88 protein-coding genes, 2 rRNA genes and 2 other annotated features are annotated in these 80,974 nt (G+C 39.7%); of the genes, 84 read left to right on the forward strand and 6 right to left on the reverse strand.

Annotated elements, in window-relative coordinates:
* From rrf to tuf, 33 genes are all read left to right on the forward strand, one after another.
* A 5S ribosomal RNA gene (gene rrf, locus SAZ04_RS23515) occupies nt 1-76 on the forward strand; the annotation flags it as partial.
* Nucleotides 77-780: 704 nt separating this feature from the next.
* The gene (locus SAZ04_RS14865; RefSeq protein WP_332696492.1) at nt 781-1,566 is read left to right on the forward strand and encodes a VLRF1 family aeRF1-type release factor; all 786 of its coding nucleotides are present in this window, start codon (nt 781-783) and stop codon (nt 1,564-1,566) included.
* A gap of 288 nt (nt 1,567-1,854) precedes the next feature.
* Nucleotides 1,855-2,325, forward strand: a complete 471-nt coding sequence (locus SAZ04_RS14870) for a CtsR family transcriptional regulator (RefSeq protein ID WP_332696494.1) — start codon at nt 1,855-1,857, stop codon at nt 2,323-2,325.
* A gap of 16 nt (nt 2,326-2,341) precedes the next feature.
* A complete protein-coding gene (gene mcsA / locus SAZ04_RS14875) occupies nt 2,342-2,860 on the forward strand; it encodes a protein-arginine kinase activator protein McsA (protein ID WP_332696496.1) in 519 nt (172 codons plus the stop codon).
* Nucleotides 2,861-2,864: 4 nt separating this feature from the next.
* The gene (gene mcsB, locus SAZ04_RS14880) at nt 2,865-3,941 is read left to right on the forward strand and encodes a protein-arginine kinase McsB (RefSeq protein WP_332696498.1); all 1,077 of its coding nucleotides are present in this window, start codon (nt 2,865-2,867) and stop codon (nt 3,939-3,941) included.
* Nucleotides 3,942-3,959: 18 nt separating this feature from the next.
* Nucleotides 3,960-6,410: an ATP-dependent protease ATP-binding subunit ClpC gene (clpC, locus tag SAZ04_RS14885; protein WP_332696501.1), complete on the forward strand. Its 2,451-nt coding sequence runs from the start codon at nt 3,960-3,962 to the stop codon at nt 6,408-6,410.
* A gap of 228 nt (nt 6,411-6,638) precedes the next feature.
* The gene (radA, locus tag SAZ04_RS14890) at nt 6,639-8,012 is read left to right on the forward strand and encodes a DNA repair protein RadA (RefSeq protein ID WP_332696503.1); all 1,374 of its coding nucleotides are present in this window, start codon (nt 6,639-6,641) and stop codon (nt 8,010-8,012) included.
* A gap of 4 nt (nt 8,013-8,016) precedes the next feature.
* Nucleotides 8,017-9,093, forward strand: a complete 1,077-nt coding sequence (gene disA / locus SAZ04_RS14895; RefSeq protein WP_332696506.1) for a DNA integrity scanning diadenylate cyclase DisA — start codon at nt 8,017-8,019, stop codon at nt 9,091-9,093.
* A 174-nt stretch (nt 9,094-9,267) separates the two neighbouring features.
* Nucleotides 9,268-10,368: a PIN/TRAM domain-containing protein gene (locus tag SAZ04_RS14900; RefSeq protein ID WP_332696509.1), complete on the forward strand. Its 1,101-nt coding sequence runs from the start codon at nt 9,268-9,270 to the stop codon at nt 10,366-10,368.
* A 258-nt stretch (nt 10,369-10,626) separates the two neighbouring features.
* The gene (gene ispD / locus SAZ04_RS14905) at nt 10,627-11,319 is read left to right on the forward strand and encodes a 2-C-methyl-D-erythritol 4-phosphate cytidylyltransferase (protein ID WP_332696512.1); all 693 of its coding nucleotides are present in this window, start codon (nt 10,627-10,629) and stop codon (nt 11,317-11,319) included.
* The gene (ispF, locus tag SAZ04_RS14910; protein ID WP_332696513.1) at nt 11,316-11,816 is read left to right on the forward strand and encodes a 2-C-methyl-D-erythritol 2,4-cyclodiphosphate synthase; all 501 of its coding nucleotides are present in this window, start codon (nt 11,316-11,318) and stop codon (nt 11,814-11,816) included. The genes ispD and ispF overlap by 4 nt, the downstream gene beginning before the upstream one ends.
* A gap of 211 nt (nt 11,817-12,027) precedes the next feature.
* Nucleotides 12,028-13,488: a glutamate--tRNA ligase gene (gene gltX, locus SAZ04_RS14915; RefSeq protein ID WP_332696515.1), complete on the forward strand. Its 1,461-nt coding sequence runs from the start codon at nt 12,028-12,030 to the stop codon at nt 13,486-13,488.
* 1 nt (nt 13,489) lies between these two features.
* Nucleotides 13,490-13,721, forward strand: a binding site (T-box leader).
* 96 nt (nt 13,722-13,817) lie between these two features.
* Nucleotides 13,818-14,477: a serine O-acetyltransferase gene (gene cysE / locus SAZ04_RS14920; RefSeq protein WP_332696518.1), complete on the forward strand. Its 660-nt coding sequence runs from the start codon at nt 13,818-13,820 to the stop codon at nt 14,475-14,477.
* 44 nt (nt 14,478-14,521) lie between these two features.
* The gene (cysS, locus tag SAZ04_RS14925) at nt 14,522-15,919 is read left to right on the forward strand and encodes a cysteine--tRNA ligase (RefSeq protein ID WP_332696521.1); all 1,398 of its coding nucleotides are present in this window, start codon (nt 14,522-14,524) and stop codon (nt 15,917-15,919) included.
* Nucleotide 15,920: 1 nt separating this feature from the next.
* Nucleotides 15,921-16,328, forward strand: a complete 408-nt coding sequence (locus SAZ04_RS14930) for a Mini-ribonuclease 3 (protein ID WP_332696523.1) — start codon at nt 15,921-15,923, stop codon at nt 16,326-16,328.
* A gap of 24 nt (nt 16,329-16,352) precedes the next feature.
* A complete protein-coding gene (gene rlmB / locus SAZ04_RS14935; RefSeq protein ID WP_332696526.1) occupies nt 16,353-17,102 on the forward strand; it encodes a 23S rRNA (guanosine(2251)-2'-O)-methyltransferase RlmB in 750 nt (249 codons plus the stop codon).
* A 1-nt stretch (nt 17,103) separates the two neighbouring features.
* Complete coding sequence (locus SAZ04_RS14940) at nt 17,104-17,613, forward strand: NYN domain-containing protein (protein ID WP_332696528.1); 510 nt, start codon at nt 17,104-17,106, stop codon at nt 17,611-17,613.
* Nucleotides 17,614-17,692: 79 nt separating this feature from the next.
* A complete protein-coding gene (sigH, locus tag SAZ04_RS14945; protein WP_332696531.1) occupies nt 17,693-18,349 on the forward strand; it encodes an RNA polymerase sporulation sigma factor SigH in 657 nt (218 codons plus the stop codon).
* A 198-nt stretch (nt 18,350-18,547) separates the two neighbouring features.
* Nucleotides 18,548-18,697 (forward strand): 50S ribosomal protein L33, encoded by a 150-nt coding sequence (gene rpmG / locus SAZ04_RS14950; protein ID WP_332696534.1) that lies wholly within the window; start codon nt 18,548-18,550, stop codon nt 18,695-18,697.
* A gap of 76 nt (nt 18,698-18,773) precedes the next feature.
* Nucleotides 18,774-18,986: a preprotein translocase subunit SecE gene (gene secE, locus SAZ04_RS14955; protein ID WP_431309016.1), complete on the forward strand. Its 213-nt coding sequence runs from the start codon at nt 18,774-18,776 to the stop codon at nt 18,984-18,986.
* Nucleotides 18,987-19,138: 152 nt separating this feature from the next.
* A complete protein-coding gene (nusG, locus tag SAZ04_RS14960) occupies nt 19,139-19,672 on the forward strand; it encodes a transcription termination/antitermination protein NusG (RefSeq protein WP_332696540.1) in 534 nt (177 codons plus the stop codon).
* A gap of 170 nt (nt 19,673-19,842) precedes the next feature.
* Nucleotides 19,843-20,268, forward strand: coding sequence for a 50S ribosomal protein L11 (gene rplK / locus SAZ04_RS14965; RefSeq protein ID WP_332696542.1), 426 nt, complete (start codon nt 19,843-19,845; stop codon nt 20,266-20,268).
* Nucleotides 20,269-20,321: 53 nt separating this feature from the next.
* On the forward strand, nt 20,322-21,062 hold the full coding sequence (gene rplA / locus SAZ04_RS14970) for a 50S ribosomal protein L1 (protein WP_332696545.1): 741 nt from the start codon (nt 20,322-20,324) through the stop codon (nt 21,060-21,062).
* Nucleotides 21,063-21,118: 56 nt separating this feature from the next.
* Nucleotides 21,119-21,252, forward strand: a sequence feature (ribosomal protein L10 leader region).
* Nucleotides 21,253-21,289: 37 nt separating this feature from the next.
* Entirely contained in the window at nt 21,290-21,787 is a 498-nt protein-coding gene (gene rplJ / locus SAZ04_RS14975) for a 50S ribosomal protein L10 (protein WP_332696548.1), read from the forward strand.
* Between the two features lie 79 nt (nt 21,788-21,866).
* Nucleotides 21,867-22,229 (forward strand): 50S ribosomal protein L7/L12, encoded by a 363-nt coding sequence (gene rplL, locus SAZ04_RS14980; RefSeq protein ID WP_332696551.1) that lies wholly within the window; start codon nt 21,867-21,869, stop codon nt 22,227-22,229.
* A 162-nt stretch (nt 22,230-22,391) separates the two neighbouring features.
* On the forward strand, nt 22,392-23,012 hold the full coding sequence (locus SAZ04_RS14985) for a class I SAM-dependent methyltransferase (RefSeq protein ID WP_332696554.1): 621 nt from the start codon (nt 22,392-22,394) through the stop codon (nt 23,010-23,012).
* 302 nt (nt 23,013-23,314) lie between these two features.
* Nucleotides 23,315-26,857, forward strand: coding sequence for a DNA-directed RNA polymerase subunit beta (rpoB, locus tag SAZ04_RS14990; protein ID WP_332696557.1), 3,543 nt, complete (start codon nt 23,315-23,317; stop codon nt 26,855-26,857).
* A 128-nt stretch (nt 26,858-26,985) separates the two neighbouring features.
* A complete protein-coding gene (gene rpoC / locus SAZ04_RS14995; protein ID WP_332696560.1) occupies nt 26,986-30,618 on the forward strand; it encodes a DNA-directed RNA polymerase subunit beta' in 3,633 nt (1,210 codons plus the stop codon).
* 86 nt (nt 30,619-30,704) lie between these two features.
* Nucleotides 30,705-30,953, forward strand: a complete 249-nt coding sequence (locus tag SAZ04_RS15000; protein ID WP_332696563.1) for a 50S ribosomal protein L7ae-like protein — start codon at nt 30,705-30,707, stop codon at nt 30,951-30,953.
* Nucleotides 30,954-31,062: 109 nt separating this feature from the next.
* A complete protein-coding gene (gene rpsL, locus SAZ04_RS15005) occupies nt 31,063-31,482 on the forward strand; it encodes a 30S ribosomal protein S12 (RefSeq protein ID WP_332696565.1) in 420 nt (139 codons plus the stop codon).
* 29 nt (nt 31,483-31,511) lie between these two features.
* On the forward strand, nt 31,512-31,982 hold the full coding sequence (gene rpsG, locus SAZ04_RS15010) for a 30S ribosomal protein S7 (protein WP_332696568.1): 471 nt from the start codon (nt 31,512-31,514) through the stop codon (nt 31,980-31,982).
* Nucleotides 31,983-32,033: 51 nt separating this feature from the next.
* Nucleotides 32,034-34,112 carry an elongation factor G gene (gene fusA / locus SAZ04_RS15015; protein ID WP_332696571.1) on the forward strand — a complete coding sequence of 693 codons (2,079 nt, stop codon included), beginning with the start codon at nt 32,034-32,036 and terminating at the stop codon, nt 34,110-34,112.
* Between the two features lie 137 nt (nt 34,113-34,249).
* Nucleotides 34,250-35,440 carry an elongation factor Tu gene (gene tuf / locus SAZ04_RS15020; protein WP_332696573.1) on the forward strand — a complete coding sequence of 397 codons (1,191 nt, stop codon included), beginning with the start codon at nt 34,250-34,252 and terminating at the stop codon, nt 35,438-35,440.
* Between the two features lie 94 nt (nt 35,441-35,534).
* Here tuf and SAZ04_RS15025 read toward each other — a convergent pair whose 3' ends face one another.
* A complete protein-coding gene (locus tag SAZ04_RS15025) occupies nt 35,535-35,804 on the reverse strand; it encodes an MFS transporter (protein WP_332696707.1) in 270 nt (89 codons plus the stop codon).
* Nucleotides 35,805-36,128: 324 nt separating this feature from the next.
* Between SAZ04_RS15025 and rpsJ the strand changes: the two genes are divergently transcribed.
* From rpsJ to rpsI, 37 genes are all read left to right on the forward strand, one after another.
* Entirely contained in the window at nt 36,129-36,437 is a 309-nt protein-coding gene (gene rpsJ, locus SAZ04_RS15030; RefSeq protein ID WP_227938904.1) for a 30S ribosomal protein S10, read from the forward strand.
* 92 nt (nt 36,438-36,529) lie between these two features.
* Nucleotides 36,530-37,159: a 50S ribosomal protein L3 gene (gene rplC / locus SAZ04_RS15035; RefSeq protein WP_332696582.1), complete on the forward strand. Its 630-nt coding sequence runs from the start codon at nt 36,530-36,532 to the stop codon at nt 37,157-37,159.
* Nucleotides 37,160-37,184: 25 nt separating this feature from the next.
* Entirely contained in the window at nt 37,185-37,808 is a 624-nt protein-coding gene (gene rplD / locus SAZ04_RS15040; protein WP_332696585.1) for a 50S ribosomal protein L4, read from the forward strand.
* On the forward strand, nt 37,808-38,098 hold the full coding sequence (rplW, locus tag SAZ04_RS15045) for a 50S ribosomal protein L23 (protein WP_332696588.1): 291 nt from the start codon (nt 37,808-37,810) through the stop codon (nt 38,096-38,098). The genes rplD and rplW overlap by 1 nt, the downstream gene beginning before the upstream one ends.
* Nucleotides 38,099-38,126: 28 nt before the next feature.
* Nucleotides 38,127-38,957, forward strand: coding sequence for a 50S ribosomal protein L2 (gene rplB / locus SAZ04_RS15050; protein WP_332696591.1), 831 nt, complete (start codon nt 38,127-38,129; stop codon nt 38,955-38,957).
* 57 nt (nt 38,958-39,014) lie between these two features.
* Entirely contained in the window at nt 39,015-39,293 is a 279-nt protein-coding gene (gene rpsS, locus SAZ04_RS15055) for a 30S ribosomal protein S19 (protein ID WP_332696594.1), read from the forward strand.
* A gap of 28 nt (nt 39,294-39,321) precedes the next feature.
* Entirely contained in the window at nt 39,322-39,663 is a 342-nt protein-coding gene (rplV, locus tag SAZ04_RS15060) for a 50S ribosomal protein L22 (RefSeq protein ID WP_034631489.1), read from the forward strand.
* A gap of 3 nt (nt 39,664-39,666) precedes the next feature.
* Complete coding sequence (rpsC, locus tag SAZ04_RS15065; RefSeq protein WP_332696599.1) at nt 39,667-40,326, forward strand: 30S ribosomal protein S3; 660 nt, start codon at nt 39,667-39,669, stop codon at nt 40,324-40,326.
* A 2-nt stretch (nt 40,327-40,328) separates the two neighbouring features.
* Nucleotides 40,329-40,763 carry a 50S ribosomal protein L16 gene (rplP, locus tag SAZ04_RS15070; RefSeq protein ID WP_332696601.1) on the forward strand — a complete coding sequence of 145 codons (435 nt, stop codon included), beginning with the start codon at nt 40,329-40,331 and terminating at the stop codon, nt 40,761-40,763.
* Nucleotides 40,753-40,956, forward strand: coding sequence for a 50S ribosomal protein L29 (rpmC, locus tag SAZ04_RS15075; protein WP_003322618.1), 204 nt, complete (start codon nt 40,753-40,755; stop codon nt 40,954-40,956). Before rplP ends, rpmC begins: the two co-directional genes overlap by 11 nt.
* A gap of 17 nt (nt 40,957-40,973) precedes the next feature.
* Nucleotides 40,974-41,234 carry a 30S ribosomal protein S17 gene (gene rpsQ, locus SAZ04_RS15080; protein WP_332696603.1) on the forward strand — a complete coding sequence of 87 codons (261 nt, stop codon included), beginning with the start codon at nt 40,974-40,976 and terminating at the stop codon, nt 41,232-41,234.
* Between the two features lie 33 nt (nt 41,235-41,267).
* A complete protein-coding gene (gene rplN, locus SAZ04_RS15085; protein ID WP_332696606.1) occupies nt 41,268-41,636 on the forward strand; it encodes a 50S ribosomal protein L14 in 369 nt (122 codons plus the stop codon).
* A gap of 48 nt (nt 41,637-41,684) precedes the next feature.
* Nucleotides 41,685-41,996 (forward strand): 50S ribosomal protein L24, encoded by a 312-nt coding sequence (gene rplX / locus SAZ04_RS15090; RefSeq protein ID WP_251195118.1) that lies wholly within the window; start codon nt 41,685-41,687, stop codon nt 41,994-41,996.
* Between the two features lie 26 nt (nt 41,997-42,022).
* Nucleotides 42,023-42,562 (forward strand): 50S ribosomal protein L5, encoded by a 540-nt coding sequence (gene rplE / locus SAZ04_RS15095; RefSeq protein WP_332696609.1) that lies wholly within the window; start codon nt 42,023-42,025, stop codon nt 42,560-42,562.
* 30 nt (nt 42,563-42,592) lie between these two features.
* Entirely contained in the window at nt 42,593-42,778 is a 186-nt protein-coding gene (locus SAZ04_RS15100; protein ID WP_012957149.1) for a type Z 30S ribosomal protein S14, read from the forward strand.
* A 28-nt stretch (nt 42,779-42,806) separates the two neighbouring features.
* A complete protein-coding gene (gene rpsH, locus SAZ04_RS15105; protein ID WP_332696612.1) occupies nt 42,807-43,205 on the forward strand; it encodes a 30S ribosomal protein S8 in 399 nt (132 codons plus the stop codon).
* A 32-nt stretch (nt 43,206-43,237) separates the two neighbouring features.
* Nucleotides 43,238-43,774 carry a 50S ribosomal protein L6 gene (gene rplF, locus SAZ04_RS15110; protein WP_332696614.1) on the forward strand — a complete coding sequence of 179 codons (537 nt, stop codon included), beginning with the start codon at nt 43,238-43,240 and terminating at the stop codon, nt 43,772-43,774.
* A gap of 30 nt (nt 43,775-43,804) precedes the next feature.
* Nucleotides 43,805-44,164 carry a 50S ribosomal protein L18 gene (gene rplR / locus SAZ04_RS15115; RefSeq protein ID WP_332696617.1) on the forward strand — a complete coding sequence of 120 codons (360 nt, stop codon included), beginning with the start codon at nt 43,805-43,807 and terminating at the stop codon, nt 44,162-44,164.
* Between the two features lie 20 nt (nt 44,165-44,184).
* Nucleotides 44,185-44,685, forward strand: a complete 501-nt coding sequence (rpsE, locus tag SAZ04_RS15120; RefSeq protein WP_332696619.1) for a 30S ribosomal protein S5 — start codon at nt 44,185-44,187, stop codon at nt 44,683-44,685.
* 13 nt (nt 44,686-44,698) lie between these two features.
* A complete protein-coding gene (rpmD, locus tag SAZ04_RS15125) occupies nt 44,699-44,887 on the forward strand; it encodes a 50S ribosomal protein L30 (protein WP_034631470.1) in 189 nt (62 codons plus the stop codon).
* Between the two features lie 32 nt (nt 44,888-44,919).
* A complete protein-coding gene (gene rplO / locus SAZ04_RS15130) occupies nt 44,920-45,360 on the forward strand; it encodes a 50S ribosomal protein L15 (RefSeq protein WP_332696622.1) in 441 nt (146 codons plus the stop codon).
* A complete protein-coding gene (gene secY / locus SAZ04_RS15135) occupies nt 45,360-46,652 on the forward strand; it encodes a preprotein translocase subunit SecY (RefSeq protein ID WP_332696625.1) in 1,293 nt (430 codons plus the stop codon). Before rplO ends, secY begins: the two co-directional genes overlap by 1 nt.
* 72 nt (nt 46,653-46,724) lie before the next feature.
* A complete protein-coding gene (locus SAZ04_RS15140; protein ID WP_332696628.1) occupies nt 46,725-47,378 on the forward strand; it encodes an adenylate kinase in 654 nt (217 codons plus the stop codon).
* On the forward strand, nt 47,375-48,121 hold the full coding sequence (map, locus tag SAZ04_RS15145; protein ID WP_332696631.1) for a type I methionyl aminopeptidase: 747 nt from the start codon (nt 47,375-47,377) through the stop codon (nt 48,119-48,121). The genes SAZ04_RS15140 and map overlap by 4 nt, the downstream gene beginning before the upstream one ends.
* A gap of 18 nt (nt 48,122-48,139) precedes the next feature.
* A complete protein-coding gene (locus tag SAZ04_RS15150; RefSeq protein WP_332696634.1) occupies nt 48,140-48,448 on the forward strand; it encodes a KOW domain-containing RNA-binding protein in 309 nt (102 codons plus the stop codon).
* 4 nt (nt 48,449-48,452) lie between these two features.
* Nucleotides 48,453-48,671, forward strand: a complete 219-nt coding sequence (gene infA, locus SAZ04_RS15155) for a translation initiation factor IF-1 (RefSeq protein WP_010896341.1) — start codon at nt 48,453-48,455, stop codon at nt 48,669-48,671.
* A 102-nt stretch (nt 48,672-48,773) separates the two neighbouring features.
* Complete coding sequence (gene rpmJ / locus SAZ04_RS15160; protein ID WP_003322638.1) at nt 48,774-48,887, forward strand: 50S ribosomal protein L36; 114 nt, start codon at nt 48,774-48,776, stop codon at nt 48,885-48,887.
* A 19-nt stretch (nt 48,888-48,906) separates the two neighbouring features.
* Complete coding sequence (gene rpsM, locus SAZ04_RS15165) at nt 48,907-49,272, forward strand: 30S ribosomal protein S13 (protein ID WP_332696641.1); 366 nt, start codon at nt 48,907-48,909, stop codon at nt 49,270-49,272.
* A gap of 20 nt (nt 49,273-49,292) precedes the next feature.
* Nucleotides 49,293-49,685, forward strand: coding sequence for a 30S ribosomal protein S11 (rpsK, locus tag SAZ04_RS15170; RefSeq protein ID WP_332696645.1), 393 nt, complete (start codon nt 49,293-49,295; stop codon nt 49,683-49,685).
* A 166-nt stretch (nt 49,686-49,851) separates the two neighbouring features.
* On the forward strand, nt 49,852-50,796 hold the full coding sequence (locus SAZ04_RS15175) for a DNA-directed RNA polymerase subunit alpha (RefSeq protein WP_332696648.1): 945 nt from the start codon (nt 49,852-49,854) through the stop codon (nt 50,794-50,796).
* A 64-nt stretch (nt 50,797-50,860) separates the two neighbouring features.
* Entirely contained in the window at nt 50,861-51,223 is a 363-nt protein-coding gene (gene rplQ, locus SAZ04_RS15180) for a 50S ribosomal protein L17 (RefSeq protein WP_332696651.1), read from the forward strand.
* A gap of 113 nt (nt 51,224-51,336) precedes the next feature.
* On the forward strand, nt 51,337-52,173 hold the full coding sequence (locus SAZ04_RS15185; RefSeq protein ID WP_332696654.1) for an energy-coupling factor transporter ATPase: 837 nt from the start codon (nt 51,337-51,339) through the stop codon (nt 52,171-52,173).
* Nucleotides 52,149-53,015, forward strand: coding sequence for an energy-coupling factor transporter ATPase (locus tag SAZ04_RS15190; RefSeq protein WP_332696656.1), 867 nt, complete (start codon nt 52,149-52,151; stop codon nt 53,013-53,015). The genes SAZ04_RS15185 and SAZ04_RS15190 overlap by 25 nt, the downstream gene beginning before the upstream one ends.
* A gap of 4 nt (nt 53,016-53,019) precedes the next feature.
* The gene (locus tag SAZ04_RS15195) at nt 53,020-53,820 is read left to right on the forward strand and encodes an energy-coupling factor transporter transmembrane component T family protein (protein WP_332696659.1); all 801 of its coding nucleotides are present in this window, start codon (nt 53,020-53,022) and stop codon (nt 53,818-53,820) included.
* Between the two features lie 14 nt (nt 53,821-53,834).
* Nucleotides 53,835-54,599: a tRNA pseudouridine(38-40) synthase TruA gene (truA, locus tag SAZ04_RS15200; protein WP_332696662.1), complete on the forward strand. Its 765-nt coding sequence runs from the start codon at nt 53,835-53,837 to the stop codon at nt 54,597-54,599.
* Nucleotides 54,600-54,951: 352 nt separating this feature from the next.
* A complete protein-coding gene (gene rplM / locus SAZ04_RS15205) occupies nt 54,952-55,389 on the forward strand; it encodes a 50S ribosomal protein L13 (protein WP_332696664.1) in 438 nt (145 codons plus the stop codon).
* Nucleotides 55,390-55,408: 19 nt separating this feature from the next.
* Entirely contained in the window at nt 55,409-55,801 is a 393-nt protein-coding gene (gene rpsI / locus SAZ04_RS15210; protein WP_332696666.1) for a 30S ribosomal protein S9, read from the forward strand.
* Between the two features lie 318 nt (nt 55,802-56,119).
* Here the strand turns inward: rpsI and SAZ04_RS15215 are convergent, their stop codons facing one another.
* From SAZ04_RS15215 to SAZ04_RS15225, 3 genes are all read right to left on the reverse strand, one after another.
* Nucleotides 56,120-57,325: an extracellular solute-binding protein gene (locus SAZ04_RS15215; RefSeq protein ID WP_332696668.1), complete on the reverse strand. Its 1,206-nt coding sequence runs from the start codon at nt 57,323-57,325 to the stop codon at nt 56,120-56,122.
* Between the two features lie 84 nt (nt 57,326-57,409).
* Nucleotides 57,410-58,972 (reverse strand): response regulator transcription factor, encoded by a 1,563-nt coding sequence (locus tag SAZ04_RS15220; RefSeq protein WP_332696671.1) that lies wholly within the window; start codon nt 58,970-58,972, stop codon nt 57,410-57,412.
* Between the two features lie 18 nt (nt 58,973-58,990).
* Nucleotides 58,991-60,784, reverse strand: a complete 1,794-nt coding sequence (locus tag SAZ04_RS15225; RefSeq protein WP_332696674.1) for a cache domain-containing sensor histidine kinase — start codon at nt 60,782-60,784, stop codon at nt 58,991-58,993.
* Nucleotides 60,785-61,445: 661 nt separating this feature from the next.
* On the opposite strand from SAZ04_RS15225, the gene SAZ04_RS15230 reads away from it, so the two are divergent.
* The 11 genes from SAZ04_RS15230 to SAZ04_RS15280 all read left to right on the forward strand — a co-directional run bounded on the left by SAZ04_RS15230 (nt 61,446) and on the right by SAZ04_RS15280 (nt 77,646).
* A complete protein-coding gene (locus SAZ04_RS15230; RefSeq protein ID WP_332696676.1) occupies nt 61,446-63,995 on the forward strand; it encodes a glycoside hydrolase family 31 protein in 2,550 nt (849 codons plus the stop codon).
* A gap of 117 nt (nt 63,996-64,112) precedes the next feature.
* The gene (locus SAZ04_RS15235) at nt 64,113-65,726 is read left to right on the forward strand and encodes an alpha-amylase family glycosyl hydrolase (protein ID WP_332696678.1); all 1,614 of its coding nucleotides are present in this window, start codon (nt 64,113-64,115) and stop codon (nt 65,724-65,726) included.
* A 150-nt stretch (nt 65,727-65,876) separates the two neighbouring features.
* Nucleotides 65,877-67,664, forward strand: a complete 1,788-nt coding sequence (locus SAZ04_RS15240) for a glycoside hydrolase family 66 protein (protein ID WP_332696682.1) — start codon at nt 65,877-65,879, stop codon at nt 67,662-67,664.
* Nucleotides 67,665-67,753: 89 nt separating this feature from the next.
* A complete protein-coding gene (locus tag SAZ04_RS15245; RefSeq protein WP_332696684.1) occupies nt 67,754-68,608 on the forward strand; it encodes a hypothetical protein in 855 nt (284 codons plus the stop codon).
* Between the two features lie 21 nt (nt 68,609-68,629).
* Entirely contained in the window at nt 68,630-69,493 is an 864-nt protein-coding gene (locus tag SAZ04_RS15250; RefSeq protein WP_332696686.1) for a peptidylprolyl isomerase, read from the forward strand.
* A gap of 362 nt (nt 69,494-69,855) precedes the next feature.
* Entirely contained in the window at nt 69,856-71,052 is a 1,197-nt protein-coding gene (locus SAZ04_RS15255; RefSeq protein WP_332696688.1) for an ROK family transcriptional regulator, read from the forward strand.
* Nucleotides 71,053-71,156: 104 nt separating this feature from the next.
* A complete protein-coding gene (gene sda / locus SAZ04_RS15260; protein ID WP_332696691.1) occupies nt 71,157-71,300 on the forward strand; it encodes a sporulation histidine kinase inhibitor Sda in 144 nt (47 codons plus the stop codon).
* Nucleotides 71,301-71,936: 636 nt separating this feature from the next.
* Nucleotides 71,937-74,693, forward strand: coding sequence for a carbohydrate-binding protein (locus tag SAZ04_RS15265; protein WP_332696693.1), 2,757 nt, complete (start codon nt 71,937-71,939; stop codon nt 74,691-74,693).
* Nucleotides 74,694-75,151: 458 nt separating this feature from the next.
* Nucleotides 75,152-75,586: a YbaK family protein gene (locus tag SAZ04_RS15270; protein ID WP_332696696.1), complete on the forward strand. Its 435-nt coding sequence runs from the start codon at nt 75,152-75,154 to the stop codon at nt 75,584-75,586.
* A gap of 168 nt (nt 75,587-75,754) precedes the next feature.
* Nucleotides 75,755-76,468: an N-acetylmuramoyl-L-alanine amidase CwlD gene (cwlD, locus tag SAZ04_RS15275; protein ID WP_332696714.1), complete on the forward strand. Its 714-nt coding sequence runs from the start codon at nt 75,755-75,757 to the stop codon at nt 76,466-76,468.
* A 125-nt stretch (nt 76,469-76,593) separates the two neighbouring features.
* A complete protein-coding gene (locus tag SAZ04_RS15280; protein ID WP_332696716.1) occupies nt 76,594-77,646 on the forward strand; it encodes an Mrp/NBP35 family ATP-binding protein in 1,053 nt (350 codons plus the stop codon).
* Between the two features lie 23 nt (nt 77,647-77,669).
* On the opposite strand, the gene gerD is transcribed toward SAZ04_RS15280, so the two are convergent.
* Entirely contained in the window at nt 77,670-78,284 is a 615-nt protein-coding gene (gene gerD, locus SAZ04_RS15285) for a spore germination lipoprotein GerD (protein WP_332696699.1), read from the reverse strand.
* 146 nt (nt 78,285-78,430) lie between these two features.
* On the opposite strand from gerD, the gene SAZ04_RS15290 reads away from it, so the two are divergent.
* Nucleotides 78,431-79,018: a KinB-signaling pathway activation protein gene (locus SAZ04_RS15290; protein WP_332696701.1), complete on the forward strand. Its 588-nt coding sequence runs from the start codon at nt 78,431-78,433 to the stop codon at nt 79,016-79,018.
* Nucleotides 79,019-79,317: 299 nt separating this feature from the next.
* Here the strand turns inward: SAZ04_RS15290 and pdaB are convergent, their stop codons facing one another.
* A complete protein-coding gene (pdaB, locus tag SAZ04_RS15295; protein WP_332696703.1) occupies nt 79,318-80,079 on the reverse strand; it encodes a polysaccharide deacetylase family sporulation protein PdaB in 762 nt (253 codons plus the stop codon).
* A gap of 301 nt (nt 80,080-80,380) precedes the next feature.
* Here pdaB and SAZ04_RS15300 point away from each other — a divergent pair, with 301 nt between their 5' ends.
* On the forward strand, nt 80,381-80,602 hold the full coding sequence (locus SAZ04_RS15300) for a hypothetical protein (protein WP_332696705.1): 222 nt from the start codon (nt 80,381-80,383) through the stop codon (nt 80,600-80,602).
* Between the two features lie 308 nt (nt 80,603-80,910).
* Nucleotides 80,911-80,974: ribosomal RNA gene (locus SAZ04_RS15305) — 16S ribosomal RNA — on the forward strand; the annotation flags it as partial.

Here is an 80,974-nt window from a genome sequence, read left to right on the forward strand (position 1 = left end):
CGAACACGGTCGTTAAGCTCTTTTGCGCCGATGGTAGTTGGGGGCTTCCCCCTGCAAGAGTAGGACGTTGCCAGGCAGATAAAAGACAACCCAATAGGGTTGTCTTTTTTTAGCAAAAAAGAGAAAGCTCGCTGAAGCGTTCTGGTAAGATGGAGCAGCATCTTCCTCGAGTGAGCCTAAGGAGCGTTTCGTAACTACCTCCTATATTACAGTGTTTAATAAGAATGACCATACTTTTCGAGTGCATCTTCAAGAAACATGCGATGTCATTTCAATAGAAATAGGCAATTACTGTGCTCCAATAGAGACATCATTGCACCATGCATAGAAAATCTCAGCTTATTCTCTTTCAAGACAAAACCTCTTTATAAAATCTAACGCGGATTAAAAAAATAAACATTCGTGTGATAAATTTAAAAAACGTCTCCTGTTTCTTTAAATCATGTAATAACCCCCTTTCAATCGTAACACAAAGGCAATTCTACGTAGTGTTGAGTTTAAATCTTCATTGTAATTTTACTGTTAGACTTACAAAAGTAACTCTAGAAATTATGAATATTATTAAGGAAAGTCCACTAACTATATAATAGGAGCATACCTTTTATAAAACTTTTTTTGTTTTACATAAAAATCACCTTAATCAACAAATAAAGATACAACCAAACAAAAACTACTACAACCAGACACGTTTTAGGATAACCATGTTTAATCAAACTCGAACTAGGTTATAGACCTCTAAGATATGGAGATGATTCTCCACATTTAAAGGAGGAAGCTAAAATGACATTTGCAAAAGAACTCCAACGACTTAGAGAACGGGATTGTGAAGAAGGTTGCTTAACGATTTACTTAAACACGGACCAAACAAGTAATAATCAGCAAAAAGGAGAATGGAAGATCCGTTTAAAAAACGGATTAAAAAAATTAGAAGAGTACATTCATTCAAGTGAGCATCATAACTTAGATGCATATAAAAAGGTAAAGAAAAAGGCGCAAGAGGAGATGAATCATATACAACTGGAATTACCCAAAAGTATTTTTCTCATTGCATCATCTAACGGTGAAGTTCTTTTAAAGAAGTTACAAATATCATTAGACAATGAGTTTCATTGGGAGAAACAACCTGATCTTAATCAACTAGAAAGAGTTCAAGAACAGTTTCCAACCGAGGGGATCTTATTTATACAAAAAGAAGACATCTTTGCAATTGAAACGAGTTTAGGAGAAGTAAAGAAGGAACTTGCGTATCACTTGGATTTGGAAAATGAAGATTGGAAGCAGTATGAGGGGGTTGCTGCTAGAGAGCGAATGGCTTCAGGTGCCAATCATCGTGATAAATACGAAAATCGCTTAGAAGCTAATAAGCAACGTTGGTATAAAAGGTTAGCAGGAACAATTGAAAAAGAAGCAAAACATCGAGGTTGGACCAAGATATATTTAGTTGGACAATCAGATGTAACAAGCGACTTTGAGAAGTATCTAGATTATATCAAAGTGAAGAAAATAAATAAAAATTATCAAAAATTCACGTCGAAAGAATTAGTAGGACAAGTGTTAGCTTCATAAAAAAGTACGAGGTTGTTTAAAAAATGATTCAAAATGATCTATTGTGACTACATATAGATAGAGAATCAATTCTTTTTTCAACCTCGTTTTTTCATGGTCATCATAATTAGAAATCATTTCTTTCTTTCGTAAAGGAAAGCGACATAATCTCAATAGTAAATGGTTATCGACTATACAAGCATGGTTATACTAATAGCAAGCATACATATTGCACTTTTATAATAGAGAGCATATAATATTAATAAAGTCAAAGATAGTCAAAGTCAAATAGTGAGGGGAGGACAAAGTTTGAGAAATATATCAGACATCATTGAGGATTATTTAAAAGCCACGATACGAAACAGTGGAAATGACCCCTTAGAAATTAAAAGAAGTGAAATTGCCAAAAAATTTCAATGTGTCCCTTCACAAATTAATTATGTTATTCAAACGAGATTTACTTTGGAAAAAGGCTATCAAGTTGAAAGCAAAAGAGGTGGAGGGGGGTATATCCGTATCATGAAAGTCAGTCCTCATGACCACTTAGATTTATTTGACCAAATGATTCAGATTACCGGAAAAAATATTGATCAGCACACTGCTGAGAACATTATCTTACGGTTATTTGATGAAAAAGCAATCACAAAAAGAGAAGCAAATATTATGATTAGCGTTTTAGATCGAACGTTATATAATGCTAATGTTCATCACAGAGATGAAGTACGTGCAAATATTGTTAAAGCGATGCTAGAAACATTAAAATACAAAGAATTCTCTTAAGATAGGAGGAGTTTCGATGATTTGTCAGGAATGTAATAAAAGGAAAGCAAGTTTACATTTTGCCAAAATTATAAATGGAGAGAAAACAGAGTTTCATATTTGTGAACAGTGTGCCAAAGAAAAGGGAGAATATTTTCCAGGGACAAATAGCTTTTCCATCCACCAACTTTTATCTGGTTTATTGCATTTTGAACAACCATTGAAAACAGAGTCAGAGGCAAAACCGACTTGTGGAAAATGTGGAATGACTTATGAGCAATTTACTCAAGTAGGGAGATTTGGGTGTGCCAATTGCTATAAGAGTTTTGAAACGAAATTAGGCCCGATCTTAAAACGAGTGCATAGTGGCAACCATACACATGCTGGAAAGCTTCCAGAGAGAATTGGTGGAGGTATTCAACTGCAACGGCAAATTGAAACGTTGAAAGAGAAACTTAAAGGGCTAATTGAGCAAGAGGAATTTGAGAAGGCTGCCGAACTTCGAGACGAAATTCGGTTATTAGAAAAACAAAAGAATGAGCAAAAGGGGGGCTGAAATCATGTCACTCCAACAGTTTATTTCAGAAGCGTTAAGCCCTTGGATGAAAAAAGATGGTCCAGATTCCGATATTGTCTTAAGTAGCCGAATAAGATTAGCTAGAAACCTGGAAGAATATAAGTTTCCCCTTTTAGCTTCAATGGAAGAGTCTTATGCAACATGTAAGCATGTTGGTGATGCGCTAACTCAAGAAGAATTTCAAGCAGTTGGGTCACTTGAGTTCTTACAAATTGACGATATGAAACAAAATGAGAAGCGTGTATTAGTCGAAAAACATTTAATTAGTCCTCACTTGGCTGATCATTCGAAGTATGGAGCTGTCTTGCTCGATAAAGATGAGGCTATAAGCATTATGATTAATGAAGAAGATCATATTCGTATTCAGTGTTTGCTTCCTGGTTTTCAATTAGGAAAGGGCTTAGAGAAAGCGAATGAGATCGATGATTGGATTGAGCAACGCCTCACATATGCATTTGATGAAAAAAGAGGGTACTTAACGAGTTGTCCGACAAATGTTGGGACAGGTTTACGCGCATCTGTCATGATGCATTTGCCGGCTCTTGCTATGACGCAGCAATTAAATCGGATTTTACCAGCAATTAATCAATTAGGATTAGTTGTTAGAGGAATTTATGGGGAAGGTAGCGAAGCTTTAGGTAACCTATTTCAAATCTCTAACCAACTTACCTTAGGTAAATCAGAGGAGGACATTGTTGAAGATTTGCGAGGAGTGGTTCTCCAGCTTATTCAACAAGAGCGTTCTGCTAGAGAAGTCCTCTTAGACCAATCAAGGTTGCAATTAGAGGATCGGGTTCATCGCTCGTTTGGTATTTTATCTCATAGTCGAATGATCGAATCAAAAGAAGCGACGCAACGTTTATCAAATGTTAGGTTGGGTATTGATTTAGGGTTGATTAAAGGACTTTCAGGGAACATATTAAATGAACTAATGATTTTGACTCAGCCGGGGTTCTTGCAGCAGTATGCTGGCGAAGTATTATCACCGGAGCAACGCGACGAAAGAAGAGCGACCCTTATTAGAGAAAGGGTAAAATTAGAGGAAGAAACGAACGAATAATCATGGAGGTGAACGTCAATGATGTTTGGACGTTTTACAGAGCGAGCACAGAAGGTATTAGCATTAGCGCAAGAAGAAGCAGTAAGATTGGGCCATAATAATATCGGAACAGAGCATATTTTACTCGGTTTGATAAGAGAAGGTGAAGGAATAGCTGCAAAAGCTCTTCAAGCTCTTGGTCTAGGTTCAGAAAAGATTCAAAAAGAAGTAGAATCTTTAATAGGGAAAGGACAGGAAGGTTCTAAAACCATTCACTACACTCCAAGAGCTAAGAAAGTCATTGAACTTTCAATGGATGAAGCCCGTAAGTTAGGACATTCTTATGTCGGAACAGAACATATTTTACTTGGCCTCATTCGTGAAGGAGAAGGAGTAGCTGCACGTGTTCTTAATAACTTAGGAGTTAGTTTGAATAAAGCACGTCAGCAAGTATTACAACTTTTAGGAAGCAATGAAGTTGGTAATTCTTCTGGACAAAGTACAGGATCTAGTAACGCGAATACACCGACTCTTGATAGTTTAGCACGCGATTTAACGGCTGTTGCTAGAGAAGAATCCCTTGACCCTGTTATTGGTCGTAGCAAAGAGATTGAAAGAGTGATTCAAGTCCTAAGTCGTCGGACGAAAAATAATCCTGTTTTAATTGGGGAACCGGGTGTAGGTAAAACGGCGATTGCAGAAGGGTTAGCTCAATCGATCATTGCAAACGAAGTGCCAGAAACACTACGTAATAAGCGTGTTATGACACTTGATATGGGAACAGTCGTTGCTGGTACAAAGTATCGAGGTGAATTTGAAGACAGGTTGAAAAAAGTAATGGATGAAATTCGTCAAGCAGGAAACGTTATCTTATTCATAGATGAGCTTCATACACTAATCGGTGCGGGTGGTGCAGAAGGAGCTATTGATGCGTCAAACATCTTAAAGCCATCTCTTGCGCGTGGGGAACTACAATGTATTGGTGCGACTACACTTGATGAATATCGTAAATATATTGAAAAGGATGCTGCGCTTGAGCGTCGTTTCCAACCAATTAAAGTAAATGAGCCAACACTTGAAGAATCGATCTTAATTCTAAAAGGACTTCGTGATCGCTATGAAGCGCATCACCGTGTAACAATCACAGACGATGCAATTGATGGTGCGGTAAAAATGTCCGATCGCTATATATCAGACCGTTTCTTACCAGATAAAGCAATTGATTTAATTGATGAAGCTGGATCAAAGGTCCGTCTAAAGTCTTATACAGCACCGCCAAACTTAAAAGAGCTTGAAGGGCGTTTAGAGGAAACTCGAAAAGAAAAAGATGCAGCCGTTCAAAGTCAAGAATTCGAAAAAGCAGCATCTTTACGTGACTCTGAACAGCGTTTACGTGAAGAATTAGAAGAGATGAAAAATGAATGGAAGAAAAAGCAAGGTCAAGAAGATACAGAGGTAACAGTAGAAGATATTGCACAAGTCGTTGCTAGTTGGACTGGAATTCCCGTTTCTAAATTAGCAGAAGAAGAAACAGACCGTTTGCTTAAAATGGAGTCCATTCTTCATGAACGAATTGTCGGTCAAGAAGAAGCGGTTAAGTCGATTTCAAAAGCTGTTCGTCGTGCAAGGGCCGGTCTAAAAGATCCGAAGCGCCCGATTGGTTCATTTATTTTCTTAGGACCAACCGGGGTAGGAAAAACGGAACTTGCTAGAGCTGTTGCTGAGACATTATTTGGTGATGAGGACTCGGTGATTCGTATTGATATGTCTGAGTATATGGAAAAACATACGACAAGTCGTCTCGTTGGGTCACCTCCAGGGTATGTCGGTCATGACGATGGTGGTCAATTAACCGAGAAAGTACGTCGTAAGCCATATTCAGTTATTTTATTAGATGAGATTGAAAAGGCTCATCCGGAAGTGTTTAACATTCTTCTTCAAGTGTTAGAGGATGGTCGCTTAACCGATTCGAAAGGTAGAACCGTTGATTTCCGTAACACGGCAATCATTATGACATCCAATGTCGGCGCAAGTACGCTAAGCAGAAATAAATTTTTAGGGTTTACAACAGAAAGTGAAGATCAGGAATACAAAGATATGAAAGGAAAGGTGATGGATGAACTTAAGCGCAGTTTCCGTCCGGAGTTCCTTAACCGTATTGATGAACTGATTGTTTTCCATTCTCTAGAGAAGCGACACATTCGTGAAATTATTACGTTATTGGCTGATCAACTAAAGACTCGTTTATATGAACAAGGAATTGATCTAGAGTTGACAGAAGCAGCAAAAGATAAAATTACAGATTTAGGATTTGATCCAGAGTATGGGGCTCGTCCACTGCGCCGCGCATTGCAAAAGCAAGTGGAAGATCGCTTGTCAGAAGAATTATTAAAAGGGACGATTTCAAAAGGACAAAAGGCCATTATCGATGTGAAAGACAATGAGCTTTTTGTGAAAACGGTTGGAGAAAAAGAGAATTTGCAAGTATAACACCCTTATAAATAATAGTCTCTAAATAAACAAAAGCCGAGGGAGGGTCATAATTCCTCGGCTTTTAACCATATAATAGTTGTAGATGCTAAATACAGTTCTCAAAAAAAGGATGTGTTAATTTTAATAAATGTGTAAAACCGACCTTTTTCAACAAGCAATGTCAGAGAACTTTCCCCACTTACTCTGTTACAATAGATGTACTAGTAAGTGGAAGGGAGTAACAAGATGGCAAAGAAAAAAACAAAATTCGTCTGCCAAGAATGTGGATATGAGTCTGCAAAATGGATGGGCAAATGTCCAGGTTGTCAAAGTTGGAACACAATGGTTGAGGAATTTGAGCCGAGTACCAAACAGGCAAGTCGCAGCTATGTAACATCGGCCACCACTGGATCAAAGCCACAATCAATTGTTTCGGTTCAAAGTGAAACAGAGCCGAGAATTAGTACAACAATGATGGAACTTGATCGTGTACTCGGTGGAGGAATTGTCCCTGGATCGCTTGTGCTTGTTGGAGGCGACCCTGGAATTGGGAAATCAACCCTTTTGCTGCAACTTTCTTCTAAATTAGCTGAAACAAAGCATAAGGTCTTATATATATCAGGTGAAGAATCCGTTAAGCAAACGAAATTACGTTCCGAGCGGTTAGGTGTATCATCAGCCGATTTATTTGTATTAGCTGAAACCGATATTTCTATTATTGAGCGGGCGATAGATGAAGTGCATCCGACACTGGTCATCATTGATTCGATTCAGACGGTATATCAAGAAGATATTACATCAGCTCCTGGTAGTGTGGCTCAAGTAAGAGAATGTACAGCTGCCTTTATGAGAGTTGCGAAAACAAGAGGGATTGCAATTTTTATTGTTGGTCACGTAACGAAGCAGGGCTCCATTGCTGGACCTAAATTACTTGAACATATGGTTGACTCTGTCCTCTATTTTGAAGGAGAGCGACACCATACGTATCGAATACTGCGTGCAGTTAAAAACAGGTTTGGCTCAACGAATGAAATGGGTATATTTGAGATGAAAGAGTTGGGACTTGAAGAAGTGCTCAATCCATCAGAAATTTTCTTAGAGGAACGTTCCCAAGGAGCGGCTGGGTCGATTGTTGTTGCATCAATGGAAGGCACCAGGCCTGTGCTTGTTGAAATACAGGCGTTAATTTCACCAACCAGTTTTGGGAATCCAAGGCGAATGGCAACAGGAGTCGATCATAATCGTGTGTCGCTTTTAATGGCGGTCCTAGAAAAACGTGTAGGGCTTTTGTTGCAAAATCAAGATGCTTATTTAAATGTTGCGGGAGGAATTCGTTTAGATGAACCAGCAATTGATTTAGCAATAGCTCTATGTATAGCATCAAGCTTCCGCAATCAAGTAACAAGTCCAACTGATGTTGCCATAGGTGAGGTAGGCTTAACTGGTGAAATTAGACGTGTTTCAAGAATTGAGCAAAGAGTGAATGAAGCTGCGAAACTTGGCTTTAAACGAGCTATTATTCCGGAGAGAAATTTAGGAGGGTGGACTTATCCTAAAGGAATTAATGTAATTGGTGTATCAACTTTAGAGAGAGCGTTAGAGGTTGGATTAGGAGGTTAATGAAATGGGTGAAGGGAAAATGCGTCATGCATTTATCCAAAATGTTTTAAAGCTAGTGGCTCCTGGAACAGATTTACGAGCTGGAATTGATAATGTTCTTCGTGCCAAAACGGGTGGTTTGATTGTCATTGGCTATGACAATGCGATGATTCCAATTGTAGATGGAGGTTTCTTTATAAATTGCAACTTTTCTCCAGCATACCTATATGAATTAGCTAAAATGGATGGTGCAATCATTTTAAGTGAAGATGGGAAAAAAATATTATATGCGAACACGCAACTTGTTCCAAACAATGGGATTGCTTCAAATGAAACAGGCATCCGTCATCGTACAGCAGAACGTGTTGCCAAACAAACCGGAAATTTAGTTATTTCTATTTCTCAGCGTCGGAACGTGATTACTCTTTATCAAGGTGATCATCGTTATTCACTAAAAGATATAGGAGTCATCTTGACGAAGGCAAATCAGGCTATTCAAACATTGGAAAAATATAAAGTCGTTTTAGACCAAGGGGTTACCAATCTAGGGGCGTTAGAGTTTGAACAATTAGTTACGTTTCATGAAGTAACTCAAGTGATCCATCGTGTACAGATGGTGCTTAGAATCAAACGTGAAATTTTAAATTATATTAATGAGCTAGGGAATGAAGGTAGATTAATTACAATGCAGCTAAATGAACTTGTCGCCAATACGGAAAAAGAAGCTGCTCTTTTACTAAAAGATTATGTCAAAAACCGCAATCAGAATGTGAATGAAATTTTAAAGGAATTAATGAAATTTCAAACAGAAGAGTTGTTGGATGAACAAGAAATTGTAAAGGCGCTAGGATATGGCAAGAATATTAATATCCAGGAGCAAGCTGTCGCTCCGAGAGGATATCGCATCTTACACCGTATACCAAGACTTCCATCATCAATTATTGAAAATTTAATTGAGAAGTACGGAAATTTATCAAATATTATGTTTGCGAGTATCAATGAATTAGATGAGGTAGAAGGAATCGGGGAGCCAAGAGCAAAGATGATTAAAGATGGAATGAATCGTATTCAAGAACAATTATTTGTTGACCGACATATTTAGCTTGGCGTAATGAGAACCTTAACTGTATAATAATGAATTATCAGAATTGACAAAAAATTACTTGTTTGGTACGTTTAAGAAGTACGGTAGAATTTTGAGAATTTATGTGAAATGCAGTTTGCTAGGTTTCAATCCTGTATTCTTGTCTATAATAATAAAAGGAGGTGAATATGGATGCTAAAGCGAATTGTGCAGCTTTTCTTCGTTCTAGTTGGAGGAACATTGGGTTTTATCTTCATTCCAGAACTTATCCATATCTTAAATTTAGGCGAAATGCCTGTTTGGATTATGAATTCTTATGCTGGGGCGGTTATTGGAGCTATTATTTTCTTTTTTGCAACGTTTTGGCTAGCCGATTATATTGTGAATGTGATGAAACTTCTTGAGGAAGCGATTGTGCGGGCTCCTGTAACAGATGTGTTATTTGGTACGATGGGATTAATTGTAGGACTTATTGTTGCTTATTTAATTGGAATACCATTAAATGCTATTAATATTCCGATCGTTAGTACGGTTCTTCCGATATTTGTTACCATATTTGTTGGGTATTTTGGTTTTCAAATTGGCTTTAAAAAACGTGATGAACTTATTAATTTATTCACCTTAACAAGAAATCTGGGTAAGAAAAAAGAAGACGAAGATGAAGAAGTAGATGTAAAAAAAGGAAAGCAATTAAAAATTCTTGATACAAGTGTCATTATTGATGGGCGAATTGCTGATATTTGTAAGACTGGTTTCTTAGAGGGGACACTTGTCATCCCTGAGTTCGTCTTAGAAGAGTTACAACATATTGCCGACTCCTCAGATGTGTTAAAACGAAACCGAGGTCGCCGTGGACTCGATATTTTAAATAAAATACAAAAAGAACTACCTATAAATGTTGAAATTTATGATGGTGATTTCGAAGAGATATCTGAAGTGGACAGTAAGCTTGTCAAATTAGCGAAAGTTTCTTTAGGTATGGTCGTAACGAATGATTTCAATCTTAATAAAGTTTGTGAATTACAAGGAGTCTCTGTTCTTAACATTAACGACTTAGCTAATGCAGTAAAGCCAGTTGTCTTACCTGGTGAAGAACTTAAAGTTCAAGTAATCAAAGATGGAAAAGAACAGCACCAAGGTGTTGCTTATTTAGATGATGGGACAATGATCGTCGTCGAAGGTGGACGTGATTCTATCGGAAAGCATATTGACGTTGTTGTAACAAGTGTTCTTCAAACAAGTGCCGGCCGAATGATCTTTGCAAAACCAAAATTACTTGAAAAGGCTCAATAGAAGAGATCTGTCAAAAAGGTCGCTTTTAACCTTTTGACAGATCTCGAAGATCATATTTATATTCAGCGCTATACTTCACAAATGGAGGTGGCGCTTCTCTTTTGCGCAAAATCCAATAGTACAAGCAATTCTCACAATGAAACATATGCACTAGTTGGAAGAACATGCTAAAATAATAAACGATTTTGTGTATGAGTGTAGCAGTGTGCTTGTCTATTGGATCCACATAAGTACGTACTGTAATAGGAGCGAAGTAGGATGAAATATAGTGTCGTCATACCGGCTGCAGGGCAGGGGAAACGAATGAAAGCTGGTAGAAACAAACAATTTCTTGAGTTAGCAGGAAAACCTCTAATTGTTCATACACTTCGTTTGTTTGAGAACGATTTGTGGTGTCAAAAAATCATTGTGGTTGCAAATAAAACCGAATGTCAAATGATGTGGAATTTAGCAAAGGAAAACGGCATTGGTAAAGTGACCAGTGTAGTTCAAGGTGGAAGCGAAAGACAGCAGAGTGTGAAAAATGGCATTGATTTACTCGAAGATGAACAAATTGTTCTTGTGCATGATGGTGCACGTCCATTTATTTCGGTTAATGTGATTCATCGACTTGTAGAAATAGCCGAGGAAAAAGGGGCAGTAACAGCAGCTGTCCCGGTTAAAGATACAATAAAACGAGTGAAAAAAGGGAAAGTAGTCGAAACGCTAAACAGGGATGAACTGTGGCAGATCCAAACACCCCAAGCATTTCAGCTGTCTCTATTACAAGAGGCACACAAACGAGCGGAAGAAGCTGAAATGGTTGGTACTGATGATGCGAGCCTCGTAGAGTGGCTAGGTCATGAGGTTGCCGTAATCGAAGCGGATTATCAAAATATTAAGCTTACAACCCCAGATGATGTGCTGTTAGCTGAGGCTATTTATAAGAAAAGGGAGTTAGGAAAGTCATGATGAGAATAGGACAAGGTTTTGACGTACATCAATTAGTTGAAGGGAGACCACTGATACTTGGTGGAATAACAATTCCATACGAAAAAGGGCTACTTGGTCATTCTGATGCTGATGTTTTATTGCATACAATTGCTGACGCAGCACTCGGAGCGATCGGAGAAGGAGATATTGGAAAGCATTTTCCTGATACAGATAGCGCCTTTAAAGATGCTGATTCTGCAAAGCTTCTTATCCATGTATGGAATCTTGTGAAAGAGAGAGGCTACAAACTAGGAAACATTGATTGTACCATCATTGCCCAAAAGCCTAAGATGGCTCCTCATATTGAAGATATGAGAACACGGATTGCCGAGTTATTAGAAACGGATACGACTCAGGTGAATGTGAAAGCAACAACAACTGAAAAATTAGGATTTACAGGTAGAGGCGAAGGTATTGCCGCTCAAGCTGTGATTTTATTAGTACAGCAGTCATACGAGTTCCCACCAAAAGGTTAAAAACCAACCTTGAGGTTTATTCGGGGAAGGTAATGGCTCCGCACGCCGTGCGCCTTTTGAGAAGTTCGCTCAAAAGGCTTAAACCAAAACGTCGGCTCCGCTCATTGCTACGAGTTCCCACCAAAAGGTTAAAAACCAACCTTTTGGTGGGAACTCTATGCTAAAATAGGGAAAGTATAAAAAGTGATGATAGAAATGGAAGGTGTTATTAATGGGAAGTGACGTTCGCGTTCGTTTTGCTCCTAGTCCAACAGGACATTTACATATCGGTGGTGCTCGTTCAGCACTATTTAATTATTTATTTGCAAAAAGCCAAGGTGGAAAATTCATTTTACGAATTGAAGATACTGATCAAGCTCGCAATGTGGAACAAGCGAAAGAAAAGCTATTAAATAGTTTAAAGTGGCTTGGAATGGAATGGGACGAGAGTATCGATGTCGGTGGTGAGTATGGGCCGTATAGTTGTATGGAGCGCGTAGGTTTATATAAAGAGTATATTGAGCAACTGCTTGAAGAAGGAAAAGCCTACCATTGTTACATGACAGAGGAAGAGCTTGAGGCTGAACGTGAGGCGCAAAAAGCTCGTGGTGAAATGCCAAGGTACAGTGGACGTGATCGTAACTTAACGGAAGAACAAAGAAACGAATATGAAGCAAAAGGACTTAAGCCTGTCGTTCGCTTCCGTGTTCCAGAAGGAAAAGTCATTCAGATTGATGATGCCGTTCGGGATAATGTTACATTCGAATCAGATGGTATTGGTGACTTTGTTATTGCGCGTAAAGATGGCATTCCAATGTATAATTTTGCGGTAGTAATCGATGATCACTTAATGAAGATTTCTCATGTTATTCGTGGAGAAGAACATTTATCGAATACACCAAGACAAGTGATGCTATACGAAGCATTCGGTTGGGATGTACCTCGCTTTGCACATGCGTCGCTTATCTTGAATCCAGATCGTCAAAAGATGAGTAAGCGTGATGAATCGATTATTCAGTTTGTGGAACAATATAAAGATCTAGGTTATATGCCAGAAGCATTAGTTAACTTCCTAGCGCTACTCGGGTGGTCTCCAGTTGGCGAGGAAGAAATTTTCTCAATTGACGAATTGGGAGAGCAATTTACGTTAGAGCGAGTTTCGAAAGCACCTGCTGTATTTGATACAGAGAAATTGGCTTGGATGAATAATCAGTACATTAAGCAGGCTGACCTTGATACGGTAGTGAGTCTTGCCTTGCCTCACTTAGTAAAAGCGGGTAAGTTACCAGAAAATATGACAACAGATCAGGAAGAGTGGGCGAAGCACTTAATTGCCTTGTATCAAGAGCAGTTACAATATGGTGCAGAAATCGTTGAGTTAACAGAACTTTTCTTTAAGGCGGAAATTGAGTATAATGAAGAAGCAAAAAACGTTTTAAGTGAAGAACAAGTACCTGAAGTATTAGCTCAATTTGTAAAAGAGTTAGAAACAATAGAAGAGTTTACGTCAGCGAACATTAAGTCTTCGATTAAGGCAACTCAAAAGGTAACTGGCCATAAAGGAAAGAAGTTGTTCATGCCGATTCGTGTAGCAACAACAGGCCAAACTCATGGACGTGATTTGCCAGATTCTATTGAACTTCTTGGTAAGGAAGTTGTAATTGCACGCCTGGAGAGTTTAATAAATAAATAATGGTACCGTGTTGAAAGGGAAAAGTAAAAGTGAGTGACTCCTTGCAGAGAGAACCAACATTGGCTGAGAGTGGTTTAGGTATCTTACTTTGAACATGCACCCTAGAGCCTTTTTCTGAAATGATAAGCAGAGTAGGAAAAAGCGAGTAGCTTCGTTATAAGCTATAGAGATGAGTAGGTTTATCGTTAGCCTATTTGTAAACAGAGTGGAACCGCGCAAAAAGCGCCTCTGTGCATAATTGCACAGAGGCGCTTTTTATATATTTATAGCTGATATGTTGATGAAACAAACAGTTATGCTCTGGTTTCTTGAAAAGGGGGATGGAACATATGAGGAAGAAGTTTCGAACGTTATTAAACGATGTTGATGTTGTATTTGAACAAGACCCTGCTGCGAGAAGCCGCCTTGAAGTTATTTTTACGTACTCAGGTGTTCATGCAATCTGGTCCCATCGGTTGGCCCATTGGCTTTGGAGACACAAGATGTTTTTCTTAGCTAAATCACTCTCACAAATCAGTCGTTTTTTCACAGGGATTGAAATTCATCCAGGTGCTGTGATTGGACAACGTCTATTTATTGATCATGGCATGGGAGTCGTTATAGGAGAAACATGCGAAATCGGAAATAACGTTACGATTTATCAAGGTGTGACACTTGGAGGAACGGGGAAAGAAAAAGGAAAGCGCCATCCAACAGTGGAAAATGGTGTGTTAATTGCATCTGGAGCGAAAATATTAGGTTCATTTAAAATTGGAGAAAATGCAAGAATAGGTGCTGGGTCAGTTGTGTTAAAAGAAGTACCGGCTAATTCCACGGTTGTAGGAATACCAGGGCGAATTGTGATCCAAGACGGAGTGAAAGTAGAACATGGACTGAACCACCACACCTTACCTGATCCGATTGCCGATAAATTAAAAGAATTAGAAGAAGAAGTAAAAGCACTAAAAGCTGAGCGAGAACATTGGCACAAATCTTCACCAATGGATTAGCTATTAGCATAGTGTAGTAGAAAAAGAAAGAAGGAGTCAATCTGATGTCAATTCATGTTTATAATAGTCTTTCGAGAAAAAAGGAGCCGTTCATTCCCATTGAGGAAGGAAAAGTGAAGATGTATGTTTGTGGTCCTACGGTTTATAACTACATCCATATTGGGAATGCAAGACCTCCTATTGTGTATGATATGGTCCGAAAATATTTGGAATACCGAGGATATGATGTGACCTTTATTTCGAATTTTACCGATGTTGACGATAAAATTATCCGTGCAGCCAATGAATTAGGGGAGGATGTTTTTAAAGTAGCGAATCGTTTTATTGAAGCCTATCACCAAGATACGTGTGCGCTTGGTGTGAAGGAAGCCGATATTCATCCGCGTGTAACAGAAACGATTCCAGAGATTATTGCTTTTATTGAGGCGTTAGTGAATAAAGGGTATGCTTATGAATCAAAGGGAGATGTTTACTTTAGAACGCGTAAATTTGAAGGGTACGGAAAGCTCTCGTCTCAACCAATCGAAGATTTACGTTCTGGAGCACGAATTGAAGTTGATGAACGAAAAGAAGATGCCCTGGATTTTGTTCTTTGGAAAGCTGCAAAAGTTGAAGAAATCTCTTGGAAGAGTCCATGGGGAGAGGGCAGACCGGGATGGCATATCGAATGCTCAGCTATGGTAAGAAAATATTTAGGAGATACAATTGATATTCACGCAGGCGGTCAAGATTTATCCTTTCCTCATCATGAAAATGAAATTGCTCAATCAGAGGCTTTAACGGGTAAGCCGATGGCAAATTATTGGCTTCATAACGGTTTTATTAACATTGACAATGAAAAAATGTCGAAATCACTCGGAAATTTTGTTTTGGCAAATGAAATTATTCGACAGCATTCAGCAGAAGTCGTGCGTTTCTTCATGTTAACGGCACACTATCGCAGTCCGATTAACTTCAGTGATGAATTATTAGAGGGAGCTCGGAATGGACTTGAACGATTAAAAACAGCTGTTTCAAGTTTAGAGCATCGATTAGAAGAGTCAGTGGATCTTGGCCAAGAGGCAGATTGGTTTGAGAGAGTTGATGCGCAAAAACAACGATTCATTCAAGAAATGGATGATGATTTTAATAGTGCAAATGGAATTGCCGTTTTGTTTGACTTAGCCAAAGAGGCAAATCGATATCTTCGTGAAGAACAAACATCGAAAAAAGTGTTAGAAGCCTTTATCTCTCTATTTCATGAGTTTGCAAATGTTTTAGGCCTGATCTTGCATTCACAAAAAGAACTATTAGATGCTGATATCGAACTATTAATCGAAAAGCGTAATGAAGCAAGAAAACAAAAAGACTTTGCGCTTGCCGATCAAATTCGTGATGAATTAAAAGAGCAAGGCATTGTTTTAGAGGATACGGCACAAGGTGTTCGTTGGAAACGAGGATAATATGAAGATCATTGAGACGCAAGTAGATTTCAAGCAATTGAATGCATTAGCGCTTGCCTACATGGGTGATTCGGTATTAGATATGTATATTCGCTATTATCTCATTGCTAAAGGCAATGTTAGGCCGCATCGCCTCCATGTTGAGGCGACGAAATACGTTTCGGCAAAAGCTCAAGCGTTTATTATGGGTAGGCTACTTGAAGTTAGCTTTTTAACAGAGGAAGAAATAGCGATATTTAAACGAGGGCGAAATGCAAAATCGGGGTCAATCCCTAAGAATACCGACTTAAACACGTACCGATATTCAACTGGGTTTGAAGCATTGTTAGGGTATCTTTATTTCCAAGGGAAGCAAGAGCGCCTTGATGAAATTATGAAAAAAGCTGTCATCATTATAGATGAAAAATAAGTTAGTAGAAAGGAGGAAAAGAAAATGAGTCAAGAGTTTATTGTAGGTAAAAATCCGATTATCGAAGCGCTGAAATCAGGTCACTCGATTAATAAAATTTGGATTGCTGAGGGATCACAAAAAGGACAAATGACAAAAGTTGTTCAGTTAGCAAAAGAAAATAATGTGCTCATTCAACATGTCCCGAAGAAGAAATTAGTACAACTTGTTGATACAGATAATCATCAAGGTGTTGTCGCTTCTATTGCCGCATATGAATATGCAGAGATCGATGACTTGTTTGATGCAGCAAGTAAGCGAGGGGAGGATCCATTTTTTCTAATATTAGATGAAGTGGAGGACCCTCATAATCTAGGGTCTATCTTACGTACGGCAGATGCCGTCGGCGCTCACGGAGTCATTATTCCAAAAAGACGTGCAGTAGGGCTAACACAAACGGTTGCCAAGTCTTCAACAGGTGCAATTGAATATGTTCCGGTTGTCAGAGTTACCAATATAGCAAGAACGATGGACGAGTTAAAGAATCGTGGGATCTGGTTTGCTGGCACGGATGCGTTAGGATCTGATGATTATCGTAAGGCAACATTTACGATGCCAATTGGTCTTGTCATTGGTAGTGAAGGAAAAGGAATTAGTCGTTTAGTAAAGGAAAAATGTGACTTTCTAGTGAAGATCCCTATGGTTGGTCACGTTACGTCTTTAAACGCATCAGTTGCGGCAAGCTTACTCATGTATGAAGTGTATCGGAGACGCCATGAAATAGGTAGTGAGTAAGATGAAAGATATCTTACTTGTTGATGGATATAACATGATAGGGGCATGGCCTGAACTCCGAATATTAAAAGACAAAGACCTAGGACTCGCAAGAGATCGTCTCGTTGAAGTCATGGCTGAGTATCAAGCTTATACTGGTTATAAAGTGAAAGTCATTTTTGATGCACATATGGTTGAGGGGATAGGAAAGAATTATCACAACCATCGTGTTGATGTCCTCTATACACGTAAGAACGAGACAGCAGATGAACGAATTGAAAAACTCGTAAATGAGTTAAAGCGAATTGACACACGTATTCACGTTGCAACATCTGATTTCACAGAGCAATCGTTGATCTTTGGAAGTGGTGCGTTAAGAAAGTCGGCTCGTGAGTTATTAATAGAAACTGAAACAATTGAAAAAGGGATCGACACGGAAGTACAAAATACGCAAAAAAAGAAAAATTCGACAAAAATTCCGCTTAGTGATGAAATTGCTGAAATTTTTGAAAGATGGCGTCGACAGCGTTGATGTGCTGTTGACCATCTGGAAAACTGTGCTATATAATGGGGCTATACTTAAGACAACAGCAAAGGTCGGAGGGATTGTCGTGAGCATGGACCTTCAAGAAACCAAGTTAAAACCGATATATGATGCAGTTGAAGATGATGAATTGGTTATTCTTGCAAGAAATGGTGATAGTGGAGCTCTAGAGTTTTTAATCAATAAATATAAGAATTTTGTTCGTGCGAAAGCAAGGTCTTATTTTTTGATAGGTGCTGATCATGAAGATATTGTTCAAGAAGGAATGATCGGACTTTATAAAGCGGTTCGTGATTTTAATGGGGACAAGCTGTCTTCTTTTAAAGCTTTTGCCGAGCTTTGTATAACGAGACAGATTATTACAGCCATTAAGACTGCTACAAGACAAAAGCATATTCCTTTAAATTCATATGTTTCGCTTGACAAGCCTTTATACGATGAGGAATCTGATCGAACTTTGCTAGATGTAATATGTGGAACACGTGTGACAGATCCGGAAGAGTTGTTAATTAATCAAGAGGAATTTGAAGATATTGAATTGAAAATGGGTGAACTACTTAGTGACCTTGAGCGACAAGTGTTAACGCTTTATTTAGATGGGAGGTCTTATCAAGAGATTTCAGTTGACTTAAATCGGCATGTAAAATCAATTGATAATGCCTTGCAAAGAGTAAAGCGTAAATTAGAACGCTATGTAGAGCTTAAAGGAGTTTCTATATCTTAATTGATAGAGGGTAACTCATGGATAGAATCTAAAATCGTCTAGTACACAACCAATATAATGGTTGTATACTAGAAGGAAGGTAGATTCTACTTGAGTCACCCTCTATTTTTCTAATCTTACTGATTGTTCTAATAATTGACACGAAATGTTGCGTATGATAGATTAAAATAGTATGTACTTAAATAGTGGAGGTGCGTTGTGCGAACAAAAGTAGTATTAGCATGTGACGTTTGCCGTTCAAGAAATTATGTAACTGAGAAAAGCAAACAATCGCACAGTAACCGCATTGAAATGAAGAAGTTCTGTAAGGCTTGTCAAGAACACACGCTTCATCGTGAAACGAAGTAAATAGAATGGGCTTTCAATTTGCCAATAAAATGTAATGATTTCGAATAGATAAAGACGTATTTGTCTATATTGATTGATGCTGGAGGTGTCTGTGGTGGTTGGCGGAGTGAGAAATATTGGGAAGTTTCTTCAAGATGTTGTACGAGAAATGAAACGCGTATCCTGGCCTACTCGAAAGGAATTAATACGTTATACATGGGTTGTTATAGGAACGGTAGCGTTTATTTCGGTTTTCTTCTTTATTGTAGATTACGGGATTTCAGAGCTTGTTCGCATCCTGCTCGGTTAGTATTTGTGTGTAATCGTTAGAATAGCTTCTAAAAAGTTATGTGATTGAGTGCTTATTAAGTGCTCGTTGCTTAGAGTTTGTCTCGAGTGAATCGACCTTAGGGGTAAGCTCTATATTGAAGAGGAGGGAAGGACAAAACCGTCCTAGTTAACATGGAAAAAAATTGGTATGTGCTTCATACGTATTCAGGGTATGAAAATAAGGTGAAAACGAATCTGGAAAAACGTTTAGGATCAATGGATATGACGGATAAAATCTTCCGTGTGCTTGTACCTGTTGAAGAAGAAACAGAAGTGAAGAATGGAAAAAGTAAAACGGTATCAAAGAAAGTTTTTCCTGGTTATGTCATTGTTGAAATGATCATGACGGATGATTCTTGGTATGTTGTGAGAAACACGCCAGGAGTAACGGGGTTTGTTGGATCTGCTGGTGCGGGTTCTAAGCCAACGCCGCTGCTTGAAGAAGAAGTTGAAGCTATCTTGAAACAAATGGGTGTGGAACAACCAAAAGCGGAAGTTGACTTTGAAATAAAAGAGTCTGTTAAAGTGAAAGAGGGTCCTTTTGCTAATTTTGTTGGGTCGATTGAAGAGATTCAAATAGATAAACAAAAGCTGAAAGTTCACGTTAATATGTTTGGGCGCGAAACGCCGGTTGAACTAGACTTTAATCAAGTTGAAAAGATTTAATCAAAAAAAACTTGATATCTTTCGTTAGAAGTGATAGAATCTTCATGGTTGACAATGGTTTCAGAAAATGAACCAGCGGGTGCACAAAGCATTGCATCCGTTTTTTGAGTGGGAGGGTGTAAATATATACACCCGGATACCACATCACGGACTTTAAGGAGGTGTGTCACGTGGCTAAAAAGGTTATTAAAATGGTTAAATTACAAATTCCTGCTGGGAAAGCTAATCCAGCGCCACCAGTTGGTCCTGCATTAGGTCAAGCAGGTGTAAATATCATGGGATTCTGTAAAGAATTCAACGCTCGTACTTCAGACCAAGCGGGTCTTATTATCCCGGTTGAAATCACGGTATTTGAAGACCGTTCGTTTACATTCATCACAAAAACTCCACCTGCAGCTGTTCTTCTAAAGAAAGTTGCTGGAATCGAGTCAGGTTCTGGGGAGCCTAATGTTAAAAAGGTTGCTACAGTGAAGCGTGATAAAGTACGCGAGATTGCTGAGACGAAAATGCCAGATCTTAACGCAGCTGATGTAGAAGCGGCTATGCGTATGGTTGAAGGTACTGCTCGCAGCATGGGTATTGTGATTGAAGACTAATTGGTAAGTTACTGGAGGTTGCAGCCTATTTCATAGGTTCGCAACCTTTCATAGTGGGAGGTATTACCGCTAAAACCACATTCGAGGAGGAAATAAGCATGGCTAAGAAAAGTAAAAAATATACAGATGCTTTGAAACTTGTTGATCGTGATACTGCGTATCAAGTAGAAGAGGCAATTGAATTAGTAAAGAAAACAGCGACAGCTAAATTTGACGAAACAGTTGAAGTAGCTGTACGTCTTGGTGTTGACCCTAAGAAAGCAGACCAACAAATTCGTGGTGCTGTTGTTCTTCCTAACGGTACAGGTAAAACACAACGTGTACTTGTTTTCGCTAAGGGTGAAAAAGCGAAAGAAGCTGAAGCTGCTGGCGCTGATTATGTAGGTGATGAAGATTTCATTAACAAAATCAACCAAGGTTGGTTTGAGTTTGATGTTATCGTAGCTACACCTGATATGATGGCTCAAGTAGGTAAATTAGGTCGTGTCCTTGGACCGAAAGGGTTAATGCCTAACCCGAAAACAGGTACTGTAACATTTGATGTGACAAAAGCTGTTAACGAAATCAAAGCTGGTAAAGTTGAATACCGCGTTGATAAAGCTGGTAACATCCACGTGCCGATTGGGAAAGTTTCTTTTGAAACTGGAAAGCTTATTGAAAACTTCAAGACAATCATTGAAATTCTTGTTAAGGTTAAACCTGCAGCTGCTAAAGGTACGTACATGAAGAATGTAGCAGTTGCATCTACAATGGGACCTGGAGTTCGTGTGAACGCATCTGTTTACGCAAAATAATGATTGACTTTTAAAAGGGTTGTGTATATACTTGTAAAAGTGTCTTACATGACGCGTTAAAATTAAATGTCATACCGTAGACCGTAGGTGTCATCGTACTTAATATCCTACCGAGGTAAGCAATAGATACAGGAACATTAACTGTGTTTGTATGCCCTCATGTCTACATGAGGGCTTTTTATATGCTTCTTAAGCGGTATGGTAGAAAAACCATAGGAGGTGTAAGGATGAGCGTATTAGAACAAAAAAAGCAAGTAGTATCAGATATCGCGACGAAACTACGTGATAGTAAATCAACGGTTGTTGTCGATTACCGCGGATTGACTGTTGCTGAAGTGACAGAACTTCGTAAGCAACTTCGTGAAGCTGGTGTTGAGTTCAAGGTATACAAGAACACACTTGCGCGTCGTGCAACAGCTGAGGCGGAACTAAGTGCTCTTGATGAGCAACTTGTGGGTCCTACAGCGATTGCATTTAGTACAGAAGACGTTATTGCTCCTGCGAAGGTCATTAACGAATTTGCTAAAAAACACGAAGCACTTGAGATTAAAGCGGGTGTCATTGAAGGACAAGTTGCAACTGTTGCAGAAGTTAAAGCTCTTGCTGAACTTCCATCACGCGAAGGACTTCTTTCAATGCTTGCAAACGTACTTCAAGCTCCAGTTCGTGGTTTCGCATTGGTTACAAAGGCTGTTGCAGAACAAAAAGAAGAGCAAGGTGCGTAAGTAGTAGCATCTTAGCGTGTTGAACGTATTCAACAACGAAATGAAAAATAAAATAATACAACAATAGGAGGATTTTAAAATGACTAAAGAACAAATCATTGAAGCGGTTAAAGAAATGACTGTTTTAGAACTTAATGACCTAGTAAAAGCAATTGAAGAAGAATTTGGTGTAACTGCTGCTGCTCCTGTAGCTGTAGCTGCTGGTGGCGGAGACGCTGGTGCTGCTGAGCAAACAGAATTTGATGTTATTCTTGAATCTGCTGGTGGTTCTAAAATCAACGTTATCAAAGTTGTTCGTGAAATTACTGGCCTTGGTCTTAAAGAAGCAAAAGGACTTGTTGATGGCGCTCCTGCTCCAATCAAAGAAGGCGTTGCTAAAGAAGAAGCTGAAGGATTCAAAGCTAAGCTTGAAGAAGCTGGTGCATCTGTAACAGTTAAGTAATAGTGATTGATAAGGAAGGACTCGCTTATGGCGAGTCCTTTTTTCAAATTGTTAGAGGGTGTTGTCTAAATGGGAAATGAGTGAAGCTTTGACGTGGGCGACTTAAATAGGAGCGTGCTTGGTTATAATGGAAAAGAAATATCAAGGGAAGGGGTGATTTTAGTGTCTGATCATTATTATTCAGAAAAACCAAATGTAGAAAGTGACGAGCGTGATTGGACGTTTTCACTAAGGGGCAATACATTCCGATTTTATTCGGATCGTGGAGTGTTTTCAAAAAAGGAAGTTGATTTTGGCAGTGGGCTATTAGTTGAATCCTTTGTGTTTCCTAGTATAGAAGGTAATATTTTAGATGTTGGCTGTGGATATGGTCCAATCGGTTTAACGTTAGCGAAAGTAGATCATAGTCGTCAAATGCATATGGTAGATGTGAATGAAAGAGCTTTACTATTAGCTGGTCGCAATGCAGAAAGAAACTCTATTAGCAATATTACAATCTATAAAAGTGATTGTTTGGAGAGTGTTACGAAAACTGATTTTAGTGCGATCGTGACAAACCCTCCTATTAGAGCTGGTAAAAAAGTGGTACATGCAATTTTCGAGCAATCTTTTCATCATTTGAAAAAAGATGGAGAGCTTTGGGTTGTGATCCAAAAGAAACAAGGTGCGCCATCTGCTATTGAGAAATTACAAAGTCTATTTCAAGAAGTAGAAGTCGTTGTAAAGAAAAAAGGCTACTATATTATTAGGTCAAAAAAGATTGACCCGACTTGTCTTTTGTGATATTGTTATTTAATGCGTATAACTACCTAATTTTAGATCGTCATTTTTCTCAAAAGTCAAGTGGAAATATATGAATAACGATGGTTAATAGTGGTTATACTAATATAATCGAATGAAGTTTGTTACCTATTTTTCGGTAAAAGAAAGAAATCGAGCTTTCTTTTACCGTCCGTACATAATTAGATGTGCGAGTTCTGATTAATCGATAAAGATGTTATATTTCATTGTATTTCTGTGAATGAAGGAAATAGATGTGTATACATTTTTTGATACTATAACGCGAGATTTGAGGGGTGAATCAGTTGACAGGTCAACTAGTTCAGTATGGACGCCACCGCCAGCGAAGAAGCTATGCAAGGATTAACGAAGTATTGGAGCTGCCGAATTTAATTGAAATCCAGACAGCATCCTATCAGTGGTTTCTTGATGAGGGCCTAAGAGAGATGTTCCAAGATATTTCTCCAATTCAAGACTTCACAGGGAACTTAGTTCTAGAATTTATTGACTATAGTCTTGGAGAGCCAAAATATCCAGTAGATGAGTCTAAAGAACGTGATGTCACGTATGCAGCGCCATTACGTGTGAAGGTTCGTCTGATCAATAAGGAAACTGGAGAAGTAAAAGAGCAAGAAGTCTTTATGGGGGATTTTCCATTAATGACTGAGACAGGTACGTTTGTGATCAACGGTGCCGAACGTGTTATTGTATCCCAACTCGTGCGCTCACCAAGTGTATACTACAGTCAAAAAACGGATAAAAACGGTAAAAAAGGGTTTACAGCTACAGTTATCCCGAATCGTGGTGCGTGGTTGGAGCTTGAAACAGACGCTAAAGATATCGTTTACGTTCGTATAGACCGCACAAGAAAAATACCAGTGACGGTTCTTTTGCGTGCATTAGGTTTTGGATCTGATCAAGAGATCATTGATTTACTAGGGGAAGATGAATACCTTCGAAACTCATTAGAAAAAGACAACACAGATGGTACAGAAAAAGCGTTACTGGAAATTTATGAGCGCCTTCGACCTGGTGAACCACCAACAGTTGAAAACGCGAAGAGTCTTTTAGATTCACGTTTTTTTGACCCGAAACGTTATGACTTAGCGAATGTTGGTCGTTATAAGATTAACAAAAAACTTCACATTAAGAATCGCCTATTTAATCAGCGTCTAGCAGAAACGTTAGTAGACCCTGAAACAGGAGAAGTGATTGTTGAAGAGGGGACGCTGCTCGATCGTCGTACGCTTGACCGTATACTACCTTACATTGAAAATAACGTAGGATTTCGTCATGTACGTGCTTCTGGTGGTGTAGTAAATGATGATGATATTGCATTACAATCAATTAAAATATATGCTCCTAATGATCAAGATGGAGAACAAACGATTCAAGTGATAGGTAATGCAATGGTAGAGCGTGATGTGAAGCATATTACACCTTCTGATATTATTGCATCTATTAACTATTTCTTTAATCTATTACACGGTGTAGGTGGTACCGATGATATTGACCATCTCGGAAATCGTCGACTACGTTCTGTAGGCGAACTCTTGCAAAATCAATTCCGTATCGGTTTGTCTCGTATGGAGAGAGTTGTTCGTGAACGGATGTCAATTCAGGATCCTAACATGATTACACCGCAAGCGTTAATTAACATTCGTCCCGTTATCGCATCGATCAAGGAGTTCTTTGGTAGCTCTCAGTTATCACAGTTCATGGATCAAACGAACCCATTAGCAGAATTAACGCATAAACGTCGTCTATCAGCACTTGGACCTGGTGGGTTAACTCGTGAGCGTGCAGGTTTTGAAGTTCGTGACGTTCACTACTCTCACTATGGCCGTATGTGTCCGATTGAAACACCGGAGGGACCAAACATTGGTTTGATTAACTCTCTTTCTTCTTATGCGAAAGTAAATGAGTTTGGGTTTATGGAGACACCATATCGCCGTGTCGATCCTGAAACAGGAAAAGTAACCTCGCAAATTGATTACTTAACTGCAGATGAAGAGGACAACTATGTTGTCGCTCAGGCGAATGCACGCCTTAACGACGATGGTTCATTCATTGATGATAATATTATCGCGCGTTTCCGTGGTGAGAACACTGTTGTACCTCGTGAACGTCTAGATTATATGGATGTATCGCCGAAACAAGTTGTTTCTGCTGCGACATCTTGTATTCCGTTCTTAGAAAATGATGACTCCAATCGTGCCCTAATGGGAGCGAATATGCAACGTCAAGCTGTTCCGTTACTTGTTCCAGAATCGCCGATTGTTGGTACCGGTATGGAGCACGTGTCTGCAAGAGATTCAGGTGCGGCCATTGTTTCAAAGAGCAAAGGTATTGTCGAACGTGTAACAGCAAAAGAAATTTGGGTTCGCCGACTTGAAGAAATCGATGGCAAAGAAGTAAAGGGCGACCTCGATAAATATAAGCTACAAAAGTTTATCCGCTCAAACCAAGGGACTAGCTATAACCAACGACCGATTGTAGCCGAAGGAAACGTTGTTACAAAGCGTGAAATCTTAGCTGATGGACCTTCAATGGAGTTAGGTGAAATGGCGCTTGGTCGCAATGTTATGGTTGGATTCATGACATGGGACGGGTATAACTATGAGGATGCAATTATTTTAAGTGAGCGTCTTGTGAAAGATGATGTGTATACATCTATTCATATTGAAGAATATGAATCAGAAGCTCGAGATACGAAGCTTGGACCTGAAGAAATTACACGTGATATCCCGAATGTAGGGGAAGATGCTCTTAAAAATCTTGATGAGCGTGGAATTATTCGTACAGGTGCAGAAGTAAAAGATGGCGATATTCTAGTTGGGAAGGTTACACCTAAAGGTGTCACAGAACTAACAGCTGAAGAGCGTCTTTTACACGCAATCTTTGGTGAGAAAGCTCGTGAAGTACGGGATACATCACTTCGTGCACCACATGGTGGAGATGGAATTGTACTTGATGTAAAAATCTTTAATCGTGAAGATGGTGACGAATTGCCTCCTGGTGTCAATCAGTTGGTTCGTGTATATATCGTACAAAAACGAAAAATTCATGAAGGTGACAAAATGGCTGGACGTCATGGTAACAAGGGTGTTATCTCTCGTATTCTTCCTGAAGAAGATATGCCTTATTTACCGGACGGAACACCAATTGATATCATGTTAAACCCACTCGGTGTACCATCTCGTATGAACATCGGTCAGGTACTCGAACTGCACCTTGGAATGGCTGCACGAAAACTAGGTATCCATGTAGCATCACCAGTATTTGATGGTGCTAGTGAGGAAGATGTTTGGTCTACAATTGCAGAATCAGGGATGGCTCGTGATGGAAAAACAGTCTTATATGATGGCCGTACGGGTGAGCCTTTTGATAACCGTGTGTCTGTTGGGATTATGTATATGATTAAACTTGCGCACATGGTAGATGATAAGTTGCATGCTCGTTCAACTGGTCCATATTCTCTTGTAACGCAACAGCCTCTAGGCGGTAAAGCTCAGTTTGGTGGTCAGCGTTTCGGAGAGATGGAAGTATGGGCACTTGAAGCTTATGGTGCTGCTTACACACTTCAAGAAATTTTAACGGTTAAATCCGATGATGTTGTTGGACGTGTTAAGACCTATGAAGCGATCGTTAAGGGAGAGAATGTCCCTGAACCGGGTGTACCAGAATCATTTAAGGTACTTATTAAAGAACTTCAATCCCTAGGTATGGATGTGAAGATGCTTTCAAGTAATGAGGAAGAAATTGAAATGAGAGAGCTTGATGACGAAGATGAACAAACAAGCGAAAAGTTGAATTTAAACTTCGAATCAAGTGAGTCAAAAGCATAAATAAAGCTTGGGAGCTAGTAAAGGCTAGTTCCCTCAAGCTGTCTACTTTGTATATGAACGGATTTCACACATTATTACGTTAGTCGCGTGCTCGATTAGACATGGAAACGAAAAGGGAGGTTAGCCCCTTGATAGATGTAAACAACTTCGAATATATGAAAATTGGTCTTGCTTCACCAAACAAAATCCGCTCTTGGTCAAGAGGGGAAGTTAAGAAGCCGGAAACAATCAATTATCGTACGTTAAAGCCGGAAAAGGATGGACTTTTCTGCGAACGTATTTTCGGCCCTACAAAAGATTGGGAATGCCATTGTGGAAAATACAAGCGTGTCCGTTATAAAGGTGTTGTATGTGACCGCTGTGGAGTAGAAGTCACGCGTGCGAAGGTTCGTCGTGAACGTATGGGGCACATTGAACTTGCTGCACCTGTGTCACACATATGGTATTTCAAAGGGATTCCAAGCCGCATGGGACTTGTTCTTGACATGTCTCCGCGTTCACTTGAAGAAGTAATCTATTTTGCTTCTTACGTTGTTACTGATCCAGGTGATACGCCCCTTGAGAGAAAGCAACTACTTTCTGAAAAAGAGTATCGTACATACCATGATAAGTACGGTCGTTCGTTCAATGCCCAGATGGGTGCTGAAGCGATTCGTAAGCTACTCGCTGATATTGATTTAGAGAAGGAAGTAGGACTTTTAAAAGAGGAACTAGTGACCGCTCAAGGTCAGCGTCGTACACGTGCGATTAAACGTCTTGAAGTGTTAGAAGCGTTTCGTAACTCTGGAAATGAGCCATCATGGATGGTTCTTGATGTTCTTCCGGTTATTCCACCTGAACTTCGTCCGATGGTGCAATTAGATGGTGGTCGTTTTGCAACATCTGATTTAAACGATCTTTACCGTCGAGTTATTAACCGTAACAATCGGCTGAAACGTCTTCTTGATTTAGGCGCACCGAATATCATCGTTCAAAATGAAAAACGTATGCTTCAAGAAGCAGTTGATGCTTTAATTGATAATGGCCGTCGTGGTCGTCCAGTTACTGGACCAGGTAACCGTCCACTTAAATCTCTTTCGCATATGCTGAAAGGAAAACAAGGACGTTTCCGTCAAAATCTACTTGGTAAGCGTGTAGACTATTCTGGTCGTTCCGTTATCGTTGTAGGTCCTAATTTAAAAATGTATCAATGCGGGTTGCCGAAAGAAATGGCACTTGAGTTATTTAAGCCATTTGTTATGAAGGAACTAGTTAGTAAGGGCTTTGCTCATAACATTAAGAGTGCAAAACGGAAAGTAGAGCGAGTTCAGCCAGAGGTTTGGGATGTGTTAGAAGAAGTGATTCGTGAGCACCCAGTCTTATTGAACCGCGCACCTACACTTCACCGTCTTGGTATTCAAGCGTTTGAACCAACACTTGTTGAAGGTCGTGCTATTAAACTCCATCCACTTGTTTGTACTGCGTATAATGCAGACTTTGATGGAGACCAAATGGCTGTTCACGTACCGTTGTCAGCAGAAGCACAAGCAGAAGCACGTATTCTAATGCTTGCAGCTCAAAACATTTTGAATCCAAAAGACGGAAAACCGGTTGTTACACCTTCACAAGATATGGTTCTTGGTAACTACTATCTAACGTTGGAACGAGTCGATGCAAAAGGGGAAGGGTCTATCTTTAAGGATACGAATGAAGCATTGATTGCCTATCAAAACGGATATGTTCATTTGCATACCCGCGTTGCCGTTCCGGTTTCATCGCTTAACAAACCAACATTCCGTGAAGATCAAACGGATAAGTTGCTTTTAACAACAGTTGGTAAATTGATCTTTAATGAAATTTTACCGGAGTCGTTCCCGTACATTAATGAACCAACAACGTTTAATCTAGAAGAAGAAACACCAGAAAAGTACATTGTTGCGAGTACAACGAATGTAAAAGAATATTTCTTAAACAATGAACTTGTTTTGCCGTTTAAGAAAGGGTTCTTAGGAAATGTCATTGCTGAAGTGTTCAAGAAGTTTGCGATTGCGGAAACATCTAAAATGCTTGACCGTATGAAAGAGTTAGGATTTAAACACTCAACTAGAGCTGGTATAACTGTTGGGGTTGCTGATATCGTCGTATTAGCGGAGAAGAAAGAAATTCTTACAGAAGCAGAAAAGAAGGTTGAGAAGATTCTAAAGCAATTCCGTCGTGGTCTTATTACAGAGGAAGAGCGTTATGATCGTGTTATTTCCGTATGGAGTGAAGCGAAGGATGTTATTCAAAGTAAGTTAATGGGGACGCTTGATCGAAGCAATCCGATCTTTATGATGAGTGACTCTGGTGCCCGTGGTAACGCATCAAACTTTACACAGCTTGCCGGTATGCGTGGTCTTATGGCTAACCCGTCTGGTCGAATTATTGAGCTTCCGATTAAATCAAGTTTCCGTGAAGGGTTAACAGTACTCGAGTACTTTATCTCGACTCACGGTGCGCGTAAAGGACTTGCCGATACGGCACTTAAGACTGCCGATTCAGGATACCTTACTCGCCGACTTGTTGATGTTGCTCAAGATGTCATTGTTCGTTCCGATGATTGTGGTACTGACCGTGGACTAGCAGTACAAGCGATTAAAGAGGGCAATGAAGTAATCGAGAATTTATACGATCGTCTTGTTGGTCGTGTCGCATTTAAAACACTTAAGCATCCAGAAACGGGCGAAGTGTTAATTAGTAAAAATGAATTAATCGATGAAGATATCGCTAGAACGATTATTGAGGCTGGTGTAGAAGAGGTCACAATTCGCTCAGTCTTCACATGTGATACTCGCCATGGTGTTTGTAAGAAATGTTACGGACGTAACCTTGCAACTGGTAGTGACGTAGAAGTTGGGGAAGCGGTTGGAATTATCGCTGCTCAATCAATTGGTGAGCCTGGAACTCAGCTTACGATGCGTACCTTCCATACTGGTGGGGTTGCCGGTGATGATATTACACAAGGTCTTCCGCGTATCCAAGAACTATTTGAGGCGCGTAATCCAAAGGGTCAAGCAGTTATCTCTGAAATTGATGGTGAGATTATTGATTTCAAAGAAGGAGATAAGCGTGAAGTTACGATTAGAAGTGAAATGGAAACGAAGAATTATGCGATTCCATATGGTGCGCGAATTAAAGTAGCTATTGGTGACTTTGTTAAGTTCGGTGAGCCGATTACTGAAGGTTCCATTGATCCTAAAGAGTTGCTAAAAGTTAAAGGTATGAGTGGCGTTCAAGAGTACTTGCTCCGCGAAGTACAAAAAGTTTATCGTATGCAAGGGGTTGAAATTGGCGATAAGCACGTAGAGGTAATGGTTCGCCAAATGCTTCGTAAAGTGCGCGTTGTCGATGCTGGTGAAACGAATGTATTACCAGGATCTCTTATTGAAATTCAACAATTTAACGATGAGAACAAAAAGGTCCTTCTTAATACGAAGCGTCCTGCAACTGGTAAACCTGTGTTACTTGGTATTACAAAGGCTTCACTTGAAACAGACTCATTCTTATCCGCTGCATCGTTCCAAGAAACGACTCGCGTCTTAACTGATGCTGCGATCAAAGGTAAGAGAGATGAATTACTTGGTCTAAAAGAGAATGTTATCATTGGGAAACTTGTACCAGCTGGAACAGGAATGCCGCGTTATCGTCACATAAACATTACCTCTGAGTATGATGAGGTTGCTACTGAGTCTACATCTACAGATGAGGTAAAAGTTGGAGAAGAAGTTCTTACTCACGAATGATTTTTGTAAAGTTGTTGACAGTAGTGTCTGAGAGTGATAATATATCAAAGTGTGCCTGATAAACCTGTTGCTTTGGAGGATGAAACATGTCTTATGAAAAAGTCTTACAGGCAAAAGACCTAGTTATAGGTACTAAACAAACGCTTAAGGCGCTTGATGATGGTATTGTCTCTGAAGTTCTTATTGCAAATGATGCGGATTACCACGTAGTATACAAGGTTGAAGCATTGGCTAAGACCAAAGATATACCACTATTATATGTTGACTCAATGAAGAAGCTTGGAAAAGCTTGTGGCATTGAAGTTGGCGCAGCCACTGTTGCTTTAAGGAAGTAATCGTGTTTTTGCCACCCGGCGTAGCCCGTTTGGCAAAAACTTTACTTTTGCCTAAAGATGATCCACCAGGATCAGTGGTCTTAAATTTTTGAAGAGAGGAGGAAACAAAATGCCTACAATTAATCAATTAATTCGTAAAGGTCGTATTGCGAAAGTTAAGAAGTCTGATTCTCCAGCTCTTAACAAAGGGTTCAACAGCTTCAAAAAGCATCAGACTAATCTATCATCTCCACAAAAGCGTGGTGTATGTACTCGTGTTGGTACGATGACTCCAAAGAAGCCGAACTCAGCACTTCGTAAATATGCTCGTGTACGTTTAACAAACCAAATTGAGGTAACAGCTTACATCCCAGGAATCGGTCACAACCTACAAGAGCACAGTGTTGTTCTTATCCGTGGTGGACGTGTTAAGGATTTACCGGGAGTTCGTTACCACATCGTTCGTGGAGCACTAGATACAGCAGGTGTTCAAAACCGTATGCAAGGTCGTTCTAAATATGGAACTAAGCGTCCAAAAGCTAAAAAGTAATCTATTTAATATTGAAGGGAGGGTAAATTATGCCTCGTAAAGGACCAGTCACTCGTCGTGATGTATTGCCAGATCCAATTTATAAGTCAAAGCTTGTTACACGCTTAATCAACCGTATTATGGAGGATGGAAAACGTGGAAAAGCACAAACAATTCTTTATAATGCATTTGAACTTGTTAAAGACCGTAGCGGAAATGATCCTATGGAAGTTTTCGATCAAGCTCTAAAGAACATTATGCCAGTTCTTGAAGTTAAAGCTCGCCGTGTTGGGGGTGCTAACTATCAAGTGCCAATCGAAGTTAAACCTGAACGTCGTACAACATTAGGTCTTCGTTGGTTAGTAAGCTATGCTCGTAAACGTGGAGAGAAGACGATGGAAGAGCGTTTAGCTTATGAGATTCTTGATGCTGCAAACAACACAGGTTCTGCTGTTAAGAAGCGTGAAGATACTCACAAGATGGCAGAAGCGAACAAAGCATTCGCTCACTATCGTTGGTAGGATTTAGATCATACTAAATAAATTGATTGAATCAGGAAGGAGAAATACCCTATGGCAAGAGAGTTCTCCTTAAAAGATACACGTAATATCGGCATCATGGCTCACATCGATGCTGGTAAAACAACAACAACTGAACGTGTTCTTTTCTACACAGGACGTATCCATAAAATTGGTGAAACTCATGAAGGTGCTTCTCAAATGGACTGGATGGCACAGGAGCAAGAACGTGGAATCACGATCACTTCTGCTGCGACAACAGCTGCTTGGAAAGGCCACCGTATTAATATTATTGATACACCTGGGCACGTAGATTTCACTGTAGAAGTAGAGCGTTCATTACGTGTGTTGGACGGAGCTGTAGCAGTACTTGATGCTCAATCTGGTGTTGAGCCTCAGACAGAAACAGTTTGGCGCCAAGCTACTACTTATGGTGTGCCGCGTGTCGTATTTATAAACAAAATGGACAAGACAGGTGCTGATTTCCTTTATTCTTTAGGTACTCTTCGTGACCGTCTTCAAGCTAATGCGCATGCAATCCAATTACCAATAGGTGCAGAAGATGATTTCGAAGGAATCATTGACCTTGTTGATATGGTTGCTTACTTCTACGAAGATGATCTTGGTACTCGCACAGAAGCAAAAGAGATCCCTGCAGAGTACAAGGATCAAGCTCAAGAACTACACGAGCAACTTGTTGAAGCAGTAGCTGAACTTGATGAAGAGTTAACAATGAAGTATTTAGAAGGAGAAGAAATCACAAAGGAAGAACTTAAAGCTGCAATCCGTATAGGTACTTGTAACGTTGAGTTTTATCCAGTAATTTGTGGATCGGCATTTAAGAACAAAGGTGTTCAACTTATGCTTGACGCTGTTCTTGATTACCTTCCATCACCTTTAGATGTTCCAGCTATCAAAGGTATTATACCTGATAGTGAAGAAGAAGTAATTCGTGAGTCTGGTGATGATCAACCATTCTCTGCACTAGCGTTTAAGGTTATGACTGACCCTTACGTTGGGAAACTTACTTTCTTCCGTGTTTATTCAGGAACACTAAATTCAGGTTCTTATGTTAAGAACTCTACAAAAGACAAGCGTGAGCGAGTTGGGCGTATTTTACAGATGCATGCAAATTCTCGTGAGGAAATCTCTACGGTTTACTCTGGTGATATTGCTGCTGCTGTAGGTTTGAAAGATACAACAACTGGGGATACTCTATGTGATGAAAAGAGTCTTGTAATTCTTGAATCTATGGATTTCCCTGAGCCGGTTATCTCATTATCTGTTGAGCCTAAATCAAAGGCTGATCAAGATAAAATGGGTATGGCTCTTGCGAAACTTGCAGAGGAAGATCCAACTTTCCGTACTGAAACAAACGAAGAAACTGGTCAAACAATTATTTCTGGTATGGGTGAACTTCACCTTGATATCATTGTTGACCGTATGAAGCGTGAGTTTAAAGTTGAAGCTAACGTTGGTGCACCTCAAGTATCATATCGTGAAACGATTCGTCAATCGGCACAGGTTGAAGGTAAGTTCGTGCGTCAATCAGGTGGTCGTGGACAATTTGGTCACGTATGGGTTGAATTCTCTCCTAACGAAGAAGGGGCAGGATTTGAGTTTGAAAATGCAGTAGTCGGTGGATCTGTTCCCCGTGAATACATTAACTCTGTTCAGCAAGGGATTGAAGAATCTCTAGCTAATGGGATGGTAGCTGGTTATCCTATCATCGATATTAAGGCTAAGTTATATGATGGTTCTTACCATGATGTCGATTCTAGTGAAATGGCGTTTAAAATTGCCGCTTCAATGGCACTTAAAAACGCTAAGTCAAAATGTGCACCAGTTTTACTTGAGCCATTAATGAGAGTTGAAGTTGTTGTACCTGAAGAGTACATGGGAGATGTAATGGGTGACGTTACTGCTCGCCGTGGACGCGTTGACGGAATGGAAGCACGTGGTAATGCACAAATCGTTAAAGCGTTCGTACCATTAGCTGAAATGTTTGGTTATGCAACTTCATTACGTTCTCGTACTCAAGGACGTGGAACGTACTCTATGTTCTTTGATCATTATGAAGAAGTGCCGAAGAGCGTTTCTGAAGAGATCATTAAGAAACAAACTGGACAATAATAATTGTTTCTAATTGTTTCAAATGTTTTTTTGTTGTAAGATAAGAAAGGTGTAAATCTCTTAGGGATCTATCACCTTTCTTATCCATAAAAAATACTTATATTATACTTATGTTCAATTAAGGGAGGAAATGAATCATGGCTAAAGAAAAATTCGACCGTTCCAAAACACATGCCAACATTGGTACTATTGGACACGTTGACCACGGTAAAACTACACTTACTGCTGCAATCACAACAGTATTAGCTAAAAAATCTGGTAAAGGTGTTGCAATGGCGTATGACGCTATTGATGGTGCTCCAGAAGAGCGCGAGCGTGGTATCACAATCTCAACTGCGCACGTTGAGTATGAAACTGACAGTCGTCACTATGCACACGTTGACTGCCCAGGACACGCTGACTATGTTAAAAACATGATCACTGGTGCTGCACAAATGGATGGAGGAATCTTAGTAGTATCTGCTGCTGATGGTCCAATGCCACAAACTCGTGAGCACATCCTTTTATCTCGTCAAGTAGGTGTTCCATATCTTGTTGTTTTCATGAACAAGTGTGACATGGTTGACGATGAAGAACTTCTTGAATTAGTAGAGATGGAAGTTCGTGACTTACTTTCTGAGTACGATTTCCCTGGTGATGACATTCCTGTTATCCAAGGTTCTGCTCTTAAAGCGCTTGAAGGAGATGCTGCTTACGAAGAAAAAATTCTTGAGCTTATGGCTGCAGTTGATGACTACATCCCAACTCCTGAGCGTGACAAAGAGAAGCCTTTCATGATGCCTGTTGAGGATGTATTCTCAATCACTGGTCGTGGTACAGTTGCTACTGGTCGTGTTGAGCGTGGACAACTTAACGTTGGTGACACTATCGACATCATCGGTATTACTGAAGAGCCTAAATCAACTACTTGTACGGGTGTTGAAATGTTCCGTAAGCTTCTTGATTATGCTGAAGCTGGAGACAACATCGGCGCACTTCTTCGTGGGGTAGCTCGTGATGAAGTACAACGTGGACAAGTACTTGCTAAGCCAGGTACAATCACTCCACATACAAACTTCAAAGCTGAAGTTTATGTTCTTTCAAAAGAAGAAGGTGGACGTCACACTCCATTCTTCTCTAACTACCGTCCTCAGTTTTACTTCCGTACAACTGACGTAACTGGAATTTGTAACCTTCCAGAAGGCGTTGAGATGGTAATGCCTGGAGACAACATTGAAATGACGGTTGAGCTTATCGCTCCAATCGCTATCGAAGAAGGTACTAAGTTCTCTATCCGTGAGGGTGGACGTACTGTTGGTGCCGGCGTTGTTGCTTCAATTCAAAAGTAATAACAATACTGAACCACCTTGGATATTCCAAGGTGGTTTTGGTGTTTTTAAATTGGGTACTGTTCGTTAAAGTTTCTTCAAAAAAATGGAACCACTAAAAAACCTTCATTGTATTAACACGTTCTCTAAATACCGTATACATACAAATTGGAGCTAGAATTGTAACCACTCCAATCGCTGTAAACGCTATACCCCATGAAAAGTGATCTAAGAAAATGCCAAAGAGTAAAGGAGCAAAGATCGTTGCACTAAACCTTAAGACTGATCGAATCCCTAGGGCTATGCCTAACAATTCAGGATCAGCTACTTCACTAATAGCAGTATTATATATAGGAGAATCAGCAACAATTGTAAAACCGTAAATAAAAGCGAATCATAAACCCTCCTATATTTGCTGTAATAATTGGTGCTAAAAATAGTTTACAATATTTGCTATAGGAAACTTAACGAATCAATGCATAAATAAGTTGATTTTTTATAAAAGAGGCTATATAATAGTAAAAGTGTGATCAGCGTAGGTTTTCACTTGCACTGATTTTTATTTTTGTGTATAATGTGAAACGTTGGTCATTGACAGCGATGATGTGGAAGGTTGCTGACACACCAGGCCCCATTGCCATGGCAGGGTGTAGGAAATTTCCACGGAGTATGTCTGTTTATAAAAATGGACGATAAAGGAGGGGCTATAATGGCAAAGCAAAAGATTCGCATTCGTTTGAAAGCATATGATCATAGAGTCCTTGATCAATCTGCAGAAAAGATTGTAGAAACAGCAAAACGTTCAGGTGCAAGTGTATCGGGTCCGATTCCACTTCCTACTGAAAAGTCTGTATATACAGTACTTCGTGCGGTTCACAAGTACAAAGATGCTCGTGAACAGTTTGAAATGCGTACTCATAAACGTCTTATTGACATTGTGAATCCAACACCACAAACTGTGGATGCGTTAATGCGTTTGGATTTACCGTCTGGTGTCGATATCGAAATTAAACTGTAGTACTTACGTTAAAATTAACTAATGAGAAATTACTCATTATTATGATATGAAAAATGGCATAAAATTATGATTTTTAATAGGAGGTGTAACGGATGACTAAAGGAATCTTAGGTAGAAAAATTGGCATGACTCAAGTCTTTGCTGAAAATGGTGAAGTAATCCCGGTAACAGTTATTGAAGCTGAACCTAACGTGGTTCTTCAAAAGAAAACTGTAGACTCTGATGGTTACGGAGCAATCCAAGTAGGATTTGCTGACCAAAAGAAAGCAAATACAAACAAGCCAGCTGAAGGCCATGCTGCAAAAGCAAACACGGCTCCTAAGCGCTTCATCAAGGAAATCCGTAACGTGAATCTTGACGAGTATGAAGTAGGTCAAGAAGTTAAGGTAGATACATTTGCTGAAGGTGATGTAGTTGACGTAACAGGAACATCGAAAGGGAAAGGTTTCCAAGGTGCTATTAAGCGTCATAACCAATCTCGCGGACCGATGTCTCATGGTTCACGCTATCACCGTCGCCCTGGTTCAATGGGACCAGTTGCTCCAAACCGTGTATTTAAAGGGAAATTACTCCCTGGACGTATGGGTGGAGAAACAATTACTGTTCAAAATCTTGAAATCGTAAAAGTGGATACTGAACGCAATCTTCTTCTAGTAAAAGGTAACGTACCTGGTGCAAGAAAGAGCTATGTGTCTATCCAAAGTGCGGTTAAAGTAAAATAAAGATTGAAAGAAAGGAGGACACATCATGCCGAAAGTAGCATTATTTAACCAAACAGGCTCTCAAGTTGGAGATATTGAACTTAACGAAACTGTATTTGGAATTGAACCAAATAAAAGTGTGCTTCATGACGCTGTAGTTATGCAACAAGCATCTCTTCGTCAAGGAACACATAAAACAAAAGGACGTTCTGAAGTACGTGGTGGCGGTCGTAAGCCATGGCGTCAAAAGGGAACTGGTCGTGCACGTCAAGGATCGATCCGTTCACCACAATGGGTAGGTGGTGGTGTAGTATTTGGCCCAACGCCACGTAGCTACAGCTATAAATTACCTAAAAAAGTTCGTCGTTTAGCTATTAAATCTGCTCTTTCTAGTAAAGTGCAAGCTGAGGAAATCGTAGTGCTAGACAATCTAGCTTTCGATGCTCCGAAGACTAAAGAAATGGCTGCCGTTCTTTCTAGCCTATCTGCTGACCGTAAAGCATTAGTTGTAACTGCTGATTATAATGAAGCTGTTGCTCTATCTGCACGTAACCTACCTGGTGTAACGTTTGTTACAGCCGACCGTGTAAGCGTGCTTGATGTGCTTAAGCATGATAAACTCGTTATTACGAAAGATGCCGTTGAAAAGGTAGAGGAGGTGCTTGCGTAATGTCAAACGCTCGTGATATCATTAAGCGCCCTGTGATTACTGAACGTTCAACTGACCTAATGAGTGATAAAAGATATACATTCGAAGTTGATGTTCGTGCGAATAAAACTCAAATCAAAGATGCGGTCGAAGAAATCTTTGAAGTGAAAGTTGATAAAGTAAACACAATGAATTACAAAGGTAAATCTAAACGTTTTGGTCGTTACACGGGTTACACAGCTCGTCGTAAAAAAGCCATCGTTACATTAACACCTGAAAGCAAAGAACTTGAGTTCTTTGAAGGTGTATAAGAAATACTAGCGAAGGAGGGAAATAGAAATGGCGATTAAAAAGTATAAACCAACCAGTGCCGGTCGCCGTGGTATGTCTGTATTAGACTTTGCAGAAATCACAACGGATAAACCGGAAAAATCGTTACTAGCACCTTTACACAAAAAAGGCGGACGTAACAACCAAGGTAAATTAACTGTACGTCACCAAGGTGGCGGACATAAACGTCAATATCGTGTTATTGACTTTAAGCGTAATAAAGATGGAATTCCAGGACGCGTTGCTACGATCGAATACGATCCAAACCGTTCTGCTAATATCGCTTTAATCAACTATGTTGATGGAGAAAAGCGTTACATCTTAGCACCAAAAGGTCTTAAAGTTGATATGGTTATCGAGTCTGGAGCTGAAGCGGATATCAAAGTTGGTAATGCGTTACCACTTGTAAATATCCCTGTAGGTACAGTCATCCATAACATCGAACTTAAGCCTGGAAAAGGTGGACAATTAGTTCGTTCTGCTGGTACAGAAGCTCAGCTTTTAGGTAAAGAAGGTCAATACGTTCTTGTTCGTCTAAACTCTGGTGAAACTCGTTACATCCTAGCAACTTGCAGAGCTACAATTGGTCAAGTTGGTAATCTAGAGCATGAACTTGTTAACATTGGTAAAGCAGGTCGTTCTCGTTGGTTAGGTAAACGCCCTACTGTACGTGGATCTGTAATGAACCCTAACGATCACCCACACGGTGGTGGTGAAGGTAGATCACCAATCGGACGTAAGTCTCCAATGTCTCCTTGGGGTAAACCAACTCTTGGTTACAAAACTCGTAAGAAGAACAAAGGATCAGATAAGTATATTGTACGTCGTCGTAAAAAATAACGGGGTTGCACTACGGTTCTATTAGAACCGTGGGTAATCACGAAGGGAGGTTTTCTCATGGGTCGTAGTTTAAAAAAGGGACCTTTTGTCGATGATCATTTGATGAAAAAGGTTGAAGTAATGAACGAAGGCAGTGATAAGAGAGTTATCAAGACTTGGTCTCGTCGCTCAACAATTTTCCCTGAGTTTATTGGTCATACTATCGCAGTATATGATGGCCGTAAACACGTGCCTGTTTACGTTTCTGAGGATATGGTCGGTCACAAACTTGGTGAATTCGCACCAACTCGTACGTATAAAGGTCATGCAGCTGATGATAAGAAAACAAGACGTTAATAGGTAAGTAAGAGAGGAGGTCAATCCTATGCAAGCTAAAGCGGTAGCAAAACAAGTTCGTATTGCTCCTCGTAAAGTACGTCTAGTTGTAGACTTGATTCGTGGCAAGCAGGTTGGTGAAGCTGTGGCTATTTTACGTCACACACCTAAAGCTGCTTCTCCAGTTGTAGAAAAGCTTTTAAACTCTGCAATTGCGAATGCTGAACACAACTATGAAATGGAGCCAAACAACCTTGTAATTAGCGAAGTGTTTGTAGATGAAGGTGTAACGTTAAAACGTTTCCGTCCACGTGCTATGGGACGTGCGAGCCGTATCAACAAACGCACTAGTCATATTACATTAGTTGTAACTGAAAAGAAGGAGGGATAAGACGTGGGTCAAAAGATTAATCCTACTGGACTTCGAGTTGGCGTTATTAAAGACTGGGAGTCAAAATGGTACGCTGATAAAGATTATGCTGATTTATTACACGAAGATATTAAAATTCGTGAATATGTTGAAAAACGTTTAAAAGATGCATCTGTGTCTAAAGTAGAAATCGAACGTGCTGCAAATCGCGTAAACATTACAATTTCTACTGCTAAGCCAGGTATGGTGATCGGAAAAGGCGGTTCAGAAGTTGAAGCGTTACGTAAAGCCCTAAATGCATTAACTGGCAAACGTGTCCACATCAACATTCTTGAAATCAAATATGCTGATTTAGATGCGAAACTTGTTGCTGAAAATATTGCTCGTCAATTGGAAAATCGTATTTCGTTCCGTCGTGCGATGAAGCAAGCCATCCAACGTACAATGCGTTCTGGTGCTAAGGGTATTAAAACTCAAGTATCTGGTCGTCTTGGTGGCGCTGATATTGCTCGTTCAGAACATTATAGTGAGGGAACTGTTCCACTTCACACTCTTCGTGCTGATATCGATTACGGTACTGCTGAAGCTGATACAACATACGGTAAGCTAGGTATCAAAATCTGGATTTATCGTGGTGAAGTCCTTCCAACGAAAGGAACGAAAAAAGAGGAAGGAGGCAACTAATTATGTTAATGCCTAAACGTGTTAAATATCGTCGCGAACATCGTGGAAACATGCGTGGTCGTGCAAAGGGCGGTACTGAAGTACATTTCGGAGATTACGGTTTACAAGCGCTAGATGCTTCTTGGATTACAAACCGTCAAATTGAATCTGCTCGTATTGCAATGACTCGTTACATGAAGCGTGGTGGTAAGGTTTGGATCAAAATTTTCCCTTCTAAACCATACACTGCTAAACCATTAGAAGTTCGAATGGGTTCTGGTAAAGGTGCTCCTGAAGGTTGGGTAGCAGTTGTCAAGCCTGGAAAAATTATGTTTGAAATCGCTGGTGTTTCAGAAGAAGTTGCTCGTGAAGCTTTACGTCTAGCTTCTCATAAATTACCGGTTAAATGTAAGTTTGTAAAACGCGATGAAGTGGGTGGTGACGCAAATGAAAGCTAATGATATTCGTAACTTAACCACTGCTGAAATTGAGCAAAAGACGAAGTCACTTAAAGAAGAGTTGTTTAACCTACGCTTTCAACTAGCGACTGGTCAATTGGATAATCCAGCCCGTATTCGCGAAGTTCGTAAAGCAATTGCTCGTGCGAAGACTGTTTTGCGTGAACGTGAGCTTGGAATTAACAACGGCTAAAAAGGAGGTTTGCTTAAATGGAACGCAACCAACGTAAGGTTTACACAGGACGTGTTGTTTCTGATAAGATGGATAAGACAATTAGTGTTCTTGTCGAAACTTATAAGAAAGATCGTCTATACGGAAAACGCGTAAAGTACTCTAAAAAGCTGAAGGCACATGACGAAAATAACAGCGCTAAGACTGGCGATGTTGTTAAAATCATGGAAACTCGTCCGCTTTCTAAAGACAAACGTTTCCGCTTAGTTGAAATTGTAGAAGAAGCGGTTATTATCTAATAGAAACCTTGGTTTGAAGGGAGGTAAGTTTGTATGATTCAACAAGAATCCCGTTTAAAAGTTGCAGATAACTCTGGTGCACGTGAGGTACTTTGTATTAAAGTATTAGGTGGTTCTGGTCGTAAAACGGCTAATATTGGTGATGTTATTGTTTGTACGGTAAAACAAGCAACACCAGGTGGCGTTGTCAAGAAGGGTGACGTTGTTCGAGCTGTAATTGTTCGTACAAAGAGCGGTGCTCGTCGTAATGACGGTTCATACATCAAATTTGATGAGAATGCTGCAGTTATCATTCGTGATGACAAGAGCCCACGTGGAACACGTATTTTCGGACCAGTTGCACGTGAACTTCGTGAAAATCAATTCATGAAGATTGTGTCACTTGCTCCAGAAGTTCTTTAATAGAAGATAATTGAAAGGCCCTGTCAAGGAGGTGCGAACATGGCAAATATGCATGTCAAAAAAGGTGATACTGTTAAGGTCATCTCTGGAAAAGACAAAGGGAAACAAGGTGTGATCCTTGAGGCGTTCCCGAAGAAGAACCGTGTACTTGTTGAAGGTGTGAACATTGTAAAGAAACATGCTAAACCTTCTCAAGATAACCCGCAAGGTGGAATCTTGAACCAAGAAGCACCAATTCATTCTTCTAACGTTATGCCTATCGACCCTAAGTCTGGTGAACCTACTCGTGTAGGTTATAAGGTAGAGAACGGTAAAAAAGTACGTATTGCTAAGAAGTCTGGCGAAGCTTTAGATAAGTAGTCAGAGTGTGAAAGGAGGTCAATCGTATGAGTCGATTAAAAGAAAAGTATTCAAGTGAGATCGTTCCTTCTCTAGTAGAGAAGTTCAACTATTCTTCTGTAATGGCTGTGCCTAAGCTTGAGAAAATCGTTGTTAACATGGGTGTTGGTGACGCTGTTTCAAATGCTAAAGCACTTGATAAAGCTGTTGAAGAGTTAACTGAAATTACAGGTCAAAAACCATTAGTTACAAAAGCGAAGAAATCAATTGCAGGATTCAAACTACGTGAAGGTATGCCTATCGGTGCGAAGGTTACACTTCGTGGCGAGCGTATGTATGACTTCCTTGATAAATTAATTTCTGTATCACTTCCTCGTGTACGTGACTTCCGTGGAGTATCTAAGAAAGCATTTGACGGTCGTGGAAACTACACACTTGGTGTGAAAGAACAATTAATCTTCCCTGAAGTTGATTATGATAAAGTCGACAAAGTTCGTGGTATGGATGTTGTTATTGTTACAACTGCTAACACGGATGAAGAAGCTCGTGAACTTTTAACTCAAATGGGAATGCCATTTCAAAAATAATCGAAGTCGTTTCGAAGAGGAGGGAAAACATTGGCGAAAAAATCAATGATTGCAAAGCAAAAACGCACACAGAAGTATAAAGTACAAGAATATACTCGCTGTGAACGTTGCGGTCGTCCTCATTCAGTATTACGTAAGTTTAAACTTTGCAGAATTTGCTTCAGAGAGCTTGCTCACAAAGGGCAAATTCCTGGTGTGAAAAAAGCTAGTTGGTAATCCCAAGAACGGGAAGGAGGTAAATATTATGGTCATGACAGATCCAATTGCAGATATGCTTACTCGTATTCGTAATGCAAACACGGTTCACCACGAGAAGCTTGAGTTACCTGCTTCAAAGGTGAAAAAAGAGGTTGCTGATATCCTTAAACGTGAAGGTTTCATCCGTGATTATGAGTACATTGAAGATAACAAGCAAGGTGTAATTCGCATCTTCTTAAAATACGGCGCTACAAATGAGCGTGTAATTACTGGACTTAAGCGTATTAGTAAGCCTGGACTTCGTGTTTACGCGAAAGCTGGCGAACTTCCACGTGTTCTAGGTGGTCTAGGTATCGCATTAGTTTCAACATCAAAAGGTTTAATGACAGACAAGGATGCACGTCAACAACAAATTGGTGGCGAAGTGTTAGCTTACGTTTGGTAAGAAATCCTTGAAATGAACGGAGGTGTACAAGAATGTCTCGTATTGGTAAATTACCAGTGGAAATTCCAAGTGGAGTAACAATTACACTAGATGGTACGTTTTTGACTGTTAAAGGTCCTAAAGGCGAACTTAAGCGTAATCTTCACGAAGACATGAAAATCAATATTGAAGAGAGTCTAGTTACAGTTGAGCGTCCTTCTGATAATAAGGAGCACCGTGCACTTCACGGTACAACTCGTAGTTTGATCAATAACATGGTTGAAGGTGTAACAAAAGGTTTTGAACGTTCACTTGAACTTGTCGGTGTCGGTTACCGTGCTACTAAGTCAGGTCAGAAGCTTGTTCTTAACGTTGGTTACTCTCATCCGGTTGAAATCGTTCCTGAACAAGGAATCGAGATCGAAGTTCCTTCTAACACGAAGGTTATTGTTAAAGGTATCGACAAGGAACGTGTAGGTGCAATTGCATCTAACATCCGTTCTGTACGTCTACCAGAGCCTTACAAAGGTAAAGGTATTCGTTATGAAGGCGAACATGTTCGTCGTAAAGAAGGTAAGACTGGTAAATAATCACTAACTCACGGAAAGGAATGACGTTCAATGATTACGAAGCGTAATAAAAACGTAGCTCGTAAGAAAAGACATGCACATGTTCGTCGTGCGATTACAGGAACACCTGAACGTCCTCGTCTAAATGTTTTCCGTTCATCTAAACATATTTACGCTCAACTTATTGATGATGTAAATGGTGTTACACTTGCTTCTGCATCTACTCTTGATTCAGAGATAGCTGCAGATGCATCGAAAATAGATGCGGCAAAACTTGTAGGTGAACTCGTAGCAAAACGTGCGATTGAAAATGGACATAAAGTAGTTGTATTTGACCGTGGTGGTTATTTGTATCACGGACGTGTTGCAACACTTGCAAATGCGGCTCGAGAAGCTGGATTGCAATTCTAAGAAAAAAGGAGGGAAAACGAATGCGTCGTATTGACCCTAATACGTTGGAACTTGAAGAAAAAGTAGTAGCTGTCAATCGTGTAGCGAAAGTAGTTAAAGGTGGACGTCGTTTCCGCTTTGCTGCATTGGTTGTTGTTGGCGATAAAAATGGCCACGTTGGATTCGGTATGGGTAAAGCTCAAGAAGTACCAGAAGCAATCCGCAAAGCTGTTGAAGATGCAAAGAAAAACCTTATTGAAGTACCAGTAGTTGGTACAACAATCCCTCATGAGATTGTTGGTCATTTTGGTGCAGGACGTGTCCTACTAAAAAATGCTTCTGAAGGTACAGGAATTATTGCTGGAGGACCAGTTCGTGCAGTACTTGAATTAGCTGGTGTCGGTGATATACTATCAAAATCTCTTGGTTCAAATAACCCGATCAACATGGTTCGTGCAACTATGCAAGGACTTAAAGGTTTAAAACGTGCTGAAGAGGTTGCTAAACTTCGCGGCAAATCCGTGGAAGAACTGTTAGGATAAGGAGGGAAAGTAAATGGCTAAGAAATTAGAAATTACCCTCACTCGTAGTCTTATCGGACGCCCGGAAGACCAACGCGTTACTGTGAATACTCTTGGTTTACGTAAAATGCACCAAACGGTTGTTCAACAAGATAACGCTGCGATTCGCGGTATGGTAAATAAGGTATCTCACCTTTTAACTGTTAAAGAAATCGAAGCTTAATTGATTATTTATAGATACGAGGAGGTGTCGACATGAAACTTCATGAGTTGAAACCTGCAGAAGGATCACGTAAAGTTCGTAACCGTGTAGGTCGCGGAATCGGTTCTGGTAACGGTAAAACATCTGGAAGAGGACACAAAGGTCAAAACTCACGTTCTGGTGGTGGTGTACGTCCTGGTTTTGAGGGTGGTCAAAACCCTTTATACCGCCGTTTGCCTAAACGTGGTTTCACAAACCCAACACGTAAGGAATTTACAGTAGTTAACCTTGAGACGTTAAACCGCTTTGATGCGGGTACTGAGGTAACTCCAGAACTTCTTATTGAGTCAGGTACTGTGAAAAATGTAAAGTTCGGTATTAAGATTCTTGGTAATGGTAAACTTGAGAAAAACTTAACTGTTAAAGCACATAAGTTTTCAGCAACTGCAGTAGAGGCTATCGAAGCTGCCGGCGGAAAAACTGAGGTGATTTAATGTTCCGGACGATCTCCAACATTATACGAGTGGGTGATTTACGCCAAAAGGTTGTATTCACCCTGCTTATGCTCATTGTCTTTCGTATCGGAAGTTTTATTCCTGTTCCAGGAGCGAATAAGGATGTTCTTAATTTTCACGATCAAGCGAATGCATTTGGGTTTTTGAATACGTTTGGTGGTGGAGCTTTAGGGAACTTTTCGATTTTTGCAATGGGTATTATGCCATACATTACTGCATCGATTGTTGTGCAGTTATTGCAAATGGATGTCGTACCTAAATTTGCAGAGTGGGCAAAAGAAGGGGAAGCTGGTCGACGTAAATTAGCTCAATTTACCCGTTATGGAACAATTGTATTAGGTTTTATTCAAGCGTTGGGAATGTCTATTGGATTTAATTCATTATTCCCAGGATTAATTCCGAATCCTAGTGTTTCAACATATTTATTTATCGCTTTAGTATTAACTGCGGGTACAGCATTTCTTATGTGGCTCGGTGAACAAATTACAGCTAAAGGTGTAGGGAATGGAATCTCCATTATTATCTTTGCAGGTATTGCTGCTGGAATTCCTAATGGAGTTAACCAAATCTACGCTACACAAATTGAAGGTGCCGGTGAGCAATTGTTTTTAAGTATTGTTACCGTCCTTCTCATTGCATTAGCCGTTTTGGCAATTGTTGTTGTTGTAATTTTCGTTCAGCAAGCTTTAAGAAAAGTACCTGTTCAATATGCGAAGCGTCTAGTAGGTCGTAGTCCAGTTGGGGGCCAATCAACGCATCTACCATTAAAGGTTAATGGTGCTGGTGTTATTCCTGTTATCTTTGCTCTTTCTTTATTCATTTTTCCACCAACCGTTGCTGGTTTTTTTGGAACTGATAATGAGATTGGGGCATGGGTGACAAGAGTATTTGACTACACTCAACCTATTGGTATGGTCGTATATGCTCTCTTAATTATTGGATTTACGTACTTCTATACATTTATTCAAGTGAATCCGGAAAAAATGGCTGACAACCTCAAAAAGCAAGGTGGGTACATTCCAGGCATTCGTCCCGGTAAATCTACACAGACTTACTTAACACGCATTTTATATCGATTAACGTTTGTTGGTGCACTCTTTCTTGCTACGGTTTCCATTATTCCTGTTTTCTTCACAACGTGGATGGATTTACCTCCCGCTGTTCAAGTAGGCGGTACTGGATTATTAATCGTTGTTGGTGTAGCATTAGACACGATGAAGCAAATTGAAAGTCAACTAATTAAACGTTCATATAAAGGGTTTATTAAGTAATAAGGGGATCGGGGAAGTTGTTCTTCCCGTTCGCCTTCTGTTGTTAAATTGGAGCGATGGAGGGAGTTTGGAATGAATCTTATTTTAATGGGTTTACCTGGTGCAGGTAAAGGTACTCAAGCTGAGAGAATTGTTAAGGAATATGGGGTGCCTCATATTTCAACGGGTGACATGTTTCGTGCAGCTATTAAAGGCGAAACGGAGCTAGGTTTAAAAGCTAAGTCGTTTATGGATGCAGGTGAACTTGTTCCTGATGAAGTAACAATTGGAATTGTACGTGATCGTCTAACGGAGGATGATTGTAAAAATGGATTCTTATTAGATGGTTTTCCTCGTACAGTTGCTCAAGCAGAAGCACTAGAAGATTTACTTGATTCAATGGGACGTAAGATTAATTTCGTTCTAAATGTGGATGTTCCTGAAAAGCTTTTAATGGATCGTTTAACGGGTCGTCGTGTATCACCTTCTTCCGGAAAGACATATCATGTGATCTTCAATCCACCAAAAGTGGAGGGAGTTTGCGATGTTGATGGGAAAGAATTAATTCAACGTGATGATGATAAGCCCGAAACAGTTAAAAAGCGTCTTGAAGTGAACCAGAAACAATCGAAGCCTCTTGTTGATTTTTATACTAAGAAGGGGTACTTACGCGACATAAATGGGGATCAAGATATAGATAAAGTGTTTGAAGATATTGATCAGCTTTTGAAAGGACTTCATGCATGATCATTTGTAAGACAGAACGAGAAGTTGAAATCATGCGAGAAGCCGGAAAAATTGTTGCTTTAACGCACCAAGCGTTAAAAGAACATATTCAACCTGGCATATCTACAAAAGAATTGGATGAGATTGCAGAAAAGTTGATTCGCACGCACGATGCAACACCCTCATTCAAAGGCTATAATGGGTTTACAGGTAGCATCTGTGCTTCGGTAAATGAGGAATTAGTACACGGAATTCCTGGGAAGCGAGTGCTTAAAGATGGCGACGTCATTAGCGTTGACATCGGAGCTTATTATAATGGTTATCATGGTGATTCGGCATGGACTTATGCGGTTGGTCAGATTTCCGAGAAAGATCAAGAATTACTTGATGTCACAGAAACCTCACTCTTTAAAGGGTTAGAGTTTGCGAAACCTGGGAATCGATTATCAGATATTTCTCATGCTATTCAATCTTATGCAGAGCCATTAGGTTATTCGATCGTTCGTGAGTATGTGGGGCACGGTGTTGGGCAAGACTTGCATGAGGATCCTCAAATTCCTCATTATGGTCCACCAGGCAAAGGCCCACGACTTAAACCCGGAATGGTTTTAGCGATTGAACCGATGATTAATGCTGGCACACGTTATGTACGTACACTTTCTGATAACTGGACAGTTGTAACAGTAGATGGAAAGAATTGCGCACACTTTGAGCATACAATTGCTATTACGGAATCAGGGTATGAAATCTTAACAAAAGCTTAAATGTAGGTGATGATGTCTATGCAAGACTCTGGTTCTACCCCGGAGATTGGTCAAGTCGTTGTAATTACAAAAGGTCGTGATCAAGGACAACTAGGCATTATTGTTGAATTGATTGATGATCGTTTTGTAAGAATTGCTGATGGCGATAAGCGCAAAATAGACCGTATGAAAAAAAAGAATATTCATCACCTAGAGTTAATTGATTACATTGCTGATGAAGTTCAGAGCAGCTTTATTGAAACAGGACGTGTTACTAACGGAAAGTTACGTTATGCGTTAACAAACTTTTTCGAGCAACACTCAGATTTACTGAAGGAAGGAGAGTGAACCCATGGCTAAAGAAGATGTTATTGAGGTGGAAGGTACTGTTATTGAGCCCCTTCCAAATGCAATGTTTCGTGTTGAACTAGAAAATGGTCATAAGATTCTTGCTCACGTTTCTGGAAAGATTCGTATGCATTTCATTCGAATACTTCCAGGAGATAAGGTGACGGTTGAACTATCACCTTATGACTTAACACGTGGACGAATCACATATCGATACAAATAATACGTTGCGAGAGCGACTAGCAAGATAATCATAGATTGTCCTGCTTTACCCTGATTAGGTTCACTAATCAGTGCACTCCGTACCATATAGGAGGTAAAAAAAATGAAGGTAAGACCATCAGTCAAGCCTATTTGTGAAAAGTGTAAAGTTATCCGCCGTAAAGGAACGGTAATGGTAATTTGTGAAAACCCTAAGCATAAGCAAAAACAAGGTTAATTAAAAGGAGGTGCTGCACATGGCACGTGTCGCAGGCGTCGATATTCCACGTGATAAACGAGTAGTGATTTCACTAACGTATGTCTTTGGAATCGGCAAAACAAAGTCGTCTGAAATTCTAGCAAAAGCTGGTGTATCTGAAGATACTCGAGTTCGTGATTTAACAGAAGAAGAATTAGGACGCATTCGTGAAGCAGTGGAAGGTTATAGAGTGGAAGGTGACCTTCGTCGTGAAGTTTCACTTAACATTAAGCGTCTAATTGAGATTGGTTCATATCGTGGTGTTCGCCACCGTCGTGGATTACCTGTTCGTGGACAAAATTCTAAAAACAATGCGCGTACGCGTAAAGGTCCTCGTCGTACAGTAGCAAATAAGAAAAAGTAGTAAAGGAGGTCGCATAAAAAATGGCTAAGAAAACGAATACTCGTCCAAAGCGTCGTCAACGTAAAAATGTTGAAACTGGGATTGCTCACATTCGTTCAACGTTTAACAACACGATCGTGACAATTACAGATACGCATGGCAATACTATTTCTTGGGCAAGCTCTGGTGGCTTAGGATTCAAAGGTTCTCGTAAGTCAACTCCATTTGCTGCTCAAATGGCAGCTGAAGCGGCTGGTAAAACAGCAATGGAGCATGGCATGAAGACTGTCGAGGTTTCTGTTAAAGGACCTGGAGCTGGTCGTGAAGCAGCAATCCGTTCATTACAAGCTGTTGGTCTTGAAGTAAACATGATTAAAGATGTTACGCCAGTTCCTCACAACGGTTGTCGCCCGCCAAAACGTCGTAGAGTATAAAGGAATAAATCTTTGTATAGATTTTCCTAATTTGTCAATAATGGATAGAGCGATAACAGTCCTGTTGGCAAAATTGGTGTAAAGCTTAGGAATTGCCTGCTGGTTATCCGGTTAGGCAATCCTTGCAGTCTACCGGAGTTCGACGTTTTGAAGGAGGGTTTGTTTAATGATAGAAATTGAGAAGCCAATTATTGAAGCGATTGAAGTAAGTGAAGACGCAAAGTATGGTAAATTTGTGGTAGAACCATTAGAACGTGGATATGGTACCACATTAGGAAACTCTTTACGTCGCATTCTTCTCTCCTCTTTACCAGGCGCTGCTGTAACAACAGTTCAAATTGATTCTGTTTTGCATGAATTCTCTACCATCGAAGGTGTTGTAGAAGATGTAACAACGATTATTTTGAACTTGAAAAAGCTTGCTCTTAAAATCTATTCTGATGAAGAGAAGACCCTTGAAATCGACATCCAAGGTGAAGGGGTCGTAACAGCAAATGATTTAACTCATGATAGTGATGTTGAAGTATTAAATCCAGATCTTCACATTGCAACGCTTGCTAAAGGTGCACACTTACATATGCGCCTTGTTGCTAAGCGAGGTCGGGGTTATGTACTTGCAGAGGGCAATAAGCATGATGATCAACCAATTGGAGTTCTTCCTATTGATTCGATTTACACACCAGTATCACGTGTGAATTATCAAGTTGAGAATACACGCGTCGGTCAAGTGACGAACTATGACAAACTAACTCTTGATGTCTGGACTGACGGAAGCATCCGTCCTGAAGAGGCTGTTTCTTTAGGTGCGAAAATCTTAACTGAGCATTTAAATATTTTTGTTGGGATGACAGATCAAGCCCAAAATGCTGAGATTATGGTTGAAAAAGAAGAAGATCAGAAAGAAAAAGTTCTTGAAATGACAATTGAAGAATTAGATCTTTCAGTTCGTTCTTACAACTGCTTAAAGCGTGCGGGTATTAACACGGTTCAAGAACTTACTCATAAGTCTGAAGAAGACATGATGAAAGTACGGAACCTTGGTCGTAAGTCATTAGAAGAAGTACAAGAAAAGCTTGGCGAACTTGCTTTAGGTCTTCGTAAAGAGGACTAGAGCAGTTCGGTAAGGAAATGAATTGCTCACACTGGTGGGCAGGTAACAAAGGAGGGAAACGAACATGGCATACGCAAAATTAGGTCGTGATAGCGCTGGTCGTAAGGCTCTATTCCGTGATTTAGCTACAGATCTTATCATTAACGAGCGTATCGAAACAACGGAAGCGAAGGCGAAAGAGCTTCGTTCAATCGTTGAGAAAATGATTACACTTGGTAAGCGTGGAGATTTACATGCACGTCGTCAAGCTGCAGCTTTCATCCGTAGAGAAGTAGCGAACGAAGAAACTGGCGAAGACGCTATCCAAAAACTTTTCTCTGATATTGCAACTCGTTATGAAGAGCGTCAAGGTGGTTATACACGCATTCTTAAAATTGGTCCTCGTCGTGGTGACGGTGCTCCAATGGTTATTATTGAGCTTGTATAATTCATTTGATACATGAGTGAATAGATGAGGCGACAAAGGGCAAATCAGATCTGAGCACGTATGCTCTGACTCTGGGCCCTTTTTTGTTTGCCCATTTTTCTGGAGGTGAGCACATGTCTGCATTAGTTACCTTAGAGAATGTCACGTATCAATACGAAAATGCAAAAAGGTATGCCTTGCAAGATGTGAATGTAGCAATTACCGCTAACGAGTGGGTTTCTGTTATTGGTCGAAATGGCTCTGGAAAGTCAACATTTGGTCGTTTGTTAAATGGGATTGTTGTACCAACACATGGGACAGTCAAGGTATCAGAGTTTTCTACTCACAATGAAAATGAGATATGGGATATTCGTAAGATTGTTGGAATGGTCTTTCAAAATCCAGACCATCAATTTGTGGCAACAACAGTTCGAGATGATCTTGCCTTCGGTTTAGAAAACTTAGGCCTTGCGCGTGAGGTAATGGAGGGGCGTATTACGAAGTACGCTTCGTTAATTGGAATTACTCCCCTTTTAGAAGCTGAACCACATCGCTTATCGGGTGGTCAAAAACAAAGAGTAGCCATTGCAGGGGTAATGGCAATGGAACCACAAGTGATTGTGTTTGATGAATCCACTTCGATGTTAGACCCGATTGGACGAAAAGAAGTGATTGATACAATGCAGATGCTTCATCAACGAGGGGTAACCATTATTTCGATCACACATGACATGGATGAGGCCGTACTTGGAAGTCGCATTTTGCTTTTTAACGAAGGGAAAATTGTCGTAGATGGTCATCCAGAAGAGGTCTTTTCTCAGAAGGATGTTGTAACTGAGTTGGGGGTTTCTCTTCCCTTTTCGGTCGAATTACAGAAATTATTAGAGAAGCACGGAATTTCCTTGTCTGAAACTTGTTTAACACAAGAGGAGCTGATCGGTGAACTATGGACATTGTATTCAGCCAAGTAGACTATTGCTATATGGTGGGTACACCATTTGAGAAAGTCGCCTTAAAAGATTTCTCGATCACAATCCCTTCAGGTTCTTTTACGGCTGTGATTGGTCATACTGGCTCTGGAAAGTCTACTTTTATACAGCACATAAATGGTTTGTTGCGTCCTTCAAGTGGCACGGTTCAAGTTGGTCCGTATACGATCAAAGCTGGTGAAAAAAAAGTCGATTTAAAAGGTCTACGAAAAAAGGTGGGGCTCGTTTTTCAATATCCTGAACATCAGCTCTTTGAAGAGACGGTGGAAAAGGATATCTGTTTTGGTCCTATTAATTTTGGCCTTTCTAAAGAGAAAGCGGTCCAACGAGCCAAAGAGCTGATGCCACTTGTTGGCTTACAAGAGGAGTTACTAACGGTCTCTCCATTTCAATTAAGTGGGGGACAGATGCGTCGAGTAGCCATTGCAGGTGTATTAGCAAGTCGCCCCTCTGTATTAGTGTTAGATGAGCCAGCAGCGAGCCTTGACCCTGAGGGACGAGAAAACATGATGAATCTGTTTCATGACTATCACAAGACGCAAAAGACGACAACTATACTTGTTACTCATCACATGGAAGATGCCGCCAAATATGCTGACCAAATTGTCGTTCTTCATAATGGCATGATTGAAATGATTGGCGGTAGAGAGCTTATTTTTGAGCGTGCTTCAAGATTAAATGAGATTGGTTTAGATTTACCTAAATCAGTTCGTTTTTTACAAGATGTCAAAACGCAATTCAATCTTAAGAAGGTACCTATGGAGTTTGATGTGAAAGGCACATCTGATTTTATAGGTGAGCTCTTCAAGAAAAAGGGTGAGTAGGTGTATGTTGCAAAATGTTATTATTGGACAATATGTATCTACTTCTTCGATTTTGCATCGTTTAGATCCACGTTCTAAGCTACTTTGTGTGTTCTTATTAGTGTTTATCATATTTCTAGCCAACAATTGGATTGCTAATACGATCGTTATTGTTTTTACTAGTAGTATGGTTGTACTTTCAAAAGTACCGATTTTGTTTATATACAAAGGGGTAAGACCGATATTATGGTTAATTTTGTTTACCTTTATTCTCCACCTCTTCCTAACAAGAGAAGGAGATGTTATCTTTCGTCTTGGTTTTTTTACACTTTATGAAGAAGCCTTGAGACAAGGTATTTTCATAGCGATACGACTAATAACTATTATCATGCTTACATCTCTTGTCACACTCACAACAAGGCCTATTGATTTGACAGATGGGTTAGAACAATTGTTTAGCCCCTTAAAGAAAATTGGTTTGCCTGCTCATGAATTAGCACTTATGATGTCAATATCCTTGCGCTTCATCCCAACATTCATGCAAGAAACAGAGAAAATTATGAAGGCACAGATGGCTCGAGGTGTTGACTTTACATCAGGCCCTTTCCGTCAACGTATCAAAGCATTTCTACCATTACTTGTTCCATTATTTATTAGTGCGTTCAATAGAGCGGAAGAGTTAGCCCTTGCAATGGAATCACGTGGATACCGTGGTGGGATTGGGCGAACAAAATATAGAGTCCTATTATGGAAGTTCAAAGATACAATGGCACTACTCTTTTGTTTAGGTTTTGGACTGATAATTGTTTGGTTACGATTCATATGAAAGGAATGATCAAGGTGAGACGAGTCGCTTTATGGGTGACGTATGAGGGAACACACTTTTCTGGCTATCAAGTGCAACCCAATGGTCGTACAATTCAAGAGGAAATAGAAAAAGCCTTATCGAAAATTCATAAAGGCGAACATATTCGCATTTTTTCATCAGGAAGAACTGATGCTGGTGTTCATGCAAGGGGTCAGGTTGTTCATTTTGACTCTGCATTAACCATTCCTCTTAGTCGTTGGCCTAAAGCGATTAACGCTTGTCTTCCAGACGATATACGAATCATTGAGGCAAGTTATGTTTCAGAGGAGTTTCATTCTCGTTATGAAGCGATAAAGAAAGAATATCACTATCGTGTCTTGCTCAACCAAGAAGGCGATGTTTTCAGGAGGAATCTGACTCATCATGTCACGTATCCTGTGAGTATAGTGCGAATGCAAAAAGCGGCCGAGCTCTTAATCGGAAAACATGACTTTTCTTCTTTTTGTGCGGCTAATACGGGTGTAAAGGATAAAGTTAGGACTTTATATAACGTCTCTATCGTTTCTGAGCGTGATGAACTCGTGTTTAAAGTGGTTGGGAATGGTTTTTTGTATAATATGGTTCGGATCATTGTCGGAACGCTGCTTGAGATTGGCGCAGGAAAACGAGAAGTTAACGATCTATCTAAGGTCTTGCAGGCAAAAGATCGTACCTTGGCGGGCCAAACAGCACCTGGAAGTGGGTTGTTTCTCTGGAAAGTTTCTTATGAGTATTCTATTTTTAGTGATCTTTATTAAGTGAAAATAATTTCTTGGTTTGTATTATAAGCTGTGTTAAAAATTACAATGGCTCTACTCAGCTAGCGACCCAGCTATAAGAAAGCGACTTATAACTGGCATAATAGGTTGCAGCGGCTACAAAGATTGCTTCGAGGCTGTATAAAGAGACAAAACGGGCTCTTGCACAACCGCTAGGAAAAAAAGTAATGTGACAACGATGCCTAGTGTAACATTTTGTTGACATTGGCTTTTGAATATTATATGATGTTAGATGGTAATTCCATAACCCACTAGCCCCGGGTTCGGAATGTTACAGTAGACACTGGTTTTAAAATTTATCAATCGATTTTTAAAATACGGAGGGAAATTCATGCGTACAACATATATGGCAAAGCCTAACGAAGTTGAGCGTAAGTGGTATGTAGTAGACGCTGAAGGTCAAACGCTTGGTCGTTTAGCTTCAGAAGTTGCTTCTATCTTACGTGGTAAACAAAAGCCAACTTTTACTCCTCACGTTGACACTGGTGATCATGTTATCATCATTAACGCTGAGAAAATTCATTTAACTGGTAACAAATTAAATGACAAGATTTACTACCGTCACACAAATCACCCAGGTGGTTTGAAAATGACAAAAGCTGCAGATATGCGTGCTAACAAGCCTGAGCGTATGCTTGAGCTTGCAATCAAAGGAATGCTTCCAAAGAACACTCTTGGACGCGCACAAGGTATGAAACTTCACGTTTATGCAGGTAATGAACACAAACATCAAGCACAAAAACCAGAAGCTTACACACTTCGTGGTTAATCGATAGGAGGGTATTATTTTGGCACAAGTACAATATTATGGTACAGGTCGCCGCAAGCACTCTGTTGCTCGCGTTCGCCTTTTGCCAGGTGACGGAAGTATCGTTATTAATGGTCGCGAATTAGACGAATATTTTGATCTTGAAACTTTAAAGCTTATTGTGAAACAACCACTTGTTGAAACAGGTGTGGAAGGTCAATACGACGTTCACGTAAATGTTGATGGTGGTGGTTACACAGGACAAGCGGGTGCAATCCGTCATGGTGTTGCACGTGCTCTACTTAAAGTAGATCCTGACAACCGTCCTTCATTAAAAACTGCAGGTTTCTTAACTCGTGATGCTCGTATGAAAGAGCGTAAGAAATACGGTCTTAAAGCAGCACGTCGTGCACCTCAGTTCTCAAAACGTTAATATACTTGCGTTTGGAAGGCTCTCATCCTTTTTGGATGGGGGTCTTTTTTTGTGTGGATCAGAGCTTCTTACCTTATTAAATGATGTTTTCTTAGAAAAAATGAATTTACGATGTTCAACCCGCGCGATGAATATACAAAAATTAACCGATTGGATACAATGACGCTCCAACCCGTTTTTTCTACTAATGAGATAACTTGAAACGAGGGCACTGAAAAAGGTCGACTTTTACCTTTTTCAGTGCCCTCACTGGAAACATCTTGTTTTTCGTCAAATCAAATGCTCTACAACTTGCCAAATCGCCCTGAATTTATTGGTTCAACCCGAATCTGCTAATAGCTTATCTATTTCAGCCGCCGCACGGTCCAAACCCTCCTTAACCGACAATTCACCCTCAAATATTTTATTCATGTACTCCGTATACACTCCATCGATTTTACTCCAGTTCTTAACTAGAGGGAACAGGATGGCATTTTTCGCATCTTCTCTATAAGGATAGAGGTAAGAATCTCTAGTTATTGTCGAAGCCTTGGCCGCTTCTAAGTTGGTTGCTATTAATTCGGTATGCTCCAATAGTAATAACTGTGCTCTCTTTTCTGTCATCCATTTCATAAACGTCCAAGCCTCAGCCCTCCTGTTACTCCCCTTCATAATGACCAGATTTTCGCCACCAATGATCGAAGCAGGACCATTATTTTGTGGAAATGGTACAGGAATGGTTAGCTTTAGAGCACGATCAAATTCTGATTCATCTAATAAACTGTAGAACCAGGGACCATCGTCTGTCATAAGCATATTTCCGGCCTTTATCCGCTCCCAATTTTCTTCTGTACCTAGCTCGTCCTGCGGAAGATCAATGAGATTTTCCTTATAAAGAGCTGTTAACTGCTCCACAGCATGGATGGTTTCGTCACTATTTAAATATCCAGAAGCAATGTTTGCATCCTCGTCAATAAAGGATCCGCCAAGACTATAAATGTATGGAATCGTATCCCATGGTCCTACACCCCTGAGGCCAATCGTATATTGATAACGTCGAGCAAGCTCCAGCGCTTCGTCCATCGTACTTGGTGGCTTGGAATAGCCCGCAGATTTTAGAAGTTCACGGTTAAAGATAGGAGTCTTCGTGTAGATGTTGAGCGGCAAAGAATAATAATTAGTTTTATAGAGACCTATATTCATTAAATTTGTGTGAAACCTTTTTTGGATGTTTTCGAAATCACCGAACCCGTTCAACGGTTCAAGAAGTTCTTTATATAAAAACTCTGGAATCCAGGCGATATGAAGTCGTACCACATCAGGACCACGCTTGGAAGAGGTTCGTGCGATTAAGGTGTTAATTAATTCATTAGTAAAAGCCAAGTCTACAGACTTTACCTGAATATTGGGGTTCTCGCGCTCAAAAGCAGGGATCAATACGTTATCTAGTAACCTGGTTTCTTTTTCGTTGTATGTGTGCCAAAAAGTAATGACGGTTTTTTCCTGATCCCCAAACGTTTGAACCTTCTTTGGATCAGAGATCATGGACGGACTTCTACACCCAGCAAGTAATACTAAAATCAGTAAAAAGGATATCCACCTACAACCCATAACGTAAACCATCCTTTCTTAATCAATAGACGATCTTGTCGCCTGGTGTTTTTCCCTGTACTCCATTGGAGTTACTCCCGTTACTTTCTTAAACACTTTGCTGAAATATTTTACATCTTTAAAGCCCGAGGCCCCCGCTACATCGTAAATCCGATTTTCATTTTGCACCAATAGTCGCTTCGCTTCCCTAATACGCAGCTCGATCAAATAATCAACAAAGTTTCGCCCGGTTTGTTTTTTGAAGTAGAGACTGAAATAACTTTTACTGAGATGAACGATATCCGCTACACTCTGAAGCGTCAAGTTCTCGGTAAAATGCGCGGCTATATATTCCAGCGCCTTCGTAATTAACTGCTTGTCGTATCCCTTATCGGTCTGTTTCCGTATAAATGGCGTCTCGATATCTTCCAGTTGACTAATTAGAAGGGATACCATTTGTTCCATTGTCTCCGCCCGGCAAAGCAAATCATGCCGTTCAAGGAGTAGTGATTCCGCGTCGTCGTGCAAATGGTAAGCGCCCGTGACAAGGCTGCACGCCTCTTGCTGCACTTGTTCCGGGTTCAAAGCTCCGCTCTTCCAGCGTTCAAGCGCAACTTCAATCGCAGAGGAAACCGGATCGCCACTCTGAATCATTTCGAAGAAAGGCGTCCAATCATGATGTTCTTCTTTTTCGATACGGATTTCTGAACTGTTCATACAATACAGGCCGCCAAGTCCTTCAAAAAACCGCCTTTGGCAAGCCGAGCGGCTGTTGGCAAATCCCTTGACAATGCTGTCTATCCCTTGTTCTGTCACAAAACCGGCTGACGTTGAAATCTGCCATTCCTTTTCCAATAACTGCTTCCATTGAAGAAGTCGCTGCTCGGCTTCTCCGTCGTGATCCGGTAAAAGTAGAAACATGACGCTTTCGGCCACAAGCAGTGCGGCTCCTTCCTCCACTTGCATATAAAACATTTTCTGCCATTCCTCTAATAGGAGCTGCACATACAGATAGCCGTAATTTTCTCTCCATTCCTCCGCTTCGTCCAGCATAAGATAGACACAAGCATAGGAATTTTCCAACCATGCCGGGGCCCAAGAGGTTGACAAAGGGGAGGTTTGTTCTTGCACGATCAATCTTTTTATTTCCTGTTCGACATTTTTTCGTGCCAGATAGACGGCCCCCTGTTGGTAATGGTTCAGTTCGGAATGCTTTTTCCGTTCTTCCTCCAGCATGGAAATACACCGCCGAAGGACGGCGAGAAGGTCCTCCTTTTTCAAGGTTAGTTTTAACAAATAATCGACAGCACCGAGCTTAAGCCCTTCTTTTACGTATTCAAAGTCGCTGTAATTGCTGATTAGGATCACTTTAAGCGATCGGTAAAGCTCTAGTGCTTGCTGCATGAGTTCAATGCCGTCTATCAAAGGCATTTTGATATCCGTAATGAGAATATCATAGGAACATTTTTCAAGAGCAGTCAGTGCTTCAGCACCGTTGCCGCATTGGTCTTCAACCAATACTCCTTCCTTTTCCCAATCAATAAAGGCGCTAATTCCTTTGCGAATGGCAGTCTCGTCATCTACGATAAGAACTCTATACATGTTATTCCCCCTGTTCCGCTAGTTCTTAATGGCACGTTTCACTATGTTTTTCAACAAAATGCATACTGTGGTACCTTGCTCCGGCTCGCTTGAGATAGACCATTCCCAATTTTGGTTATAATACAGCCGCAGTGTGTCAAAGATATGGCGTAGACCGATACCGATATTTCCGTTTTCGACAGCAGTTTCCGGATCATTTAATTCCTTCAACTTATCCTTCCTGATACCTAAGCCGTTATCGTTAATAAGAAATTCTATATCTCCGTTATGAAAATAGATCCTTATCGAGATTCGGCCATCCGTATTTTTCGGTACGATGCCATGGAATATGGCGTTTTCCACTAAAGGCTGCAAGAGCATTCGGGGGATGTGTACCTTTTCTGTATCAGGTTCAATATCTAGCTCCAGATGGAATGTTCTTTCGTAGCGAAGTTCTAAAATGATCAAATACTTCTCGATAATGTCCAGTTCCTCTCTTACTGTTATGATGCTTCCACTTTTCCCCATATTTGCTTCCAACAGATGGTTCAGTGCTGACAATACGAGAGAAGCGCGTTCGTTTTGATTGGAATCAATAAGCCAACGAAGAGTGGTGAGTGTATTAAAGAGAAAGTGTGGATGAACCCGGTGCATAACAGCCCGAAGCTCTGCATGATACTTTTCACTCTGCTCACTTTTCACTTGCTGCATCAAACTTTCGATTTCATGAAGCATTTCGTTAAACTGTTTGCTCAAAAAGCCGATCTCATCGGTGGAACGAACGGTCGTTCTTACTTTTAGGTCCCCTTGTTGAACACGCAGCATGCTCTGGGTAAGTTGTTTTACAGGTTTTGTTACCCGTCCGGCAATAAAAAGACCGATGGCGATCGCAATCAAGGAGAAGACACCAAAGGATAAAAGTATCCAGGATTGGAGACTGTCCAACTGTCCACTGATTTCATGAACCGGGACGGTACCTACAAGTATCCAACCGTTGCTCAGTTGCTGCTTAACTCCGTAATAAGCGACCCCATTTATGTCAAAATCGAATTCTACGTGGTCTCCGACAATATGCCTGTACAAATCGGCATTCAATACCTTCTTATTGACCATGTCGAGATTGGAATCAACCATAATCCTTCCTTCGGTATTTACGATGAAAAATTTCCCCGTCTCCCCAAGTTCCAACTGTCCAATCGTGTTAAGAATGGACCGTCCGTCCAAATGAACCTGCACAAGTCCGATATTGTTCATTGTGTCAAAATCTTTTAAGACTCTGCTAACAGGAACAACTAAGTCCGTATTGACGCTACCACCGTGGAAAAGATCATACTGAATCCCTTGCCAAACCAAAGCTCCGTCTTTTCGTTTGGTTTCCTTCACCCATTCCTGGTCAGAAAGCTGTATTTTGTTAAGGTTTGTTTTGGCAAACGTACCGCTTCCCCAACCGTCATCTTCCTCTGTTAACACATAAACAATTTTGACGAAGGAGTTGGAATAGGCCATATTATTCAGCAAAGTATTTATATATTGAGAATTTCTTCTCTGTTCGTATGGGGTGCTGCTATTCAGTTGTAAAACAGCACGCTGGATAGTCTGATCGCTGCTAATAAAATCAGAGGTATCCATCCCAACGTTGAAAATGAAAGAAAGCGACTTCGCTGTAGACGTGGCGATTTGAATTGTAGAATCCCGCACGTTCTTCTTTAAGATAGAATTAGACTCCAAGTAGAAAGACAAAGAAGTAAAAAGAGTCGGGATCAAAATCACAAGCAGAAAGGCCACTGTGATTTTGGATGAAAAGCTTTTGGATAATAATAATTTTCGGTCCATAACACCCCGCCTTATTAGTAGATTCCTATTATTATTTTACAGTTGAGGGATGCATTTTACCAATGAAAGTGTTAGAAATCATAAGTCTACCCACCCTACTTATTTAGAATTAATATATCACTTTTCAACAACTATATGAAAAGGTGTTTTATTTTGAATAAAGAGAGAAAAATAGTACCCCAAAAATCCCCTAAGAAAATACGGTTAGAAAAAACCATAAATTTACATAAAATACTTATTAAAGAAAAAATGAATTTTAAAGTGTCTTATTTTAAGTGATAAGAGATAAATTAAAGGTTGTGATTCGTTAAGAATAGAAAGGGGGAGCAAAGTCCTTTAGTTCTTTCAGTCTATATTTTTCTGAAATTTTCTTTCTATTAGGTAAAAAATAAAAGCTATACGCCAAATGGAAATGGACTACAAAACAAGCCAATACCAAGGTACAAGTGGTTTTAAGGCTATTCAAAATCTACTTTTTCATTATTTTTCATTATTTTTCATTATTTGAGAACGTTTTCACATATTCATAGGTGTTTTTTCCGATTGTTCAGAATTCATTAAGTTGTTAATTTGAAAGTAGCTAAAGTGATCGAGTTCACTTTAGTTGAATGAAATTGTCTTGCGCAAGACAAAACTCACTAAAATGAAAGAGGTGTTTCTTATGAAGAGATTTAAAAAATCCGTATTTGCTGTCGCGATTGCTACAGCCCTTGTTAGCACTTCTATTGCTCCTTATTCGGCATTAGCAGTCGACAAGCCACATCCAGAAATTCCGCTAGATAAAGACAATCTTGAACAACTCGTTGTACAATCGGTTGAACGGACTGACAATGGTGTTATGCTAGATTTCGGTTCAGAATACGATGGGTATGTGAACTTATTAGAAGATGATATTGCTCAAATATCTATTGTTGAAGATGGGGAAAAAGTAAAAAATTCACCAGGTATTGAAAAAACGAAATGGGACACACCTAAATTTTCTGCGCAAGATAAAGGGGATACTTATCAGTTAGAAACGGCTGAAATTACTGTCGTTATTAACAAGGCACCTTATGGCGTGAAATTTTTAGACAAGGATGGCAACCTCATAAACGAGGACTATTCTGAATTTGGTTCTTCGGCTGGTTATGAAGATGGAAAACCATATGTTTTCAGAGAAACGACACCAGATGAAGCGTTCTACGGCTTCGGTGAGCAAGCTGGGTTGGAACTTAACAAACGTGGAGACAGTATAGGCCTGTGGAATACGGATTCCTATGGTTACAATAAAGATACAAAATACATTTATGTGTCGATTCCGTTTTTCATGGGATTGAAGGATAAAAAAGCATACGGTATTTTCTTTGATAACACGCATCGTTCCTATTATGAAATGGCGAGTGAAAGCGATGATTATTACTACTTCTATGCTGATGGCGGACAATTAAATTACTATTTTATTTACGGCCCTGAAATCAGTGATGTTGTGAGTCAATATACAGAAATCACGGGAAAATTTAATCTTCCTCCAGAATGGACATTGGGTCTACATCAAAGTAAGTGGGAATACACTGCTGACGAGATCGTAGAGGTTGCCCAAACGTACCGTGATAAAAACATTCCCCTTGATGTTATGCACTTTGACATCGACTACATGCAAGATTATAAGTTATTCACATGGGAAGAAGACTACAAACAAGCGTTGGCTGAACTAAAATCTATGGAAGGGTTCCATGCCATTGCCATTAATGACCCGGCTGTGAAAAAAGAAGAAGGCTACTTTTTGTATGACGAAGGGACAGCAAATGATTATTGGGCGAAAAGTGCAGATGGAACGCCATTTGTCGGTCCGGTATGGCCTGGAGATTCTATGTTCCCAGATTTCTCAAAAGAAGAGGTAAGAGACTGGTGGGCTAGTAAGCATAACATTCTATTTGATGCTGGTATTGACGGTATTTGGAATGATATGAACGAGCCAGCTGTGTTCGAGGCAGAATATTATTGGACTATGCCACTGGATGCTTATTTCGGTTACGAAGACAATAAAATATTGCACACCGAATATCACAACTTGTATGGACATCATGAAGCGGAAGCAACGTATAATGCATTTGAATTGTACAAGCCTGGTGAGCGTCCGTTCGTGTTAACACGCGATATGTACGCAGGTTCGCAACGTTATTCTGCTCTTTGGACAGGTGATCAAAATAGTTCATGGGAAGGACTGGAAATGACTCTTCCAGTGAATATGAACGTCGGCTTATCAGGGGTTCCGATGGTCGGTGGAGATATTGGTGGGTTTGCCGGACGTCCGGATGCGGAATTGTTCGCACGCTGGATCCAAATTGGTGTATTCGAACCGTTTGCACGCATTCATTACGACAGTGACGGAGGAGACCCAAGAGTGATAGGGCAGGAACCTTGGGTATTCGGCCAAGAGGTGGAAGACATTACCCGAAAATACGTGAATTTACGCTATCAGCTTCTGCCTTACTTGTATAACGAACTGCAGGAGGCGACTGAAACAGGCAAACCAGTTTATCAGCCGCTTGTCTACCATTTCCAAGAAGATGAAAACACCTATGATATTTACAAGCAATTCATGTTTGGTGACAATATCATGGTCGCTCCTGTTCTAGAACAAGGTGGTACATCTGTTGATGTGTACTTGCCAAAAGGCGAAACGTGGGTAGACTTCTGGACAGGTGATGAATACAAAGGAAATCAGACGATCACGGTACAAGCTGAACTAGATCATTTACCGATCTTTGTGAAACAAGATTCTATTATTCCAACACGTGAAGTTCAGCAATACACTGGAGAAAAACCACTTGAAAACTTAGTACTTGACACTTACTTGAATGATCAAGCGACATACTCATTCTATGAAGATGACGCTCAAACACAAAGTTATCAAGATGGCGAATATAACGTGACGAACTTTACAGTAAATAAGCAAAATAAAAACATCGTTACATTTGAACAACAGAAAAAAGTTCAAAACTATAAAGATACTAAGTTGAAATCTTACACATTGAAACTGAACAACACAGAAAAACCAAGCAAAGTTCAAGCTGCATCAAGCAAATATAAAGCAGTGAACAGTGAGGAAGCTGTGAAAGAAACAAGCGAAACATATTTCTTTAACGAAGAGGAAAACATTCTTTATGTTAACATTCCTGCTAATGAAAAACATAAAGTACAAGTTTTCTTTAACGGAAACGCTCGCTAATAAATAGTAGATTGTTAGAGTGGCTTTGAAGTTGCCAGGTGCCCAAAGAATGTCTAGGTCTTTCGGGCACCTGACCTTCACTTTAAGTATATATTTATACATTGGAGGGAAATAGAAATGAAGAAAAAACTATTAGCAAGTGTTCTAGCTGGTTTCATGCTGACAAGCACAGTCCATAGTGTATATGCAGCCCCCCCTGTAGAACAGAGTGTCCAAACGGAAAATGATGTGTATTACCAAGTGCTCGTACGCTCTTTTGCCGATTCAAGCGGAGATGGTGTCGGAGATTTGCGTGGTATTGCGGATAAGTTGGATTATCTTGAAGAATTAGGAATAACAGCCCTTTGGCTGATGCCAATTACTCCATCTCCGACGTATCATAAGTATGATACGACCGATTTCTATTCCATTGATCCGGAATATGGAGACACAGAAGATTTCATTTATTTGTTGGAAGAAGCACATGAGCGCGGAATTAAGGTGATCTTGGACTTTGTCGTCAACCATACGAGTATTGAACATCCGTGGTTCATCGAATCGATGGATCCAGACAGTAAATACCGTGATTATTATATTTGGGCCGATGAAGATACGAATCTTGACAGAACAGGTCCATGGGACCAACAGATGTGGCACCTAGCCGAGAGCGACGATCATTATATGGCTCATTTTTATGATCAGATTCCATCAATACTTCCGGATTTAAATTTTCATAACCCGAAAGTCCACGAGGAAATCATTGATGCAGCGACATACTGGCTGGAACTTGGAGTGGACGGTTTCCGCCTCGATGCGGCCCCGCACATCTACTTTCCAGATGAAGGAGCCCCTGTCCCTGAGGAAGGTTATGATCATGAAGCGAACGTCGAATGGTGGATAAAGTTCGAAAGCGAACTGCAGAAGGTAAACCCTGATGTATATCTGGTAGGCGAAGTTTGGAAGAAAGAAGAGATCGTCGCTGCTTATTACGAAGGAATGGAATCCCTGTTTAACTTCGACCTCTCCGGCGCGATCATGAATTCGGTCCAAACCGGAGAAAATACCGGTGTTGCCGAGCTTCAAGAACGAATGCTTGCCCTTTACGATGAGATGAGAGCAGATGGCGCGACAGATGCGATCTTTTTAAATAATCATGACCAAGTACGGACGATGACGAAATTTAAGGGAGATGAGAAGAAGGCCAAATTAGCTGCCTCGATCTTATTAACCTTATCCGGAAACCCGTTTATCTATTATGGTGAAGAACTCGGCCAGATCGGGGATAAAACCACCGAACCGAATGAGTTCAGGGATAACCCTGACATATACCTGCGTGAACCTTTCGTATGGTCAATGGAAGACGATGAATACCGAGCATCCTGGGTTGAACCGAAATATAACATGGGTGAAACTGCAGTGGTTGCAGAGGAGCAAATGGCTGATCCGGATTCAATGTTCAGCCATTACCGTGAACTGATTGAGGTGCGCAAATCGAGCAAGGCATTGATGGACGGAGGTATCGAAGCGGTTGAAACGAATGATGAACGTGTGCTCGCTTTCAAGCGTTCGTATGAAGGCGAAACGAATTTGGTTGTACACAACCTGTCTGATGAAACAGTAAAAGTAAGCTTAACTGACGATGAATTAAAACATGTCAACATTTTATATGCAACGGACAAAGTAAAGCGAAATCATGGACAGAAAAAAATCAACCTGACGCTTCCGGGACAATCAAGCGTTATCTTGAAATAATATTTGTAATAGACTTTCAAGAAAAAGTAGGTGTCTCATAATTTAAGAGTCTGACCCCTAGCATGCAATATATAACGTTGTCGATAGATCAACTTCAATATATTGTAGTCGGGGTCAGACCCTTTTTTTAACAAGAATTGAGGGATGTAGATGAATAATCAAATATTAGTGACCCTTTTTTTCGTTTTACTATGCGGAATAGTGGTTCTTGCAGGGTGTTCTCAAACGGAACCACCTGAACCTGATGAACCCGATGAACCTTCTGTTAGTGAACATGAAAACGGGCTAGGGGATATTTCTACAGATCAAGCAGCCTATCAGCCAGGTGAAGCCGTAACGTTTCATCTTTCCTTATATGAAAAAATAGAAAAAGGAAGTTTAGTCGTACGCTATCAACATTTAAATGACCTTGTTTATGAAGAGGAGATTCCTGTAAATAATGAGCGAGAAATTACGTGGGAATGGGCACCAAATGAAGAAGACTTTAAGGGATATATGGTTGAGGTTTCTTTAGTAAATGAAGAAAAGGATGAAATCGATCATTTGAATATCGCAGTGGACGTTTCCTCTGATTGGAGTAAGTTTCCTAGATACGGATATTTAGCTGACTTTCATGAGATGGAAAATGAAGAGCAGCGTGCTGTTATCGAAAGGTTGAATCGATTTCATATTAATGGCATTCAATTTTATGATTGGCAAGATAGACATGATCATCCCCTGAAAATGGAAAACGAAGAAGTCGCCCCTACGTGGAATGATATTGCCAACAGAGAAGTCTCGCGGCAGACGGTCGAAACGTATATTGACCTTGCACACGAAAAAAATATGAAGGCGATGAATTACAATTTATTATTCGGTGCAAATGAATACTACGAAGATGAAGGGGTAAAACGAGAGTGGGGCATTTTTAAGGATCCCGATCAACACGAGCAAGATAAGCATCCTCTTCCAGATGAGTGGAGAGAGCTCTATTTATTTGACCCTTCAAATATAGGTTGGCAAGAATTTATTTTTGAAAAAGAACAAGAGGTTTTTGACCATTTAGCATTTGATGGGTGGCATATCGATCAACTTGGCCATCGTGGATTTATTTGGAATGCAAATGGTGAAGAGGTTGAACTTTGGGAAACTTATCCTGCTTTTCTCGAAAATGCAAAGCTTGCATTAGGTGTCGACATAGTGTTAAATGCTGTATCGCAGTATGGACAAGCTGAAATTGCGCATTCTCCTGTAAATTTTTTATATACAGAAACATGGGAGCTGCCGTATTATGACGATTTAAAACGGATTATCGATGAAAACTGGGAGTTTAGCAATCGGGAACTTCAAACGGTGTTAGCCGCCTATATGAACTATGATCTATCTCATTCACCAGGTCAATTTAATACCCCAGGTGTGTTGTTTACAGATGCTGTTATTTTTGCTTCCGGTGGTGCTCATATAGAACTTGGGGAAAATATGCTAGCAAATGAATACTTTCCAAATAAAAATTTAGAAATACCGGATGAACTAAATGAGCAGCTTATTACTTACTATGATTTTTCAGTCGCTTATCAAAACCTTCTGCGTGATGGTGTGGAAGAGGTAGAGAAAGAAGTTTATTCAAATGACATTTCGATAACGAGTCATACAGAAATAGGTTCAGTATGGAACTTTACGAAACAAAAAGAGAATAAAGAGATTTTGCATTTTATTAATTTCACTGAAGCAACTTCAATGGAATGGAAAGATAAACTGGGAGAGCAAACGGAACCAGAATCGATACATGATGTGCCGATTACAGTACACTCAGAACAAGAGGCAGGAAGAATATGGATGGCTTCGCCAGACATGAATCATGGATCAGCGATCGAGCTTGAGTTTGACCAAGAAGGTGACCAAGTTACGTTTACACTCCCATCGTTAAAGTATTGGGATATGGTTGTGATCGAGTATTGAAAGAAATCATAGTAAGAATTCTATAAAGAAGGATCGATGAAACTATCAATCTGTTGAATCCGATCAATAGAAAAAAATGAGGGAGTAATATGAAAAAGATAAAGAAAATGACTGTAGGCATCATCATAGCATCATTGCTGGCCGTTTCATTTGTACAAGTAGGAGATACAACAATTGCCGCAACAAAACAGAATGAGAATGCTAACGTTAGTATCCAAAAAGGACCAAAACAACAAGGACCAAAGGATAAATCAGCATGGGATAGAAGCTCATTATCATTTACTGTTGAAAAACTAACTTGCTATGGGATTTCTGCCACGATAAAAAATGGTCAAGACTCACGTGACATGCAAGGGGAAGTGGAGTATGAAGTTTACTATTCGGAAAAAGGAAATCCTAAAAGTGGCGAGGTTGTCGCTACGGGAGTGGTTCATGCGTTAGAATCTGGTGAAACAGAGGAATTAACTTATACACCAGATCAGCTCGTGGCTGGGAATTATATGTTTAAAGCATATCAGAGTCCTAACCACCCAGGAACGGGAGTGTTGTGGAGCGAGTCGATTATGGTAACAGAAGATTTTGCAGGAAACGAGTCGATTGAACTACAGCGTCCGCTCGATCAGTTTTTTCATTCTAGTGTGATCAATGGGACAGCAACGTTTACAGTTCCTGAAGGCATGGATCCAATCGAGATTAGCTTTACTAGCTATACTTATCCTGAAGGAACAGTCCTTCAAGAAGATGGCAAACCATATGAGGGGCAGACTAGCTTTGATAACGTCACAGACGTATATGGGCCAGGCACATATACGATTGAGGTTGATTTGCCGAATGGAGATTGGCAGACGGATCTATATGTAGGATCTGAAATTAAAGTTTTGACTGAATGTGGTCATCCAATTAATAAGATCATTGATGCAGACTATAGTGCCAAACAGGATTAAATAAAATAGGAGTGTTTTTCGATGAAAAAATGGTTAGTTAACTTTGGAGTGGTGGCTGGACTTCTTTCTCTTACTGCTTGTAACTCTGGTGCGGATACAATTGTTCAATCCAATTTGGGTGATATAACGAAAGAGGAATTTTACAGCGAATTAAAAGCCCAGGGCGGTGACAAAGTTTTAAAACAGATGGTTGAAACGATGCTTCTTGAAAAAGAATATAACGTAACAGATAAAGAGATTGATGCAAAAGTCAACGATTATAAGCAGCAATTCGGTGGAGACGAAGGCTTAAAGCAGGCTTTTCAACAAAGAGGAATTGTAGATGAGCAAGCGTTTAAAAAGCTTGTTGAACGTGAGTTATTGGCTCAAAAAGCGACAACAGACGGAGTTGACGTTTCAGAGGAAGAAATGAAAAAAGAATTTGAGGAGAAATATAAAGAAGAAATTAAAGCGAGTCACATTCTGGTCACGGACGAAAAAACAGCGAAAGAAGTAAAGGGAAAGACTGATAAGGGCGAGGACTTTGCCGGGCTCGCTAGCGAATATTCAATCGATCCTATTTCGAAAGACAAAGGAGGCGACCTTGGGTACTTTAGTAAAGGGATGATGGTTCCTGAATTCGATTCCGTTGTATTTTCACTTGAAGTTAATAAAGTCAGTGATCCTGTGAAAACCCAATACGGTTATCACATTATAAAAGTAACGGATAAGAAAACAAACACGTTTGAAGATAAGAAAGATAAAATTGAAGAAAAATTAAAATTTGCAAAAGCAAAACCAATTGACACGGTGATTTCCAAGCTTCAAAAAGAAGCAGACATTATCATCAAAGATAAAGAGCTAGAAGATGTATTAGAGAAGCCGCAACAAACTGAAATGAAATAATAGCGAAGATAGCTGAACGTAAGATATTGACTATGAGAAAATAAAAACAGATAGTAGAAATTTCAAAATGGGTGACATCTATTTCATATAGTGGATTCCGAATGATTTTATCTCAGTAAGTAAAAGTCACAAAGACTGCAAAGCGCTTCTTCAAAAAAGCTTTGCGGTCTTTTCACTTTTCTAACAATTTAGGCGGTAAAAAGGTAGCTTTATATGCTAATAAAAAGGGAATAAGTAGAAGATAGGAAGCATGATCCAGTTTATGACTAACTATTTTAAATTATCTGAAATTTACTCTTGTTTCACTGAATGAATTATGTTAAATTTTACATAGTGAAATGAGGGAAGAGGAGAAGAGTGGAATGAATTTACTACGAAAAGGAAATAAGGATCTTATAAAAGAACTGAACCGTTCCCTCGTGATTGATATGGTACGTCTTCAAGGAAATCTCACACGCACCGATATTGCGAAAAAAACTGGATTGGGTTTATCTACCATTACAAATATTATGGATGAACTCATTAAGGATAATCTTGTCTCAGAGGTTGGAACTGGAGATTCACGGGGTGGCAGGAAGCCGGTATTATTAAAGTTTAATGGAGATTATGGTGTTATTGTTGGTATGAAAATAGAGAAACAACAAGTGAAAATGTGCCTATCTAACTTGGAAGGTAAGATCTTACACAAACATCAATTTTCATACACTTTGAAGGAAGCGAAACAATTAGCAACGGTTATTATTGAAAAACTTGATTATTTTATCAAACAAAATGAAAGCGATACCAAAATAGTAGGGATTGGTGTTGCCACTCCTGGGTTAGTAGACCAAGAAAATAATGAAGTTGTCTATTCACCTATATTAAAGGTGGATCATGGCGATTTGAAACCTATTGGTAGGCACTTTGATGTTCCTTTGATTATCGATAATGATGCGAACGTATTTGCCCTTGCTGAAAAGTGGATAGGTGCAGGGAGAGAATATAGAAATTTCATTGGCGTTACGGTAGGTGCTGGTGTGGGCGCAGGAATTGTCATTGATAATATATTGTTTCGAGGAGACTTCGGCGGAGCTGGAGAGTTAGGGCATATCACTATTTATCAGGGAGACCGCCTCTGTTATTGCGGGCAGCGAGGTTGTTTAGAATTATATGCTTCTGATGCTTACCTTGTGGATGAGGCTGAACGAATGGTCTTGATTGGTGTTCCTACATTATTAGATTCGTCTACTCCCATTACACCAGAGAGTATTGTTAAAGCAGCTCAAAGAGGCGATCAATATGCACAGGAATTATTGGTGAGACAAGGAGAAAATCTAGCTTTAGGTATTAAGAATATGGTACATCTATTTAATCCAGAAGCCGTCATTTTAGGAGGGGAAGGATTGAGAGAAGGAGAATTTCTACTAAAAGGAATTCAAAAGGAGCTAGCCGTCCACTTTTTCGCGAAGCATCCTCGCAAACTTCAGTTTCAAACCTCACAGCTAGGTGAGGATGTATGGTTGATTGGAGCGTGCGCGCTAGTGGTTAGCCATTTGTTTAAAGTCCCTATTTATAAATAATAAAGGAAACGACTGTAGTTCAATTACTTCATTCATTGAATAAAGTATCTATCTCTTATATCATAGTTGAAAAATATTTTCGTTCACAAGGAGAGTGTTAACGGATGATCCAGCAGGTTAGTAACCAATTTTTAATTCATGCTTATATTCAAGCCCTGGCATTAAAGCTTAATTCTGATTTTATCTCTTTATTAGAAGAAGAACTACACAAAAGAAATTTACCACTCATGCAGTATGAAAATAGGTGAAAGGAAAGGTGTTGTTTGATTGATCTGATAGGTTGAAGGAATAAAGACGATTCATAGATTTAAAGGAGTTGTTAGTGTTTTAGACAGAAGAAACAATAAAAAAGTAGTTTTTAATTGAACAAAAACAAATAGACGTGAAAGCATGCGAAGAAGTAAACACAGATAATTTTAAATAGTCAGGATCCTAGCAATGATGATTTCTATAAATTCTAAGTTTTTCTCGGAATAAATTTTCGAAATTCATAATACTCTAATTGATTTATCGAAGAAATAAAAACTACTATTTTAGAAAAAGCCTATACCAGCCCTTATTTAGATAAATATCATTGGTACGCAATAAACATTCTAAGATGTCCGATCAATTTTCCACGATATAATTGTTAAAAATCGCAAAAAACAAAGCGTTCACAATGAGACTCTGCCCACTTACTTCATTCATCGAATAAATAAATAAAAATTGTAAACCTCTGAAGGGAGGTGATTATAAACAATACCTTTAAATGAAAGCGCTTAAAATAATAGGTTTCATTAGAATTTTCGAATGAAAAGGAATGTAAGTTCAGTTTTTTTGTTACTTTTACTCTATAAAATATTTGATCCCGAAATAGGTAAAATTTTATTAGGAGGAAAGAAATTATGTTAAATAAAATAAGAATTAATACTTTCAACAAACTTTTATTAATTGGTGTTTGTTTTTCTATGGTCCTTGTTTATTCGGTAGACCCTGTTTTGGCTCGAGATAGTAAGCACACTCGTCATGGGTCTGGACCTATGTATTGGATGGCCTATGAAAATCCTTATGAAAATAATGTAGCGATTCCAGAAGACCGCTGGAAGAATAATATTGATTGGATAGCAGAAGAATTTCTTCCTTATGGATATGACATGGTTAGTTTAGATGGGTGGATTGAGGGATCAACCGAGACGACATCCAATGGTTATGTGTTAAAACATAATGATGAATGGCAGTACACGTGGAAAGAATGGGGAGATTATATAAAAGAGAAAGACCTGGAATACGGAATTTATTACAATCCACTTTGGGTCACTCCTGCAGCGGTGAATGACGACTCTAAAACTGTCATTAATAATCCAGATTTAAAAGTAAGCGATATTGTCAATACGGAAATAACAACAACAGATTGGAATGGAGAAACATTGCCGGGTGACCGATTTGTAACGGACCAAGGGGAAAATTCTCTTTATTGGGTAGATGTTACTAAGCCTGGTGCTGAGGATTTTGTAAAAGGATACGTTCAGTATTTTAAAGATGCTGGAGCTAGCTTTCTAAGGATTGATTTCTTGTCATGGTATCAAACAGGCTTTGATGGCGGTTTAAATAAACAAGTGGGGAACTCTCATTGGGAAGAATATGAAACGGCTCTCCGATGGATTCACGAAGCTGCTGGTGAAGATTTGATCGTGAGCCTTGTCATGCCGTACTTGCAGAATCATGGAGAGGTAGAATTAAAGTATGGCGATATGATTCGCATTGATGAAGATGTGTTTCATGGAGGTTGGGATCACATTAGTGGACGCAGTCAAACATGGCAAGATGCATGGTCACAATGGAAAAACCCTTTCCAAGGTCTAACAGGATTCTCTGATATTGGAGGCCGGGGCCAAATGATCCTCGATGCTGACTTTATCCGGATGAATAAATATGGGTCAGATGCGATAAACGACAACGAAAGAAGAACAACGATATCACTATTCACATTGGGTGGTTCTCCAATCGCAATTGCTGACCAATATGACACAATTAACGACACAGGATCAAACAATGAGCGGTTTTATCAAAACTCTGAAGTTATTGAATTAAATAAGCTTGGTCTTGTTGCAAAGCCACTATACAAAAATGCTAATCCTTTCTATCCAGGCGAAGGGTATGAGGAAGGAACAAGCCGTGATACTGAACGTTGGGTAGGTCAACTACCGAATGGCGAATGGGTCGTCGGTTTATTTAACCGATCCGATCAAAAAGCAACCAAAAGCATTGATTTCATTAGTGAATTAGGATTAACCGGGGAAGCAGCGGTGCGTGATTTGTGGGCTCACAAGGATCTTGGATATATGGATCATTACTCTGCTGAAATCAAACCGCACGATGTTAAATTACTAAAAGTTATACCACGAAATAGTAATAAATATGAAGCTGAAGTAGCATCTTGGATTGGAACAAACTTTAATAATAACCATGATGGATATTCGGGGTTTGGTTTTGTTGATAAATTTAAAGCTTCTTCAGAAACAAACGGTGAAGGACCAAAAGTTGTGTTTGCTATAGAGGCGCCGGAGTCTGGAACTTATTGGTTTAACTTCAAATACGCAAATGGAACTGGTGGAGATAGTACTACGACCGTTCATGTGAAAGATGGACATAACAAAACAATTACAGACAATACATCTGTTACCCTTCCAGCAACAGAAGATTGGAGTTCTTGGGGGAATAAAAATGTAGAATTAACATTAACGAAAGGATTAAATCTGATTACAATTGAACGTACCCCTTCAGATAAAGGTGCTTTTAATCTTGATTATATCGAGTTTACGCCTCATTGGGGGAATGTAGTCAAAAATGGTGGTTTCGAAACGGGTGATATAAGCGATTGGATCGAGTGGCGTCCAAATGGTCAAACAGCGGCTTATGGCGTGGATTCCAATGATGTGAATAGCGGAAAGTATAACCTGTTTTTCCACTCTCCATCTGCTTACAAGCAAAGCGTACATCAAAGCATTACTGGTTTAGACGATGGAACCTATTATGTTAGCGCTAAAGTGAAGCGTCAAGGTACAGAACCTGTTACAGCCAGAATGGAAGTAACTGAGTACGGGGAATCCGATGTTTACGTAAATATACCTAAAACGTCGGAATATCAAGAGGTATCTACGAAGGTTCATGTGACGAATGGAAAAATAGATGTTGGATTTTATGTAGATTCACCTGGCGGAACGTCTCTTCAGGTTGATGATGTAAAAGTGACGAGAGTCTCTTTACAAAATTCTAACTTTCAAGATGAGTTCAGGGGATGGACAGTATCTGATATGGCTTTGACCAAGATCAAACATGAAAACAATAACGCATATGCAGACATCACAAGTTCTTCTACATTTACATCAGACTTGTTCCGCTATGAGTCATTACAAAAGGGAACATATACACTTAAAGCTAAAATCCGTCGAAGCGGTTCTTTTGATACTGCCGGTCTTTATATAGATAAAGGCGGTCAAACATACAAAAATATTCTCTTCCCGGATGATTCGAAATGGACTGAAGTAACAATTGATAATATCAGCCTTACACGAGACGAAGTAGTAAAAATTGGTGTATATGCAGAAGGCAATCCGAATGCATGGTTACATGTCGACAAAGTATGGTTGGAGAAGAACTAAGACTTAAGAAGCAGTATTTGAATAAATAAGAAAAACAAAAAAGATACAGTCTTACAGCAGCACGTCGTGCACCTCAGTTTTCAAAGCGTTAATATCAATGCTTCAAAGGCTCTCAACAATTTAGTTGGGGGTCTTTTTTGTTTTGAGTCGAGTTGCTAGTTATAGCTTATGCGTTGCACAGACATTAATACTCGGACAATAAAAAGAAAAATCAACTACTAAGGATTAGATATGCTCAAAACGGCACGTTTTTAAGCCCCTTTTGGCCGTGCGAATAAAGAAGGTGTTTTGTATTGTAGTCTTTTATAGGTAAAAAAGAAATCATTTCTTACACATGAAGATTATACATACTTGACTAATTCTGTCTCATGATTGGTCAATATCGACATGTTTTCCACTGCATGCTCAAACTTTACAATCGTCATACTAAAAGAAAACAAAGGAAAGGAGCGGAGGTTATGGCTGTTACCGTGCTATCTGAAAAACGAAGGGAAAAACAATGGAAATTTGAACGGAGTGTATTACGTAATCTTTCGTTAAAGAAACTTCAAGCAAACGTGGAAGAGTATTTTAAACCTGTTGTTCCTTTTCATTTTCTTTCACATCCATTTTTATTAGATCCTTGTATGGACATGGCAATTGATGCTTTTTTATTAGGAGCGGAGTACGGAAAATTTGGTTATTTAGGTGAGACAACCAAGGATGTGAAGCATAGATGTGATGATGAATTAACCGAAATTAGTCATTGTATCTTTAACTTGTTACAAGGATGGTTACTTGATTCTGATTATTTACTTGACTCATTAAAGGTTGCAGTAGAAGCCTTTGTAGAACACTGGTGGATTCAAGGTTTTAATGAGGGTGAAAAGCGTTATCGTTTACGATTGCATTAATAAATGTAATAGAAAGTGTATGGTTACTACGTGAGGCAATAGCTTCACTCATTGTTTAGAGTAAAATAATAAAAGGTGAACAACCTACCTTTTTTATTTTACTCTTTCATATTTTTCACCTTGTCCCAATATATATAGGATAGTGGGCGAGGAGGGATCGTAGTGAATGTGGTAAAGTGGATAAAGGGCGGGGCCTTTGCCTTAGGTGTCGTAGGTTTGCTATTTATTATTCAATATCAATTTGTTAGCAATGATTCATGGACTACATGGAATTTGCCATTATCAGGAAAAGTCATCGTCGTTGATCCTGGTCATGGAGGAATTGATGGCGGTGCTGTTTCAAAAAGTGGCATTCTTGAAAAAGAAGTAACGTTATTAATTAGTGAGCAGCTTAGAGATTACTTGCAGGAAGCAGGCGCTCTTGTCTTAATGACAAGAGAAGATGACCATGATTTAGCTAATGCAGATACGAAGCGAGTTCGTCAAAGGAAAAATCAAGATTTAAAACGACGTGTCGATATTGTAAACGACTCTGATGCTGATCTATTTATTAGCCTCCATCTTAATGCAATTCCATCACCAAGATGGAGTGGGGCTCAAACGTTCTATAATCGGACAATCCCGGAAAATGAACGGATTGCAAAATTTGTTCAAGATGAGGTAAGGCGGAATTTAGAGAATACGAACCGACAAGCAAAACCGATTCATAATGTGTATCTAGTAAAACACGCAGAAACTCCTGGAGTTCTGATTGAAGCAGGTTTCTTATCCAACCCAATGGAAGCTGAGTTATTACAAACAGAAGAGTATCAACAAAAAATTGCTGCATCAATCTATCAAGGGATTTTGCGCTATTATACAGGTGAATCTGTCCCGGAGTAACAAAGGAAACGGATCACATTTAAAGAGGTTGTTCCAGAAGGTGAAAAATAACCTTCTGGAACAACCTCTACTCGTATCCTATGCTATACTAGGCATATATTTGGAAGAAAAGGAAGGTGTCCGTATTGATAACAGAAGCAACAGTCATCGAAGCATTAAAACGAGTAAAAGATCGAGACTTAAATAAAAATCTCATTGAAACTGGTGGCCTTCGCGAGTTGAAAATAAAAGAAGGTAATGTCAGTTTAAAAATTGCACTAGCACAAACGGGAACACCTGAGCAAATGGAAGTACAACAAGAAATTGTGAATGTGATAAAAGGAGAAGGAGCAGCTTCAGTAGGTCTTCGCTTTGAGGAACTTACGAACGAGGAGCTTCAAAAACTCGGAGGAGTAGACGAGCCTGCTTTTAATGGACCGCAGATTCTTGCTCCTAATAGCAAAACGACGTTCATCGCTGTAACAAGTGGAAAAGGCGGGGTTGGTAAATCGACGGTTTCAGTTAATCTCGCAACGACACTTACCCGTTTGGGAAAAAAAGTTGGTATGATTGATGCCGATATTTATGGATTTAGTGTACCTGATATGATGGGAATTGAAGAAAGACCGAAAGTGATCGAAGATCGAATTTACCCAGTGGAACGTTTTGGAGTCAAAGTGATATCAATGGGGTTCTTCGTTGAAGATAATGCACCTGTTATTTGGAGAGGTCCGATGCTTGGAAAAATGTTAAACCAGTTCTTTACGGAAGTAGAATGGGGAGAATTGGATTACTTAGTTCTAGATTTGCCACCCGGAACAGGAGATGTTGCACTAGACCTTCATACGATGCTTCCGCACTCAAAAGAAATCTTAGTCACAACACCACATGCAACCGCTGCCTTTGTAGCAGCACGAGCAGGTACGATGGCAATAAAAACGCATCATGAAATTCTAGGTGTTGTTGAAAACATGGCCTATTTTGAAAGCGGTGTGACTGGTGAGAAGGAATATGTGTTTGGAAAAGGTGGAGGAGAGCGCCTGACAGAGGAATTGAAAACCGACTTACTTGGACAAATCCCCCTTGGCCAGCCGGAAATAACGGAAGAAGATTTTGCGCCATCTATTTACAGTGCCGATCACCCAATCGGGAAGATTTATGAGCAGATTTCCAAACGAGTGATTGAAAAAACAAGTTAAAAAAAGCCCATTTCAGGGCTTTTTTAGCTTCCATCGCTTTCTTCCCCTTCCCCTCCACCTTCTTCTTTCGGTTTTTCTTGTTTTTCCATTTGCTTTTCGGCCACTGTAGTTAATATCTCATTAATTTTTGCGGTGAAGAAAGGACTTTCAAACGACTCCGACATAATGGCCATGACCTGTTGACGGTATTCCTTTGACTTCATTGTTTCAAGAAAGGCATTTTCCATTTCGGGATCCTGTAAAATGGTTAGCAACATTGCTTGATATTCTGGATCTTTCATTAATCCTTTGAGTATTTTTTCATTTTCCGTTTGCATACTTTCGGCAAACGTCTGAGCAAACTCCGGATCTTTCATAACGTCCTGCCAAAATTTCCTTCCTTCTTCAGAGGTTAATGTTGTTTGGATGGTTTCTTTTACAAATTCTGTATCCATCACGAGCTCTTTCTTTATTTCTTCATCACTAAGAACTTCTTGTACCGCTTTCTTGCCATCTTCTGTTTGTAGCATATCAACCATCATCTTTTTCGTGCTTTCATAATTAGGGCTGTTGCTGCCTCCGCCATTTTCAGCCGCTGCACAACTAGCAAGAATAGCTAAGAATAAACTAAAGACGAAAAAATACGTAATTTTTTTCATGCTGGTGCGGCTCCTTTCGATCATTTTGTCATTAATTTGAGATATTTCTTCGGTAATTATGCATGACTGCATGAGAACATCTAGCAATTTTTTATGGGTATTGTTACAATCATATAAGCATAATTGGAAAAATGGAGGATTTGCCTGTGGACAGTCGAAAAGTGGTTTACTTGTTTTTTACCACTCTTTTAGTAGGAAGTATCAGTGGTGCGATTGTTGGATTTATAATAGAATATCATGTTTATACAGAAGGTTCTTTTTTGAATTTACTCTTTGGTGTTATTTGGCTACTTGGTGTTTGCGCTGCGTTTAGTCTGGTAAGTCAGATGGGCTTTTTTGCATATTTAACGATTCATCGCTTTGGGCTTGGCTTATTTAAGTCGCTAAAGCTTTGGAACTATGTCCAGACGATCATTATCGCCTTTGTGGTATTTGATTTAATTTACTTTCGATATATAGCTTTTGCTGAGCAAGGTGAAACCATTCTTACTTATATGATCATGCCTCTTTTGTTGTTAGGATATGGACTTATCGTTGCGTATCTAAAGGCAAAAGACACAAACAAAGGGGCGTTTATCCCCGCGCTTTTCTTTATTGTTGTTGTTACTTCAATAGAGTGGGTGCCGGCGTTAACAGTAAATGAACCTAAGTGGTTATGGTTGTATGTAACGCCGTTAATTACAGCGAATACATGGCAAGTTCTTATCCTTCATCGACTGACGAAAAAGGCATAGTGCATGAGAAAAAGGACGTTCTAATGATTTCCCGTAAGTTTTTAGGGAGAAACATTGGAACGTCCTTTTTTAATAGGGAGGGTTTAAGAAAAACGAGGCTTACGGTTTTTCTTAAAATATAAAAATTGAATGAAGGTTCAAGTAGTGTGAAGGTTTGTTCGAAGAGGCTTTTGGATTACTCGAAGAATGGCAATGGCTCCACACGTTGCGCGCCTTTTAGGAGAAAAGCACACCTAAAAGGCTTAAAATCATAGCAACGGCTCCACTCATTGCTTTAAAAGACGGCTGCGCCGTCTTTCTTATTTAATTTCTTCATTTTTTGATTTTGTGCTGGCCATTAGATCTTCAACGGTTGTAAATGTAAATCCTTTGCCGCGGAGTTGATCGATGATGATTGGTAGAGCCTTATGTGTTTGTTTTACAGAATCAGATGCGTGAAATAATACGACATCACCAGATGCCGTTTTGGGTACAACGGCATTTACGATTGCATCAACGCCAGGGTTTTGATAATCTTTTGAATTTACGCTCCAATGGACAATGCTATATCCTTGCGCATCGGCTAGTTGCAATACCCGCTTATCAAAAGCTCCATTTGGTGGACGTAATAATGTAGGTTTTTCTCCAATGAGTTCGGATAATACTTGACCACTTTGGTTGAGGTCTTTTCTTACTTTTTCATCTTCCCAATTCGTATAGTCTTTGTATTGATAACCATGACTCCCGATGTTGTGCCCTCTTTCTTTAATTTCTTCTACTACATCAGGGTAACGTTCGGCCCAAGAGGCAGAAATAAAAAAGTTTGCATGATCTACTTCTTTTTGGTCTAAAATGTCTAAAATCGGTCGAATACGATTCTCTCCCCAACTAATATTAAATGTCAGTGCAATTTGTTTATCATCTGTTTCTGCTTTGTAAAAAGCTTGTGGGCCATCTGGTGTAGAGAAGACAGCAATCTGAGAGCGTTCTACATAAAGCAAACCAGCTGTAAAAAAGGCTGCGATGATTATAAGTGATAATTGCTTAATACGTTTTGCATGAAAGATCCAAAAAAAATTCATTTCTTACCCTCCTTGTCCATTGTTATGACCAATCTATGGCTAAAAGGTTGGAGATATGAATAAAATTGGAACAAATTGAAAACAATTTTAAAAGAGGTTGTTCAAAAAGGGATGATTTCGCTCTTTTTGAACAACCTCGAAGCAATGAGCGGAGCTGCTGCAAGGTTTTAAGCTTTTAATGAGTGGGTTTCTCATAGAAAGTTTGCAGCTAGAGGAGCCATTGCACTACCTTTTTGGAACATGATCTAAAGGTGAAATATCTATATGTAGCTGTTTAGTCACAATAGTCGAGGTGGTCGCTGTGTTAGGGGTTATATTGAATGAAAAAGAAGTACAAGAAGTAGAGTATATGCTTAAAAGAGAAATGGAAGAATTACTTTTAGATTTATCGGATCCGCGTATTGATGAGGTTGTGAAACGTGCTATGGAAGAAAAATATCAGATTGTCTTTAAAATATATAAGCGTTTTGTCCCGCCTAAAGAAACAATGAAATATCTTTTGAATCGCCGTAATACACAATAATTTGTGTGTTACGGTAATAAGTGTTGACATCATTAATAAGTAAATGTTATATTATTTCTTGTCACCAAAAAGACGCGAAACACTTTGTTGTAAATAAGTGTTGACTGAAAAAAAGATTTTTGGTATAGTAATTAAGTCGCAGACAAGCGACGATGTAGTTCTTTGAAAACTGAACAAAAGCCAAGCGAAATAGAGATACATGATATCTCGTCAACTTTTAGTAATTTAGTAAAATTACATTTGTTATATCGCTAGCGTGATATAACTTGAGCTATGTTGTAACACGAACGTGTAACAACTCAAACACTTTTATGGAGAGTTTGATCCTGGCTCAGGACGAACGCTGGCGGCGTGCCTAATACATGCAAGTCG

Source organism: Halalkalibacter lacteus (genome assembly GCF_036663595.1).
Taxonomy (GTDB): domain Bacteria; phylum Bacillota; class Bacilli; order Bacillales; family Bacillaceae_D; genus Halalkalibacter; species Halalkalibacter lacteus.

What these genes read in the sequence shown, in the direction of transcription:
- SAZ04_RS14865 (WP_332696492.1), top strand. Translation starts at nt 781, where the DNA reads ATGACATTTGCAAAAGAACTCCAACGACTTAGAGAACGGGATTGTGAA.
- mcsA (WP_332696496.1), top strand. Translation starts at nt 2,342, where the DNA reads ATGATTTGTCAGGAATGTAATAAAAGGAAAGCAAGTTTACATTTTGCC.
- mcsB (WP_332696498.1), top strand. Translation starts at nt 2,865, where the DNA reads ATGTCACTCCAACAGTTTATTTCAGAAGCGTTAAGCCCTTGGATGAAA.
- clpC (WP_332696501.1), top strand. Translation starts at nt 3,960, where the DNA reads ATGATGTTTGGACGTTTTACAGAGCGAGCACAGAAGGTATTAGCATTA.
- radA (WP_332696503.1), top strand. Translation starts at nt 6,639, where the DNA reads ATGGCAAAGAAAAAAACAAAATTCGTCTGCCAAGAATGTGGATATGAG.
- disA (WP_332696506.1), top strand. Translation starts at nt 8,017, where the DNA reads ATGGGTGAAGGGAAAATGCGTCATGCATTTATCCAAAATGTTTTAAAG.
- SAZ04_RS14900 (WP_332696509.1), top strand. Translation starts at nt 9,268, where the DNA reads ATGCTAAAGCGAATTGTGCAGCTTTTCTTCGTTCTAGTTGGAGGAACA.
- ispD (WP_332696512.1), top strand. Translation starts at nt 10,627, where the DNA reads ATGAAATATAGTGTCGTCATACCGGCTGCAGGGCAGGGGAAACGAATG.
- ispF (WP_332696513.1), top strand. Translation starts at nt 11,316, where the DNA reads ATGATGAGAATAGGACAAGGTTTTGACGTACATCAATTAGTTGAAGGG.
- gltX (WP_332696515.1), top strand. Translation starts at nt 12,028, where the DNA reads ATGGGAAGTGACGTTCGCGTTCGTTTTGCTCCTAGTCCAACAGGACAT.
- cysE (WP_332696518.1), top strand. Translation starts at nt 13,818, where the DNA reads ATGAGGAAGAAGTTTCGAACGTTATTAAACGATGTTGATGTTGTATTT.
- cysS (WP_332696521.1), top strand. Translation starts at nt 14,522, where the DNA reads ATGTCAATTCATGTTTATAATAGTCTTTCGAGAAAAAAGGAGCCGTTC.
- SAZ04_RS14930 (WP_332696523.1), top strand. Translation starts at nt 15,921, where the DNA reads ATGAAGATCATTGAGACGCAAGTAGATTTCAAGCAATTGAATGCATTA.
- rlmB (WP_332696526.1), top strand. Translation starts at nt 16,353, where the DNA reads ATGAGTCAAGAGTTTATTGTAGGTAAAAATCCGATTATCGAAGCGCTG.
- SAZ04_RS14940 (WP_332696528.1), top strand. Translation starts at nt 17,104, where the DNA reads ATGAAAGATATCTTACTTGTTGATGGATATAACATGATAGGGGCATGG.
- secE (WP_431309016.1), top strand. Translation starts at nt 18,774, where the DNA reads ATGCTGGAGGTGTCTGTGGTGGTTGGCGGAGTGAGAAATATTGGGAAG.
- nusG (WP_332696540.1), top strand. Translation starts at nt 19,139, where the DNA reads ATGGAAAAAAATTGGTATGTGCTTCATACGTATTCAGGGTATGAAAAT.
- rplJ (WP_332696548.1), top strand. Translation starts at nt 21,290, where the DNA reads ATGAGCGTATTAGAACAAAAAAAGCAAGTAGTATCAGATATCGCGACG.
- rplL (WP_332696551.1), top strand. Translation starts at nt 21,867, where the DNA reads ATGACTAAAGAACAAATCATTGAAGCGGTTAAAGAAATGACTGTTTTA.
- SAZ04_RS15000 (WP_332696563.1), top strand. Translation starts at nt 30,705, where the DNA reads ATGTCTTATGAAAAAGTCTTACAGGCAAAAGACCTAGTTATAGGTACT.
- rpsL (WP_332696565.1), top strand. Translation starts at nt 31,063, where the DNA reads ATGCCTACAATTAATCAATTAATTCGTAAAGGTCGTATTGCGAAAGTT.
- rpsG (WP_332696568.1), top strand. Translation starts at nt 31,512, where the DNA reads ATGCCTCGTAAAGGACCAGTCACTCGTCGTGATGTATTGCCAGATCCA.
- fusA (WP_332696571.1), top strand. Translation starts at nt 32,034, where the DNA reads ATGGCAAGAGAGTTCTCCTTAAAAGATACACGTAATATCGGCATCATG.
- tuf (WP_332696573.1), top strand. Translation starts at nt 34,250, where the DNA reads ATGGCTAAAGAAAAATTCGACCGTTCCAAAACACATGCCAACATTGGT.
- rpsJ (WP_227938904.1), top strand. Translation starts at nt 36,129, where the DNA reads ATGGCAAAGCAAAAGATTCGCATTCGTTTGAAAGCATATGATCATAGA.
- rplC (WP_332696582.1), top strand. Translation starts at nt 36,530, where the DNA reads ATGACTAAAGGAATCTTAGGTAGAAAAATTGGCATGACTCAAGTCTTT.
- rplD (WP_332696585.1), top strand. Translation starts at nt 37,185, where the DNA reads ATGCCGAAAGTAGCATTATTTAACCAAACAGGCTCTCAAGTTGGAGAT.
- rplW (WP_332696588.1), top strand. Translation starts at nt 37,808, where the DNA reads ATGTCAAACGCTCGTGATATCATTAAGCGCCCTGTGATTACTGAACGT.
- rplB (WP_332696591.1), top strand. Translation starts at nt 38,127, where the DNA reads ATGGCGATTAAAAAGTATAAACCAACCAGTGCCGGTCGCCGTGGTATG.
- rpsS (WP_332696594.1), top strand. Translation starts at nt 39,015, where the DNA reads ATGGGTCGTAGTTTAAAAAAGGGACCTTTTGTCGATGATCATTTGATG.
- rplV (WP_034631489.1), top strand. Translation starts at nt 39,322, where the DNA reads ATGCAAGCTAAAGCGGTAGCAAAACAAGTTCGTATTGCTCCTCGTAAA.
- rplP (WP_332696601.1), top strand. Translation starts at nt 40,329, where the DNA reads ATGTTAATGCCTAAACGTGTTAAATATCGTCGCGAACATCGTGGAAAC.
- rpmC (WP_003322618.1), top strand. Translation starts at nt 40,753, where the DNA reads ATGAAAGCTAATGATATTCGTAACTTAACCACTGCTGAAATTGAGCAA.
- rpsQ (WP_332696603.1), top strand. Translation starts at nt 40,974, where the DNA reads ATGGAACGCAACCAACGTAAGGTTTACACAGGACGTGTTGTTTCTGAT.
- rplN (WP_332696606.1), top strand. Translation starts at nt 41,268, where the DNA reads ATGATTCAACAAGAATCCCGTTTAAAAGTTGCAGATAACTCTGGTGCA.
- rplX (WP_251195118.1), top strand. Translation starts at nt 41,685, where the DNA reads ATGCATGTCAAAAAAGGTGATACTGTTAAGGTCATCTCTGGAAAAGAC.
- rplE (WP_332696609.1), top strand. Translation starts at nt 42,023, where the DNA reads ATGAGTCGATTAAAAGAAAAGTATTCAAGTGAGATCGTTCCTTCTCTA.
- rpsH (WP_332696612.1), top strand. Translation starts at nt 42,807, where the DNA reads ATGGTCATGACAGATCCAATTGCAGATATGCTTACTCGTATTCGTAAT.
- rplF (WP_332696614.1), top strand. Translation starts at nt 43,238, where the DNA reads ATGTCTCGTATTGGTAAATTACCAGTGGAAATTCCAAGTGGAGTAACA.
- rplR (WP_332696617.1), top strand. Translation starts at nt 43,805, where the DNA reads ATGATTACGAAGCGTAATAAAAACGTAGCTCGTAAGAAAAGACATGCA.
- rpsE (WP_332696619.1), top strand. Translation starts at nt 44,185, where the DNA reads ATGCGTCGTATTGACCCTAATACGTTGGAACTTGAAGAAAAAGTAGTA.
- rpmD (WP_034631470.1), top strand. Translation starts at nt 44,699, where the DNA reads ATGGCTAAGAAATTAGAAATTACCCTCACTCGTAGTCTTATCGGACGC.
- rplO (WP_332696622.1), top strand. Translation starts at nt 44,920, where the DNA reads ATGAAACTTCATGAGTTGAAACCTGCAGAAGGATCACGTAAAGTTCGT.
- secY (WP_332696625.1), top strand. Translation starts at nt 45,360, where the DNA reads ATGTTCCGGACGATCTCCAACATTATACGAGTGGGTGATTTACGCCAA.
- SAZ04_RS15140 (WP_332696628.1), top strand. Translation starts at nt 46,725, where the DNA reads ATGAATCTTATTTTAATGGGTTTACCTGGTGCAGGTAAAGGTACTCAA.
- map (WP_332696631.1), top strand. Translation starts at nt 47,375, where the DNA reads ATGATCATTTGTAAGACAGAACGAGAAGTTGAAATCATGCGAGAAGCC.
- SAZ04_RS15150 (WP_332696634.1), top strand. Translation starts at nt 48,140, where the DNA reads ATGCAAGACTCTGGTTCTACCCCGGAGATTGGTCAAGTCGTTGTAATT.
- infA (WP_010896341.1), top strand. Translation starts at nt 48,453, where the DNA reads ATGGCTAAAGAAGATGTTATTGAGGTGGAAGGTACTGTTATTGAGCCC.
- rpmJ (WP_003322638.1), top strand. Translation starts at nt 48,774, where the DNA reads ATGAAGGTAAGACCATCAGTCAAGCCTATTTGTGAAAAGTGTAAAGTT.
- rpsM (WP_332696641.1), top strand. Translation starts at nt 48,907, where the DNA reads ATGGCACGTGTCGCAGGCGTCGATATTCCACGTGATAAACGAGTAGTG.
- rpsK (WP_332696645.1), top strand. Translation starts at nt 49,293, where the DNA reads ATGGCTAAGAAAACGAATACTCGTCCAAAGCGTCGTCAACGTAAAAAT.
- SAZ04_RS15175 (WP_332696648.1), top strand. Translation starts at nt 49,852, where the DNA reads ATGATAGAAATTGAGAAGCCAATTATTGAAGCGATTGAAGTAAGTGAA.
- rplQ (WP_332696651.1), top strand. Translation starts at nt 50,861, where the DNA reads ATGGCATACGCAAAATTAGGTCGTGATAGCGCTGGTCGTAAGGCTCTA.
- SAZ04_RS15185 (WP_332696654.1), top strand. Translation starts at nt 51,337, where the DNA reads ATGTCTGCATTAGTTACCTTAGAGAATGTCACGTATCAATACGAAAAT.
- SAZ04_RS15190 (WP_332696656.1), top strand. Translation starts at nt 52,149, where the DNA reads ATGGACATTGTATTCAGCCAAGTAGACTATTGCTATATGGTGGGTACA.
- SAZ04_RS15195 (WP_332696659.1), top strand. Translation starts at nt 53,020, where the DNA reads ATGTTGCAAAATGTTATTATTGGACAATATGTATCTACTTCTTCGATT.
- rplM (WP_332696664.1), top strand. Translation starts at nt 54,952, where the DNA reads ATGCGTACAACATATATGGCAAAGCCTAACGAAGTTGAGCGTAAGTGG.
- SAZ04_RS15215 (WP_332696668.1), bottom strand. Translation starts at nt 57,325, where the DNA reads ATGATCTCTGATCCAAAGAAGGTTCAAACGTTTGGGGATCAGGAAAAA.
- SAZ04_RS15220 (WP_332696671.1), bottom strand. Translation starts at nt 58,972, where the DNA reads ATGTATAGAGTTCTTATCGTAGATGACGAGACTGCCATTCGCAAAGGA.
- SAZ04_RS15225 (WP_332696674.1), bottom strand. Translation starts at nt 60,784, where the DNA reads ATGGACCGAAAATTATTATTATCCAAAAGCTTTTCATCCAAAATCACA.
- SAZ04_RS15230 (WP_332696676.1), top strand. Translation starts at nt 61,446, where the DNA reads ATGAAGAGATTTAAAAAATCCGTATTTGCTGTCGCGATTGCTACAGCC.
- SAZ04_RS15235 (WP_332696678.1), top strand. Translation starts at nt 64,113, where the DNA reads ATGAAGAAAAAACTATTAGCAAGTGTTCTAGCTGGTTTCATGCTGACA.
- SAZ04_RS15240 (WP_332696682.1), top strand. Translation starts at nt 65,877, where the DNA reads ATGAATAATCAAATATTAGTGACCCTTTTTTTCGTTTTACTATGCGGA.
- SAZ04_RS15245 (WP_332696684.1), top strand. Translation starts at nt 67,754, where the DNA reads ATGAAAAAGATAAAGAAAATGACTGTAGGCATCATCATAGCATCATTG.
- SAZ04_RS15250 (WP_332696686.1), top strand. Translation starts at nt 68,630, where the DNA reads ATGAAAAAATGGTTAGTTAACTTTGGAGTGGTGGCTGGACTTCTTTCT.
- SAZ04_RS15255 (WP_332696688.1), top strand. Translation starts at nt 69,856, where the DNA reads ATGAATTTACTACGAAAAGGAAATAAGGATCTTATAAAAGAACTGAAC.
- sda (WP_332696691.1), top strand. Translation starts at nt 71,157, where the DNA reads ATGATCCAGCAGGTTAGTAACCAATTTTTAATTCATGCTTATATTCAA.
- SAZ04_RS15265 (WP_332696693.1), top strand. Translation starts at nt 71,937, where the DNA reads ATGTTAAATAAAATAAGAATTAATACTTTCAACAAACTTTTATTAATT.
- SAZ04_RS15270 (WP_332696696.1), top strand. Translation starts at nt 75,152, where the DNA reads ATGGCTGTTACCGTGCTATCTGAAAAACGAAGGGAAAAACAATGGAAA.
- gerD (WP_332696699.1), bottom strand. Translation starts at nt 78,284, where the DNA reads ATGAAAAAAATTACGTATTTTTTCGTCTTTAGTTTATTCTTAGCTATT.
- pdaB (WP_332696703.1), bottom strand. Translation starts at nt 80,079, where the DNA reads ATGAATTTTTTTTGGATCTTTCATGCAAAACGTATTAAGCAATTATCA.